110 protein-coding genes, 1 tRNA gene, 2 pseudogenes and 2 riboswitches (1 of these 115 cut by a window edge) are annotated in these 115,343 nt (G+C 46.2%); of the genes and pseudogenes, 89 read left to right on the forward strand and 24 right to left on the reverse strand.

All coding sequences use genetic code 11. The annotated features are described in order from the left end of the window. The first annotated feature begins 212 nt into the window (after positions 1-212). The 52 genes from rpsU to THEAE_RS23270 all read left to right on the forward strand — a co-directional run bounded on the left by rpsU (position 213) and on the right by THEAE_RS23270 (position 49,263). Entirely contained in the window at positions 213-386 is a 174-nt protein-coding gene (gene rpsU / locus THEAE_RS0108955) for a 30S ribosomal protein S21 (protein ID WP_005586169.1), read from the forward strand. A gap of 14 nt (positions 387-400) precedes the next feature. Then, a complete protein-coding gene (locus tag THEAE_RS0108960) occupies positions 401-844 on the forward strand; it encodes a GatB/YqeY domain-containing protein (RefSeq protein WP_028987222.1) in 444 nt (147 codons plus the stop codon). A gap of 128 nt (positions 845-972) precedes the next feature. Next, complete coding sequence (yqfC, locus tag THEAE_RS0108965; protein ID WP_005586172.1) at positions 973-1,269, forward strand: sporulation protein YqfC; 297 nt, start codon at positions 973-975, stop codon at positions 1,267-1,269. Between the two features lie 4 nt (positions 1,270-1,273). Further along, positions 1,274-2,476 (forward strand): sporulation protein YqfD, encoded by a 1,203-nt coding sequence (gene yqfD, locus THEAE_RS0108970; RefSeq protein WP_005586174.1) that lies wholly within the window; start codon positions 1,274-1,276, stop codon positions 2,474-2,476. A 20-nt stretch (positions 2,477-2,496) separates the two neighbouring features. After that, positions 2,497-3,456: a PhoH family protein gene (locus THEAE_RS0108975; RefSeq protein ID WP_005586176.1), complete on the forward strand. Its 960-nt coding sequence runs from the start codon at positions 2,497-2,499 to the stop codon at positions 3,454-3,456. A 12-nt stretch (positions 3,457-3,468) separates the two neighbouring features. Next, a complete protein-coding gene (locus tag THEAE_RS0108980; protein WP_028987225.1) occupies positions 3,469-5,580 on the forward strand; it encodes an HD family phosphohydrolase in 2,112 nt (703 codons plus the stop codon). Beyond that, positions 5,577-6,008 (forward strand): rRNA maturation RNase YbeY, encoded by a 432-nt coding sequence (gene ybeY, locus THEAE_RS0108985; protein WP_005586178.1) that lies wholly within the window; start codon positions 5,577-5,579, stop codon positions 6,006-6,008. The genes THEAE_RS0108980 and ybeY overlap by 4 nt, the downstream gene beginning before the upstream one ends. Before the next feature lie 8 nt (positions 6,009-6,016). Beyond that, on the forward strand, positions 6,017-6,718 hold the full coding sequence (locus THEAE_RS22565; protein WP_084213644.1) for a diacylglycerol kinase family protein: 702 nt from the start codon (positions 6,017-6,019) through the stop codon (positions 6,716-6,718). 14 nt (positions 6,719-6,732) lie between these two features. Continuing rightward, the gene (locus tag THEAE_RS0108995) at positions 6,733-7,137 is read left to right on the forward strand and encodes a cytidine deaminase (RefSeq protein ID WP_039944391.1); all 405 of its coding nucleotides are present in this window, start codon (positions 6,733-6,735) and stop codon (positions 7,135-7,137) included. Beyond that, positions 7,134-8,039 (forward strand): GTPase Era, encoded by a 906-nt coding sequence (era, locus tag THEAE_RS0109000; protein ID WP_005586181.1) that lies wholly within the window; start codon positions 7,134-7,136, stop codon positions 8,037-8,039. Before THEAE_RS0108995 ends, era begins: the two co-directional genes overlap by 4 nt. 132 nt (positions 8,040-8,171) lie before the next feature. Then, entirely contained in the window at positions 8,172-8,306 is a 135-nt protein-coding gene (locus THEAE_RS22570) for a YqzL family protein (protein WP_005586182.1), read from the forward strand. A gap of 19 nt (positions 8,307-8,325) precedes the next feature. Beyond that, complete coding sequence (gene recO, locus THEAE_RS0109010) at positions 8,326-9,081, forward strand: DNA repair protein RecO (protein ID WP_005586183.1); 756 nt, start codon at positions 8,326-8,328, stop codon at positions 9,079-9,081. 292 nt (positions 9,082-9,373) lie between these two features. Continuing rightward, complete coding sequence (gene glyQ / locus THEAE_RS0109015) at positions 9,374-10,258, forward strand: glycine--tRNA ligase subunit alpha (RefSeq protein WP_028987227.1); 885 nt, start codon at positions 9,374-9,376, stop codon at positions 10,256-10,258. Beyond that, positions 10,255-12,327 (forward strand): glycine--tRNA ligase subunit beta, encoded by a 2,073-nt coding sequence (glyS, locus tag THEAE_RS0109020; RefSeq protein WP_028987228.1) that lies wholly within the window; start codon positions 10,255-10,257, stop codon positions 12,325-12,327. Before glyQ ends, glyS begins: the two co-directional genes overlap by 4 nt. Positions 12,328-12,520: 193 nt before the next feature. After that, positions 12,521-12,937, forward strand: coding sequence for a MarR family winged helix-turn-helix transcriptional regulator (locus THEAE_RS0109025; protein ID WP_052329885.1), 417 nt, complete (start codon positions 12,521-12,523; stop codon positions 12,935-12,937). A gap of 113 nt (positions 12,938-13,050) precedes the next feature. Further along, positions 13,051-13,719 (forward strand): HlyD family secretion protein, encoded by a 669-nt coding sequence (locus THEAE_RS0109030; protein WP_028987230.1) that lies wholly within the window; start codon positions 13,051-13,053, stop codon positions 13,717-13,719. A 12-nt stretch (positions 13,720-13,731) separates the two neighbouring features. Further along, complete coding sequence (locus THEAE_RS0109035; protein ID WP_039944395.1) at positions 13,732-15,642, forward strand: DHA2 family efflux MFS transporter permease subunit; 1,911 nt, start codon at positions 13,732-13,734, stop codon at positions 15,640-15,642. A gap of 157 nt (positions 15,643-15,799) precedes the next feature. Beyond that, entirely contained in the window at positions 15,800-16,447 is a 648-nt protein-coding gene (ccpN, locus tag THEAE_RS0109040) for a transcriptional regulator CcpN (protein WP_005586189.1), read from the forward strand. An 84-nt stretch (positions 16,448-16,531) separates the two neighbouring features. Further along, positions 16,532-17,284 (forward strand): pyruvate, water dikinase regulatory protein, encoded by a 753-nt coding sequence (locus tag THEAE_RS0109045; RefSeq protein WP_245605546.1) that lies wholly within the window; start codon positions 16,532-16,534, stop codon positions 17,282-17,284. Positions 17,285-17,294: 10 nt separating this feature from the next. Then, positions 17,295-19,976, forward strand: a complete 2,682-nt coding sequence (ppdK, locus tag THEAE_RS0109050; RefSeq protein ID WP_039944983.1) for a pyruvate, phosphate dikinase — start codon at positions 17,295-17,297, stop codon at positions 19,974-19,976. 141 nt (positions 19,977-20,117) lie between these two features. Beyond that, a complete protein-coding gene (locus THEAE_RS20530) occupies positions 20,118-20,549 on the forward strand; it encodes a hypothetical protein (RefSeq protein WP_039944397.1) in 432 nt (143 codons plus the stop codon). A gap of 209 nt (positions 20,550-20,758) precedes the next feature. Then, positions 20,759-22,588 carry a DNA primase gene (gene dnaG, locus THEAE_RS0109060; protein WP_028987235.1) on the forward strand — a complete coding sequence of 610 codons (1,830 nt, stop codon included), beginning with the start codon at positions 20,759-20,761 and terminating at the stop codon, positions 22,586-22,588. A gap of 22 nt (positions 22,589-22,610) precedes the next feature. After that, positions 22,611-23,747, forward strand: a complete 1,137-nt coding sequence (gene rpoD / locus THEAE_RS0109065; RefSeq protein ID WP_028987236.1) for an RNA polymerase sigma factor RpoD — start codon at positions 22,611-22,613, stop codon at positions 23,745-23,747. 242 nt (positions 23,748-23,989) lie between these two features. Continuing rightward, the gene (locus THEAE_RS0109070; protein WP_005586196.1) at positions 23,990-25,129 is read left to right on the forward strand and encodes an acyl-CoA dehydrogenase family protein; all 1,140 of its coding nucleotides are present in this window, start codon (positions 23,990-23,992) and stop codon (positions 25,127-25,129) included. 194 nt (positions 25,130-25,323) lie between these two features. Then, positions 25,324-26,031 (forward strand): tRNA (adenine(22)-N(1))-methyltransferase, encoded by a 708-nt coding sequence (locus THEAE_RS0109075; RefSeq protein ID WP_028987237.1) that lies wholly within the window; start codon positions 25,324-25,326, stop codon positions 26,029-26,031. Continuing rightward, the gene (locus THEAE_RS0109080) at positions 26,028-27,140 is read left to right on the forward strand and encodes a Nif3-like dinuclear metal center hexameric protein (RefSeq protein ID WP_245605547.1); all 1,113 of its coding nucleotides are present in this window, start codon (positions 26,028-26,030) and stop codon (positions 27,138-27,140) included. Before THEAE_RS0109075 ends, THEAE_RS0109080 begins: the two co-directional genes overlap by 4 nt. Positions 27,141-27,290: 150 nt before the next feature. Then, positions 27,291-28,904, forward strand: a complete 1,614-nt coding sequence (locus THEAE_RS0109085) for a putative polysaccharide biosynthesis protein (protein ID WP_028987239.1) — start codon at positions 27,291-27,293, stop codon at positions 28,902-28,904. A gap of 6 nt (positions 28,905-28,910) precedes the next feature. Next, entirely contained in the window at positions 28,911-29,840 is a 930-nt protein-coding gene (locus THEAE_RS20535; protein WP_005586203.1) for an RluA family pseudouridine synthase, read from the forward strand. 6 nt (positions 29,841-29,846) lie between these two features. Further along, positions 29,847-30,224, forward strand: a complete 378-nt coding sequence (gene lpdD, locus THEAE_RS0109095; RefSeq protein ID WP_005586205.1) for a prenylated flavin chaperone LpdD — start codon at positions 29,847-29,849, stop codon at positions 30,222-30,224. Between the two features lie 91 nt (positions 30,225-30,315). Then, positions 30,316-30,837 carry a cyclic pyranopterin monophosphate synthase MoaC gene (moaC, locus tag THEAE_RS0109100; RefSeq protein ID WP_005586206.1) on the forward strand — a complete coding sequence of 174 codons (522 nt, stop codon included), beginning with the start codon at positions 30,316-30,318 and terminating at the stop codon, positions 30,835-30,837. An 11-nt stretch (positions 30,838-30,848) separates the two neighbouring features. Then, the gene (locus THEAE_RS0109105) at positions 30,849-32,108 is read left to right on the forward strand and encodes a molybdopterin molybdotransferase MoeA (RefSeq protein WP_028987241.1); all 1,260 of its coding nucleotides are present in this window, start codon (positions 30,849-30,851) and stop codon (positions 32,106-32,108) included. Then, positions 32,105-32,599 (forward strand): molybdopterin-guanine dinucleotide biosynthesis protein B, encoded by a 495-nt coding sequence (gene mobB / locus THEAE_RS20540; RefSeq protein WP_052329886.1) that lies wholly within the window; start codon positions 32,105-32,107, stop codon positions 32,597-32,599. Before THEAE_RS0109105 ends, mobB begins: the two co-directional genes overlap by 4 nt. Before the next feature lie 16 nt (positions 32,600-32,615). Further along, on the forward strand, positions 32,616-33,107 hold the full coding sequence (locus THEAE_RS0109115) for a molybdenum cofactor biosynthesis protein MoaE (RefSeq protein ID WP_005586208.1): 492 nt from the start codon (positions 32,616-32,618) through the stop codon (positions 33,105-33,107). Further along, positions 33,100-33,879, forward strand: a complete 780-nt coding sequence (tatC, locus tag THEAE_RS0109120) for a twin-arginine translocase subunit TatC (protein ID WP_245605548.1) — start codon at positions 33,100-33,102, stop codon at positions 33,877-33,879. Before THEAE_RS0109115 ends, tatC begins: the two co-directional genes overlap by 8 nt. A 78-nt stretch (positions 33,880-33,957) precedes the next feature. Next, the gene (gene moaD / locus THEAE_RS0109125) at positions 33,958-34,197 is read left to right on the forward strand and encodes a molybdopterin converting factor subunit 1 (RefSeq protein ID WP_052329888.1); all 240 of its coding nucleotides are present in this window, start codon (positions 33,958-33,960) and stop codon (positions 34,195-34,197) included. A 41-nt stretch (positions 34,198-34,238) separates the two neighbouring features. Further along, positions 34,239-34,432, forward strand: a riboswitch (cobalamin riboswitch). Positions 34,433-34,644: 212 nt separating this feature from the next. Further along, positions 34,645-35,670 carry a FecCD family ABC transporter permease gene (locus tag THEAE_RS0109130; RefSeq protein ID WP_028987245.1) on the forward strand — a complete coding sequence of 342 codons (1,026 nt, stop codon included), beginning with the start codon at positions 34,645-34,647 and terminating at the stop codon, positions 35,668-35,670. A gap of 4 nt (positions 35,671-35,674) precedes the next feature. Further along, the gene (locus tag THEAE_RS20545; RefSeq protein WP_156920585.1) at positions 35,675-36,442 is read left to right on the forward strand and encodes an ABC transporter ATP-binding protein; all 768 of its coding nucleotides are present in this window, start codon (positions 35,675-35,677) and stop codon (positions 36,440-36,442) included. A gap of 87 nt (positions 36,443-36,529) precedes the next feature. After that, entirely contained in the window at positions 36,530-37,279 is a 750-nt protein-coding gene (gene sleB, locus THEAE_RS0109140) for a spore cortex-lytic enzyme (protein WP_005586212.1), read from the forward strand. A 103-nt stretch (positions 37,280-37,382) separates the two neighbouring features. Then, entirely contained in the window at positions 37,383-37,901 is a 519-nt protein-coding gene (resA, locus tag THEAE_RS0109145) for a thiol-disulfide oxidoreductase ResA (RefSeq protein ID WP_005586213.1), read from the forward strand. 88 nt (positions 37,902-37,989) lie between these two features. Beyond that, entirely contained in the window at positions 37,990-38,508 is a 519-nt protein-coding gene (locus THEAE_RS20550) for a TlpA family protein disulfide reductase (protein WP_051430743.1), read from the forward strand. A gap of 16 nt (positions 38,509-38,524) precedes the next feature. After that, a complete protein-coding gene (locus THEAE_RS0109155; protein WP_028987247.1) occupies positions 38,525-39,142 on the forward strand; it encodes a hypothetical protein in 618 nt (205 codons plus the stop codon). After that, entirely contained in the window at positions 39,135-39,842 is a 708-nt protein-coding gene (locus THEAE_RS0109160) for a cytochrome c biogenesis CcdA family protein (protein WP_028987248.1), read from the forward strand. Before THEAE_RS0109155 ends, THEAE_RS0109160 begins: the two co-directional genes overlap by 8 nt. A gap of 201 nt (positions 39,843-40,043) precedes the next feature. After that, on the forward strand, positions 40,044-41,279 hold the full coding sequence (locus THEAE_RS0109165) for a DNA polymerase IV (RefSeq protein ID WP_005586219.1): 1,236 nt from the start codon (positions 40,044-40,046) through the stop codon (positions 41,277-41,279). Positions 41,280-41,385: 106 nt separating this feature from the next. Then, on the forward strand, positions 41,386-41,712 hold the full coding sequence (locus THEAE_RS21995) for a YolD-like family protein (RefSeq protein WP_052329890.1): 327 nt from the start codon (positions 41,386-41,388) through the stop codon (positions 41,710-41,712). A 166-nt stretch (positions 41,713-41,878) separates the two neighbouring features. Beyond that, positions 41,879-42,862: a hydrogenase small subunit gene (locus THEAE_RS0109175; RefSeq protein ID WP_156920586.1), complete on the forward strand. Its 984-nt coding sequence runs from the start codon at positions 41,879-41,881 to the stop codon at positions 42,860-42,862. Positions 42,863-42,987: 125 nt separating this feature from the next. Next, a complete protein-coding gene (locus tag THEAE_RS22975) occupies positions 42,988-43,179 on the forward strand; it encodes a hypothetical protein (RefSeq protein WP_156920587.1) in 192 nt (63 codons plus the stop codon). Positions 43,180-43,213: 34 nt separating this feature from the next. Further along, entirely contained in the window at positions 43,214-44,209 is a 996-nt protein-coding gene (locus THEAE_RS20560; RefSeq protein WP_039944401.1) for a helix-turn-helix transcriptional regulator, read from the forward strand. Positions 44,210-44,329: 120 nt separating this feature from the next. Then, positions 44,330-44,551, forward strand: a complete 222-nt coding sequence (locus THEAE_RS0109195) for a YdbC family protein (RefSeq protein WP_005585459.1) — start codon at positions 44,330-44,332, stop codon at positions 44,549-44,551. Positions 44,552-44,583: 32 nt separating this feature from the next. Next, positions 44,584-45,309, forward strand: coding sequence for an SIR2 family NAD-dependent protein deacylase (locus THEAE_RS0109200; RefSeq protein WP_211233495.1), 726 nt, complete (start codon positions 44,584-44,586; stop codon positions 45,307-45,309). A 56-nt stretch (positions 45,310-45,365) separates the two neighbouring features. Beyond that, entirely contained in the window at positions 45,366-47,645 is a 2,280-nt protein-coding gene (locus tag THEAE_RS0109205; protein WP_028987251.1) for a DEAD/DEAH box helicase, read from the forward strand. Positions 47,646-47,647: 2 nt separating this feature from the next. Next, complete coding sequence (locus THEAE_RS20565) at positions 47,648-48,919, forward strand: ribonuclease H-like domain-containing protein (RefSeq protein ID WP_052329892.1); 1,272 nt, start codon at positions 47,648-47,650, stop codon at positions 48,917-48,919. Continuing rightward, entirely contained in the window at positions 48,916-49,263 is a 348-nt protein-coding gene (locus tag THEAE_RS23270) for a hypothetical protein (protein WP_028987252.1), read from the forward strand. The genes THEAE_RS20565 and THEAE_RS23270 overlap by 4 nt, the downstream gene beginning before the upstream one ends. 32 nt (positions 49,264-49,295) lie before the next feature. Here THEAE_RS23270 and THEAE_RS23695 read toward each other — a convergent pair. The 4 genes and pseudogenes from THEAE_RS23695 to THEAE_RS0109235 form a co-directional block, all read right to left on the reverse strand. Continuing rightward, positions 49,296-49,514, reverse strand: a pseudogene (locus THEAE_RS23695) (TRAP transporter large permease subunit); the annotation flags it as partial. After that, a complete protein-coding gene (locus THEAE_RS22005; protein ID WP_028987253.1) occupies positions 49,445-49,867 on the reverse strand; it encodes a TRAP transporter large permease subunit in 423 nt (140 codons plus the stop codon). The gene THEAE_RS22005 and the pseudogene THEAE_RS23695, both read right to left, overlap by 70 nt. A gap of 360 nt (positions 49,868-50,227) precedes the next feature. Continuing rightward, positions 50,228-51,181 (reverse strand): SPFH domain-containing protein, encoded by a 954-nt coding sequence (locus THEAE_RS0109230; protein ID WP_005584708.1) that lies wholly within the window; start codon positions 51,179-51,181, stop codon positions 50,228-50,230. 2 nt (positions 51,182-51,183) lie between these two features. Beyond that, on the reverse strand, positions 51,184-51,627 hold the full coding sequence (locus THEAE_RS0109235) for an NfeD family protein (protein ID WP_028987254.1): 444 nt from the start codon (positions 51,625-51,627) through the stop codon (positions 51,184-51,186). Positions 51,628-51,808: 181 nt separating this feature from the next. Here THEAE_RS0109235 and THEAE_RS0109240 point away from each other — a divergent pair, with 181 nt between their 5' ends. Continuing rightward, complete coding sequence (locus THEAE_RS0109240) at positions 51,809-52,204, forward strand: Hsp20/alpha crystallin family protein (RefSeq protein ID WP_005584705.1); 396 nt, start codon at positions 51,809-51,811, stop codon at positions 52,202-52,204. Positions 52,205-52,279: 75 nt separating this feature from the next. Then, on the forward strand, positions 52,280-53,752 hold the full coding sequence (locus THEAE_RS0109245) for a M1 family metallopeptidase (RefSeq protein ID WP_028987255.1): 1,473 nt from the start codon (positions 52,280-52,282) through the stop codon (positions 53,750-53,752). Between the two features lie 109 nt (positions 53,753-53,861). Here the strand turns inward: THEAE_RS0109245 and aceA are convergent, their stop codons facing one another. Together aceA and aceB are read right to left on the reverse strand one after the other, a co-directional pair. Continuing rightward, positions 53,862-55,172 carry an isocitrate lyase gene (gene aceA, locus THEAE_RS0109250; protein WP_039944404.1) on the reverse strand — a complete coding sequence of 437 codons (1,311 nt, stop codon included), beginning with the start codon at positions 55,170-55,172 and terminating at the stop codon, positions 53,862-53,864. A gap of 81 nt (positions 55,173-55,253) precedes the next feature. Next, entirely contained in the window at positions 55,254-56,858 is a 1,605-nt protein-coding gene (aceB, locus tag THEAE_RS0109255) for a malate synthase A (protein ID WP_028987257.1), read from the reverse strand. Positions 56,859-57,058: 200 nt separating this feature from the next. Here aceB and THEAE_RS0109260 point away from each other — a divergent pair, with 200 nt between their 5' ends. After that, positions 57,059-57,262, forward strand: coding sequence for a hypothetical protein (locus THEAE_RS0109260; RefSeq protein ID WP_028987258.1), 204 nt, complete (start codon positions 57,059-57,061; stop codon positions 57,260-57,262). A 159-nt stretch (positions 57,263-57,421) separates the two neighbouring features. Here THEAE_RS0109260 and THEAE_RS20575 read toward each other — a convergent pair whose 3' ends face one another. Then, positions 57,422-59,041, reverse strand: coding sequence for an ATP-binding protein (locus THEAE_RS20575; protein WP_052329894.1), 1,620 nt, complete (start codon positions 59,039-59,041; stop codon positions 57,422-57,424). Positions 59,042-59,229: 188 nt separating this feature from the next. On the opposite strand from THEAE_RS20575, the gene THEAE_RS0109270 reads away from it, so the two are divergent. The 11 genes from THEAE_RS0109270 (at position 59,230) to THEAE_RS20580 (ending at position 69,148) form a co-directional block, all read left to right on the forward strand. Continuing rightward, entirely contained in the window at positions 59,230-59,976 is a 747-nt protein-coding gene (locus THEAE_RS0109270; protein ID WP_028987259.1) for an ABC transporter ATP-binding protein, read from the forward strand. Next, positions 59,973-61,184 (forward strand): ABC transporter permease, encoded by a 1,212-nt coding sequence (locus THEAE_RS0109275; protein WP_028987260.1) that lies wholly within the window; start codon positions 59,973-59,975, stop codon positions 61,182-61,184. Before THEAE_RS0109270 ends, THEAE_RS0109275 begins: the two co-directional genes overlap by 4 nt. Positions 61,185-61,351: 167 nt before the next feature. Further along, positions 61,352-61,552, forward strand: coding sequence for a cold shock domain-containing protein (locus THEAE_RS0109280; protein WP_005582494.1), 201 nt, complete (start codon positions 61,352-61,354; stop codon positions 61,550-61,552). Between the two features lie 125 nt (positions 61,553-61,677). Further along, positions 61,678-62,139: a hypothetical protein gene (locus THEAE_RS0109285; protein WP_005582493.1), complete on the forward strand. Its 462-nt coding sequence runs from the start codon at positions 61,678-61,680 to the stop codon at positions 62,137-62,139. A gap of 112 nt (positions 62,140-62,251) precedes the next feature. Beyond that, positions 62,252-63,193, forward strand: coding sequence for a DMT family transporter (locus tag THEAE_RS0109290; RefSeq protein WP_005582491.1), 942 nt, complete (start codon positions 62,252-62,254; stop codon positions 63,191-63,193). A gap of 85 nt (positions 63,194-63,278) precedes the next feature. Then, positions 63,279-63,365, forward strand: a tRNA-Leu gene (locus tag THEAE_RS0109295). A 251-nt stretch (positions 63,366-63,616) separates the two neighbouring features. Further along, on the forward strand, positions 63,617-65,293 hold the full coding sequence (locus THEAE_RS0109300) for a glycoside hydrolase family 13 protein (RefSeq protein WP_005582488.1): 1,677 nt from the start codon (positions 63,617-63,619) through the stop codon (positions 65,291-65,293). A 50-nt stretch (positions 65,294-65,343) separates the two neighbouring features. After that, positions 65,344-67,650, forward strand: a complete 2,307-nt coding sequence (locus THEAE_RS0109305) for a glycoside hydrolase family 31 protein (RefSeq protein ID WP_028987261.1) — start codon at positions 65,344-65,346, stop codon at positions 67,648-67,650. 79 nt (positions 67,651-67,729) lie between these two features. Further along, positions 67,730-68,155, forward strand: a complete 426-nt coding sequence (locus tag THEAE_RS0109310) for a DUF2621 family protein (RefSeq protein WP_005582483.1) — start codon at positions 67,730-67,732, stop codon at positions 68,153-68,155. A 64-nt stretch (positions 68,156-68,219) separates the two neighbouring features. Then, positions 68,220-68,663 carry a hypothetical protein gene (locus tag THEAE_RS0109315; protein ID WP_028987262.1) on the forward strand — a complete coding sequence of 148 codons (444 nt, stop codon included), beginning with the start codon at positions 68,220-68,222 and terminating at the stop codon, positions 68,661-68,663. A 20-nt stretch (positions 68,664-68,683) separates the two neighbouring features. Further along, positions 68,684-69,148, forward strand: a complete 465-nt coding sequence (locus tag THEAE_RS20580; protein WP_005582481.1) for a DUF309 domain-containing protein — start codon at positions 68,684-68,686, stop codon at positions 69,146-69,148. Positions 69,149-69,152: 4 nt separating this feature from the next. Here the strand turns inward: THEAE_RS20580 and THEAE_RS22010 are convergent, their stop codons facing one another. The 4 genes and pseudogenes from THEAE_RS22010 to THEAE_RS0109340 all read right to left on the reverse strand — a co-directional run bounded on the left by THEAE_RS22010 (position 69,153) and on the right by THEAE_RS0109340 (position 71,493). Beyond that, on the reverse strand, positions 69,153-69,875 hold the full coding sequence (locus tag THEAE_RS22010) for a class I SAM-dependent methyltransferase (protein WP_052329896.1): 723 nt from the start codon (positions 69,873-69,875) through the stop codon (positions 69,153-69,155). Between the two features lie 122 nt (positions 69,876-69,997). Continuing rightward, entirely contained in the window at positions 69,998-70,303 is a 306-nt protein-coding gene (locus THEAE_RS0109330) for a hypothetical protein (RefSeq protein ID WP_005582479.1), read from the reverse strand. An 87-nt stretch (positions 70,304-70,390) separates the two neighbouring features. Next, positions 70,391-71,026: pseudogene (locus THEAE_RS0109335) on the reverse strand (deoxynucleoside kinase); the annotation flags it as partial. 170 nt (positions 71,027-71,196) lie between these two features. Then, entirely contained in the window at positions 71,197-71,493 is a 297-nt protein-coding gene (locus THEAE_RS0109340; protein WP_028987264.1) for a hypothetical protein, read from the reverse strand. A gap of 194 nt (positions 71,494-71,687) precedes the next feature. On the opposite strand from THEAE_RS0109340, the gene THEAE_RS0109345 reads away from it, so the two are divergent. The 15 genes from THEAE_RS0109345 (at position 71,688) to argH (ending at position 89,910) form a co-directional block, all read left to right on the forward strand. Next, the gene (locus tag THEAE_RS0109345) at positions 71,688-72,116 is read left to right on the forward strand and encodes a cell wall hydrolase (RefSeq protein ID WP_028987265.1); all 429 of its coding nucleotides are present in this window, start codon (positions 71,688-71,690) and stop codon (positions 72,114-72,116) included. A gap of 15 nt (positions 72,117-72,131) precedes the next feature. Next, positions 72,132-72,560, forward strand: coding sequence for a spore coat protein GerQ (gene gerQ, locus THEAE_RS0109350; RefSeq protein ID WP_028987266.1), 429 nt, complete (start codon positions 72,132-72,134; stop codon positions 72,558-72,560). A gap of 62 nt (positions 72,561-72,622) precedes the next feature. Continuing rightward, a complete protein-coding gene (locus THEAE_RS20590; RefSeq protein WP_005584414.1) occupies positions 72,623-73,174 on the forward strand; it encodes a hypothetical protein in 552 nt (183 codons plus the stop codon). Positions 73,175-73,723: 549 nt separating this feature from the next. Beyond that, entirely contained in the window at positions 73,724-74,998 is a 1,275-nt protein-coding gene (locus THEAE_RS0109365; RefSeq protein WP_028987267.1) for an ammonium transporter, read from the forward strand. Between the two features lie 141 nt (positions 74,999-75,139). Further along, a complete protein-coding gene (locus tag THEAE_RS0109375; protein ID WP_028987268.1) occupies positions 75,140-76,201 on the forward strand; it encodes a DUF294 nucleotidyltransferase-like domain-containing protein in 1,062 nt (353 codons plus the stop codon). Positions 76,202-76,206: 5 nt separating this feature from the next. After that, a complete protein-coding gene (locus tag THEAE_RS20595) occupies positions 76,207-76,935 on the forward strand; it encodes an exonuclease domain-containing protein (protein WP_005584411.1) in 729 nt (242 codons plus the stop codon). A 195-nt stretch (positions 76,936-77,130) separates the two neighbouring features. Continuing rightward, positions 77,131-78,162 carry an N-acetyl-gamma-glutamyl-phosphate reductase gene (argC, locus tag THEAE_RS0109390; protein ID WP_028987269.1) on the forward strand — a complete coding sequence of 344 codons (1,032 nt, stop codon included), beginning with the start codon at positions 77,131-77,133 and terminating at the stop codon, positions 78,160-78,162. Between the two features lie 254 nt (positions 78,163-78,416). Further along, positions 78,417-79,640 carry a bifunctional glutamate N-acetyltransferase/amino-acid acetyltransferase ArgJ gene (gene argJ, locus THEAE_RS0109395; RefSeq protein WP_039945022.1) on the forward strand — a complete coding sequence of 408 codons (1,224 nt, stop codon included), beginning with the start codon at positions 78,417-78,419 and terminating at the stop codon, positions 79,638-79,640. Between the two features lie 119 nt (positions 79,641-79,759). After that, positions 79,760-80,581 (forward strand): acetylglutamate kinase, encoded by an 822-nt coding sequence (gene argB, locus THEAE_RS20600; protein ID WP_039945023.1) that lies wholly within the window; start codon positions 79,760-79,762, stop codon positions 80,579-80,581. Next, positions 80,553-81,734 (forward strand): acetylornithine transaminase, encoded by a 1,182-nt coding sequence (locus tag THEAE_RS0109405; protein WP_028987271.1) that lies wholly within the window; start codon positions 80,553-80,555, stop codon positions 81,732-81,734. The genes argB and THEAE_RS0109405 overlap by 29 nt, the downstream gene beginning before the upstream one ends. 3 nt (positions 81,735-81,737) lie before the next feature. Continuing rightward, positions 81,738-82,835 carry a carbamoyl phosphate synthase small subunit gene (locus tag THEAE_RS0109410; RefSeq protein WP_028987272.1) on the forward strand — a complete coding sequence of 366 codons (1,098 nt, stop codon included), beginning with the start codon at positions 81,738-81,740 and terminating at the stop codon, positions 82,833-82,835. Further along, a complete protein-coding gene (gene carB, locus THEAE_RS0109415; protein WP_028987273.1) occupies positions 82,822-86,061 on the forward strand; it encodes a carbamoyl-phosphate synthase (glutamine-hydrolyzing) large subunit in 3,240 nt (1,079 codons plus the stop codon). Before THEAE_RS0109410 ends, carB begins: the two co-directional genes overlap by 14 nt. Positions 86,062-86,151: 90 nt before the next feature. Then, positions 86,152-87,144 (forward strand): ornithine carbamoyltransferase, encoded by a 993-nt coding sequence (gene argF / locus THEAE_RS0109420; protein WP_156920588.1) that lies wholly within the window; start codon positions 86,152-86,154, stop codon positions 87,142-87,144. 68 nt (positions 87,145-87,212) lie between these two features. Beyond that, a complete protein-coding gene (locus THEAE_RS0109425) occupies positions 87,213-88,460 on the forward strand; it encodes an argininosuccinate synthase (RefSeq protein WP_028987275.1) in 1,248 nt (415 codons plus the stop codon). A 67-nt stretch (positions 88,461-88,527) separates the two neighbouring features. Beyond that, positions 88,528-89,910, forward strand: a complete 1,383-nt coding sequence (argH, locus tag THEAE_RS0109430; protein ID WP_028987276.1) for an argininosuccinate lyase — start codon at positions 88,528-88,530, stop codon at positions 89,908-89,910. Between the two features lie 112 nt (positions 89,911-90,022). On the opposite strand, the gene gltC is transcribed toward argH, so the two are convergent. Continuing rightward, on the reverse strand, positions 90,023-90,928 hold the full coding sequence (gltC, locus tag THEAE_RS0109435; RefSeq protein WP_028987277.1) for a glutamate biosynthesis transcriptional regulator GltC: 906 nt from the start codon (positions 90,926-90,928) through the stop codon (positions 90,023-90,025). A 181-nt stretch (positions 90,929-91,109) separates the two neighbouring features. On the opposite strand from gltC, the gene gltB reads away from it, so the two are divergent. Continuing rightward, positions 91,110-95,708, forward strand: a complete 4,599-nt coding sequence (gene gltB, locus THEAE_RS0109440; protein ID WP_028987278.1) for a glutamate synthase large subunit — start codon at positions 91,110-91,112, stop codon at positions 95,706-95,708. Between the two features lie 178 nt (positions 95,709-95,886). On the opposite strand, the gene THEAE_RS0109445 is transcribed toward gltB, so the two are convergent. Both THEAE_RS0109445 and pgmB read right to left on the reverse strand, forming a co-directional pair. Beyond that, positions 95,887-98,211 (reverse strand): glycoside hydrolase family 65 protein, encoded by a 2,325-nt coding sequence (locus THEAE_RS0109445; RefSeq protein WP_028987279.1) that lies wholly within the window; start codon positions 98,209-98,211, stop codon positions 95,887-95,889. A 54-nt stretch (positions 98,212-98,265) separates the two neighbouring features. Continuing rightward, complete coding sequence (gene pgmB, locus THEAE_RS0109450) at positions 98,266-98,919, reverse strand: beta-phosphoglucomutase (RefSeq protein ID WP_005586539.1); 654 nt, start codon at positions 98,917-98,919, stop codon at positions 98,266-98,268. A 132-nt stretch (positions 98,920-99,051) separates the two neighbouring features. Here pgmB and THEAE_RS0109455 point away from each other — a divergent pair, with 132 nt between their 5' ends. From THEAE_RS0109455 to THEAE_RS0109480, 5 genes are all read left to right on the forward strand, one after another. Then, a complete protein-coding gene (locus THEAE_RS0109455; protein ID WP_005586537.1) occupies positions 99,052-99,438 on the forward strand; it encodes a CidA/LrgA family protein in 387 nt (128 codons plus the stop codon). After that, positions 99,431-100,108 carry an LrgB family protein gene (locus THEAE_RS0109460; protein WP_005586532.1) on the forward strand — a complete coding sequence of 226 codons (678 nt, stop codon included), beginning with the start codon at positions 99,431-99,433 and terminating at the stop codon, positions 100,106-100,108. The genes THEAE_RS0109455 and THEAE_RS0109460 overlap by 8 nt, the downstream gene beginning before the upstream one ends. Before the next feature lie 233 nt (positions 100,109-100,341). Then, complete coding sequence (locus tag THEAE_RS0109470) at positions 100,342-101,331, forward strand: type I phosphomannose isomerase catalytic subunit (protein WP_028987280.1); 990 nt, start codon at positions 100,342-100,344, stop codon at positions 101,329-101,331. A gap of 203 nt (positions 101,332-101,534) precedes the next feature. After that, on the forward strand, positions 101,535-101,999 hold the full coding sequence (locus THEAE_RS0109475) for an NUDIX hydrolase (protein ID WP_005586529.1): 465 nt from the start codon (positions 101,535-101,537) through the stop codon (positions 101,997-101,999). A gap of 395 nt (positions 102,000-102,394) precedes the next feature. Beyond that, on the forward strand, positions 102,395-103,150 hold the full coding sequence (locus THEAE_RS0109480) for a hypothetical protein (RefSeq protein WP_028987281.1): 756 nt from the start codon (positions 102,395-102,397) through the stop codon (positions 103,148-103,150). A 416-nt stretch (positions 103,151-103,566) separates the two neighbouring features. On the opposite strand, the gene THEAE_RS22015 is transcribed toward THEAE_RS0109480, so the two are convergent. Together THEAE_RS22015 and THEAE_RS0109490 are read right to left on the reverse strand one after the other, a co-directional pair. Continuing rightward, the gene (locus tag THEAE_RS22015; protein ID WP_052329897.1) at positions 103,567-104,985 is read right to left on the reverse strand and encodes a sensor histidine kinase; all 1,419 of its coding nucleotides are present in this window, start codon (positions 104,983-104,985) and stop codon (positions 103,567-103,569) included. Further along, a complete protein-coding gene (locus tag THEAE_RS0109490; protein ID WP_005586524.1) occupies positions 104,985-105,671 on the reverse strand; it encodes a response regulator transcription factor in 687 nt (228 codons plus the stop codon). Before THEAE_RS0109490 ends, THEAE_RS22015 begins: the two co-directional genes overlap by 1 nt. 273 nt (positions 105,672-105,944) lie before the next feature. On the opposite strand from THEAE_RS0109490, the gene THEAE_RS0109495 reads away from it, so the two are divergent. Further along, on the forward strand, positions 105,945-107,225 hold the full coding sequence (locus tag THEAE_RS0109495) for a stalk domain-containing protein (RefSeq protein ID WP_028987282.1): 1,281 nt from the start codon (positions 105,945-105,947) through the stop codon (positions 107,223-107,225). A gap of 134 nt (positions 107,226-107,359) precedes the next feature. On the opposite strand, the gene THEAE_RS22020 is transcribed toward THEAE_RS0109495, so the two are convergent. The 5 genes from THEAE_RS22020 to THEAE_RS0109525 form a co-directional block, all read right to left on the reverse strand. Further along, positions 107,360-107,890, reverse strand: a complete 531-nt coding sequence (locus THEAE_RS22020) for a hypothetical protein (RefSeq protein ID WP_005586520.1) — start codon at positions 107,888-107,890, stop codon at positions 107,360-107,362. A gap of 338 nt (positions 107,891-108,228) precedes the next feature. Beyond that, entirely contained in the window at positions 108,229-109,176 is a 948-nt protein-coding gene (locus THEAE_RS0109510) for an aldo/keto reductase family protein (protein ID WP_028987283.1), read from the reverse strand. 169 nt (positions 109,177-109,345) lie between these two features. Further along, positions 109,346-110,173 (reverse strand): MetQ/NlpA family ABC transporter substrate-binding protein, encoded by an 828-nt coding sequence (locus THEAE_RS0109515; RefSeq protein ID WP_028987284.1) that lies wholly within the window; start codon positions 110,171-110,173, stop codon positions 109,346-109,348. Positions 110,174-110,190: 17 nt separating this feature from the next. Beyond that, a complete protein-coding gene (locus THEAE_RS0109520; RefSeq protein ID WP_005586517.1) occupies positions 110,191-110,856 on the reverse strand; it encodes a methionine ABC transporter permease in 666 nt (221 codons plus the stop codon). Then, a complete protein-coding gene (locus THEAE_RS0109525) occupies positions 110,846-111,883 on the reverse strand; it encodes a methionine ABC transporter ATP-binding protein (RefSeq protein WP_005586516.1) in 1,038 nt (345 codons plus the stop codon). The genes THEAE_RS0109520 and THEAE_RS0109525 overlap by 11 nt, the downstream gene beginning before the upstream one ends. Positions 111,884-112,036: 153 nt before the next feature. Beyond that, positions 112,037-112,149: riboswitch (SAM riboswitch) on the reverse strand. A 190-nt stretch (positions 112,150-112,339) separates the two neighbouring features. On the opposite strand from THEAE_RS0109525, the gene lexA reads away from it, so the two are divergent. Further along, positions 112,340-112,954 carry a transcriptional repressor LexA gene (gene lexA, locus THEAE_RS0109530; RefSeq protein ID WP_028987285.1) on the forward strand — a complete coding sequence of 205 codons (615 nt, stop codon included), beginning with the start codon at positions 112,340-112,342 and terminating at the stop codon, positions 112,952-112,954. 113 nt (positions 112,955-113,067) lie between these two features. On the opposite strand, the gene glnA is transcribed toward lexA, so the two are convergent. The 3 genes from glnA to THEAE_RS0109545 all read right to left on the reverse strand — a co-directional run. After that, the gene (gene glnA, locus THEAE_RS0109535) at positions 113,068-114,402 is read right to left on the reverse strand and encodes a type I glutamate--ammonia ligase (protein WP_005586514.1); all 1,335 of its coding nucleotides are present in this window, start codon (positions 114,400-114,402) and stop codon (positions 113,068-113,070) included. Positions 114,403-114,501: 99 nt separating this feature from the next. Continuing rightward, entirely contained in the window at positions 114,502-114,918 is a 417-nt protein-coding gene (locus THEAE_RS0109540; RefSeq protein ID WP_005586511.1) for a MerR family transcriptional regulator, read from the reverse strand. Between the two features lie 77 nt (positions 114,919-114,995). After that, positions 114,996-115,343, reverse strand: partial view of a methionine gamma-lyase family protein gene (locus tag THEAE_RS0109545; RefSeq protein ID WP_028987286.1) — the 3' end only. The gene runs 921 nt beyond the window's last position; the window shows 348 of its 1,269 coding nt (coding positions 922-1,269); the start codon falls outside the window, past its right edge — the gene reads right to left on this strand; its stop codon occupies positions 114,996-114,998.

Consider the following 115,343-nt stretch of genomic DNA (forward strand, 5'->3'; position numbering starts at 1 on the left):
CTTCAATTCTTTTTTGGTCAATGTGATTCTCTCCTGTCCCATAGTGACATTTTCTCTGAAGCGTTACGATATGACAATATCACAGACGTACAACATGAGCGTAGGCTCGTGGTTGACCTGAGCCCATATCATTTAGTATAATGGGCTGTGATGGCTTAAGCCTTTAACGTCGTTATCGTCGTTGGGGGTTGATGTGGAGGGAGGGATATCAAATGGCAGAGATTCGTGTTCGAGAGAACGAGTCTTTGGATAGTGCTCTTCGCCGATTTAAGCGAGACCTCGCAAAGTCCGGAGTTCTAGCGGAAGTGAAGAAACGCAAACATTACGAAAAGCCAGGCGTGAGACGCAGAAAGAAAGCGGAAGCCGCACGCAAGCGTAAGTACTAGGAGGATTTTTTCTCATGCCGATTATGGAACGGTTGAATCAGGATTTGAAAGAAGCGATGAAGGATAAAGATTCGTTCCGACTCTCCGTAGTTCGGATGCTTAAATCATCTTTGAAAAACGAGGAGATTAATCGGAACAAACCTTTATCTGAAGAAGAAGAGCTTTCCGTCCTGACGCGGGAATTAAAGATGAGATTAGACTCCCTCCAAGAATTTGAACGGGCTGGACGTAAAGATCTTATTGATAAGGCGCAACGGGAAATCGCTATCGTGAAATCTTACCTTCCTGAAGAGTTAAGTGAGGAAGAACTGCGTCAGATGATCCAAGAAGTGATCTCCCAAGTGGGAGCCACATCAAAAAAGGACATGGGAAAAGTGATGGCAAATCTCATGCCGAAAGTAACGGGAAGAGCAGATGGGAAACGGGTCAATCAGTTGGTTCAGGAGTATCTCTCCTGATCGTCATAACCGACAAAAGTTGTTCAATACGAAAAGGACGCTCTGCAATGGCAGGGCGTTTTTTATGTTTCGCTTCATATTGAACCCGTTTTTTTCATATATCTTCTTAGGAGGGAGTGGATCGGTTCATGTGGAAGAGATTGAAACGGAGCATCACTAAAATAAAACAGAAAAGCGTGCAGATCCTTGAACTTCCCAATGACGTAGTCCTTGACCTCCCCAGATTAACCATCGTCGGTTTTTTGCAACTTTATATTGAGAACCACCGCGGAGTCCTCCTCTTCAACGATGAAGAGCTCCGCCTATTATTAAAAAAAGGACAATTACGGATCAGAGGTAAAAATCTGGTGATTCGTCTCATTCTGGCAGAGGAAATGATGGTGGAAGGATTCATCACACAAATTCATTATTTAGATAAGGAGTGAAATCATGGGAAACCAAATCGGGCGCTGGTTTCTAGGGTACCTTATCTTGCATCTTTCGGGGAAATATGTGGAACGTTTTATCAATGAAGTGATCCGGGATGGGGTGGAGCTTTGGGATATTCGCCTTCTCCCCAATCATTTTTTTCAACTTCGCATCGGAATTCACGATTTTTTCCGCCTCAAACCCCATCTGCGCAAGACAAAAACCCGTATTCGCGGCATTCGGCGCATTGGTTTTCCCTTTATGCTTCGAAAGATGTTAAAAAGAAAGGGATTCCTCTTCGGTTTTTTTTTATTTATTGTCCTGATGTACATGCTCACATCCATTGTATGGAGAGTAGAGGTTTTTGGCACGGAGCGCATTCCAAAGGATGAGGTTTACCATTATGCCGAAAAGATAGGGATTAAGCCCTGGACGTTTAAATGGAGGCTGTCAAACCTGGGAGGACTGGAAAAACAACTAAAGGAAGGAATACCGGACGCTGCTTGGGTGGGTCTCCGCATCGAAGGGGTGGTTGCCAAAATTACCGTGGTGGAGAAAGTAAAAGCGGAGGAAAATTTGTTGGTAAATCCACGCCATTTGGTGGCAAAAAAATCAGCCGTTATTACCGATATGCTCGTCGAGAAGGGAAATCCTGTGGTTACCCGTAATCAGTTCGTTCATAAAGGAGAATTGTTAGTCTCAGGTTTCCTCGGTTCGCCGGGGGAAGAAGGAAAACAGAAAGCGGTTTCGGCGAAGGGGAGCGTTTGGGGAGAGGTTTGGTACGATTCCACCATTACGATCCCCTTAACGCAGGAGGTCCCCCTGTATACGGGAGAGAGAAAAAAAAGTTACTATCTCATCGTGGGAGATTTAGGGATCAAAGTGTGGGGATTTGGCAAAGAGACGGAAAAATCTTATGATATAGAAGAGAATCGTCATCATCTCTATTTCCGCAGCATGAAACTTCCGTTTGGTTGGGAAGTTGAGGAAAAAAAGGCATATAAACCAACGCTCCTAAAAAGGACGAAGGAAGAGGCGGCCCGATTAGGACTTCAATTGGCGAGAAAAGACCTTCTCATTAAAGCGGGGGAGGGAAGTAAAATCAAAGAAGAAAAAGTTTTGCAACAATGGGTTGAGCATGATAAAGTTTATTTAAAGGTTCATTATGCTGTGATTGAGAATATCGTCGAGGAACTACCGATCACGGCAAATTCCAATTCTTAAAGTAAAAGGGGTATGATTGATTGCAAGTTTCTCTTGATTCCGTATCAATCCGCCTTGCGAGCACCTCAGAAAGCCAGATTCTTTTTGGCCCCCAGGATCACTACCTCAAAATGATGGAGGAGGCTTTTTCCGTCCGCATTCTTTTACGACACGATGAGGTTCTGGTTCAGGGAAAACAAGAGCAGCTAGGAGAGGTTTTACGTTTATTAGAGGTGATGATCGCCTTAATCCGGAGGAAGACGCCGATCACCGAACAGGATGTTCATTATGCCATCTCCCTGGCAAAAGAAGGGAGGGCGGAGGAATTGCTCTCTCTTTTTGGAGAGGAGGTAGGCAGAACCCTGAAGGGAAGGGTGATACGGGCCAAGACCTTGGGTCAAAGCCACTACATTTCCTCTTTAAAAAAGAAGGAGATCGTATTCGCATCCGGTCCGGCGGGAACCGGAAAAACGTATCTTGCAGTCGTCTTTGCCGTTTCCGCACTTAAAAGCGGATTGGTGAAACGGATTCTTTTGACAAGGCCTGCCGTAGAGGCTGGGGAACGTCTTGGTTTTTTGCCCGGGGATCTTCAGGAGAAGGTAGATCCCTATCTCCGTCCCCTCTATGATGCCCTTTATGATATGATGGGGGTAGATCAGGTAAACCGGTCGATGGAACGGGGGACGATTGAAATTGCTCCCCTTGCGTATATGAGAGGAAGGACTTTGGATGAATCTTTTGTGATTTTGGACGAAGCCCAAAATACAACCCCTGAACAGATGAAAATGTTCCTCACCCGGTTGGGCTGGGGTTCTAAGATGGTCATTACGGGGGATTTAACCCAAGTAGATTTGCCCAAGGGGACCAAATCAGGGTTAAAGGATGCATGGGAAACTCTCCGCCATATCCCCGAAATTGGTTTTATCCGTTTAACGGAGAAAGATATCGTTCGTCATACGCTTGTTCAAAAAATCGTAGAGGCATATGAAAAGCATGGGTAGAGGTGTATAATGATGAGTTCCCAAGAAGTGCCGTTTTGGAAGAGGAAACAAAATCCCCGTACAAAAATGACGAGTCTGCGCCTTCTTTTTTTCTTTGGAGTAGGGGTTCTCTTCTTCCTCCTTTTAATGGGTCACGTGGAACCGAAAAATTATACCCATCTGCAAGTGGGGAATAAATCGACTGAACGGATTTTATCTCCTGTTACGGTACTGGATCAGGAAGCCACCGAGCAAGCCCGAAAGAAAGCGGCGGATGGAGTGAAACCGGAGTATCGGATTGATGATTCGATCACGCAGGTCCAGCTCCAAAATCTGGAGAAGATTTTCCAGATGGTAAAGGATATTAATGGAAAAAAGGAGTTAACCCAATCCGGGAAAATAGAAGAGTTAAAAAAGAATATTCCTTATCAATTGGACGATCAATCCTATCGCACATTGGAAGGACTCCCTCCGGAAACCATTAATACGATGCAATATATTTCGAATTATATCGTGGAAGAGATTATGAAAGGGGGAGTGGAAGAAAAAAACTTACAGACGGCCAGGGATCAGGTAAATGAGCAATTAGTCGTTGCTGAACTCACTTCATCTGTACGGAAGGTGATACAGGAATTAGCCCGCTTCAGCATCATCCCGAATATAAAATATGATCCGGTAAAAACGGAGGAAAAACGGGAGGAGGCTAGAAATGGTGTAGAACCGATTTATATTTATGAAGGGGATGTTCTCCTTAACAAAGGGGAGGTCATCACGCCCAACCATCTGCGTAAGCTCAAATTGGCAGGCTTGATGGATGAGCATATTATTAAACCTTATATCGGGCTGGCTCTTTTTATTCTCCTCATCCTGTTTTCCTTATGGATTTATTTAAACCGGAGTCGCTCGGCGGTTACCCAACAATTAAACCAACTTCTTCTCTATATGACGATTCTGCTTCTAAACATGGGAATTTTATGGATTTTTACACTTGGGCAGGCGTTACAAGTCGCGGGATTGGGATATTTGGTTCCGGCTGCGACCGGTTCAATCCTGGTCTCCCTGTTGATTGATACGCCTTTGGCCTATTTCACGGCGATTCTTTTCTCTTTTGTTTCCGGAATCCTCTTCAATGAAAAAATGGGCACTTTTATCGATTTTGTTCCTTTTTTAATCGCACTGGTAGGGGGGATTTCGGGAGCATATGCAGTGAGCGGAGCACAATCCAGGTCTAAGATTCTTCGCTCCGGTCTGTATATCGGCTTGGCAAACCTTTTCGTTGCCGTCATGCTCCTTTTATTGAGTAATGCAGCACTTCCCTGGCAAACCTTACTCACCATCGCGGCCTATTCTTTGGCCAATGGGATTTTATCCGGGGTATTTACCCTTGGGCTTACTCCGTTCTTAGAAGCGATCTTTGGCATATTGTCGCCTGTAAAACTAATCGAATTGTCGAATCCCAATCAACCCCTTATGCGGAAACTCCTCATAGAGGCCCCTGGAACCTACCATCACAGCGTGATGGTGGCCAATCTTTCCGAAGCGGCAGCTGAAGCGATCGGTGCAAACGGGCTGTTGGCCCGTGTGGGGGCTTATTATCATGATGTGGGTAAGACGAAACGCCCCGCCTTCTTTATCGAGAATCAGATGGGGAGGGAGAATCCCCACGATCAGATCTCTCCTCAACTGAGCAAGGCGATCATCATTGCCCATCCCTATGACGGGGTGAAGATGTTGAAGGAAAGCAAATTTCCTAAGGCGATCGTAGATATTGCGGCACAGCACCACGGCACCTCGCTGCTTAAGTTTTTTTATCACAAAGCATTAAAAGAGAATGAGAATGCAAAGGAAGAGGATTTCCGCTACCCAGGCCCGAAACCTCAGTTTAAAGAATCCGCCGTGGTTTCCATATGCGACTCGGTAGAGGCGGCGGTGCGTGCGTTAAAGCATCCAACCATGGAAGAAATTGAGGAACTGGTGGATCGTCTGGTGAAAGAGAAGAGAGAAGACGGACAGTTTGATGAGTGTGATATTACGTTAAAGGAGATAGATACGATTCGGAATTCCATATTAGAGACGCTTCATGGAACGTTTCATTCCCGGATCGAATACCCCCAAAATGAAGAAGTGGAAGGAAGACAAGCATGAGCTTATCTGTAGAGTTTATTTATGAGACGGAATTTACATTATCCGAGGAAGAGGAAGGGGAGATCCGCTCCCTTCTAAGCTTCGCTTTTTTGGAGGAAGGACGGGAAGTGGGCGAGCTTTCCATTCTTTTTTGTGATGATGAAAGAATTCATGAGTTAAATCGACTTTACCGGAATGTGGACAGACCAACCGACGTCCTCTCTTTTCCTCTTGACGAAGAGGAGCTTCTCGGTGACGTTGTGGTCTCTATTCCCCAAGCGAAAAGGCAAGCAGAAGCGTATGGCCATTCGTTCCGCCGTGAGCTTTATTTTTTAATCGTTCATGGATTTTATCACTTACTGGGGTATGACCATGATACGCCGGAGAATGAGCGGGTCATGTTTACCAAACAGGAAGAGGTTTTGCGAAAACATGGTATTGTTAGGTGACAGGAAAGATGGACGAATGGAAAAGGCTGTCTTGTAGCTTTCAGTACGCCTTTGAGGGAATCATAAGGGCATTCAGGGAAGAAAAAAATATGCGGATTCATGGGTGGATGGCCCTTTTGGTCCTCCTTGTCAGCCTGTGGGCCGGGCTGTCTTGGATGCAGATTCTCATCCTCCTTTTTATCATCCTGTCCGTATTTATTTTGGAATTGATCAATACCGCCATTGAGGCGATCGTTGATCTAACCACACAAGATTTCCACCCATTGGCCAAAAAGGCAAAAGATGCCGGAGCCGGTGCGGTTTTGCTCGCTGCCTTTTTCTCCGTCCTCATCGCCTTTACCCTCCTGAGCCAGCCCTTGCTCATGAAAGTATCTCAGTTTCATTTTATTCTATATACGAATATCCTTCCAACGGCCTGGGGAAAATCAGCTTTTCTATTGATTCTTCTTTTCCTTTTTTTCCTTCTTTATCGACTGCGTATCTGGAAAGGGAAAAAAGAGACTTTCCTCGTGCCTATTTTTCTTGGTTCCACTCTTCTCTTTATTTTGGGTCGTCTCCCTTTTTTTCAGGCGACTGGATTCTTTCTTCCCATTGTGGTAAACATTTTTATGAGAAGAGGTAAATCACTCTTTTACGCATGGTTAGAATGGCTCGTTATTTTTCTTTCCCTAAATCTTTTGGCTTTCCTTTTCATTAGACCAATATGGTGAAGGAGATATTGGATATGTTTTCCAAAGAGGAATTGGTTAAAAAAGCTTTAGCAGCCAGGGAAAAGGCGTATGTCCCCTATTCAAATTTTCCGGTGGGGGCGGCCCTTATCACCAAGGAAGGGAAAATTTTTACCGGCTGCAATATTGAAAATGCCGCTTTTCCTGTGACCTGCTGTGCGGAAAGGACCGCGCTCTTTAAGGCGGTATCGGAGGGGGAGCGTTCATTTGAAGCATTGGCCGTTGTTGCGGATACGGACCGTCCCGTCTCCCCTTGTGGCTCATGCCGTCAGGTTTTGGCGGAATTTTGTCCTCCTGAAATGCCTGTTTATCTGGCCAATTTAAGAGGGGAAGTGGAAATTATGGATGTCGCTTCTCTTCTACCTGGGGCATTCGGAGCGAAGGATTTGATGAAGGGATGAAGAACCTTTATGAAGGGAAAAAATCCGGATTTGTGGCTTTGATCGGGCGTCCCAATGTGGGAAAGTCTACGCTGATGAACCAGATGGTCGGCACGAAGATCGCCATCATGTCGGATAAACCGCAGACTACCCGAAATCGGATCCGAGGGATTTTAACCCGGGAGGAAGGGCAGATCATCTTCCTGGATACTCCGGGCATACATAAGCCGAGAACCAGGATGGGGCAATATATGATGAAGGTGGTAGATCAATCGATCCGGGAAGTGGACCTCCTCCTTCTCCTGATAGATGTGGAAGCTGGAATTGGGCGGGGGGATGAGGAAATCATGAACCGATTAAAAGGGACGTCGATCCCCATCATCTTGGTGCTGAACAAGATTGACAAGATTGCTCCGGAAGCCCTCCTTCCCTTGATCGATCATGTACGCCATTTCCTTTCTTTTGCCGAGATCATCCCGGTTTCCGCTCTCAACGGAAATAATGTGGAGCATTTGATTCAAACCCTCTATCGGTATCTCCCCGAAGGACCCTATTATTTCCCACCCGATCGGAAGACGGATCAACCGGAAACCTTCTTGGTGGGTGAGTTGATTCGGGAGAAAGCGTTAAACCGCTTAAGGGAGGAAGTTCCCCACTCCATCGCCGTAGAGATCGAAGAATATGCGGAGAGGGAGCACGGAACTTTATATATTCGGGCCGTTCTCTATTGTGAGAGAGAATCCCAAAAAGGAATCCTGATTGGAAAAGAGGGGAAAATGCTGAAGGAGATCGGGCAAGCGGCACGACGGGATATTGAATCTCTTTTTTCCACGAAGGTATTCCTCGATTTGTGGGTCAAGGTAAAAGAAGATTGGCGAAACCGGGAAGGGATCTTGCGGCAACTTGGATTTCGCGAAGATTAAACCAATTTTTCCATAGCATAAGCGTGTTCACAAAGGTGAATCTAAAGATATCCTTACCCCTTTCTTTACGATTCTCGAACCCTCACTGTTGGGACATCAACCAATTCGTCCCTTAAAGAAAGGATGATGGGTATGCAGGATTTTTCGTGGAATGTTTTTGCAGCAACGGGTAATATCGAATCCTATCTGCTGTACAAAGAACACGAAAGGTTGGTTTCAGGAAAAGAAGAGCGTGAGGGGAAAGAAGAGCAGAAAGAGGAGACGTAAAGGAAGAGCGGGAAATACCATGGTTTACAAGGTAGAAGGAATTGTTATCCACTCCCTGGATTACGGAGAGGGGAGCAAAATATTAACGATTTTTACGAAAGAATTGGGGAAAATTTCCGTGCTGGCGAAGGGCGCAAAGAAGACAAAATCTCGTTTCTCTGCCGTTTCGGAATTATTTACCTATGGAGCTTTCGTATTTTACCAATCCGGGAAAGGATTGGGGAATTTGAACCAAGGGGATGTGTTATACTCTTTTCGACACATTCGGGAGGACATCTTCCGCTCAGCATGGGCTTCCTATCTCGTGGAAATCGTGGACAAAAGCGTCGAAGAGCAGGTTAGCTTTCCTGAACTTTTTACGCTCTTATATCAATCCTTACTTGCCCTCGATACGGGCAAGGATATGGAGATTGTCGCTCGAATCTTTGAGCTCCAATATTTAGGATTCATGGGAAACGACCCGGAACTCTTTTCCTGCAGCATATGCCGCCGTTCCGATCTTCCCCTGGTCGCCTTTAGCGTAAGGGAAGGGGGATTCCTTTGCGATGGATGTCTTTCAAAGGATCGTGAAGCCTTTCCCCTCGCACCCGTTTCGGTTCGTCTCATCCAAACGCTCAGGCGTATCCCCGTCGCCAGACTAGGAGAAGTAGAGATCAAGGTGGAAACGAGGAATCAGATCAGGAGAGTAATCCAATCTTTCATGGATACCTATCTCCCCCTTTCGTTGAAGTCAAAGCGGGTGTTGGACCAATTAAGCAAAGGCTACACCCCATGAGGGATTATGAAGACTTTGACAAAGGGAAAGGATTAAGGTATAAATGAAAGTAAACAGATCACATCGATTTTTATGCGATGAAGAACAGGAGTATCTAACTATGCCGCTTGTAGCGAATCGGGGAGGGTGAAAGCCCGGTGCGGTATTTTAGAGAAGGGCGGTTCGGAGCAGCATGTTGAGAAAAGAGGGTAGGCGTCGTCTTACCAAATAGGGTGGAACCGCGGGAGTCATCTCGTCCCTATGCTGATGAGCAGGATAGGGACGAGTTTTTATATTTTATGGAGGTGTATCAATGAATTTCCAGGAAATCATCCTAACATTACAAGATTACTGGGCGAAACAGGGGTGTGTAATCGTGCAGCCCTATGATGTGGAAAAAGGGGCAGGAACGATGAATCCCATGACCTTCCTCCGTGCCATCGGTCCTGAGCCTTGGAATGTGGCTTATGTGGAACCTTCACGCCGTCCTGCCGATGGACGATATGGGGAGAACCCCAATCGTCTTTATCAGCATCATCAATTTCAAGTGGTGATGAAGCCGTCTCCGGACGACATTATTCCACTTTATCTGGAAAGTTTAGGGGAATTAGGAATTCATCCGTTGGAGCATGATATCCGTTTTGTGGAAGATAATTGGGAAGCGCCTACGCTGGGAGCTTGGGGATTAGGATGGGAAGTTTGGCTGGACGGGATGGAAATTACCCAATTTACCTATTTTCAACAGGTCGGGGGAATGGATATGTCCCCGGTTGCCGTCGAAATAACGTATGGCTTAGAACGCCTTGCCTCCTACATCCAAGATAAGGAGAATGTCTTTGATCTCATCTATGTCGACGGAGTTACCTATGGTGACGTCTTTCATCAGCCTGAATATGAACATTCAAAATACTCCTTTGAATTAAGTGAGCCGGAACTTCTCTTTCAGCTTTTCTCCATGTATGAGCAAGAGGCGTTAAGATCCCTGGAAGCGAACCTGGTCTTTCCCGCCTATGATTATGTACTGAAATGTTCCCACACGTTTAACCTTATGGAGGCAAGAGGAGCCATCAGTGTGACGGAAAGAACAGGATATATCGCCCGTGTCCGGAACTTGGCCAGGGAATGCGCCCGCACCTATTACAACGAGAGAGAGCGGCTAGGATTTCCCATGCTCTCAGATAAGGAGGCCATAAAATGAGTCGGGATCTGCTCATAGAGATTGGTTTAGAAGAAGTGCCTGCTCGGTTTCTTCCCGAAGCCATCGCCCAATTTAAAGAGAAGATGATCCGCTTTTTAGAAAACGCCAGAATCTCCCATGGGGCGGTAAAGTCGTTTGCTACACCCCGACGTTTCGCATTGCTTATTTCAGAGGTGGCTGAGAAACAAGAAGATTTGCTGGAGGAGATTAAGGGTCCGGCAAAGAAAATCGCCGTCGATGAAAAGGGGAACTGGACGAAGGCCGCATTAGGTTTCGCCAAAGGAAAGGGAGGAAGGGTGGAGAATCTTTTCTTCAAGGAGGTTAAGGGAGAAGAAGTTCTTTTCTTGCGGAGGGAAGAGAGAGGAATTGAAACAAGGGCGATCCTTCCTGAAGTAGCATCGGTGATTCGGGGACTCTCCTTTCCAAAGAACATGAAGTGGGGGAGGGAAGAGCTTCGATTCGTCCGGCCGATTCGCTGGCTTCTTTTTCTTTATGGAAACGATGTGATTCCTTTGGAGTTGGCAGGGGTAAAAAGCAACCGTTTTTCCTATGGGCATCGCTTTTTGGGAGGGAAAGTAGAAATTCGGGAACCCGCCGAATACGAGGGGAAGCTAAGAGCCTCTTACTGTATTGTAGATCCGGAAGAGCGGGAAAAAATGATTCTGGAAGGGTTAAGGAAACTGGAGGAGGAACATCGTTGGCACATTCCTTTGGATCGTGAGCTTCTTCAAGAGGTTGTACATCTGGTTGAATATCCCACTCCACTCTACGGCTCCTTTAATCCCTCTTTTCTCCAGATTCCTAAAGAGGTCCTCATTACGACCATGAAGGAACATCAACGCTATTTCCACGTGGAGGGGGATCATGGAGAACTCTTACCTTATTTTGTGACGGTTCGGAACGGAAATGATGTGGGGCTTGAACTGGTAAGGAAGGGGAATGAAAAGGTTCTAAGTGCCCGCCTTGCCGATGCTCGTTTCTTTTACGAAGAGGATCAAAAATTGTCGATCGATGAGGCGCTTAAAAAGCTCGAACATGTGGTTTATCATGACGAATTGGGAACCATCGCCGATAAGGTGCGGAGAATTCGGGAGCTTTCCGGTGAATGGGCAGAAATATTAAAACTGAACGAAGAGACCGTGGAGAAGATTGACCGTGCTGCCCTCATTTCCAAATTTGACTTGGTCACGCATATGGTCTATGAATTTCCGGAGCTGCAAGGACGGATGGGTCAAGTATATGCCTTATTGCAAGGGGAAGGTGAAGAGGTGGCTCAAGCGATTTTCGACCATTATCTTCCCCGTTTTGCCGGTGATGCATTGCCTTCCGGCGATGTAGGGGCGTTAGTGGCATTAGCGGATAAAATCGACACTCTGGTCGGTTCGTTCGCCATCGGGATCATTCCTAGCGGGTCCCAAGATCCTTATGGTCTTCGGCGCGCCGCCCAAGGTGTGGTGCAAATATTAGTGGATCGAGCCTACCCGCTAACATTGGAGCAAATGTTCGATAGCAGCATCCATATTTATCGCCAAACCTCAAAACTTAGGTTTGATGAAGAGGCTTTAAAGAAGGAACTTAGGAACTTTTTCCATTTGCGCCTTCGTAATCTGTTGCAAGAAGAGGGGATTCGTCATGATGTGGCAGAGGCGATCCTCGGAGCCCCGGTGGGGAAACTGCGTCGCATGGTAAATAAGGCAAAGCTCCTTGAAGAAAAGATGAAAGAGGCTGCTTTCAAAGCGGTTGTGGAATCGATCATCCGTGTACATCATTTAGCTTTGAAAGCAGAGAAAAAAGAGATTGACCCAAGCTTGTTTATGGAGGAAAGCGAAAAGAGATTATGGGAAGGTTTCCTGCAGCTAGAAAGTAGAGTAAAAGCGGCCGAAGAGCGGGAGGGGGATGAAGAGATCCTTGATTCTTTTGCTACGCTAAAAGAGAGCATTGACCAATTCTTTACCGATGTGATGGTCATGGTTGAGGAGGAGAAGGTAAGGAATAATCGCCTCGCTCTTTTGGCTCTTTTATCTTCCCTTTTCTATCGCTTTGCAGATTTTGAAAAGCTGGTTTTTTAGCTTCTTTTGCCATACGGCTCATTCGATTCGGAGGTTATAAATAGAGTGCGGGAGGAGGAATTCCTCCCTTTTTTTATGGGAAAGTTAAATAATTAACTTGCTTAAATATTAATTAGGATTATAATAAGAGTATCGTCTGTTTATTCCGTAAGAAGGCATGATCAGGAACGGTGGAGAAAGGAGGTGAATTAACGTGGACAGGGAAGTGATGATAGGAACGCTTATCCAATTGCTTCACCGCTTTTTTCGCAAGATAAAGTTGGAGATGAATCAACTGGATGAGGAGTTGACCGTCTCCGACTTTCATGTTTTAAAGATCATCCACGAAGAAAGTCCTGTAAATATATCAGAAATCGCCAAGCGCTTACAAGTTTCCCTAAGCCATGTGACGAACATTTCGGACCGCCTCATCAACAAGGGGCTGATTGACCGAATCCGGTCTCATGAAGATCGAAGGGTCGTAATGCTTACTATTCTTCCCCGTGGGGAAGAGATGATGAGTGAGTTGCAAAGGCGGCGAATAGAGTATTTAAAACATCTATTGGAGAACGTGAGCGATGAGGAATTAGAGGAACTGATTACGATCTTTGCAAAAATTTTTAAATCCTAAAAGGTGTTCGTACTGCTTTTTATTTTCTGATCGTTGTTGATGTATGTCCGGACGACTCAGATGGCAGATGAATAAAACGAAGAAGCATAGAAAGAGACAGGAGGATGGAGAACGTGACCAATTTTCGCCGTATGTTTTTATTTAACCTGATCGCCCTCATCATTCTGGTAGGAGGGGGATTTGTTGCCTATTCCTTCTATAACGAAAGTTTAAATTATTTGAAGACCGATAATGCCCGAATCGAAGGGCAGGCCATCTCCATCTCCTCCCCTGCGGCCGGAAAATTGGTGGCATGGGACGGGGTGATCGGGAAGAAATATAATGCCGGAGAGACGATTGGAAAGGTGGAAGTCGTCTCCCAATCCCCAACCGGTGAACCTGTGGTTCGCACATTGGACATAACGATCCCCCAAACAGGGACCATTGTGACCAGTTCTGCCGTCCCCAATTCTTATGTAGCCCCCGGCGTTCCGTTGGCACAGGCTTTTGATTTGGACCATCTGTGGGTAACCGCCAATATTAAAGAGACGGATATTAACGATATTCAAGTGGGAAATTTGGTGGACGTTTATGTCGATGCATATCCCGGGACAACTTTAAGTGGGAAAGTAGATCAGATTGGCCTTTATACGGCAAGTACCTTTTCCCTTTTGCCAAGCGGGAACACATCAGGAAATTACACCAAGGTGACCCAGGTGATCCCTGTCCGCATTACTTTAGACGGATATAAAGGCTTAAACCTCGTGCCGGGTTTAAATGTTACCGTGCGGGTGAAAAAATAGGAGGTGTCCTTCATGAATTTCCTCCTGATCGGATATGTCTTCTTCTCACTTCTCCTTCTTATTGGGATGAATCTTTGGTTAAGGCGTACAGGAAAGAGCCGAGTAAGGACAGAAAAAGAGAAAACGCCCCATCACCCCATGATTTCGAATGAAGAAGAGATGCTTAATGACGTAAGGAGAAGGGATCTCGCCTCTTCGGTTCTTGAATTCAATGGAGATGAAACAGGATGGCCGAAGGAAAAGGAGGTTCCCTCGTCTTTCGACGAACACGAGGGGGTCGGGAAGAGGGGAGAGCGGAAGAAAGAAAGAGGGAGCGGGGAAGCTCAGATTAAGCCCTTTCAGATCATGACGGTCTTTATCATCGGAGCCTTCGCCACATTTTTAAACCAAAGTTTATTAAATGTGGCGCTTCCGCACATGATGAATGACTTAAATGTTACCGCCAATACCATTCAATGGCTGGTTACCGGCTACATGTTGGTCAATGGGGTCCTGGTTCCGGTCAGCGCTTACTTGGTGCAAACGTTCTCGACGAGAAAACTTTTCTTGGGAGCCATGCTCTTTTTCACGATCGGTTCGGTGATCAGCGGATTTTCGCCCAATTTTTCCTTTCTCTTGATCGGAAGGCTGATCCAGGGGGTAGGGGCAGGTATCGTGATGCCCCTAATGATGAATGTCTTTCTCACCATTTTCCCGCCCGAACAAAGGGGGAAGGCGATGGGGGTCATGGGATTGGCCATGATTTTTGCCCCGGCGGTGGGCCCTACCCTTTCCGGTTGGGTGGTAGAGCATCTTCACTGGAGATGGTTATTCTTCATCGCCATCCCCTTTGCATTGTTTGATCTGATTCTTGCCGCCTTCTGGTTAAAAGATGTGATCAAACTAACGAAACCGAAATTAGACCTGTTTGGAGTGGTCACTTCTACCATAGGGTTAGGAGGCCTTCTTTACGCTTTTAGCCGTGCAGGTTCAATAGGTTGGGGAAGCGGGGAGGTGAAATGGACCATCGCGGTAAGCGTGATCGTGCTTATCTTCTTCGTCTGGCAGCAGCTTACCACAAAACATCCTTTACTGGAACTAAAGGTCTTTAAATATGATGTATTTCTCCTCACCAATGTGATTGGGGCACTCATCAACATGGCCATGATGGGGGCAATGGTCTTGCTTCCCATCTATCTGCAGTCGATTCGGGGCTTCACACCGATTGAAGCAGGACTTCTTCTCCTTCCCGGGGCTCTCTTAATGGGAATCATGTCTCCCATCTCCGGAGCCCTGTTTGACCGTTTCGGGGCGAGGTGGTTGGCGGTGGCCGGACTTACGGTAACCATTTTTACCACCTGGGAATTTACGAAATTGACTTCGGAGACGGGGTATCCTCATATTCTGCTCCTCTATACGCTTAGAATGTTTGGCATGTCCCTTCTTATGATGCCTGTCATGACGGAAGGAATGAACCAACTTCCCCGCCATTTAACTAGTCACGGAACGGCGATGACCAATACGATCCGAATGGTCGCAGGATCGTTAGGAACGGCCCTCCTGGTAACCATCATGACGAACCGGACCACCTTTCACCAGGCCTCTTATGCCGATGTATTAACTTCTACCAACCCGGTACTGACGGGGGAATGGCAGCAATTGGGCAATTCTTTCGCGATGGGAATGCATCTTTCTTCACAGAGTGGAAACGTAATAGCCGCCCAATGGATGAGCGGTCTTGTGGCGAAGGAATCCGTCATCCAAGGAATAAACGATTCGTTCGTATGGGCCACCTGGATCGCGGTGATCGCCCTCATCCTCTCCTTCTTTATCAAGAGAGTAAAGGTGGAGGAGAAACCACACGTAGGAAGGAAAATCGAAGGCGAATTTGAGCCGGTGCCATTGCATAAAAATGACAAGGAATTGCTTCCTTCCCGTTCCTGAGAAGGCCAATTGAAACGAAGTTTTACTCCCCTGATCTGTTAAGGGGGGATTTTTTTGCTTTGATATACTATTGAACTTTTTCCCAAAGAGATTTAGTATATACTATATAAGGGGTAAACCGTAAATAGTATAACATAATCAAGGGAAACAAGCTGAGGTGATTCCCATCGAATTATCAAAGAGACAAGAGCAAATTCTAAAGATCGTTCAGGAGAGGGGGCCAATTACCGGAGATCAGATTGCAGAGCATCTCCATCTTACCCGGGCCACATTAAGGCCGGATCTGGCGATTCTCACCATGTCGGGTTTTTTGGAAGCAAGGCCAAGGGTGGGTTATTTTTATACCGGGAAGACGGGAAATCGCTTGCTCAGTGAGCATATTCGCAAACTAAAGGTGAAAGATTATAAAGCGCCTCCTGTGGTGGTGCATGAACAATCCAGCGTCTATGAGGCGATTGTTACCCTTTTTCTTGAAGATGTGGGGACCCTTTATGTTTTAAACAAGGATAACTTATTGGCCGGAGTTGTCTCCAGAAAAGATTTGCTTCGGACATCTCTAGGGAACAAAAACTTAGAAGATGTCCCGGTGGGTATCATTATGACCCGCATGCCCAATGTGATCACCGTAGGACCGGAGGATTCCATCTTTGAGGCGGCGAACAAGTTGATTGAAAACCAAATCGATTCCTTGCCGGTGGTCATTCCCGTGGAAGGGATGAAAAATGCCTTGCAGGTGGTGGGCCGTTGTACGAAAACGACCATTGCCCGTGCTTTTGTTCAGATGGGAAAAGAGGAAGTGATTTAGGAGGGATTTACCATTTCTACAGATCATGACCGAAAATTTTACCTTTATGTGTTGTCCGATTCCGTTGGAGAAACGGCGGAATTTGTGGCTCGAGCCGCAGCCAGCCAGTTTGATGGACATGGGATTGAAATCCGGCGTATCTCTTTTATTGATGATGAGAGCACCGTCGATGAGGTTATTGCTTCCGCGAAAGAAAACGAGGCGGTAGTGGTCTACACCATCGTTGTTCCTCGGTTGAAGGAACACCTCATTCGTGTAGCCAGACGGGAAAAAGTTCCCGTGGTCGATATCATGGGTCCAATTATTTCACGTTTATCAAAGAAGATGAGGATTCCACCCAAGTATAAGCCGGGTTTGGTTCATCAATTGGATGAGGATTATTTTAAGAAAGTGGAAGCGATAGAATTTGCTGTAAAATATGATGATGGCAAGGACCCGAGGGGTATTCTCCGTTCCGATGTGGTCCTTATTGGAGTTTCCCGCACCTCTAAAACGCCTTTATCCATGTATCTTGCCCATAAACGCCTTAAGGTTGCCAATGTGCCTTTAGTTCCAGAGGTTCCTCCTCCGGAAGAGCTCTTCATGATTCCTCCGAAGAAATGTATCGGCCTAACGATTAATCCGGAACATCTTAACAACATCAGAACCGAACGGTTGAAATCATTGGGGCTTACCGCCCAAGCGAATTATGCCAGTCTCGAGCGAATCCTGTATGAGCTGGAATATGCGGAGAAAATTATGAAACGAATCGGATGTCCTGTGATTAACGTGACGAACAAGGCGGTTGAAGAAACGGCCAATATAATCCTTGAGGTGATAAAAGGAGGAAGAATTTAAGATGACGAATATGGGGAAAAAGTATGTCTATCGTTTTTCAGAGGGAAACAGGGAGATGAGAGAACTTCTCGGTGGCAAGGGAGCAAATCTAGCAGAAATGACTCGGGCCGGACTTCCTGTTCCACCTGGATTTACCATCACGACGGAGGCTTGTAATGCCTATCACGAGATGGGGAAAGTCCTTCCGGAAGGGCTCATGGAAGAAGTAGATACGGCCTTAACCTTGCTGGAAAAGGAGATCGGGAAGGAATTTGGAAATGCGGAGAATCCTCTCCTTGTCTCTGTTCGTTCCGGAGCCGCTTTTTCCATGCCCGGGATGATGGATACGATCTTAAATCTGGGATTAAATGATGAAACCGTGGAAGGTCTTGCGAAACTTACAGGAAATCCCCGCTTTGCCTATGACTCCTATCGCCGTTTCATCCAGATGTTTTCCGATGTGGTGCTTGGATTGGACGAATATCTCTTCGAAGAGGTGATTCGGAATCGGAAGGAGGCAAAAGGGGTTAAGCACGATCCTGACTTAAAAGCTTCCGATTGGCAGGAAGTGATATACCAATTTAAGGAAATCGTAGAAAAAGAGATCAAAAAGCCGTTTCCTCAGGATCCTGCGGAACAACTTCGGCTCGCCATTCAAGCCGTTTTTGACTCCTGGAATAATCAGCGGGCCATCGTCTATCGAAAAATCCATAAAATTTCCGACTCTTTAGGGACTGCGGTAAATATTCAATCCATGGTATTTGGGAATATGGGGAATGATTCAGGGACAGGGGTGGCTTTCACCCGGAATCCTTCCACCGGAGAAAAAGAACTGTACGGAGAATTCCTCATCAATGCCCAAGGGGAGGATGTGGTTGCCGGGATTCGTACCCCTCAGCCCATTTCAAAGTTGAAGGAGCTCCTCCCGGGAGTTTATCGGCAGTTCGAAGAGATTTCTCACCAGTTGGAGAGACATTATCAGGATATGCAAGATATCGAGTTTACTGTAGAACGGGGGAAACTCTTTATCTTGCAGACTCGGAACGGTAAGAGGACAGCCCAGGCTGCGGTGAAAATCGCCGTTCACATGGTTCATGAAGGGTTAATTACGAAGGAAAATGCCCTCTTGCGGGTAGATCCGGATCAGTTAAATCAACTCCTCCATCGGCGGGTCGATGATCGGCAAGCGTTACAAGTCTTGGTGAAAGGATTGCCGGCTTCCCCGGGAGCGGCCACAGGAAAGGTGGTCTTTGATGCCGACGAGGCGGAAGAGATGGCGAAACAGGGGATGAAAGTGATTCTGGTTCGTCCTGAGACGACACCGGAAGATATTCACGGGATCGTCGCCTCCCAAGCAGTTGTAACAAGTCGGGGTGGGATGACAAGCCATGCTGCCGTGGTGGCTAGGGGGATGGGGAAACCTTGCATCGCCGGTTGTGAAGAGATGAAAATCGACTTAAATAAAAAAGAGTTTCAAGTAGGGTCGATTGTGGTAAAACAGGGAGAGATCATCTCGGTTGATGGAGGAGCGGGAAATGTGATGTTAGGAGAGGTTCCTCTCATCGATCCCGTTCTCTCCGATGAGTTTTCAGAGCTTCTCGGCTGGGCAGATCAATATAGAACACTCGGTGTTCGTGCCAATGCCGACACCCCCGTCGATGCGAGAAAATCGAGGGAGTTCGGCGCAGAAGGTATTGGGCTTTGCAGAACGGAGCATATGTTTTTGGCTCCAGACCGGGTGCCTGTGGTTCAGGAAATGATCCTAGCCGAGACGATGGAGGAAAGGCAGAAAGCATTAAGTAAGCTTCTTCCTATGCAGCAAGGGGATTTCTATGAGATTTTGAAAGAGATGGCGGGGCTTCCTGTAACCATTCGCCTGCTCGATCCACCTCTCCATGAGTTCCTTCCCAACCTGGAAGACCTGCTCCTGGAAGTGGATCGCCTGCGCCGGGCACCGGAGACGGATAAAATCCTCCTCAGGGAGAAGGAGGATCTCCTGCGAAAGGTGAAAAGCATGCACGAGATGAACCCTATGTTAGGTTTAAGAGGTTGCCGATTAGGGATCATGCACCCGGAAATATATGCCATGCAGGTAGAAGCGATCTTTAATGCAGCTTTCCAGTTAAAAGAAGAAGGAATACCCACGGAGCCGGAGATTATGCTTCCTTTGGTCGGGCATGTAAATGAACTCTCCCTACTGCGAAAAATGGTGGATGAAACCTATGCCAGGGTGAAGGAAAAACATGTAGGAGAGATTCGCTATACCGTCGGCACGATGATTGAGATTCCCAGAGCCGCGCTTACCGCTGACCAAATCGCCCGTGAGGCTGATTTCTTCTCGTTTGGAACGAACGATTTAACCCAAACCACCTTTGGATTTAGCCGGGATGATGCAGAGGGCAAGTTCCTCCAATATTACTTGGACCATAAGGTGCTTCCGGAAAACCCCTTCATTGTCCTTGATCGGGAAGGGGTAGGCAAATTGGTTGAAACAGGAGTGAAATTGGGACGTTCCGTAAAAGATGGGTTAAAAACAGGGATTTGCGGGGAACATGGCGGCGAGAAAAGTTCTATTGAATTCTGCCATTTGACTCAGTTGAACTACGTAAGTTGTTCTCCATATCGAGTTCCTTTAGCCCGCTTAGCGGCCGCCCAAGCAGCCCTGCGACATGGAGCGGCTAAGGAAGCGTTGAAGGAATCTGTCGTTCATTAATGGAAAGTCTATACCCCATTAAGATCTTGATGAAAAAACCCTGCTCACGAAGAGCGGGGTTTTTTCCAATTGAGCAATACACCCAAGGGAAGGCACCTGCATACGGTATATTGACCTAAAGAAGAGAAAGGAGCATTTTCAATGTCTGAAGAGAAACATATCATTGAGAAAGGGATTCTCTCGGAACCCCCTTTTTACCAAGCTTCACCCTCAGATGCCTTCCGACAGGAAACGTTTTCTACGGATGCCTCTCTCTATTCTTCTCAACCCCTCTATACCGCTTCTTATCCCAATCCACTCCATCTTCCCAGCTATTCTGTGTCGGCAAATTGGTCTTACCCTTCGTATCCTGTCTATCCTATTGTTAGCCCATGTGACGTAATGATGGTGGTTCGCCCGGCCGTAAAACATGGACTTCAGGGTATGGAGAGGTCAATCAATCCACGGAAAACCTTAAATGAAACGGCGATGATTGCCTACCTGCTTGGCGCTGGTTTTGATTATCGTTCGGCAGAATACCTTGTGGAATCTTGGGAAATCGGAGATATGCCCTTTGATCAAGAAACGAGATAATGAATGAGGAGCCGAAATCGGGCTCCTACCTACATAAGTTGTTTAGAAAATGTTAAATACGCAATATTCTAAGAAGGAATTCCTTTGTTTGTGTAGAATACTATAATCTCGTGAATCGAAAAGGGGATTGAAACTTAGAAAGAAAGAAGGATATTGTAGATTGATGGCGAATTACTTTTTTATCCGAATGGAGAAGGGAATGATTTGGCATGCCATCCATTCCTGAAGAGATCATTGAGAAAGTACGACTCGCCCATGACATCGTTGATGTGGTGAGCCAATATGTCTCTTTGCGGAAGAGTGGAAAAAGATATATGGGCTTATGTCCCTTCCATTCCGAAAAAACCCCATCCTTTACCGTTGTCCCCGATAAACAGTTTTTTTACTGCTTTGGTTGCCATGTGGGAGGAGATGTCCTGAAGTTTATCATGGAGATCGAAGGTTTTTCCTATGTGGAATCGATTCAATACCTTGCCGAAAAAGCGGGAATTCCTTTGCCTGAGATGGAAATGCGGGTGCAGTCGGAAGAGGATTTAAAAAAGGAGAGGATGAGGGAAGCGCATCTTCTGGCAACAAAATATTACCATCATGTTTTAAATTATACACGAACTGGAGAAACTGCAAGAGAATACTTGAAAGGGCGTGGGCTTGATTTTAACACCATCCGTACTTTCCAAATCGGCTATGCGCCGGGAAAGGATTATCTGACGAGATTTCTAACAAAAAAAGGATTTGATCCCGATGAAATGGTGGAAGCCGGTTTATTAATCAAAAGTGAAAAGGGGAACTTGTATCGGGATCGATTTGCTGACCGGATTCTCTTTCCCATAGAAGATCTAAAAGGACAAGTCGTCGGTTTTAGCGGTAGAACCCTTGGGGATGGAAAGCCAAAATATTTAAATACCCCGGAAACCCCTCTTTTCCGTAAAAGCTCGATCCTCTTTAATTTCTACAGAGCGAAAAAAAGTATTCGAAGCAGCGGACAAGTTATTCTCATGGAAGGTCATATGGATGTGATCACCGCTTATCAAGCAGGAATTGAAAACGTGATTGCCTCTCAAGGAACTTCTTTTACCGAGGAAATGGCGCGATTTTTGCGCAGATATGTGGAGCAAGTTACGCTTTGCTACGATGGGGATGAGGCCGGGCAGGATTCAACATCACGGGCCGCTACGATCTTGGAGGAACACGGTTTAAGCGTAAGAGTCGCTTTATTGCGGGATGGAAAGGATCCCGACGAGTATATTCGACTCTATGGAGGAGATCGTTTTCGCGTCGAGATCCTAAAATCGTCCGTCCCATTCATTACTTTTCGCCTGGATAGGCTGAAAAGAGGGTTGAATCTCCAAGATCCTCAGATTCGTAGTAAATATGTAGAAAAAGCCCTCGCTGAAATTTCCATGCTTTCCAGTGCGATTGAAAGGGAAGAATATTTGAATGCTTTAGGAAATGAATTCCAAATTCCGTTACAGGTGTTAAGAAAAGAATTGGAGAAAATCGTCAGAAAGAATCTCCGTGATGAAAAAAGAAGGGATATGTCTGTAAATAAGTGGAATAATAAGATGGATATCAGCATATCCTCCAGTGAAAAGAGGCTAAAACCGGCCTTTGTGAATGCGGAGCGGAAGCTGCTTGGTCTCATGATAAAGCATCCGGAGATCATCCCTCGCGTGATGAATGATTTGGGGGGGGCATTTAATGAAGAAGCGCATGTGGTTATTGCCGCGGAGATTTACGCCGGTTACTTAGACGGAGAGAAATATCTCCCTACAGCTATTCTTCACCGATTGGGGAATCCTGAACTTCAATCCCGGTTGACGGAAATTATTATGGAGGAGATGGATGAACCCATTTCAGATAAAGGATTGTCCGATTTAATCGAAGTAATCAAAGAGGTTCCGAAACAGAGGGAGCTGAATGTGATGATGAAAGAAAGAGCGATCGCTTTGGAGACCGGAGATTTAAGCAAAGCTCGCAGCCTAGACATACAGATAAGAGAAAGGCAAAAAAAAATGAAAAGGATTTTGCTACGGAGGTAACGCCATGGAAGGAGGGAAGAAGATGAACCATCAAAAAGTCCAAAATGAGGAGCTTACATTAGATCAGGTGAAACAGCAACTTATAGAAACGGGTAAAAAAAGAGGCTTTCTCACTTACTCGCTCATTATGGAGAAGCTCTCTCCTTTTGAACAGGATTCTGACCAAATGGATGAATTTTTTGACCAACTGAATGAACAAGGGATCGAGATCATTAACGAAATGGAAGATATTCATGAAAGATCGGTGGATGATGAGGAGGACATCACTCCCGATGACCTGGAAAACGAGGAAGAGTTTGACCTGAATGACCTTAGCATTCCACCGGGAATAAAGATTAATGATCCCGTGCGAATGTATCTGAAAGAAATTGGACGTGTGCCACTTCTTACCGCAGACGAGGAGATTGAACTGGCCAAAAGGATTGAACAAGGAGATGAAGCGGCAAAACGTCGCTTAGCGGAAGCGAACTTAAGGCTTGTGGTAAGCATCGCCAAACGGTATGTGGGTCGGGGAATGTTATTCCTTGACCTTATTCAGGAAGGGAATATGGGACTCCTCAAAGCGGTGGATAAATTTGACTACAATAAAGGATATAAATTTAGCACCTATGCAACGTGGTGGATTCGCCAGGCGATCACACGTGCCATCGCCGACCAGGCGAGGACGATTCGCATTCCCGTCCATATGGTGGAGACCATCAATAAACTGATTCGCGTCTCCAGACAACTTTTGCAGGAATTGGGACGAGAGCCTACCGCAGAGGAGATTGCAAAGGAGATGGAAATGTCTCCGGATAAAGTGAGGGAGATCCAAAAAATCGCCCAAGAGCCCGTCTCCTTGGAAACCCCGATCGGAGAGGAAGACGATTCCCATTTAGGGGATTTCATTGAGGACCAAGAGGCCCTCGCGCCTTCCGATGCTGCCGCTTATGAATTGCTAAAGGAACAATTGGAGGATGTATTAGATACCCTTACCGACAGGGAGGAAAATGTGCTGCGTCTCCGCTTTGGCCTGGATGACGGAAGGACCAGAACCCTCGAGGAAGTGGGTAAAGTTTTTGGTGTAACCAGGGAGAGAATTCGCCAGATTGAAGCAAAAGCCTTGCGTAAACTGCGCCATCCCAGCCGCAGTAAACGTTTGAGGGATTTTTTAGAATAAAGAACGTCAAGCCAACCTTCCTCAGGTTTGCAACGATGATTCCCTGGAGGGCTCGTCTTAGGACGGGCCTTTTTTTCAACGCCATTCTACCTTATTTTTATATAAAAAGCAAATAATAACAAATGAGTCGCATAAAAAAGGAATATGCACAAAAGAAAGAAGAGATAAAAAAGATTGATAAATCATCATTGTCATCATAAAATGAGGTAAGCAAGAAAACGCTTTCTTTCGGAGGGGATGAAATGAATTTTGAGCTTACCGTTGAACAGAAGATGATAAAAGATCTGGTGCGTCAATTTACCGAAGAGGAAGTGGCTCCAGGCGCTGTGGAACGGGACCGTACAGGGAGATTCCCTTTGGAGCTTATTCACAAAATGGCTCGGCTTGGGTTAATGGGACTTCCCTTTCCCGAGGAGTATGGAGGAGCCGGAGCGGATACGATCAGCTTTGCCATCGCCACTGAAGAATTAAGCCGAGGTTGCGGCTCGTTAGGGATTACCTATTCCGCTCACATTTCTCTGGGAGCCGCCCCCATCTATCTTTTTGGCACCCGTGAACAGAAATTACGTTATCTTCCTCAACTCACCCGGGGTGAGACCTTAGGCGCGTTTGCTCTTACCGAACCTCATGCCGGTTCCGACGCCGGAGGGACGGAGACGATGGCCGAAAAAATTGGGAATCAGTACCGCATCCGGGGCACTAAAGTATTTATCACCAACGCCGGTTATGCGAAGTTTATTGCCTTAACCGCAGTGACAGGAAAGAGTGAGAAGGGAAAAAGGATTAGTTCTATGATTGTCCCCACCGACTCCCCTGGGCTTACCATCCGTTCCTCTTATGAAAAAATGGGACTACACGCTTCAAATACGACGGAGATCATCCTGGAAGATGTTCCTGTGCCAACCGAAAACCTTTTGGGGGTTGAAGGGGAAGGATTAAAACAATTTCTCATCACGTTGGATGGGGGAAGAATCGGCATCGCAGCGATGGCGGTAGGCCTTGCTCAATCCGCTTTTGAAAAAGCGCTTCGTTATGCCAAAACAAGGGTTCAGTTCGGCACCGCCATCTCCAAGTTTGAAGCGATTCAGTTTAAGCTGGCGGAGATGGCTATGAAGATCGAATTAGCTCGTAATATGGTGTATAAAGCAGCCTGGTTGAAGGATCAAGGGAAACCCTTTACGAAGGAGGCTTCAATGGCGAAGTTGTATGCTTCCGAGATGGCGGTGGATGTGAGCGATGAAGCGATCCAAATCCATGGTGGTTATGGATATATGCGGGAATTTGAGGTGGAACGGATTTATCGGGATGCGAAGTTATTGGAAATTGGAGAGGGAACCTCCGAAATTCAGCATCTGGTGATCGCCAGGCAATTAGGCTTGTGATGGTGTGGTGGATTAAGCCACCGCATACAACATGTTTTCAGTTGGAAAGATGGAACAGAATCCGTATAATGGTAGGCGGAAGGAAAATAAGGAACGAAAAGATACCTGCATAAAAACGAAAAGGATTCGCTCGATGGATTGAGGATGATTGAAGACGTGAAGGAAACGTTTATTTCATGGGGAGGAGCGGCAAGATGAGACAACTGTCGAAACGGTTACGGTGTATCGCCGACCGCATCCCCCAAGGTGCCAGGGTGGCAGATATCGGTACGGATCATGCCTTGCTTCCAGTATATCTAGTTACGTCGGGAATTTCTCCTTTTTGCATTGGTGTAGAAGTAAACGAGGGACCTTTTGAAGCAGCCCGAAAACAGATAGAAAATTCGGGGCTTACGGACAAGATCTCCTTAAGAAAGGGGGACGGACTACTTGCTGTGGATTCGGGAGAAGTGGATGTCGTTGTGATTGCCGGGATGGGTGGGGCTTTAATTCGACAAATCTTGGTAAATGGAATGGAACGGCTGAAAGGAGTGAAAGCTCTCCTCCTTCAACCCAATGTCGATGCTCCCCTACTTCGCCGCTTTGGGGTGGAGTATGGCTTCATGCTTGTCGAGGAAGTGATCGTAGAGGATGGAGGGGAGTTTTATGAAATCCTCTCCTTCGTTCCTGGGACAGGTCCCCTACCTTATCAACGATTATCCCTACCCCTTGAATACCAATGGATGTTTGGCCCTTATCTATTGCAGAAAAAAGGAGAGGCATTTTTGAAGAAATGGGAGAGGGAATTGGAAAAAGTGGAGAAAATCTTATCCTCCCTTCGTCATGGAGAAACAGAGATGGCCCGGGAGAAAAGGCGCGCCTTTCAAAAAAAAAGGGAATGGATCAAGGAGGTATTGAGATGATTAGGGGAGAACAATTGGTCCAATGGATGGAAGAATGGGCTCCTAAGCACTTGGCGATGCCCGAGGATCGTATAGGGCTTCAGGTTGGCCGAATCGACCGGCCGATCCGACGCATCATGGTTACCCTTGATCTTCTGGAAAACGTTGCAGACGAAGCGGTTGAAAAGGGAGTAGATCTGATCATCTCCCATCATCCGCTGATCTATCATCCGTTAAAACAGATTCGCACCGACCTTTCCCAGGGACGAATCGTAAGTAAGCTTCTTAAAAACGATATTGCCGTTTATGTTTGCCACACCAATTTTGATGCTGCCGAAGGGGGGATGAATGACCTCATGGCAGACCGCCTTGGACTGATCGATCCGGAAGTCCTTTCTCCCTCTTATACGGAAGAGCTGCGTAAGATCGTCGTCTTCGTCCCACAGAACTATGTAGAGCAGGTCTTTCAAGCCTTAACCGAGGCCGGAGCCGGCTGGATCGGGAAGTACAGCCATTGTACTTTTCAAGCTGAGGGGATAGGGACCTTTCTCCCGCGAGCAGGAAGTCATCCTTTTATTGGGGAGGAGGGAAGGGTGGAGAAGGTATCGGAGATTCGCATGGAGAGTATTATTCGGAAAGATTCGCTGAAAAAGGTGATTTCCGCCATGCTGAAAGCTCATCCCTATGAGGAAGTTGCCTATGATGTTTATCCTGTGGAACAAACGGGCAAGGTATATGGGGTGGGTCGCATCGGTAGATTGGATCCCCCCCTTTCCCTCAGAGAGTTAGCCATAAAGGTAAAAGAAAGATTCTCGCTTCAAGGGGTTCGGATGGTGGGCGATACGAACCGCCTGGTGAAAAAGGTCGCGGTGTTGGGAGGATCAGGAAGAGATTTCATCGCCGAGGCGGCTAACAGAGGGGCGGATGTTTACATAACGGGAGATATTGGATACCACGATGCCCATGAGGCCATGAGCCGAAATCTGGCCCTGATCGATGGGGGGCATATCATGGAAAAAATCATGAAGGAAGGGGTTACCCAATTCCTGATGAAAAAGATCAGGGAAGTAGACCTGGAAACAGAGATTTTTCCTTCTGAAGCAAGGACGGATCCTTTTAACTTTCTCTAATATCCATGCTTCTGCGGAGGATCAAAGGAGAAGACTTAACTAGAGCATGGAGGAGGATGATGGAGAGAGCTCTTGATTCGACGTAAATCCCCATGATAGAATGAGTGGGCAATCTGTTCGTTGGTCGAATGATGAAGGGATGTTACTGCCTTGACGAAAAAGCATTTTCTCCATGGAGCTCTCCTATTGAGCATCGCAGCCTTAGTTTCAAAGATCCTCTCCATGTTTTATCGGATTCCTTTACAGCAAATGACTGGGGATACAGGCCTTGCTATGTATACGGCAGCTTATCCCATTTATACGACGATCGTCATTTTAGTGGTTTCAGGGATACCCATCGTTTTATCCAAGATGATCTCGGAACATTTGGCGGGCGGAACCTATCTGGAGATACGGCGAATCCTTTTGCTCTCCTTCATCTTTTTAAATAGCGTAGGGTTTGTATCCTTTCTCATTCTCTTCTTGGGAGCAGATCAAATTGCCCGTATGGTCGGCTGGGGGGAACTGGCCACATCGATCCGCGCCGTCTCCTTTGCCTTGCTCTTTGTTCCAACGTTGGCCATCCTCAGGGGTTATTTTTATGGGTACCAGGATCAAGCCCCTCCTGCCAATTCACAAATCCTGGAGCAGCTTTTTCGTGTGTTAACCATTGTTTTCTTGGCCTATTTCTTGGTAAAAGCAGGTTTCCCGCTCCATGTGGTCATTTCCGGAGCTACGTTTGGTACCGTGGTTGGCGTGTTTGCCAGTTTTCTCTACTTGCTGATTTCGGCAAGGAGATTTAAGGCAAAAGAAACGTTCCTAAAGCATAGAGAAGGGAGATCAACTTCCCTATCCAACGGACATCTGTTCCGGCAAATCGTCTTTTATACCATAGCGGTTAGCTTAAGCGCCTTAATGGTACCCCTATTGGGACTTGCCGATTCATTTACAGGAATCAAACTTTTACAATGGGCGACCGGTTCCTTAGAACAGGCGAAGGAGGCGTTTGGCGTCTATAGCCGTGGTCTTCCTTTTGTCCAATTCACAACCATATTTGCCAATTCATTAGGATTATCCCTCATCCCTCGCCTGGCCGAAGCGGATCAGACCAAGAATCATAAGGATGTCGTTTATGCCTCTTCATTAGCCCTTAAAATTACGGTTTTATTTGGTCTACCTGCAGCGGCCGGACTCGCTCTCCTCTCGGAGAATATTAATATCTTTTTCTTTGGAGATTCCGATGGTTCCTTCTCCATGTCGTTGTTATCTTTTACCTCCTTTTTTCTCACCATGGCAATCACCATCGTATCGATCTTGCAAGGGGTAGGAAAGATCTATTTGCCCGCATTACTCCTGGGAATTGTTTTCTTTATTAAAATCCTGCTCAACTATTGGTTGATTCCCCTTTACCAAATTAATGGGGCGGCCTTAGCCACCTTTTTCTCCTATATGCTCCTGTTCGTACTTAACGCGATCCTTCTCCAACGGTTTTTAGGTCGGGACTTTTCTTGGGGGAGCTTGCTCTTCCGCCCTGCTCTTGCCACTGCGGGAATGGCAGCGGCGCTCCTTATGCTAGAGGAAGGGTTTGCCCTCGGGCTTTTACCTCATTTCTCCCGGCTGGAAGCTGCAATTCGCCTTCTCCTCCTCATCCCCATAGGATCTGTCGTCTATGGAATCCTCCTCCTCCTGCTGAAAGGCGTAGAGCGGAGGGAGTTGGAGCGAATTCCTAAAATAGGGAATCTCCTTGTATTTTGGTTGACACGACTCCGGTTAATGGGGAAGTAGACGGTCATGGAAACTCGTCTTTTTTTTCACGTGGATGATGGGGAAGAGGGATGGCAGTTAAAAGGATACTTAAAGTCAAAACGGGTTTCCGTCTCTCTCCTTCGTCGCATAAAACGGGAAGGGTTACTCTTGTTAAATGGGGAAAGGGCGACGGTTCACCAAAGGGTGGCAAAAGGAGATCGGGTTGAGATTCTTTTCCCGGATCCGCCGCTTCCAATCGTGCCGCCAGAACCTATTCCGCTCTCCGTTCTTCTAGAGGATGAAGATCTTCTTCTCATCAATAAGCCGGCAGGAATCGCGGTGCACCCCACCTACAATTATTCTTCCGGAACGCTTGCCAACGGCATCTCTTATTATTGGGAAAAAAAGGGGGAGATGCGCCCTGTTCGACTTGTTCATCGCTTGGATAAAGAGACTTCCGGCATCCTTATCGTGGCGAAACATGCGTATGCCCAATATTTCTTAAGCGAAGGATACCGACAGGGAGAGTACCGGAAATGGTATGATCTCTTTGTCCACGGTTTGCTGGCGGAGGAGGAAGGATTTATTGAGCTTCCGATCGGACTTGCTCAGGGGTCGATCATTAAGCGAACCATACTTGCAGAGGGCCCCCCTGCCCGAACGAAATTCCGAGTGCGGAGACGTTATCCGAAATGGAACGTCACCTGGGTTGAAGCGGAACTCTTCTCAGGCAAGACACACCAAATTCGCGTCCATTTTTCCCACTTAGGTCATCCTTTGTTAGGCGACGATTTATATGGTGGCGAAAAGCGCTGGATGAAGCGTCAGGCTCTCCATGCGAGTAGGGTACATTTCCTGCACCCGCGGACGTTGAAGGCCATTCAAATGGAATCTCCCTGGCCGGAGGATTTACTCCGGTTAAAAGGTTTCCTCGAAAATGAAGAAAATGAAGCGAGGGATTTTTCGAAGAGGTGAATACATGTGAAATCTTTATCCTATGGGGAACCTCCGTACAGGGTTTGGATGGAAGCTCGTGAATGGGGGAAGGACCTTCAAGTTCTCATTGGAGGAGGAACGGTCCCTCACATTGGGGCCGTGGCTGTTTCCTATTGGGATGAAGGGATCCTGCGTACGGAAAGCATCCAATTGCCTCATCATAAGGAAGGTGAATTGGCGAAAAAGATCTCCGAACGCCTCACATCCTTCCTGAAACGGACCGTCTCTGTTTCGATCGGAATTCATATCGATCATGCAACGCAAGAGGAGATCCTGCTTCTGGTTAACCATGCGGAAGAATTGGTCAATCGGTACATGGAGTTGATTTCACCCGACGAAGCAAGAGATTCTTCATTGATGTAGAAAAATGGAACAATGGGGAATAAAGTAGGAATTTCGGTTCCCTTTGTGAGCCGTTCATGTCATAATGGGGGTATGAGGGGGTGGATGAGAGATGGAAAGGTTTGGAGAAAATGAACTGACTCATTTTAATGCCCAAGGCCACGCCCATATGGTGGATGTGACCGAGAAGCAAGTCACCTCACGAAAGGCGGTTGCTATCGGTTTGGTTCGCATGAAAAAAGAAACCTTAGATATCATACGAAGCGGGAATGTGAAGAAAGGGGATGTCCTATCCGTTGCTCAGATCGCGGGAATTATGGCAGCCAAAAGGACATGGGAAATGATCCCCATGTGTCATCCGATCCCCCTTACAGGGATCGATATCCGGTTTCAGTTCTTAGAGGAAGACGCCATTCGGATTGAGGCGACCGTCAAATCAGAAGGAAAGACGGGGGTCGAAATGGAGGCACTTACCGCAGTGCAGGTGGCGGGTCTTACCATTTATGATATGGTGAAAGCCATCGACAAAGAAATCATCTTAGGACCAACCCAACTTCTTTTTAAAGAGGGAGGGAAAAGCGGCATTTTTCGTCGGCAGGCGGATGAACGAGGGTTTGACCACGATGAAGGGTGAGGAGGGTTAAGATGTTAAGGGAAAGAAAACCCATTCCTGTTGAGGAAGCGCTTGTACGTATTTTGAGGAACGTAAAAACCTTGGGAACGGAAGAAATCCCTTTGGATGATGCGTACGGGCGAATTCTTGCCGAATCTTTAGTGGCTGATCATACGGTTCCCCCCTTTGATAAATCTGGGGTGGATGGATATGCCGTGATAGCGGAAGAGACCAAAGGTGCGAGCCACCATAATCCGATACTCCTCGAGGTGATCGAGACGGTAGGGGCAGGTTCGGTGCCACGCCATCGTCTTTCATCGGGTCAAGCCATTCGCATCATGACGGGAGCTCCCATTCCGAAAGGGGCGAATGCCGTCGTCATGTTTGAGAAGACGGAAAGGGTAACGGAAAATGGGAAGGAGATGATTCGGGTCTTACAAGAGATGAAACCAGGTGAGGATATCTCATATCGCGGTGAAGATGTGAAGGAGGGAGAGGTGCTCCTTCAACCGGGGAAAAGGATGGGTCCGGGTGAAATAGCCCTCCTCGCTACGTATGGCTATGGGAATTGTCAGGTGTTCAAAAAACCGGTTGTGGGGATTTTAGCCACAGGGTCTGAGCTTTTGCCTGTATCGAGTCTTCTCGAACCGGGAAAAATCCGAGATAGTAACGGTGCGATGTTAACCGCTCAGGTGATGAGGGTAGGCGCCGTCCCGAAACATTTTGGGATCGTCGCCGACCGATTGGAGGAAATGAAAGAACGCGTTCGGGAGATTCTCCCTCAGGTAGACCTTCTCCTTACTACGGGTGGTGTATCCGTGGGCGATTACGACTTCATGTATGATTTGTACCAAGCGTTAGGAGCGGAAGTTCTCTTTGATAAACTGCTCATGCGTCCCGGTAAGCCAACAACGGTTGCCGTCCTGGATGGGAAACTCCTTTATGGGCTCTCGGGAAATCCGGGCGCTGCTTATGTGGGCTTTGAACTTTTTGTCCGGCCCGCCCTTCTCATGATGATGGGTGTCCCGGAAAGTGAGGCACATCTGCCCAGAGCACGGGGAATATTGGACGAAGATATCAAGAAACCTTCCGCCTTTCCCAAATATGTTCGAGCAATTTATTCCTACCATGGGAAAGAATTGCATGTTTCTTTGGCGGGTCCGGATCGATCTTCACTTACCAGCACGCTTCAACGGGCCAATTGTCTCGCCCTCATCCCGGCAGGAGGGAAGGGAGTGGAGAAAGGAAGCGAGATTGACATCTTTTTTTTGGATCGATGTGAGCATCCATGATTCCAATCATTCAAGTGGTAGGATACGCAAACAGCGGGAAGACCTATTTGATCACTCACCTCATCCGACATTTTCAGAAGAAGGGGTATCGGATCGCTGCGATCAAACATCACTCTCATCCCATTTCTTTCGATGAAGAGGGGAAGGATACTTGGAAGCACCGGAATGCAGGGGCGAACCAAACCCTCCTCGTTTCAGGCAACCGACTGATCCAATGGGAAGAAGAAGATCACGATTTTACCCTTGAAGAGGTGATCTCCAAAATCGATAAAGCCGACCTCCTCATGATCGAAGGATTTAAAGATAGCCCTCATCCTAAGATTCTTCTTTTGTCTAAGCCGGAAGAGAGAGAGCTTCTTATGAAGTTAATGGGAATCATGATGGTGATCTCCACTTTTCCTCTAGAGGAAGAGCTCTCTTATCCCGTCTATCGGAGAGATCAGATGGATGAGATAGCGGCTCACCTGGAGGAGAAATTAGGACTTAAGTGAAAACGGAGGGAATGGAATGACAGATCCGCTAGATTCCATCGTGACGGAGTGGGGGTACTATGCCATTCAATCTGCCCCTATTGAGATTCCTCCTCTGCAGGAATTTGTCACAAGTTCCGAGATGGGGGCTCTTACCCTCTTCATCGGAACGGTGCGGGAATGGACCGGAGGAAAGCGGACGCTCTATCTGGAATATCAGGCGTATATCCCCATGGCTTTAAAGAAGATGAAGGAAATCGGTGAAGAGATTCGGGGAAATTGGCCTGGCTCCAGAGTGGCGATCGTTCATCGAGTCGGCTCCTTGCAAATTGGCGAAGCGGCAGTCGTCATCGCGGTAGGCTCCCCCCATCGTGATGCGGCCTTTCTAGGAAGCCGTCATGCCATTGAACGAATCAAAGCGATGGTTCCCATATGGAAAAAAGAAATATGGGAAGATGGTCAGGAATGGATTGGAGATCAACGGGAGATCACATCTTATCCAGAGGGGAGACCGGACATCGATGAATGAAATCATGGGCGATGAAAAGCATGAAAACATGGGGAAGGATCCATCGGAGATGTCTCTTGTGGGTCATTTGACCGAATTAAGAAATCGTCTCATTTATGTTACGATCTATTTTATCATTTCCTTTATCTTAGGTTTTGTTGTTGCTCAGCCGGTAGTAAAATGGTTACAGCCAAGGGATTTGGAGAATTATGCCTTTGGTTTGGCGGATGCGGTCATGGTCTACATGAAAATCGCTTTTATCATCTCCCTGGTCCTCACCTTTCCCTTTCTCTTATATCAAATCTGGGCATTTGTTCGCCCGGGATTAAAAAAGAATGAGCAGGCCATCGCCCTTCGCTTTATCCCCGCCGCCACCTTACTCTTCGTTTTAGGGCTTGGTTTCGGGTATTTTGTCCTTTTTCCCATGATGATTCAATTCATGGTATCCCTTTCCGCCTCGCTAGGGATCACCATGATGTTGGGGATTAATCAATATTTCGAGTTTATGTTTAATATTCTTTTGCCCATCGCCATCATCTTTGAGATGCCGATCGTGGTCATGTTTTTAACCCGCCTTCGCATCTTAAATCCGCTTCGCTTGCGGAAAATGAGAAAGATCGCCTATTTTATACTGATCATCATCGCCATCGTAGTTACCCCTGCGGATTTTGTCTCCGATATGATCGTTACGATTCCGTTAATTCTCCTTTATGAGATAAGTGTTTGGATTTCTTCTTTGGTCTATAAAAAGCAGTTACAAGAAGATCAAGAAGCCGAAAGTCGTTGGGATTAGATTTTCCTTTTTCAATCCGTGACCATGGGCCTGGTTGATGGGAAATGAAGCGTTCAGGATAGAAGGAGGGATTCAATCGTGCGTGTCTTATTCTTTGCAGGTCTGGGTGAAAAAATCGGGAGAGGAGTCGTTGAAGTAGAGCATCGGGAAGGGATGTCCTTAGAGGATTTGCGTCTTTTCATCGCAGAGCGTTTTCCGGAAACGAAGGAGGTACTTTTTCAGGCGATGATGGCGGTGAATCATGAATATGCCCTCCCGCATCAACTTCTTCATCCCGACGATGAGATTGCTTTTATCCCGCCTGTTAGCGGTGGATAAAAGGTATTGCCAAAACGGAAGGGTTCGATATAATGAAGTAGAGGAAATAGTTCCGAACAGGTCACTTGTTTTGCCAAGTGTGAAAAGGGAAGCCGGTGAAAATCCGTCACGGTCCCGCCACTGTGAGCAGCTAGCCCATTCTCGTTTTTTTACCCACTGTGTCTACGGCATGGGAAGGGAGAGAAGAGGGTGATGATCTGCAAGTCAGGAGACCTGCCTGTTTGGTATGATGCACGCAATCCCCTTCGAGGAAAAGGGTAAGCAGCGATGTCTCCCATCCGTCTCTTTCTTTTTCTTCAATATCTAAAGAAAGATATGCTTAAAAAGGACGTTTGCCGCTTACAGGATTTCCTTGGGGAAATCCTTTTTTTGTGCTTCCGTTTCATTTGCTTCGTTTTTATAAAACGTAAGTCACGGGATGGGATAGGGGAGGATAGGGGAAGAAAGATGAGTAAGAAAAAATGGATGGTTATATATGGGGTCATGGGTTGTGCCGGTATCCTTTCTATGGGAATGGCGGCCGCTGTGGGCAGTTCTCCCATTTCCATGGCTTCCGTCTATCAAATATTGGGAGAACATTTTTTTCCCTGGGTGAGAAGCTCCTTTGATCCTACCGTGGATTTAATTGTATGGCAGATCCGCTTTCCCCGCATTCTTCTCTCTTTTTTGGTGGGAGGGGGATTATCCGTAGCCGGGGCCGCTTTTCAAGGTCTTCTTCGAAATCCCCTTGCGGATCCCTATACCTTGGGAGTTTCATCGGGAGCTTCTTTAGGAGCCGTCATCGCCCTTTTTTTTCATATTCCCCCTGCATTTCTAGGAGGGTTCACGCTTCCTTTATTTTCCTTCGCCGGAGCCCTTCTATCCATCCTTCTGATCTATACGATCGCCAATTACGGGATAGGATGGGGGATGGAGAGGCTGATCTTAACGGGAATCATCATCAGCTCTTTCGTGAGTGCTTTCATATCCCTGTTAATCTCCCTAAGCGGGGAAGAGCTGCGACAAATCGTTTTTTGGCTGATGGGCAGTTTTTCTATGCGTGGATGGAAGGAGCTATTACCCATTATACCCATTATTCTGATCGGTTTTTTAATCCTATTATGGAAGGGCAGGGAACTTGACGTGATGGTTCTAGGGGAAGAGGTGGCGAAGACGGTTGGGGTGGAAACCGATCAAGCGAAGCGTTGGATCATCATAGGTGCTTCCTTGGTGACGGCAGCAGGGGTAGCGGTTGCCGGAGTGATTGGCTTTGTCGGGCTAGTCGTCCCTCATTTTATTCGTCTGCTCGCAGGCCCCAGGCATCTGCATCTCCTTCCCTTATCTTTTCTTGGGGGTGGAATTTTTCTCATCGTTTCGGATACAATCGCCCGTACGATCTCAGCACCGAACGAACTTCCCATCGGAGTGGTAACCTCTCTGATTGGGGCTCCTGTCTTTACCTATTTTCTGCTGAGAAAAGAGGAGGGGAGATAGAGTGATGCTCAAGATTAATCAAGCATCGGGGGGATATGGAGAAGAGAAAATGATCCAAGAGGTCTCCTTCCATGTGCGACAGGGAGAGTTTTTTGGAATACTTGGGAGAAATGGAAGCGGAAAGAGCACCCTTTTGCGCCTGCTTGCAGGTCTTATTCCGTTGATGGGAGGGGAGATCCTGCTTCATGGGAGGACGATCTCCTCTTATTCCCGACGGGAAATCTCCCGTCTTGTCGCCTTTCTTCCCCAAGATCATTTTATTCCTTATGGCTACACTGTACGGGAAGTGGTATCCATGGGGCGCTATCCCCACAGGCGTGCTCTGTTCTCTTCCTGGAGTAAAGAGGATGAAAAAATTCTTCAAGAAGTCCTTCATCTGTTTCAATTGCGCGGAATGGAAGATAAGCCTTTTATTCATTTAAGCGGAGGAGAAAAACAACGGGTTATGTTCGCCAGGGTAATGGCGCAAAAGCCGACCCTCCTTCTCCTCGATGAACCTACCAGCCATCTGGACCTTTATTATCAAATGGAGATTCTCCAGGAGCTTTATACCTTAGTGAAGGAAAATGGGCTTACGGTGGTAAGTGTTATGCATGATATTAACCTTGCTTCCCTCTTCTGCGATCATGTTCTTTTATTAAAGGACGGAAAAACGGCTTATATTGGAAGCCCCAACGATGTATTTACTCAAGAGGCGCTAAAAAGGGTCTTCTCTCTCCCCATGTATCCCGTTATGCATCCGGAGAAGAGAAAACTTCAATTCTTATTATAATTGGGTAATAATCCGTAAAACAGGGAAGGATACCAAATAGAAATTCCTTGAATCCGTATAGAACCTAACGTTTTGGAGGAGGATCACATGTTGAAACGCCTTCTATTGGTTATCCTTGCCCTGACCGTGGGAATTCTCTTTATTTTAGTCTCCCCCATCCCCTCCTCATATAAAGGGGAAGGAAGCGCTGCCTTTGGAAAACAAACCTTGTACGTGGGAGCCAGAGGGGGAGATGTTTATGAACTGCAAGGACGGTTGAAGTATCTTGGATATTATACAGGCAAAATAGATGGTGTGTTTGGCTGGCGAACCTATTGGGCAGTAAGGAATTTCCAATATAATTTTGGGATGAAAGTGGACGGAATCGTGGGGAGCAAAACGAAGTATAAGCTTTGGAAGGCAACAAAAAATTGGCGTCCCGGAGGAACCGCTGCCGGCGGAACGCCAACGCGCCGCGTAGCCCGTGTCTCTACCGGAAGTTTTTCAGCAAACGACATCCGCCTTATGGCCAATGCGGTGTATGGAGAAGCCAGAGGCGAGCCGTATGAGGGGCAAGTGGCTGTGGCAGCCGTCATTCTAAATCGAATGGAGCACCCTTCCTTTCCTAAGACACCGGCAGGGGTTATTTTTGAACCGGGTGCTTTTACGGCGGTAGCGGATGGACAGATTTGGCTTACGCCGAATGAAACGGCGAAGAAAGCCGTGCTAGATGCGATTAACGGATGGGACCCATCGGGGGGAGCGATCTATTATTTTAACCCTGCAACCGCCACTTCCGCATGGATTTGGTCCCGCCCACAAATCAAACGAATTGGTAAACATATTTTTTGCAAATAAGCTCTTTTAAAAGCCCCCATGGGGCTTTTTTAATTTTCAACTTTCCCATTTCATGATAAGATGGAGGGGATAAGAGGACAACCGGGAGTGAAAGGGGATTAGAATGAAAAATAGGGTGTTTCAATGGATTATCCTCCTCTTGCTGTTAGGGGGCACAGGATGGGTGGTTTATTATAACTTGGCACAAGCACAGGAAACTATAAAAGTGGGTAAAGAAGCTCCCGATTTTACAATAAAGTTATTACAGGGTGGTAGTTTCACCTTAAGCGAGCAAAGGGGAAAAGGGGTGATTGTAAATTTTTGGGCAACTTATTGTCCTCCTTGTATTCGGGAAATGCCTGCGATAGAGAGGCAATATCAAAAGTATAAGGAACAAGGATTGGTTGTAATAGGAGTTAATACGGGGGAGGGAAGGGTTACCGTTCAGGGATATGTCAATCGTTTGGGAGTGACCTATCCCATCGGATTGGATCCAAATTTTGAAGTGACCAATCTTTATAAGACAGATCCTCTGCCCCGTACGATCTTTATCGATCCGGAAGGAAAGGTGAAGAACGTGATCCTGGGAGAGATGAAAGAAACAACCATAGAAGAAAATATCGCACAAATATTACCGAAATGATGAGTTCATTCCCAAAAAGTCTCCCCAAATTCTCTTTTCTTTGATATAATACCCTATGCTGTATATGTCTCTGTAATGGAGGAAAAGGATGAAACGTACGATCATCTCAATCATCGTTCTGTTGGCATTGGTAGGAGCGACCTTTTACTTTAACACGAGCAAGACGGGGTCGGTGGAGGTGAAACCCATCGTAGGGTATCAAGCCCCTGATTTCACCATTCAAGATATGGAAGGAAATACGCTAAACTTGGCCGACTTGAAGGGCAGGCCGATCTTTATTAATTTCTGGGCTTCCTGGTGTCCCCCTTGCAGAGCGGAGATGCCTCATATTCAAGCGGCCTACGAAAAGTATGGCAATCAGATTCAGTTTGTCATGATCAACACGATTGAAGCGGATACGTTGGAAGATTTAAAAGCGTATATAGCGGAAGCCAAATTAACCTTCCCGGTCTACCTGGATAAGAAAAATCTGGTGAATGACCTGTATCAGGTTCCAGGTTGGCCCACCAGTCTTTTCATCAATAAAAAAGGAATGATCGTGGAGCGATTAACAAGACCGATGACCGCAGAGATGACCGAGTCGCTCATGCAATCGATTTTGAAATGAAAAAAAGGAGACCATCATGATCGATATTCCCCTTCTGATGCTCATCGGCAGTTTTGCGGTGGGGGGCTGGTTGGTTAAGATCCTTTATATCCCCAAGGAAGAGGGAAACGTCCAAATGGACCTCTGGTTTGGAATGGGGTTGATCGGCCTCGCAGGATATAAGCTAACACCTTTGCTGTTCACTCCCACCCTCCTTTTACGCCCTTTTGATCTTTGGATCTTAAATAGTGGGGAGATCGGATTTATTGTCGGGCTGTTCCTAGCCCTCCTTTACTTCCTGTTTAAACACAGGAACAATTGGGGGACAATCAAGGAAGATTGGATTTATTTGATCCTTCTCTTTTCATTCGGTTACACCCTTTATTCTCTTCTTCGCTTTGAGGTTTATGAAGGGCAATATGTCGGTTTATACAGAGGGATTCTTGGCCTTACCTTTCTCCATTTCATGAAATGGAACCGGAACTTAGAAGCCTGGCTTTTGCCCCTTTATGCCGGAGGTCTCCTGTTGATCGAAAGTCTTTCGTTCAGCCGCCTTTTTTGGGGATTTTCTTTTACACAATGGTTGATCATGCTTCTCTTCTTCTTTTATCTCATCTTTTCTTATTTAACGGAAAGGAGGTTGCGCCGTGAGTGAAGTTACCGTTTGGTTAGCCTTCTCCGCAGGGATCATATCTTTTCTCTCTCCCTGCGTTCTTCCTCTTTATCCCTCTTTTCTTTCATATATCTCGGGGGTTTCGGTGGCTGATTTAAAAGAAGGAGATAAAACGGGAATTCGTAAGCAGGTTTTGCTTCATACCCTCTTTTTTGTCACGGGCCTCTCCCTGATCTATGTGATGATGGGCTTTGGGGCTTCCCTTATCGGGGATCTCTTTCAAACGTATAATGGCCTCATACGCCAAATCGGCGCAATATTCATCATCATGATGGGGCTTGTCTTGATCGGGTGGTTAAAATTCGATTTTCTTATGCGTGAACATCGCTGGGAGATCAGGAATAAGCCCGCCGGATATTTAGGTTCTTTCTTTATTGGATTTAGCTTTGCAGCCGGGTGGACTCCCTGTATCGGACCGATTTTGGGGTCCATCCTTGCTTTGGGAGCAACCCAACCGGATTTAGCCCTCTATTATACTCTCTTTTATTCCATAGGATTTTCTATTCCATTCATCCTTCTCGCTTTCTTCATCGGAACCACACGGGCGATCTTGAAATATTCTAACTTGATTGCAAAAGTCGGTGGCGGGTTGATGATTTTAATGGGAATCCTCCTGTTCACCGATCAGATGAGTAAGATCACCATCTTCCTGACGAAGATCTTCGGCACCTCGTGGTTTTGATTAATTTCTAGAAGATTGGAAGGCCCCGTTTTCTTAGAGCGGGGTCTTTTTACATCTCTCCGATTTACCATATTTACCAATATTGGAATATATATGAGAGCAAAAACGAATGTTCTCTTTTTTTTGCTTTTGAGTATAATAAGGATAAGGAATAGGAACAAATATTCCTGTGAGAGTGCCTGTGAGAGTGGAGGAAGAGGAATGGCAGCACGAGTCATCTTTTTAGCCGATATGGAATCTTTTTTTGCCTCGGTGGAAGTGGCGGCAGAACCGGCCTTGCGGGGAAGGCCTGTAGTGGTGGCAGGAGATCCGGAGAGGCGGCATGGGATTATTTTAGCTGCTACCCCCCAGGCCAAGGCATGTGGGGTAAAGACGGCGATGCCGCTCTGGGAAGCCCGCCAGCATTGTCCGGAGTTGATCGTCGTTCGTCCCCATATGTCCCGCTATATTGACGTTTCACTCCAGATTACGCAAATCTTTGAGTCCTTTACCGATCGTGTGGAACCTTATTCGATCGATGAACAATTTCTCGATGTGACCGATACGCTTCACCTCTTCGGAGGGAATCCTCTGAGGATGGCGAAAAAGATTCAGGAAGAGATTTGGGAAAAGACAGGAGTCCGGGCCCGAATCGGGATTGGCCCCAATAAGATGCTGGCCAAGATTTGTTGCGATAATAAGGCGAAGAAGTTAAAGAGCGGCATTCATCAGTGGACGGAGGAGAATTTTCGTCGAGAAATGTGGCCCCTTCCCATTGAGGCTCTCTTTGGAGTGGGAGGGAGAATGCGCCGCCATCTTCGTAATATGGGAATTCGTACCATCGGACAACTAGCCCAAATTCCTGTAGAGCGATTAAAGAAGAGATGGGGGGTAAATGGGGAGATTTTGTGGAGAAGTGCCAATGGCATCGATCCATCTCCCGTAACGCCCCAAACTTTAAATGGGCGCAAAGGGGTGGGACATTCCATGACCTTACCCAGGGATTATCGGGAACAACGGGAGATTGAAATCATTCTCCTGGAATTGACGGAGGAAGTATGCCGCCGTCTCCGCCGCTTAAAGCTTCGAGGAAGGACGATCAGCGTTAGTGTTCGGGGTGCCGATTTTGATCGTCCTACCGGTTTTCACCGCTCCTACACCCTGACGGATGCGAGCAATATAACGATGGAGGTATATCAGGCGGTTATCCATCTTTTTCGAAAGCATTGGGATGGGGAACCGGTGCGCAGCGTGGGAATGGGAGTGACCAATCTGGAAGAGGATGGCCAATATCAATTAAACCTTTTCCGGGATCGAATGAAGGCATGGAAGCTTGGTTACTGTATGGATAGCATCCGGGAGAAGCATGGCCCCACCAGCCTCCTTCGGGCTGTATCCCTCACGGCTTCCGGTCAGGTTCATGAACGGGCGACGAAGATCGGAGGCCACGAAGCATAGTTCTATTCCCCGACGATAGAGGGGAAGAAGGGTTCTTGCAACAGTAAGGTTTTAAGGAAGAACGTTTTCAATAGACGTTTTAAATCATAAACAAGGAGATGTGGAGATGGACCGGGATAATTTGTTATGGGAATCTTCGCGCATGATGTTGCCGGAACATCGGGAGCGCTTGTTGGCTCATCAACGGCAATTGGGAAAAAAGGAGAAACCGATACTGGATGGACAAAAGATAGAAGTATTAAACCGTATCGTACAAGAGGCAATGGCCGAAAGGAAAAAAGTTCGTCTGCTCCTTTATGCCCCTGATCGGGAGATAGAGAGGATCGGACTGATCGAGAAATGGGCTCCGATTCCTCCCCGCCTTTGCCTTGATTTGGGAGATGGAGGGAAGGAATGGATTGATTGGGAAGAGATCTTGGATATAGAGCTATAAACGTGAAATTTTTCACTATGTATAGGTGGAGAATCCCTTATAAAATGTTGGCATTTTGTTACATTTCTCCATCATAAAAGAGCGTATAATGAAAATAAAGGGATTCTATGAGGCATATTTGTGAATTTAATCACAATATAGAATCCGAGGGATAGGAGTGGAAATGATGGGAGAGAAAAAGAGCGTATATGATGCAGCCGAGGAGATGGGCATAGGGGGAGAGGAGTTTCTCAATCTCTGTACCTCCCTTACCTTTTTAGGCGGGATGGATCCCTCCATGCGGGATCAGATGGTGAAAGCCTTAAAAGAAAAACCCCGCGTTCCGGTGATCTGGATGCAATTTCAAGATTGCACGGGCTGCACGGAGTCCTTTATTCGGAGCACATCGCCCGGTCCGGTAAGCATCCTATTTGATCTCATTTCTTTGGACTATACGGAGGTGTTGTCGGCTGCAGCGGGAGAGCAGGCGGAAGCCTCCAAACAGGCGGTCATGGAGAAATATCGTGGAGAATATTTATTGGCGGTAGAAGGAAGCATTCCTGAGGATAGTCGATATCTCATGATCGGTGGAAGGCCGGCCTTAGAAATTTTTCAGGAGGCGGCTCGCGGGGCGAGGGCGGTGATCGCATATGGAAGCTGTTCTTCTTGGGGAGGGATTGCGGCGGCTTTCCCCAATCCCACAGGAGCTCGCCCTATTCGTCAGTTTATTGGAGAAGAAAAACCGGTGATTCTCGTTCCCGGTTGTCCCCCCATTGCAGAAGTCATGGTGGGGGTGATCGCTTATATCCTTGCTACCGGTGAACTGCCTGAGTTGGATCGGCGAGGGCGTCCTAAAATCTTTTATCGCCATCGGATTCATGAAGTGTGCGATAGACGGCCCGCCTTTGACCAAGGTCTCTTCGCAGAATCCTTTGATGATGAAGGGGCCAAGGCGGGGTACTGTCTATTTAAACTGGGATGTAGGGGCACGAGTACCTTTAATTCCTGCGCGGAACTCCTATGGAATGGGGGAACGGGGTTCCCCATACAGGCGGGGAACATCTGCCTCGGTTGTTCGGAAGAAAATTTCTGGGATAAAGGAAGTTTCTTTGCTAAAAGGACGAAAGTTCCCGGAAAGCAAACGACGGCAAAAACAACGGTTACCATATAAAAGATTCACGAGCCTTTTAAGCCAGCTCTTTCCTTCCAGAAAGGAAAGCGGTTGGCTTTTTTATTCGGATGGGGTACCATCAAGGTGATGAGATCCGGTTTCGCGGGAGGATGTAAAAGGAGAAGATGAATAAAGCGGTACTGCATGTAACGTTTTTATTTCTTCCCAATCTTCCGGCCGGTACTGTTCCATATAGGGAATGGAAAGCAGCGATTGCCGAACAAATTCTTCCCACCACAGCTGATAAAGATTCATGTGAATTCTCCTTTCGTCGGTTTGACTCAATAGGAATAGTTTCTCCTTTTTTTAAAAAATGATCCAATAGGGATCGAATGATGGGAGGGATCCGGCTTGAGCGATCGTTTGGCTCGTCTGTTTAGGATCGTTACTCTGATTCAATCAACCCCGGGGGTGACAGCGAAGCAGTTGGCCGAAAGGTGTGAAACGACAGAACGGACCATCTATCGCGACCTGGAAATTCTAAGTATGGCAGGAATACCATTTTCCAGCATGGGCCGCGGGAGGGGGTATCAATTTCAGTCCCACTTTTCCCTTTATCCATTGGATTGGACCGACGAAGAAGCTCTTGCCTTTTCCATGCTTCCCTCCGTCATGAACCAATTGAAGGACCTCCTCCCCAAAGAATTTCTTTCGGCTTACGAAAAGGTAATGGCCGTCTACTATAAGGAGAAGAGGACAAGGCAAGACATTATTGCTCAGGTGATGGATGTGATCCAAATGGGGACTATAGCATTAAATCAGGAAAGAGAAAATCATATGCTGATCCCGATCGTAGAGGCCATTCTGAAGCAAAAAAGGATCCAGGCGGTCTATCATACCCAGAGCCGAAACGAAACTTCAATTCGTTTGATCGATCCCTATTATCTCATTCCCAGGGAGTTTCGCCTTTATCTTCTTGGTTTTTGCCATATAAAAAATGGGATGCGAATCTTCCGCGTCAGCCGTTTTAAAGAGATTTCCGTATTGGAGGAAACGTTTGAAAAAAATGAGTTTAATGTGAGAAAGTATCTTGAGAATACGTGGTCCATAGAACGGGGGCATGACACCATCCCGTTTAAAGTACGCTTTTCTCCAGACGTGGCCCGTTATGTCAAAGAGGAAGAATTTTATCTGTCCCCGAAGATGACCGATTTGGAGGATGGAGGTTTGCTATTTGAAGTGGTGGTAAATAAGGATCAGGAGTTTTTACGTTGGCTGTACCAGTACGGTCCGAAAGCGGAAATCCTGGAACCTGCCTATTATAGAAAAAAGATGAAAGATTTCTTACGTTCCTGGGCGGCCCATTATGAAGGTGCCGGTACACTTCAAGATGAAGGGGAGGGGTGAGCTAAATCTTCGTAAAAAAATGCGGGTAGACGGGAGATCGGTGGGGAAGGATGGGAAATCCTCCGCCAGGGAGAAAGAGGTGTGGTATAATCAAAATAAGAGGGAGAAAGGGGAAAAGCAATGGCGGAGATTCGGTACGAAATCATAAAGAGAATCGGCATCCTTTCGGAAGGATCAAAGGGATGGAAGAAAGAGCTGAACCTGATCAGCTGGAATAATCAGGAGGCTAAATACGATATAAGGGATTGGTCACCTGATCATGAAAAGATGAGTAAGGGAATTACCTTAACCAAGGATGAGTTGCTGCTTTTGAGAAAAATTCTGAATGAAATGGACATCTAGCGAGCTTTGAAGATAAGAAAGAGGTGGAGAACATGGAAACTGGGGATCCCTTGAAAATGTTAAAAGAGTGGATATCCGCCTCGCAGAAGACCGTCGTCTTAACAGGGGCAGGCATGTCCACGGAAAGCGGTGTTCCTGATTTCCGATCAAAAAACGGTTTTTATGCCCATTACGATCCGGCAGAGGTAGCCTCCGTAGGGGCGATCGAAAATCATTATGAAACCTTTCATCAATTTTATCAGCGAAGGATTGAGGATTTAAAGAAGGTGAAACCTCATAAAGGGCATGAGATTCTCGCCCAATGGGAGAGTGAGGGGAGGATTCATCTCATCGCAACCCAGAATATTGACCGTCTTCACCAACTTGCAGGAAACCGGAACGTGTATGAACTTCATGGCAACATTCGCACCTTTCGCTGTGCCCGTTGCGATCACCCTGCCGGTGAAGAGAGTTTTTTGGCGGGTAAACGATGCCCGCAGTGTGGAGGCCCTCTACGTCCCAACGTAGTTCTCTTCGGAGAAATGCTTCCCCAGGAGGAATGGAGAAAAACGGTGGAGGAAGCAAGTGAGGCGGATCTCATACTCATCATCGGGACCAGTTTAAACGTTAGTCCGTTTAATCAAATCCCCTTTTACTCCCGTGGTAAGAAAGCATTAATCAACATGGAACCCACACTGCTCGATGATCAACTTGACCTCCGCGTCTTTGGAAAAGCGGGGGAAATTTTATCTCAACTGCATTCGCTTTTGTTGAATTAAGAACGTTTATTCCGTAAAATAAAGAAAAGGAGTTTGCGGGAGAGGAGATAGAGGGAATGAATCGACTTACCGGAAAGGTCTCTTCGATCCAGGAATTAATCGCACTTATCCAAGAGACTCCCTCCATTATGGAGAATATCACCCATTGGCATACCATTCCCCCTAAGGAAGGGAAATATTCCGATATTCCTCCGGAGGTTCATCCTTCTTTGCGGGAAGCACTTCGGAAGCGGGGAATCTCCCGCCTATATCTGCATCAAGCGAAGGCGTACCAAGCCCTTTTGGCGGGTGAAAATATCTTAACGGTTACCCCCACCGCCTCTGGAAAAACATTAAGTTATAACCTGCCTGTCCTCGATCGCATACTTAAAGATGAATCAACCAGGGCCCTTTATTTATTCCCAACGAAATCCCTCGCCTCGGATCAGGTAAGCGAACTTCATGAGTTAATTGGCCTGATGGGGACCGATATAAAAACCCATACCTATGATGGGGACACACCTCCCAATGTTCGACAGGTGATCCGAAATGCCGGACACATTGTCGTTACCAATCCCGATATGCTTCATGGAGCGATTCTCCCCCACCACACCAAGTGGGTGAAGCTCTTTGAAAACCTTGCGTTTGTGGTGATTGATGAGGTGCATAGCTATAGGGGGGTTTTCGGAAGCCATGTAGCCAATGTAATTCGTCGTTTAAAGCGGATTTGCCGCTTCTACGGTTCTTCTCCCCAATTTATTCTCGCTTCGGCCACCATCGCCAATCCAAAGGAACACGGGGAGCGGCTGATCGAAGAAAAGCTCCGGCTCATTGATGAAAATGGTGCCCCTTCCGGGAGGAAGCATTTTCTATTCTACAATCCACCCGTGGTGAATAAGCAGCTCGGCATCCGCAAAAGCAGCCTTTTAGAGACGAGGAAGTTGGCCGGTTTTTTGTTAAAACATGGCTTGCAGACGATCGTGTTTGCCCGCAGCCGAGTGCGGATGGAAGTGCTCCTCACCTATTTATTGGACTTGGTGAAGGATGAATTGGGAAGTAAATCGATACGCGGCTATCGGGGAGGGTATTTGCCCAAAGAGCGGCGGGAAATTGAGCAAGGTTTGCGCAGAGGAGAGATCCGGGGGGTGGTAAGCACCAATGCCTTAGAACTTGGTATCGATATTGGGCAGTTGCAGGCGGTCGTCTTAAACGGCTATCCCGGTTCGATTTCCAGTACATGGCAACAGGCGGGAAGGGCAGGGAGGAGGAACGAAGAATCGATCGCTATCCTGGTTGCGAGCAGCAATCCTCTGGACCAGTATGTGATTCAACATCCGGAATTCTTCTTTCAGGCCAATCCCGAAGAAGCGCGCATCGAGCCGGATAATTTAATACTCCTCGTGGACCATGTGAAATGCGCAGCCTATGAGCTTCCCTTTGAAGAAGGAGAAAGCTTTGGCAAAGAACCGGTGGAAGAGATCCTTACCTTTCTCGCCGAAGAACGGATCCTCCACCGGGTAAAAAACCGATGGTATTGGATGGAGCAATCCTTTCCAGCGCATGAAATCTCTTTACGTTCGGCAGCCCAGGAAAATTTCATCATTATCGACATCACCCACGGAAGCCGGGTGATCGGCGAAGTAGATCGTTTTAGCGCTCCTACGCTCATCCATGAGGAGGCGATTTACATCCACGAAGGGGTTCAATACCAGGTAGAGAAGCTGGATTATGAAGAAAAGAAGGCATATGTCCGGGAAGTTAATGTCGATTATTTTACCGATGCCAATTTGGCCGTTCAACTTCAAGTCCTGCAAATCTTTAAGGAATCGGAAGAGGAGAAAGTAGTTCGTTCTTTTGGGGATGTGACCGTAAATGCGATGGCCACCCTCTTTAAAAAGATTCGCCTCAGAACCCATGAGAACATCGGATCTGGACCGATCCATCTTCCTGAGGAAGAATTGCATACGAGCGCCTATTGGTTTTCCTTAGGAGATGAGTTAACCGATCAATGGTCACCGAATGATCTGCAATATGCCCTCCTCGGTTTAGCCAATGTGATGGTTCATCTGGCTCCTTTATACCTGATGTGCGATCCGAAAGATATTCATGTCGTTCCGCAGGTAAGAGCCATCCATAACAAAAAGCCCACCCTCTTCTTTTACGACCGTTATCCGGGGGGGATAGGGCTTTCGGAAAGGCTTTTCGATCTCCATGAAGAATTGCTGCGCCAGGCGAGGGACCTTATTTCCTCTTGCGGCTGCCTAAGCGGTTGCCCCGCCTGCGTCGGTCCCATTGAAGAGGTGGGACTTCGCGGGAAGGAGCATACCCTTCGTCTTCTTCAGGAGTTGGAGGAATGAGAATGAGTCAAATCAGGGAACGGCTTCATAGATTAAAAGGGGAGAGAAAGATTGAGGAGAGGGAGACCATTCCCCAAGTAGATGAAAAGTCTTCAACTTTTTCCGGCCCTTCGGCGGAAGAATGGACCGGATCGAAAAATGTTAGGGTGCAGGTCGTGGAAAATGAGTTTGGTTCATTCTTACGCCTTCGTCGTCTCCTGCCCTTCCATACGTTGCACGGAAGATATCAACTGGGGGAGTTAACGAGGGTTTTTGATGCTCTTTCTCTCTTATCTCCAGAGATCGGTAAATTAGAAGAATGGCTCTTCTTCGATACCGAGACGACCGGACTAAGCGCCGGTGTGGGAAACTTTCCCTTCTTGGTAGGTACCGCCTATTTTAATCCCCATGAAGTGGTGTTAGAACAATACTTTCTCCGGGATCCTTCCGAGGAGGCGGCTATGCTCTATGAGATGGAACATCTGATTGAATCCCATCCCCATCTCATCAGCTATAACGGAAAGTCTTTTGATTGGCCGCTCTTAAAGAACCGATGGATCCTGTACCGATTTCACCCTACGATAGAACCGAAATCGCATATCGACCTATTATACCCTGCGAGAAGCCTATGGAGAGGTCTTCTTTCCTCCTGCCGTTTAGGGGAAGTGGAAGCGGAACGTCTTGGAGTGAAAAGAATGGAGGACATTCCTGGCCTTTATGTTCCCATCTACTACATGCAGTTTCTGGCGGAGGGGAATCTTCATTTATTAAAAGGTGTGTTTCGCCATAATGAATGGGACTTGTTAACCCTCATCTCTTTTTCCATTCATTTGGCTAAATTGCTTCGCGATGAAGAGAACTTCTTCCACTGGGAAGAAGAGGAGCTGTTTCGGTTAGGAAATTGGTTTGAAGGATTGAAACTCCATCGCTTAGCCGATCGAGCATTTGACACACTTCTTCAACGACCTGAAAACCGAAAACGGTCTTATCTTCACGAAATTGCCCTTGTATATAAAAAAAGAGGAGATTTGGAAACGGCGGTCTCCATTTGGGAAGAGTTGATTCGGCTGCAGGGAAAAGCCTCCTTTGTTCACCAAGGACCTTATGTGGAATTGGCAAAATTTTATGAGCATCGTCGAAAAGATTACGACACCGCCCTTGCCTTTGCTGAAGAAGCTTTCTCTCTTTTACTATCCCGTCGCTCCTTTTTGAAAGCGGGGAAGCAGGACGAAGGGGAATTGGAAGAAATGAAGAGAAGAATGAAACGACTGAAAGAAAAATTGAGGAGAATGTGATTGAAACGTTAAGCCCAGGAAAAAGAGGGAGGCGGTTCCTGGGCTTTTTTATCTTTTTTATTCGGATGAAAGGTTTTTGGGGGTTTTTTGTGTCTGGAAATAATGTTGATATAGAAGAATGCCAACAAACAAGAGCAGACCTGATAAAGAGGAGAGGAGTTCCGGAAGGACGAGAAAGAAGGATCCCCGTTCCGATCAGGAGAAGCCGTAAAAGAATGTGGAGGGGTTTAATCAAGAACCCGATCATGCCTGCTCCAATCGACATCATCCCTAGAGTAGAACTGATGAAGATGAGAATCTCTTCATACCACTCGGTTCCGATCAGGAGCATTTGGGGTGAATAGACAAAAATATAGGGAATAATAAAGGCGGCGATCGCAAGGCGGGTTGATTCTACACCGGTTCGCAAAGGATCACTTTGACCGATTCCCGATGCTGCGAAAGCGGCGAGAGCTACTGGAGGCGTAATGTCGGCAAGGATCCCGAAATAAAAGACGAAGAGATGGGCGGCTAACATGGGAACTCCTAAATGAATGAGAGCGGGTGCAGCGATGGTGGATGTGATGACATAATTGGCCGTAGTAGGGGTTCCCACATACCTAAAATGAGGCTGGCTACCATGGTCATGACCAAAGTAAGAAAAACATTTCCGCCCGCTAAATCAACTAGGCCGTTGGCCACTTTTAGTCCGATTCCGGTGAGGAGAATAACCCCGACGATTATTCCTGCCGCCGTACAGGCGATTGCAACCCCTATGGCCGACCGGGCTCCGTTTTCTAACGCTTCGAATAGACCCCGGATGGTTAAGCGGTTTGGTCCCGGTTGAATCATCCCGATGATCACAGCTACGATAATCGCATAAATGGCGGAGCGGATCGGGCTTAAATTGATGGCCAAAAAGAAGATAATGGCTGCGATAGGAATTAAAAGGTAGATTTTCCTAAGCACTTCCCATGTATCCGATCGAGGAGAGTATGATTCCCGGCTCTTTTTACCAATTCATCATAGAAGAAAAGCCAATAAAGCCCAACGAATCCTCCGACGATGGCCAGAATCAAGTCGTAGAAAGGAATCTTTTTTTCTCCCGTTCCAGTTATTTGTAATAAATTAAAAAAGATAGCTCCTTTCCATAATTCAATATTAAGCGAATACTATACCACTTTTACGTTGGAACCAACGAAAGAATTGCGATTTTTCACGAAACAAGAAAGGAAGATAAACGGGAAAAAAGGTCCCCGAAAGCATATAAAAAAAAGCAGGGGCCCCCTGCGTATGCCCCCGTGCATGCTCCTATTGGTTTTCGTGTGCTTATTTCTGATCCAGCACTTCTTTTGCACCTGCAATCAATCCTAAGAAAGAGGTAGCATCCGTGGGGATAACTAATTTGGTCGCTTGGCCATTGGCCACATTCTCCAAAGCCTCCATGGAGCGAAGCTGTACTACCTCTTTCGTCGGGGCTACCTCTTTGATCGCTTCGTAAACCAATTTTTGTCCTTGGGCCTTTGCCTCGGAAATACGAAGGATCGCTTCGGCTTCCCCCATCGCCCGCAGAACCTGGGATTCCCGATCCCCCTCGGCCCGGCGGATCTGGGCCTCTTTCTCCGCTTCTGCCTCTAAAATCTTGGCGGCCTTTAACCCTTCGGCTTGCAAAATTTTTGCTTCTTTTTCCCCTTGGGCGGTGAGAACCGCTTCACGGCGTATCCGCTCCGCTCTCATCTGCCGTTCCATCGCATCCTGAATATCTCGGGGTGGAAGGATGTTTTTAATCTCCACCCGATTTACTTTAATCCCCCATTTATCGGTCGCTTCATCAAGAACGGAACGCAATTTCGCATTTACCGTATCCCGGGAAGTAAGCGTTTGGTCCAGGTCCAATTCACCCACCAAGTTACGAAGGGTGGTTGCCGTAAGATTTTCAATGGCGGTAATGGGATTGGAGATTTCATATTGATTTCGGATCGGATCCGTAATCTGATAGTAGACAACGGTGTCGATTTGGATGCTCACATTATCCTTCGTAATCATGCTTTGTGGCGGGAAATCTACGACCCTCTCCCGTAAATCCTTGATGGAGGCGATACGGTCGATGAAGGGTATGACCAGATGAATTCCACTGTCCATTAAACGGTGGAATTTCCCAAGGCGTTCAACCACATATACTTCCGCCTGCCGCACAATTCGGACAGAGCGGAAAAGAATGATGATTACGAAGAGCGCAATGAGGAGAACGATCACATTAAAAACGGAGATATAATCATTCATCTTTATAAATCCTCCTTTTCTTTTCCGACGATGAGGGTAACACCCTGAACATCTAAAACCACAATCTTTTCCCCTTCCTTGATCAGGCCGGAGATGGAGCGGCCGCTCCATATTTCACCGCCAATTTTTACTTCTCCTGTTTTTGATTCTTCCAACTCGGTTACCGCATGCCCTTCTTTACCAATTAAAGCGTAAACTCCACTGGGAACATTCGGAGAGCGGCTTCGCCATTTTCGGGTGAGGGGGCGAGTAAAGAGAAGAAGAAGGATGGAACTTATGGAGAAGATCAATAACTGGAAACCGGGTGCAGGGATAAAGAATGCTATGATCCCTGCAGCGAGGGCACTTATTCCGATCCAAAGCAAAATAAAGGTTAAGGTAAAGATCTCAACGGCCAACAGGATAATCCCCAGACTAATCCATAAGAGCGGCATATTCCATCCCATCTTCGATTCCTCCCTTCTTAAAGAATTTTTTCACTTCCTAAGCATACATACGCTTAATCCGCAGGGGCGTTTCATCTTTCTTTCCCTTTCATGGGCATGGGTACAATTTTGATTTTTATTTCATCCTCCCGTGCCGACTCATCATACACTAAACGGAGAATGATGTGAGGAGGGATCTCTTTTGCAAGGGAAGAGACACAGCTTCCCTCAAATTTGGGAGAAGATCGAAAAGGAATGGGAAGAATTCTTGCGAAATGATTTGCCGTCACTTCAAAATTGGGCTTTCGTCGAAGAGAAGATTGAGGTTTCAGATGATGAGGTGAAAGTTTTTATTCACCTGCCGATACCTATCGGAAAGGAACAGGTTCACTTTGATCTGGAAGGAAACATGCTTCGCATCAAGATGGAGGATCGGCAAGAAAGGAGAATAGAAGATGAACGGAGCCATTTTTATCAGATATCAAAACGGTATAAGAGAGAGGAGCGGGTTCTTCAACTACCTGTCCCGGTGAGAAAGGAGAAGAGCAGGGTGGAATGGAGGGAGGGAGGGATATGGATCATTTTTCCTAGGATATGAAGCCTTCTATTCTCCCTTCCTCCACTCTTAGGTATAATATAGAAAAGAGATCGCAGCAAGACTGGGGGAGAAGGAGTGCGTTTTCGCCGAATTTTATCGTTGTTCGTTATATATGTTCTCATAGGCTTGATAACGGTCTACACATCGTTGCTCTGGGTTGGCTTCGTAAGGGAAAAAATCTATTCGGAAGAAATAGATTTTATGAATCCCCAGGGGACAAATGCCTTTACACAAAACGAAGGAGTAGATCCTTCTCCCACGTATACCCATCACCTCTCCTTTCAGCCTGAAAATCGGATTCTTACAGGTGATTCCCTCATTCAGACTTGGAATCGAACCAATATCCCTACCCGGGAAATTCATCTGCAGGTTTTTTTACGAGCTTTTGGTAAAGGGGAGCCTGCGCCGGTCTTTAACGAATTTATGCCGAAGGTTTATCCGGGAGGATTTTCCTATTCTTCTCTGCAATTGACCCAGGTGTTGCTGGATGGAGAACCTGTTCCTTACACCGTGGAAAACGCAGATTTGAAGTTGATCTTACTCAAAGATTGGAAACCGGGTGAGAAAAAGGAGATTCGAATCAGTTGGAAAGCTGAACTGCCTGCCATTCATCACCGGATGGGGAAGGAGGGGGATTCGTTTTGGTTTGGCAATGCCCTTCCCATTTTAGCCGTCTATGATGGGAAGTGGCATTCCTATGCCTATGAGAAGGCGGGTGATCCGTTCTTTTCCCAATTTTCCGATTATCATGTGGAGATCGAATATCCGTCCCGGTATACCCTAATCTCTACCGGTGAGAAAGAGGAAAGAAGCGAAGGGGAGAAGAAAATAGCTAAGGTGCATGCCGAAGGGGTTAGGGAGTTTGCATTTGCCCTCACCGCCCAACATCAGGTGGTCAGCAAACTGACGGAGGATGGGGTGCTGCTCCAATTCTACTACTACAAGTTGTCAAAAAAGGCAGCTCAAGAAGGGTTGGATCAGGCGGAAGAAATGCTCCGCTTTATGAAGAATTTGGTGGGGGAGTATCCGTATAAGCGATTAACCCTTTTTGAAAATGAAATGTTTATCTCCGGAATGGAGTACCCCGGATTGATTCTGCTGGACCGGTCCAAATATAAAGGGGAAACGGTAGTCCACGAAGTTGCCCATCAATGGTTTTACAACTTGGTCGGGAATGATCAGGTCATGGAACCTTGGCTGGATGAAGCGATCGTAACCTATTATACGGATCGCTTCATCCGAGGATCCGGTTTAAACGATTACTATCTCCAAATAAAAAAAAGATGGGAGAAAGATGGGAAGCCAAAGCTTTCTTCGGTGCTGGGGTATACCACCTGGAGTCAATACTATAGGGACATATACCTCTATGGGAGTCTAATGCTTTATGAATTGGAACAGAAAATGGGAAGAGAAAAATTTAACGACTTCATGAAAAAATACGTGGCAGAGTTCCGTGGGAAGATTGCCCATAAAGAAGATTTTATCCGTTTGGCGGAAGAAGTTAGCGGTGTTAACTTAGATTCCTTCTTTTCCAACCGTATCCAATAAAAAGAAGGGAAAGGTAAAATTCCTCCTTTCCCGCTTCCTTTTTATGAACGATATCCTTTTTTAGTTCATTCTGATCTCAATTTGGAGATGTCAACTCGATTTGATCGGACTATTTTACACCGGTAAATTGTTCTTCTTCTGTTGAACCCTTTAAGGCAGTGGTTGATGAAAGACCGCCGGATACAACCAAAGAGACCTCATCAAAATAGCCTGTTCCCACTTCACGTTGGTGACGGGTAGCTGTGTATCCATATTTTTCACTTGCAAATTCTTTTTGTTGCAGGTCGGAATATGCGGCCATGCCCCGTTGATTATAATCGCGGGCCAGTTCGAACATGCTGAAGTTGAGAGCATGGAAGCCGGCCAAGGTGACAAATTGGAACTTATATCCCATTTCCGCGATCTGTTCTTGGAAAGTGGCGATGGTCTTTTCATCCAGTTTCTTTTTCCAGTTGAAGGAGGGAGAGCAGTTGTAGGCGAGAAGCTTGCCTGGGTATTCTTTATGAATGGCATCGGCAAATCTCTCAGCTTCCTCCAGATTGGGTTCGGAGGTTTCTACCCACAGCAGGTCGGCATAAGGAGCATAGGCGAGGCCCCTGGCAATGGCGTTCTCAATTCCTCCTCTGATTTCATAGAATCCTTCAGGGGTTCTCTTGCCGGTAATAAATTCCTGATCCCTCGGATCGATATCACTGGTCAAAAGATGAGCTCCATTCGCGTCGGTTCGTGCCACGAGAAGGGTAGGAACCCCCATCACATCGGCGGCAAGTCTTGCGGCAGTCAGGTTACGGATGGCGTGAGAGGTGGGAATGAGAACCTTCCCCCCCATGTGGCCGCATTTTTTTTCGGAAGAGAGCTGGTCTTCAAAATGAACACCTGCGGCGCCCGCTTCGATCATTGCTTTCATCAGTTCAAAGACGTTAAGCGGCCCACCAAAACCGGCTTCAGCATCTGCAACGATGGGGGCAAACCAATAGGTATCCCCTTTTCCCTCAACGGTTTGAATCTGGTCGGCCCGTTGAAAGGCTTGATTGATTCTCTTCACCACGTGGGGAACGCTGTTGGCAGGGTAAAGGCTTTGATCCGGATACATTTGCCCCGCGAGGTTCGCATCGGCAGCCACCTGCCACCCGCTTAAATAAATGGCCTTCAGTCCGGCTTTTACCATCTGAACGGCTTGGTTGCCTGTCAATGCTCCCAGGGCACGGATAAAGGGTTCTTCATGCAGCAGTTTCCAAAGACGGTCTGCCCCGAGGCGAGCTAAAGTATATTCAATTTTCACGGAACCTTGAAGACGGATCACGTCCTCCGCCTTATATTCCCGTTTAATTCCAGCCCAGCGGGGGTTTGTTTCCCATTCTTTCTGTAGTTCTTCCGCCTCTTTCTCCACATTCCTCTTCAAGGTGTAATCCAACGTCATCATCCATTCTCCTCTCCAATCTTTTTTGTGAAAGAAAACACGTAACGAATGTAATCAAGTGGGCATTATGCGAAAGAAAAATTAATCCAAGAGCTCATATCCAGGGAGGGTGAGGAACTCAACGAATTCATCTTTCAACGAAATATCCCGGATCAGCTGCAATGCCTCTTCATAACGTCCATGGGCAAATGTTTCCGCTCCAACCTGTTCTTTGATTTTACCCATTTCTTCGGCGGCAATTTGTTCAAATAGCTCAGGAGTTACCTTTCGACCATCGGATAAAATTCCCTTCGGATGGTGAATCCATTGCCAAATTTGGGCTCTGGAAATCTCAGCCGTAGCGGCGTCTTCCATCAGGTGAAAGAGGGGGACACTACCTGTACCGTTTAACCAGGCAGCCATGTACTGGACGGCTACATTCACATTGGTCCGCAATCCTTGTTCTGTGATTTCTCCCTGGGGAAGTTGCAATAAATCTTGAGCTGCAACCGCAACATCTTCCTGTTTCCGATGGATTTGGTTTTTCTGAGGCATATGTTCATCAAAGACCGATTTAGCCACGGGAACGAGTCCGGGATGAGCGACCCATGTTCCATCATGACCATCGGTCGCTTCCCTTAACTTATCTGCCCTTACTTTGGCAAATGCTTCTTCATTGGCGGCTGGGTTATTCTTAATCGGAATCTGGGCAGCCATTCCGCCAATGGCATGGGCATGGCGGCGATGGCACGTTTTTATGGCGAGAAGGGAATAAGAGCGCATGAAGTGAGTCGTCATGGTAACTTGGGCACGATCTGGGAAGATCACATCAGGGTGATTGCGGAATTTTTTGATAAAGCTAAAGATGTAGTCCCAGCGTCCGCAGTTTAAACCGGCTGCATGCTCTTTTAATTCGTATAGGATCTCATCCATTTCAAAAGCGGCAAGGATGGTTTCGATCAAAACCGTCGCTTTAATCGTTCCTATAGGAATATTCTTTTTTTGTTCAGCGAAAAGGAAAATCTCATTCCAAAGCCTAGCTTCCAGATGGGATTCCATCTTTGGAAGGTAGAAATAAGGACCCGTACCGTTTTTCAAAAGCTGATCTACATTATGATAGAAATAAAGAGCAAAATCGAGAAACCCACCGGGGATCGGTTTTCCATCGACGAAGATATGTTTTTCATCGAGGTGCAATCCCCGGGGACGTACGATGAGCGTAGCGATCTTAGGATTGAGGCGATACTCTTTCCCTTCAGGACTGGTAAAGGTAATTTTTCGGTTTACCGCATCTCTTAGGTTTAACTGTCCTACGATCATGTTTCTCCACGTTGGGGAGGTGGCATCCTCAAAGTCTGCCATAAAGACGTTGGCCCCGGAATTTAAAGCGTTAATAATCATTTTTCGATCTACCGGACCGGTGATCTCTACACGACGATCCTGAAGATCATCGGGAATGGGAGCAATTTTCCAATCCCCTTCCCTTATCTCCTTTGTTTCCGGGAGAAAGTCAGGCATCTTCCCCTGATCGATCTCCGTCTGTCTCTTTTGGCGTAAAGCCAGAAGTTCATCTCGCCTGGGTCGAAAACGGCGTACCAGTTCTTCTACAAAAGATAACGCCTCTTCCGTGAGAATTTCGGAGAACCCGGGATCGTATGGTCCTTTCACTTCAATCCCTGTGGCTTTCCTTTCCGTTTCCGTTTCCATCTCTCCACCCTCCTTGTTATAATATAGAACGGACTGTAATCCTATTATACTATTACACACCATTCCCTTGTCAATCCTTTGTTGTATAAAAAATTTAAAATGAACATCTGTGATATAACAAAATAAGCTCTTTTCTTAGGGAAAAGTCTGTGCTATAATCATTGAAACCAACTTCACTGGTTTTTGAAAGGGTGATCGAAATGGGAACGGTTGTTTATCGTTTTCGTTCATTAAGCGATACCTTTGAACAACGCTTTTCTACCATTAAACTTGCGATGAGAAAGGCTTATCTTGATTGGGTCTATAAAAGGTATCAGCCGGAAGAGATGGTTTTTGACGGAAAGCGTTTCTCCTTTGTAGAAATGAAAAGCTACTGGGAGAAAGAAGGGTGGAATCATCTTTAAGACAAAAGGGATGATCTTGAAATAGGGCAAGAGAAAGGACCTGCCATGAGGGCAGGTCCTTTCTCCGTAATCCGTCATTCCTTTCATCGAACCTTTTTCTATTGGGTTCGTGCCATTAGCCTGTTAAGGGATGCCCATGGGGAAAATAAAAATCCCTCATCATGTTTTCTGAAGAGAAACGGGGAGAAGAATTGTGACGGTTGTCCCCTTGCCCGGCTCCGATTCGAATTGGAGTTCGCCTCGGTGAGCGCGAACGATCTGAAAGCAGACGGTTAACCCTAGCCCGGTACCTTTTTCTTTCGTGGTATAAAACGGTTTTCCCAAACGAGAAAGAAGTTCGGGAGCAATTCCTACTCCTTCGTCACGAATAGAGATGCGAATCATGTCCTGATTTGCCATCTCCACGATGATGTGGATATTCCCCCCGTGCGGCGTGGCATCGATGGCATTTTTAATGAGATTGATAAATACTTGTTTTAATTGATTTGCCTCACAGTACATCGGCTCCACAGAAGAGAGTGTTTTTAAGGAAATTTCAATTCCTTTTAGATTTCCCTCGGTCCGAAGGAGTGAGATGACTTCGGATAGAAGGACTACGATGTCTTGTTTACGATATTGAACCATCTGAGGCTTGGAAAGTAGGAGCAGTTCGCTCGTCACCAGATTAATCCGCTCTAATTCTGCCAGCATAATGGGAATGTATTCTTTTGTTTCACCCCCTTCCTCCATCAATTGGAGGAATCCTTTTAAAGATGTGAGGGGATTGCGGATTTCGTGAGCGATCCCTGCTGCCAATTGACCGACCATAGAGAGCTTGTCCAGATTTCTAATCTCTTCTTCCGTTTTTTTTCTTTCGGTAATATCCCGGAAGACGAGGAGAATTGCCTTCCCACCCTGATAATGGATTGCCCTCCCGTTCATTTCTACAAAGTGGGGCATACCTTCCTCTCTCTTAATGAGGAGCTCTTCCAACTCAGGTTCTTTTCCTGCTTCGATTTCTTCCAATTTCTTTAGCAAGGAGGCTTTGCTCTCCTCATTTAATTTTTCAAGTATGGACGATCCTAACAATCGGTGATGATCGGATGTAGAAAAGAGATAACCCGCAGACGGACTGGCATAAAGGATTTCTCCGTTCTTTCTCACAACCAAAAGAGCGTCAGGAATAATCGAAATGATCTTCTCCAACTGCTCCTCCGCTTCCCTTAAGGCAATATCGGCCAGCTTGCGATGGAATTGATCCGCAAAGAGTTTGTGAAGACCAATTCCTGCCACTAGATAAGTGAGAAAGTGAGAAAGGCCGATTTTGCTCATGATGTCTGAGCCAATGGGCAGGATGAGAATCGTTCCGAAACTAACGATCCAATTTAGGAGAAAGAGCGGGTAAAAATGTTTCCGGTTAAAAAAATCGAGCCCCCCTGAATAGCCAATTAGTCCGATGATCGTCGGTGCGGCAATCCCAAACAAGATTCCTGGAATCATACCCGCACCGGATAGAACGATGCGATAAGAAGCGACGAGGATGAGAACGGGAATGGCAATGCGGTATCCTCTAAGAAAAGAAAGAATAAATAGAGGAAGCATGCGAAGGTCAAAAAAGTACCCGTCATAAAGGAAAGATTCAAACATGAGAACGACAAGGAGAGAGATGGAAAAGATACGTAAAACGTCGAACAAAGGTCTCCTTTTTGGTTTTGCTCTAGCTTCCAGCTCGTCAATTTGATTAAGAATGAGATAAAGAAAGAGGATATTTGCCAGGTTGTCTAGAAAATGAGTAAACATGGAATCCCTCATTGTAAAAAAGTATCTATACTCTTAAAGTATTCTTGACCTTTGTCGAATTTTCCTTCTTTCACCAATACATCTTAAAAAATTCATTTTTGTTGGGCACCGAAAACGGGATTTTCGATTGATCGTTTATTTTTTGAACTATATAATGGTGATGACTCGCAAGGAGGAAGGTTTGGAAGATGGGTGATCTTTTAGATGTGGAAGGAATAACGGGAGGCTACTCATATGAATATCCGGTTCTCCATCACGTCTCCTTTTCGGTAAAGAAAGGAGAGATTGTTGCTTTATTGGGATTAAACGGAGCCGGTAAAAGCACGTTAATTAAACATATCCTCGGTTTCCTAAAACCTTTTAAAGGAAAAATAACGATTGATGGAAAGCATATAGATGAAAATCCCCAGGAATACCGGAGAAAATTTGCATATATTCCTGAAATGCCCATCTATTACGAAAATTTAACTCTTGGGGAACATCTTCGATTTGCAGCAAAGGTTTATGGTCTGACCGATGAGGAGGTTAAGGATCGCCTTCCTCGCCTTTTAAAAGAATTTAACATGGAAGGGAAGGAGGAGTTATTCCCCTCCTTCTTCTCAAAGGGAATGAAGCAAAAGATGATGATCATGGCGGCCCTGCTCGTCAGGCCTGCTCTTTATGTGATCGATGAACCGTTATTAGGGCTTGATCCCTTGGGGATCAGGTCCCTCCTACAGGCCTTGGTTGTGGAAAGGGAGAGGGGAGCAGGGATTTTCATGTCTACGCACATCCTCTCAACGGCCGAACGGTACTGTGATCGTTTCCTCATTCTTCATCAGGGAAAATTGATCGCGTCGGGAACTCTTCAGGAATTGCGAAGGGGGGTAGGAGCCCCCCATGCTTCCTTGGATGAGATTTATCTCCAGTGGATTGAACGGGGAGAAGAGAAATGAATCGTCGTTTTTTTTCGCATCTATGGTTGGAACGTTTTCAGCAATGGAGCCGGGAGCGGTTCATAGAATGGAGGGGAATTGCGAACGGATTTCTTTTTCTACCCATCTTCCTTTTCATGATGGCTCTTTATTACTATCCTTTGTTTTTAAAAGGGCTGCCGGAATCGGCTCCAATCTCCCCCCTCCTTGCTTTCCTCTTTTCTCTGAGTACCGCAACAGGAAGGATCCGATATTTTGTTCATCCTGCGGATCTTTCCTTTCTCCCCGCCTCAGAGGCGGAACTAGGGGGGTATTTCCGCCGCTCTTTTTTTCTTGCCTGGGGATTGCACGCCCTCTTTCTAATGCTGCTTTTTGTGGTATCCTTACCTCTTTTAATCCATCATATGTCGAACAAAGGCTTTCAACTCGGGGCATTTCTTCTTCTTCTGCTTTTTCTGTTAAAAGGATGGAGTCTTTATCTCTATAGTTTGGAAGTGCGCTATCAAAACCGACAAAGGAAAGATTTATCTTTTGTTCTCAGGTTTTTCGTCGCATTTCTCCTCCTTTGGGGCTTAATGGGTGGAATGCCCCTCCTGCTCTGGTCCGGAGGCGTAGCCCTTCTTCTCACCACCCTTTATTATTCCCTTTCTTTACGCACGAAAGCGATCGCATGGTCCGCTCTACTTCAGGAAGAGGAAAGGTTAAATCTGGCTTATGCCAGAAGAGTGGGAGCCTTTGTCGACGTGGGAGGAATCGCTCCTGCATTTAAGAACAGAAGGAGTGTAACCCGTCTCGTGAAAAGGGTATTTCCCCTCGATTCATTTCCTTATTTTTCATTCCTGCTCCTGCAATGGACGAGGGGGGATGGGTTTGGCATGTTCTTCCGCCTTTTTGCCGTAGGACTCCTTTTCCTATTCTTTTTTCCCTCTCCGTGGGTAGCGATGGGGGAAATGGTTACGGTAACGCTATTAAGCCTCCTTCAATTGGATTCGTTTTTTCAAACGATAAAGCGGAAGGCTTTTCTTCCTATTGTACCGATCGATCAAAAAGGGCTTAAGGAGGGGATGTTTTGGGCGGGAAAATTTCTTCTCACTTTGTTTGTCCTTATAACCACCATTCCCGCTATCCTCTTTTATCCTTTTCAACTTCTCCAGCTGTTAGGCTTCGAAGGAATTGCTTACGCAGTGGGATGGTGGAGGTTAACCAAGAGACTTGAGAAAAACGGTTAAACGTTGGAAGAGATTTATTGCTTTCTCAAGTCTCCTTTGGTATAATTAAAGTCGAATTAAAAAGTGGTAAGACTGAAACATGTATGGCCTCTTGGATTACAAGAATGGCATTTCAGGTTTGCAGGCTTCGCTTTTTAATGGAATGTTTATTAAAGGAGGCCATATTCATGGTTGGTAAAGTAAAATGGTTCAATGCTGAGAAGGGGTATGGGTTTATCCAAACGGAAGAAGGCGGAGATGTATTTGTTCACTTTTCCGCAATTCAGGGAGACGGATATAAGACCCTTACGGAGGGGCAATCGGTTGAGTTCGACATCGTTCAAGGTAATCGTGGTCCCCAAGCTGCCAATGTTGTGAAACTTAGCTAATCGACACGCGATAAAAGGCATCTCCACAAGGGGATGCCTTTTTAAATATGTTTTGTTTTTGTTATAGGGGCTCCCTTTCCTGTATATACTGATACTAATGTAAAATCATTCGGGGTGCGTATCAGATGGAGGGAGTTTACCATCTTCAACCTAGTTTTAACGAATTTCGAGTCTTTTTTAATGAAAAGGCTCTGGAAATTAGGCCTAATATGGTGATCCGGGATTATGAATGGTTTCCCAAAGGAAAAGAAGATTTTTTTTTGGTTCGTTATGGGGGAAATAACGCCCTTTATGGAGGGATTAATCGGCAAACAGGTGCGCTTCAGGAGTTGGCTTTGATCCGGGAGAAAGATGGATCAAGCAATGCCCGTTTAGAAATGATGGTGGGTTCCATTCTCATCCTGGAAGGACTCCGATTACGCTTGTCCATGCCGGAAAAGAGCCGCCTCTTTGAACAGTTAGGCCTCGTCGGCAAAAGGGATGGAACGGAAAAACGGGAACGTGTCGCCCATTGGGGGAACATGACCTTGCGGCATTATAGCACCGAAGGTCCTGGCTTTTATGCTTTTTTTCTCCAATATCGCTGAAAGGAACGTAAGCAAGGAAAATCCCATGATTTTAACGAATCATGTAAATGGAACGCTAAAAAGGAATGGATAAACCAGAGAGAGAAAAAGGTTAAAAGATGGGGGATGTAGGATGAAAAGAAGGGAACAGGTTATGGGTAGCCTGGCTGTCTTGTTGGCAGCCAGTTTTTATGGGGTGATGAGTCCTATTGTGAAGGGGGCGTACGGAGAAGGGCATACGTTTCCGCAAATTACTTTTTCTCAATTTTTTTATGCTACTCTCTTTTATCTCCCTTTCTTTTTATGGCGTATGGGGAAGGTGAAGATACCTATCAGAGAAGGGGTATGGCTTTTTTTTGTTGGGGTCATAGGATTAGGAGGAACAAGCCTTTTCTATTATGCTTCTCTCCAATATCTGCCGGCCTCCATCTCACTCATTCTCTTATTTCAATTTGTCTGGATAGGTCTTCTCATGGATCGATTATTTTTTAAGAAGAAAGGATCCCCCTTACAACTTTTTTCCGTATTGATCGTTTTGTTGGGAACCTTTTTTGCGGTTCCTTTATCCTATGAAGGTGGAGGGATTTATCTGCCCGGCTTCTTGTTAGGCTTAGCTGCAGCCGTAAGCTACTCCTTTTTCCTCATCGGCACCTCTCATATTTCTCACCATATGGAAGGGTGGTTTAGGAGCGCATGGATGGTGATCGGCGCCATGACCGTGATCGGTCTCATCTTTCTCACGTACGTTCCATTGCAGGAGTTAAATCCCTTTGGCGGCATGACGAAATGGGGACTTCTACTTGGCCTATTGGGTCAGGTCTTTCCTCCCCTCCTCTTTTCCTACGGAGCTCCGAAGATCGGAGGGAGTCTTACTTCATTGCTTGGTTCCATGGAACTGCCGGTTGGGCTCTTGGCTGCATTCTTTCTGCTCAAAGAAGAGATCAACCTCGTACAATGGATGGGGATTCTCCTTATTTTCTCAGGAATTCTTCTTACCCAGCTTGAACAGTTCATAAACGGAAAGGGGCAAGGGAGGATTCCTTATAGAAGGAAAACTCATGGAGAAAATGGGTAACGGATGGGATGCACGGTTTTCCTAAAAAAACCATTGCAACGCGGATTGATTCGTGGTATAGTAAATATCGCTTGATTCGTTTTTTGCGGGTGTGGCGGAACTGGCAGACGCACTAGATTCAGGGTCTAGCGCCTTTACGGGCGTGGGGGTTCGAATCCCTTCACCCGCACCATACAGGGCAGTTGAACTCCAAATGGTCTGGAGTTTTTTTATTGATAAGTTTATTTCACCGCAGGATGATAAGACCGATTCCAGACGTTGAAATGATTGCAAGAAAATCTTTAGCAACAGGTGTTGTTCTCTAGGGGCAGTTAAGACGGCTGCCTCTTTCTTTATGCGTAAAGCTCCTTTTTCTCTTTCCCGCGAAAATGTTATAATACCCTTGTTTATTTAAGATTTCATCACCCTACGGAGGGAATGGGAATGGAAAGAAAATGGTGGAAGGAAGCGGTTGTTTATCAAATTTATCCCCGAAGTTTTATGGATTCGAATGGAGACGGAATCGGAGATCTGAAGGGAATTATTTCGAAGCTTGACTATTTAAAGGAACTGGGGGTCGATGTGATCTGGCTTTCCCCGGTATACGAATCTCCCAATGACGATAATGGTTACGATATTAGCAATTATCAAGCGATCATGAAGGAATTCGGTACGATGGATGATTTTGATGAGCTGTTGAAAGAAGTGCACAAACGGGGAATGAAGCTTATGATGGATCTCGTCGTGAATCATACTTCCGACGAACATCCATGGTTTCAACATTCCCGGGATTCGAAGGAGAACCCGTATCGTAATTTTTACATCTGGAGAGCGGGCAAAGGGGGAAAGGAACCAAACAATTGGGAGTCTGTGTTCGGTGGTTCTGCATGGGAGTTTGACGAAAGGACAGGGGAGTATTACTTGCATCTCTTCAGTCGTAAACAACCGGATCTCAATTGGGAGAATGAAGCGGTTAGACAACACGTATATGAAATGATGCGATGGTGGTTGGATAAGGGCATCGACGGGTTTCGCATGGATGTGATTAATCTTCTGTCTAAGGTGCCCGATTTGCCGGACGGCATCCCTGCGCCGGGAAAGAAATATGCTTCCCCCTTCGATTACGTGGCCAATGGTCCGAAGATTCATGACTACTTGAAGGAGATGTCGGAGAAGGTCCTCTCCCATTATGATTTGATCACCGTGGGAGAGACACCGGGGGTAACTCCCGAGGAGGCTAAGCTTTATGTGGGAGAGGATCGAGGCGAATTGCAAATGGTTTTTCAGTTTGAGCATATGGATTTAGATAGTGAAGGGAGCAAATGGAATGTAAAACCCTGGAAGCTTACCGATTTAAAAAAGGTGATGAGCAAGTGGCAAAAAGAACTGGACGGAATAGGCTGGAACAGTTTGTATCTCAATAACCATGACCAACCTAGACTCGTCTCTCGCTTTGGCGATGATGGAAAATACCGCGTGGAGTCGGCGAAGATGCTGGCCACTTTTTTACATACGCTTCAGGGAACCCCTTACATCTACCAAGGGGAAGAGATTGGGATGACCAACGTCCGGTTTCCTTCCATTGATGATTATCGGGATATTGAAACCCTAAACATGTATCATGAAGCAGTCGTGGAGCGGGGAGAAGATCCTAGGAAGGTGATGGAGAGCATTTATGCAAAAGGAAGGGATAATGCCAGAACACCGATGCAGTGGGATGACTCGCCCCATGCCGGATTTACCACAGGAACGCCATGGATTCAGGTGAATCCGAATTATAGGGAGATCAATGTAAAAAAAGCGTTGGCTGAGGAAGATTCCATCCTTCATTACTATCGGAAGTTGATCCGCCTGCGCAAGGAATATCCCATCATCATTTACGGCAGTTATGAGCTTCTGCTGCCTGAGGACGAAGAAATTTATGCGTATTTAAGAAAATGGGAAGGCATGAAGCTCCTCACGATACTTAATTTTAAAGGAGGAACTCCGGTTTTCTCATTTCCGGACGGACTTTTCTCGGACAGGGCAAAATTGCTCATCAGCAATTATCCCGTTAATGAAGTTGAAAGTTTACAAAGGGTTAAGCTTCGCCCTTATGAAGCGAGGGTTTATCTTTTTTAAATGCGCGACGTAAAGAGAAAATGAGGATGTATTAGAAAGGGAGGATTTGTTTGTATAAGTTGGAACAATGCAGCGAAGTAAGCATGAATCCCAAATCGATCGAGCTGGTCTATCCATCTCAGGCCAAGATAAAAATCACCTCTCCCCATCGCGGTATCCTCCATTTTCAGGTGATCCGAATTACGCCTTGGAGTGAAGATCAGGCGGAATCTTCTTATTCCGTCCTTGATGAAGACCCCTTGCTTCTCGAAGCGGAGGATCAGGAGGAAATTCTAGTGATCCAAAGTGGGGAAGGATGGGTTCGTATTCATAAGAATCCCTTTCATGTGGAGTTATATTCTCTGAGTGGGGACTTGCTGTTAACGGGGAGAAATCCTCATATCTTGTTGGACGGCTGGCGCTCCCGCCTCCACTTTTCTTTTCAAGAGGGAGAAAGAATTTATGGTTTGGGAGAATGGGAGATCGAAGAAGAGGGGATGAAATTGGATCACAGGGGAAGGATCCGTCACGTGTGGAACAATCACCTTCCCGCCCCTTCCCGTCTACTTCTCCCGATCCTCTATAGTTCTAAAGGTTTTGGGCTCTTTATTGATAATCCTTGGCCTGCCCGATTTGATTTCGGGGTGGAGGATGAGGAGGGATGGTTTTATGAATCGGAAGGAGGAAACCTCTCCTATTATCTATTCCTCGGTGAAAATTTGAAAGAACTGGTACGGAAATACCATCTCCTCACCGGAAGACCCCCCATACCCCCCCGATTCGCCTTTGGTTACCTTCAATCGAAGTTTGGTTATAGGACCCGACAGGAGGTGGAAGAGTTAGCTGCGACTTTTCGACAAAAAGGGATCCCTTGCGATGCGATCATTTTAGATCTCTATTGGTTTAAAAAAATGGGGGACCTTCAATTTAATCGGGATGCTTTCCCCCATCCGGAAGAGATGGTGGCACGACTAAGGGAGATGGGCTTCCATGTGATTCTTATCGAAGAGCCTTATGTCGTTAAAGAGAGCCGCCTTTACCCGGAAGGGAATCGACTGCAAATTTTTGGCAAGAAAGCGGATGGGACAACCTATCTTTTTCCCTTTTGGGCAGGGGAATCGGCGTTGGTTGATTTTACCGATCCCCTCGCCAAACAGTGGTGGGCTGACCGACACAAAGACCTTATAAAGATGGGGGTGGGGGGATGGTGGACCGACCTTAATGAACCGGAGGTTCATCCCATTGATATGATTCATCACGACGGCCCCGCCCATAAGGTTCATAATATTTATGCCCTGGAGATGCAAAAGGCGGTAGCCCTCGCCTATGAACAGAATGCGCCGGATCAACGTCTTCTCATAATGAGCCGCTCTGCGTGGTCGGGCAGCCATCGTTACGGAGTAGGAGTTTGGTCCGGGGATGTGTCGACCACGTGGGATCATCTGCGAAAACAACCAGGTTTGGCGTTAAGCATGTCGCTGGCAGGCATTTCTCTGTGGAACAGCGACATCGGTGGATTTACAGGCGATGAGCCGTCGGCTGAACTATTTCTTCGCTGGATTCAATTTGGAACCTTTACTCCCCTCATGCGCCCACATGGGGCTCATCAGGCCAGAGAGCCTTGGGCTTTTGGCGAAGAAATGGAAAGGAAGATCCGTAAGTTTATTGAACTTCGATATCGTCTCCTGCCGTATATCTATTCCTTGGCCTATATAGCGTTTGATGCAGGACTTCCTTACATGCGCCCCCTGATCATGGAGGATCCTACAGATTTGGAAGCTGCTGATATGGAAGAGACCTATCTGTTCGGCCCCCATCTGCTGGTTGCGCCGATCCTGGAGGAAGGATCCAGGAAGCGTACTCTCTATCTTCCAAAAGGAAAGTGGTTTCACTATTGGTCCGATGTAGAAGTGGAAGGGGGGAGATGGATTGAGGTGGAGGCTCCTCTGGAGGAGATTCCCTTGTTTGTCCGAGCAGGGGCAATTCTTCCTTTCCTTCCGGTCATGCAGCATACGGAAGAAGAGAAATGGAAGGAACTTCACCTTATCGTCTACCCTGGAGAAGGAAGCGGGATCCTCCTCTATGAAGATGATGGAAAAACCACCGAATATCAAAAAGGGAGTTACCGCCTTACCCGTTACCGCATGGAGATTTTGGGCAAAAACCTTTTGATCGAGATTTATCCGGCGTATGATCGGCTGGAAGACGGGATCAAGGATCGGGAATGGACCATTGAGATTCTCCTTCGTCGTCCTCCTGCACATCTTTTTGTAAATAATGAAGAATGGAATACATTCCTCTATAAAGAGGGCAGACTCATTTTACCGCTAGGCTTGCGAAGCGTCGATCAATCCATTACCCTTCTGATCCAAGGATAAGGCGATGTAGGCTGTCCGACGCCATCCTTCTATGGTATACTATCGCCAAAAGGAAAATGATTGAGAAAGAGGAATCGGCATGACCGGGATCTTCGGATGGTTTATTCTTTTTTGGATGTTTTTTTTAATCGTTACGATATCGATCGGTGGATATTTCATGTTTCGAAAATTCCTTAAGGGGATGCCGAAGAAGGATGGCATGTCTACGCTGGATTGGCAGGAATATTATATAAAACAGAGCTTGCCGCTGTGGAATGAGGAAGGGAAGGCGCTTTTGAACAAGTTGGTTGCGCCTGTCCCTTCTCCGTTCCGGGAAGTGGCAAAGCAAACGATTGCGGCAAAAATCGGTGAACTGGCGTTGAGAGAAGGAGCAGGTGAGATCGATACCGACCTGATCATCCGGGGCTATATTATGGCTACCCCGAAACGGGATCATAAATGGTTAAAGAACTATCTGGATCAGGAAGGCATCGACTATTCCCGATATACCGGCCTGCTTCGGTAGGTTCGGCAGGAGTACCCCCCGTATCAACAACCCTTTTATTCAGATCTAGAAAGGATTATAAACGATGATCGGTTATCTTTATCCTTGGCTTCTTTTTTTTCATGTTTTTAGTGTGATCCTTTCCATCGGGCCTTATTTTATCCTGTTCCCTCTTCTCCGACGTCTCCAGGAAGCCTCTCATGAAGAATTGGAGCATCATCTTTTTGTCTTTCGCTATGTCGTTTGGATCTCTAAGCATGCAGGCCACCTTTTGGTAGTGACGGGGGTGTTATTGTGGTGGTTGGGGGGATACCGCTGGAACACATCTTGGATTCTGATCCCCATCTTTATTCTCCTGTCTGCTCTTTTCTTCCTGGCAAGAGCCTTTTCCCCAACAATCAAGGCGATACAGGAAGGAAAGATCGATCGCCGGGAAGCGGTCGGCAAACTGCGCTTTTCCCTTTATGCCTACCTCGTCATTCTTCTTGCCTCTCTATGGTTTATGATTGCAAAACCCACTTATTGGTAACGATTGAGGAGAGGGTGACGATGTATCCTAAGCCCTATTTAAATTATCTGTTTCATTTTTTTTGTACCCGCGATTACTTTGAATGCCATGAAATAATGGAAGAATATTGGAAAAGTGTGGGGAAGAAGAGAGATGTTTGGCTCGCACTCATTCAATTGGCCGTTTCTCTCTACCACCATCGGCGTGGAAATTTCTCCGGCTCCGTGAAAATGTTAGATTCTTGTTATACCTTATGTCGAAATATATCCTTTTCGGAAACAGGCATTGATCAACAAGGTTTTCTTGTTCTCCTGAGAGAAAAATTAGAAGAAATGAAAAGAGGGGAGGCTTATCGCCCCTTCCATATTCCTTTTTCCGACCCCTCCTTACTGAAGGAGATTTACCTGCATTGCGCACGCTTATCAATAGATCCGGATCAGATGGAGAGGGAAGAAATGATTATAAATAAACATCGATTTCAAAAAAAGAAAAAAGGGGGAGGTTAATCTGTTATTTTTTCCCCACAATCACCCCATGGTATAGATAAGGAGCTGACGCTAACGTTATTTCCGTATTCTTTATGGTTTTTTGGATGAGCTCAGGATCCAGGAGGGCATCCTCGTCAACCATCTGGTTAAGATCAGCCTCTTCATGCGCAGGGTTCTCCAGCTCTTCTACCACCGTTTGAAGATCCCATATGGAAACATCGGAAAAACCTTTTTGAAGGAAAAGTTTTTTCCATAGTTCCGGAGTGGGTAGGAATCCGATTCCATAGAAGCGGGAAATTTCATCAAAGAGGGGTTCTGGAAGGTCCTCTTTCGCCATCATCTCTCGATCAAAGATCATACCGTTCGGTCTTAAAAGCTCCGCATATCGAGAGATGATCTCCTCCACGTCCAGGAAAACCGTTAAAGATTCAATAAATAGAACATCAAAGGCTTCGGAAGGGAATGGAGGATGATACGCATCCGCAACGAGAAAATGAACCGTTACCTTCTCTTGGGCTGCTCTTTTTTTCCCTTTCTCAATCATCTCCGGCCTCACATCTACACCTGTTACCTCATACCCTCTCCTTGCCAACTCGCATGCACTTCTTCCTGTACCGCAACCCAGTTCAAGTATTTTGGCATTTCCTTCCGGGAAAAAATTATTTAATAAACGAAGCGTAGCTCGATACCCTCCGGGGTGCGCGCTTCCGATTCCCATTTTCATTAAGAGATCGTGATACTCCATAACGCATACTTCCTCTCCATTTAATAAATAGCCCTGAGCATCTTATGTAGAGGAAGAGGAGAAGGTTCAAAAAAGGCAACCGATGAGAAACGGTTGCCTTCTTCATCCTTATTATTCTTTGGTTACCACCAAAACAAGGGAATTAAAGCTAATAACACGAGAAAAGGAATCCACCACCACCATGCGGCATATCCAGGCCACCAAACTTCTTCAATCTCAGGTTCTTCCCCCCTTTTGCTTTCTAAGGATTCTACGATTGCTTCTTCATGGCTTGAAGCATAGGAAGTGGCAACAGCACGCACCGGCTCAAGAAAAATCCCGTCAGGAAGAACTCGTCTCACATATCCGTAAACTCTTCTTCCATCTCTAAAGTGTGCGATGACAGGTCGGCCGAGGTGAGCGATCGCGATTGCGTAGGTAACGGCCACGTCAAATCCTCCTTTCCTAACCTTTCTCTAACAACATATGTTGTGAAAGAAGGATAAGCCATCCACGTCTGCGGAATTTTTCATCTCCTATGAGAAGGGTTCAATAGAAACTTTTTGAAGCTCTAAATTTTTTTCAATGAGACGATCAATCTTATGCAGATCCTGAGTGGATTCGACCAAATCATAATCATCAATGTTTATTTTCAAGACAGGTGCGGCGGTAAAATGAGAGATCCATTCTTCGTAACGAGAATAAAGTTCCTTCCAGTAAGAGAGTGGTGTGGTGATTTCACTTTTCCTCCCCCTTCTCTCAATCCTTTCCATAATTTTTTCAAAAGGGCCGTATAAATAGATGACTAAAGTGGGAGGTGAGAAATAAGGATTCTCAATGATCGATTCATAAAGGGCAGAGTAGGTTTCATAATCCCTCTGGCTCATGTTTCCTCGTTCGTATTGAATCCTGGCAAAGATCTCCGCATCCTCGAAAATGGTACGATCCTGAATAATCCCCCTTCCCGCATGATGGATACGATTTTGTTCTTTAAATCGTTCTATGAGGAAGTAGATTTGCATATGAAAACTCCACTTCTTAAAATCACGGTAATAATCATCAAGATATGGATTTCCTTCCACTTTTTCAAGGATCATTTTTAGTCCTAAAGAGTCGGCTAAGTGAGCGGCGAAGGTTGTTTTTCCCACACCAACCATACCGGCCACTGAGAGTAGGATAGGGGAAGAAATAAGCATAAACAAAACCTCTTTTCAATCAGACTTTCCGTACAAAGGTACAGTTTCTATCGGGATGGGGCATTAGCATTGTACCACAGGTGGAGCGGAAAAGGTATGGAAAAAGAAAAAGCCCCGTCAGGGGCCCATTGGCTTAAAGAGGGAGATTACCACCAAAAAAGAGAGAGCGCTAAGATGGTGTAGAGAGGAAGGGCTAATCCGGCATAACCAAGTGGGTAATACGTAGGAACAATCCATGGTTTGCCGGCCTGTTCCAACGTGGTAACCTCAAACTCTTTATCCATCGTGTGGGAAGCAAGCCTTACAGAAGGCCGAATCGGTGCTATACGAAGGTGGGTTGGAGTCACGTGATGAACGATGCCGTAATGTCTCATGCCATCATGGCAATCGCAAACGACGGCTTTCCCTACAAATTGCCTAGCATAAGCATAAGAGACAGCCAATGTTTTCCCTCCTTTACGTTAGATCCATTCCCTTTATCTTACGTTTATTTTCAGGAATGGCCCTCCACATTAGCCGTTTTTTAATTCGTGAGGATCAAGAAAAAATAGGCGTGGCAATGGAGAGTGGGCAAGTTCCCAAACCGGGAGTAGGCAATAGATTAGAATTGAAAGAGGAAAGAAACAGGGGTGAAGGGATGGCGGTTATTAAGGCAAACCGTGAAGAGATTAAGCTTTTAGCACGCCTGATTCGAGCAGAAGCGGAAGAGGACGGGAAGTTGGGGATGTTGATGGTTGGTAATGTGGGAGTGAATCGGGTAAAGGGGGACTGTCTCGACTTTAAGGGAATACGGACCATAAAACAAATGGTTTTTCAACGCCCAGGAGGTTTTGAAGCAACACAGAAAGGATACTTCTATCAAAGGGCGAGGGATAGTGAAATCCGACTTGCCATCAAGGTAATTAATGGGGAGAGATATTATCCGGCAACCTTTGCACTTTGGTTCTTCAAACCTTATACAGGAGGATGTCCACCCCAATGGTTTAACCAATGGAATAGCGGAAGATATAAATCCCATTGTTTCTATCAACCCACCGTATCCAGCTGTCCAGGCGTATATCGTTAGAAGGAGTGATGTTTGATGAGTTATCCCTATATGGAATGGGAATACCCCTTATCTTCTCATTATCCTATCTTCTCTCCTCATGCGGCGCCCACCCCCACAACACCATTACAACCCAGTGGCGCCACGATCCCAGGCATTCCCCTCACTCCCCAAGAGATGCTGGAAGAAGAGATTTCCTATGTAGAAAACATCTTGCGGTTTAACCGGGGAAAGATGGCTACCTTCTTCATGACCTATGAAAATAACCCGGAGTGGACTGCGAAAGTATTTAGGGGAGAGATCGAGACGGCGGGTCGAGATCATATCATTATTAGTGATCCCAATACCGGCAAGAGATTTCTTCTTCTCACCGTAAATTTGGATTATGTGGAGTTTGACGAAAGAATCGCTTATGTACCGCCGAGGATTCCACCCTATGTACAGATGCAACTGGAAGAAAGATAATGGAAATACTATGAAGGCCTACTCGATAGGCCTTATTTTCTTTATGAAGGAGGGATCGATCCATGTTCCACTCTTTGTTGATCAAATCATTGGTTCTCTGCTTCTTCATCGTTACTCCTGTAGGGGAGGAAAAATTCCATGAGCTAACGGATATTGAAGCACCTGTACAACAAGCCCATTCGTTTCATGAATTGGTGCATGCGGCCGACATCATAGCTTACGGATCGTTCGGAGAGGTGACAAGAAGGGAAGATACCACCCAATTGGTAGAGGGGAGAAGAATCATCCACTATATACAACCTTTTTATGGGCAGACTTATATAAAAGGCGGAGCTTTTGAATTCGTTGATGTTCTTACGACAGGAGTAGAACCTTCTCCTCCCTTGGCAGATCCCTTAAATAAACGTTTTCCGGGGGCGGTGGCAGAAGGCGAGTATGTCGTATTTCTTAAGAAAATTCCCGGCCGGCCTCTTTATTATTTGATAGGCGGTTGGCAAGGGTTATATCCGGTTTATGAAGATGAAATCATTGTTTTAGAGGAGGGGGGGTTTCAGGAACTGGGCGGTTTAACGGTGGAACAACTGAAGAAAAAGGTGGAACTTCTTGAAAAGTAGTTTTATTGATGGAAATAGGAAGAGAGTAAAGATGGGATAAAAAGTGAAGAAAGGAGAGAAAAAATCTAGGTAGAAGCCGTTTCCTCTTTCATATGATTACATAGGATAGCAAAGAATAAGAATCGGGAGGTAGAAGGCATGGGAGCGCATGTTACGCCAGGTGGTGCCATCGCCATCACTCTATTCTCCTTTGCAGTGGTGGTCTATGTATTATTGGTCATATCGGCAAAAGCATAACCGCAAATGAGATCATGAAAAACTCCGTGAGCTTCACGGAGTTTTTCGTATGTGTACTGGGGCAGATCTCTAAGGGATACATATTAATTTTTATAATCGGGAAATGTAAAAAAAACTTACACAAGAATGAAAAAGAGTATTGACTAGATGAGAAATAACACGTATAATGGCATCATAAGAAATGATGTTATTTAATATTACAAAAGATGTTAGGAGAGGAGAGTGTTCCGTGTGAAGAAAAGACCGTTTTTATTCCTTCCCGTCTTACTTTTTCTTCTTCTTCCCCAGACAGCCTTTGCTGCTGAAGATCCTGTGGCTGCCGTGGCAAAATCGGTCGATTTGCTCTGGGTTCTCATTGCAGCGGTTTTGGTCATTTTTATGCAGGCCGGTTTTGCTTTGTTGGAGGCAGGTTCAACGCGGATGAAAAATGCAGGACATATTGCAGGGAAAACGGTCCTTGCTTTCGGTCTTGCCACCCTTACTTTTTGGGCCGTAGGCTTTGCATTTACATTCGGTGAAGGAAATGCCCTTATTGGTTTGAAAGGGTTTTTCCTTCAAGGTGTGGTTGAAGTTTTTGGTATACCCATCCCTCATTTCTTCCTCTTCCAATTTGCGTTCGCTGCGGTTTCTTTGGCGATCGCGCTAGGCGGATTTGCGGAGAGGGCGAAATTATCCATCTATTTTATCTTTGGAATTCTCTTCACCGCCATCATCTATCCGGTGGTTGGTCACTGGGTCTGGGGTGGAGGTTGGTTAGGGACGATGGGAATGCAGGATTTTGCAGGATCCACGGTCGTTCACCTTCAGGGAGGGCTTGCCGCCTTAATTGCTACGATCATGCTTAAACCCCGATTAGGGAAGTTTAATAAAGACGGCACCGCCAATTTTATGCCGGGACATAACCAGGTCTACACCGTCTTAGGAGTAATCATCCTCTGGGTGGGTTGGTTTGGTTTTAATGCAGGGAGTACCCTAGGCGTTGCCAATGGACTTTACGGGCATGTAGCCCTAACCACCCAACTGGCTACCGCTGCAGGAGCGGTTGCCGCCATCCTAGCTGCCTGGGCTTACTCGGGGAAAGCGGATATCCCCAGCATGTTAAACGGAGTCCTTGCCGCTCTTGTTGCCATCACTGCTGCTTGTGCTTTCGTCGAGCCGTGGGCTGCCGTACTTATCGGGGCCTTGGCGGGGATTCTCACCTACTTCAGCGCAGTTGTTTTGGAAAAGATGGGCGTAGATGATCCCATCGGCGCCTTCTCCGTTCATGGGATTGCCGGGATCTGGGGGACCTTGTCTACAGGTTTCTTTGCTTCTCCTCGCCTTGTGGAAATTACCGGAGTTGGAAAAGCAGGGTTATTCTACGGCGCCGGTTTTGAACAGCTTGGCGTTCAAGCCTTAGGTGTGGCAGGTGCCGCTCTCTATGTTGCCGTAGTTAGCTATATCATCTTCGCAATCTTAAAGGCCACCATCGGACTTCGTGTAACGGAAGAGGAGGAAATTGTAGGCCTTGATCTTTCCGAGCACGGATCCTATGGATACCCTGAACAGATTGAAGCATTGCAACAGCTTCACTCCGCCAAATCTTGACGGACTAACTTACGCCCCCCCTTCTTTTAATCATATATCTTTTTTCGCCCCGAAACCTTTCTTGACACCTCTCCTCATATTGGATAAGAGTAAAGAGAGGAATCGGGGCCTCTTTTTTACTCAAGTTTGAGGGGTGAGAGGATGGAGGAGCATCTCCTACGATGTATCGATGAAAGTCAAACGATTGAAAACTTAATCGTTTTGCGACAAAAAGGTTTGGATGATTACCGCTCTACCATCACAGACCGATGGATGAGCCATTCAGAATTTAAACAGTTAGGAGAATTCCATCGCCACCTTTATAAACGGGTCATCGAGATCACCTTACAAGAATTAGAAATAGAGGGTAAAATACCTAAAAAATTTAAGCCTTTCTCTTTTGTTTTACTTGGAAGCGGAGGCCGTGAAGAATTGACGTCGGCCAGTGATCAGGATCATATGATGATCATCCAGGGGACAGATGAAATGGATGAGGAAGAGGAATTGTTTTATGCCCATTTCACCCAACGAATTGCCGTCTCAATGGTTCAGATCGGTCTTCCCCTTTGTGAAGGGAATGTGTTAGCCACCAATCGTAAATGGCGCCTCCTCGAAGGGGAATTACGGCTCCAATTGGACGAATGGTTTTACGATCATGACTGGAAGCAAGTGAGAAATTTTATCATTCTCTATGACATGAATTCCGTTTATGGGGATGTTGAGATTGTAGATCGTATCCGTCAGTACATTTACCGCAAATTAGAACAGAGCCCCTTTTTCCTAAAGAGAATCTTTGAAAATATGAAAAAAAACGAGGTTCCGTTAACGCCGTTTGGAAAGATTATGATATCTATGTATGGACCTCATCAGGGTTCCATCTCGGTTAAACAGGGAATGTATCTTCCCCTGGTTAAATCGATTCGTCTTATCTCCATAGGAGAGCAAATCCATGCCAACTCAACGCTAAGCCGAATTCAACATCTCGTAGATCAAGGATTTTGGGATGAAAACACGGGGAATTATTGGTCATTCACCTTCCTAAAAATAATGACTTTGCGTTACGGAATGCCGATTCGGTTTGCGATGAAGGATGGTGATCATCTCCCCTATTCGCATCTCGCGGCCCGGGAACAGGGAGAAATCAAAGAGATCTTAAGAAGCTTGAAAGATTTACAGAAAGAAGCGGAAAGCTACGTTAAACATAAATTAGGCGAAAGGAGGTAATTCAGGTGAGGGTTCCTTGGACTCATCTCATCTCTACCATTAAAGAGCAAGGAATCGCCCAAAAGAAATTAGGTTTTCCTAATCTTGACGACCCTAATCACCTCGCTTATCTTCGATATCTGCTAAAAGAGAGCAGGCAAGAGCAAGATCTTGCGATTCCCCTCGATCAATTGGACGTGATCGTCTTTGATTTCGAAACGACCGGTTTCTATCCGCAAAGGGGAGATGAGATCATCTCCATCGGGGCGATACGATTTCGAGGTTTGGGTGATGAGGAAGAATTTTTTTATACACTGGTAAAACCGAATAAGGCGATTCCACCTCATATTCAAGAACTTACGGGAATAAATCAGGATGCGGTATCAACAGCTCCAACGATTAAGACGGCTATCCATGAATTTATGAAATTTGCGGGAAGTCGCGTCATGGTTGCCCATTATGCCAACCATGATAAGCGTTTTTTGGATGAGAACCTTTGGAGATTATATCGGTTGAAAGTACAGAATCGTCTGTTTGACACCAAACATATATATCAGTTTTTATACCCTGAATGGGAAGATTACACGTTGGAATCCATATTATCCCATCTAAACCGAGAGGTGGGGAAAAGACATCATGCGTTAAGTGATGCTCAAATGGCAGCGGATTTATGGAAAACGGCGATGCATGAAGTGTCGAAACGAGGAGCCCGGAATTTGGGAGATCTATACCATCTTCTTGCCGTAGCAAGATAGTTTTCCCACGCTATGTTGAAATTCGTTATAAAGACGAAGAGACTTTTTTTACGATGTATGCATATGCAACTGGGATTTGCCATAAAAGGGATTTCCCATAGAAAGGATCTTTCTATCTTTTTTTTTTTGAATGGATTGCATAAATAAACGTAAGGATGTATTATAATTCATAACAGAGAAAAAGGGGTGGGGAAGGTGAAAATCGCTCTCATCGGGACAGGATATAGCAGTATAGAGTTGGTTCGTATTTTGCTCCAACATCCGAATGCTGAATTGAAGAAGGTGATCACACACTCCCAAGGGGGAAAAGAGCTTCAGGAGATGTATCCTCACCTGGCTTCAATCGCTGATTTTTCTTTGGAAGATTTAGAGATGGATTCTTTTCGTTCCGGTCTGGATGTTGTTTTCCTTGGTACCCCTGCCGGAGTGAGTGGAAAATGGACACCAAAGCTTTTAGATCTGGGCGTGCGGGTGATTGATTTATCAGGAGATTACCGACTAAAGGATCCCAAAGAATATGAAGCATGGTATAAAAAGGAGGCTTCCCTCTCTTATTTAGGCGAGGCGGTTTATGGGTTAAGCGAAATCTATAAGGAAGAGATTAAAGGAGCAAGACTCGTCGCCAACCCTGGTTGTTATCCGACAGCTTCATTGCTAACGCTGATCCCTGCGCTCAAGGAAGGGTTGATTTCCCACGAGGGGATTATCATCGATGCAAAATCCGGAATATCGGGAGCGGGAAGGGGAGTAAGTCTCTCACTCCATTACTCAGAGGTAAATGAAAATTTTAAGGCTTATAAAGTGGGGATTCATCAACATATCCCGGAGATTGAACAGGAATTAAGCAAGATTAAAATGGAGAAGGTTTTCCTTACCTTTATCCCCCACTTGGCTCCCATGACCAGGGGAATTTTGGTTACCGTCTACGGTCGAAGGAAATCAAACACAACAACCCGTGACCTGATCGAGCTATACCGGGAGTTTTACCGCGGAAGCCCCTTTGTGCGGATTCGAGGTGAAGGTTCTTATCCGGCGACCAAAGAAGTGTATGGATCAAATTATTGTGATATTGGGGTTTATGTAGATGAAAGAAGCGATCAGATCATTCTTTTTGGCGCCATCGATAACATGGTAAAGGGTGCCGCCGGTCAAGCGGTTCAGAATATGAACCTCATGTTTGGTCTCGATGAAAGAACCGGTCTTCTCCAAACGCCGATCTATCCTTAATCTCCGGGATCAGTGATGGAAAGTGGCAAAAGGGAAGAGGAGGAATGAGAAGGAAGAAAGGGTGAGAAGAGAGGGACCGGGGAAGTTAGAAAACGAGAAATGAAATTCATGTGAAAACGAATGGGAAGTACATGGACGAAATCAAGATATACAAGAAAATGAATGAAAAACAAAGAGAATAAGGGAAAAAAGAAAAGAAATGAAGAAAAAGATAAGCGAGAAAGAAGGAGCGGGCGATGATCGAGAAAAATATCATGCTGGAGAAAGAAGGCGGAGTAAAAGTTTTCGAAGGGGGAATTACCTCTCCTCAAGGTTTTCACGCAGGGGGGATCCATATCGGACTGAAGAAAAAACGACTTGATTTAGGCTGGATCTACTCAGAGATTCCTGCCAATTCAGCCGCCGTATATACGGTGAACCTTTTTCAAGCAGCCCCCCTTCTGGTGACCAAAGAAAGCATAGGAAAGGAAGGCTGTCTGCAAGCGGTCCTGGTTAATTCGGGAAATGCAAATGCTTGTACCGGGGAAGAGGGATTACGGGATGCCTATGAAATGAGAGATTCTTTTGCGGAGTTTTTGCATCTTCCTCCCCATCGGGTTGCCGTCTCTTCTACGGGAGTGATTGGTGAGCCTTTGCCGATGGAGAAAATAAGAAACGGAATTAGGCAAATATCAAGGATCATTAAAGAAGGAGACGCAACAGATTTTGAACAGGCCATATTGACGACCGACACGACGCGGAAAAGGTTTAGCGTGGAAGTAGCCATTGATGGAAAAAAGGTTGTGATCGGCGGGGCTGCGAAAGGTTCAGGGATGATTCATCCGAATATGGCGACGATGCTCGCCTTTCTTACCACCGATGCTGCCGTGGAACAGCAGGCTCTTCAACTGGCCCTTCGCCAAGTAACCGATGAAACGTTTAACATGATTACCGTAGATGGCGATATGAGCACAAATGACATGGTCCTGATCATGGCCAACGGATTGGCGGCTAACCGGCCTTTGCACCCGGAACATCCTGAATGGAGCCTTTTTCTTGCTGCGCTTAAGGAGGTCGCGAAGAATCTGGCAAAACAGATTGCCAGGGATGGGGAAGGTGCGACGAAGCTTATCGAGGTGCATGTTACGGGAGCCTCGGATGAAGAGACGGCAAAAGCGGTAGGAAAAGCGATTGTGGGATCAAGCCTTGTTAAAACGGCAGTCTACGGTGCCGATGCCAATTGGGGGAGAATCATTGCAGCGATCGGATATAGCCGAAGCCCCATTGATCCGAACCTGGTTAGCATCCGTCTCGGTTCTCTTACCCTCTTCCAAAATGGGAAAAAGGCAGTATACTCGGAAGAAGAAGCCACCGAGGAGTTGAAGAAAGAGACGGTGCGAATAGAGGTCCTTTTAGGCGGTGGAAAGGGAGAGGCGACAGCCTGGGGCTGTGATTTAACCTACGATTATGTACGCATTAATGCCTCGTATAGGACTTAATCGATTGTTTCATATGAACGCATGTGATAAGAGAAAGGATCGAAGCGGACTTTAGCGTAAAAGGTCCGGAGAAAAAGAGAAGAACCCATAAGCAACGGAAATGGATAGGGGGGGAAGATGTGAAAAGCATCGTGATAAAGCTGGGGGGGAGCATATTGAATGAGATCCCGGATGCTTTTTACGAGCAAATCGTCTTATTTTTTAAAGAAGGAAAAATTAAGCCGATTCTCATTCACGGTGGAGGACCTGCCATCACCGACGTCCTAAATCGCTTTGACGTTCCTACCCGATTCGTTCAGGGAATTCGGTACACCGATGAGGAAACCGTGGAGATCGTTGAGATGGTATTAAGTGGAGCGATGAACAAGAAGCTGGTTCGAAAGATCATCCAAGCAGGCGGGAAGGCGATGGGGCTAAGCGGCGTCGACGGAGGCCTTTTTCTTGCAGAACAGGTGGATGACAAGGAAAGGCTGGGCTTGGTTGGAAAGATTGTCGAGGTAAAGAGGGAGTGGCTTGACCTGCTTCTGGATCAAGGGGTAATCCCGGTCATTTCTCCCCTCTCCCTAGATGCATCATCCAGGCTTCTTAATGTGAATGCGGATCAAGCGGCTGCGAAAGTTGCGGAAATCTATGGGGGCAGACTTATTTACGTAAGCGATATTCCAGGCATCCTGGTTCAGAAAGGGGAGGATCGTCAAATCCTCCATGAAGCGACCGCCGCCGAAATCCTCCGTTATATCTCGGAAGGAGAAATCACAGGGGGGATGATCCCCAAAGTAGAAACGGCCTTGGCAGCCCTCTCTCAGGGTGCTTCAGAGGCGATCATTATTGATGGGCATGATCCTCAGGCACTGGGGGCATCCCTATTGGGAGAAAAGGTTGGAACGAGAATACGTTGGGAGGAGAAGAGTCATGCATCCGCCACTCATGGAGACCTATAAACGCTACCCCATAAAAATCGTCAAAGGAAAGGGAAGTTGGGTATGGGACGAAAAGGGGAAAAAGTATCTTGATTTTACTTCCGGCATCGCCGTTTTGAACCTAGGGCATGTTCCCCAGGAAGTGAAGGAAATGTTGCAACAACAATTGGATGCGGTTTGGCATACCTCCAACCTCTTTCACATCCCCTCCCAAGAAGAACTGGCAAAAAAACTTACGGAAGTTAGCGTTGCAGATCAAGTCTTTTTCTGCAATAGCGGAACCGAGGCAAATGAAGGAGCGATTAAACTGGCTAGACTATACGCCCATAAAATCCTCGGGAAAAAGGGAAGTGAAATCATCACCTTTACCCATTCCTTTCACGGGCGAACCTTGGGATCTCTTTCCGCCACTGCCCAAGAACATCTGCAAAAGGGGTTTGAACCGCTCCTAGAGGGATTTCGTTATCTCCCCTACAATGATATGGAGGCGTTAAACGAGCTGGTCGGGGAGAATACCATTGCGGTCATGTTGGAATTCATCCAGGGAGAAGGTGGAGTGATTCCTGCAGAAGAAGAATGGCTGAAGAAGCTTTATACGATCGTAAAGGAAAACGGACTTCTTCTTATTGCCGACGAAGTGCAGACCGGCATGGGAAGAACAGGGAGCCTTTTCGCTTATGAAGAATATCACATTGAACCGGATATCATAACCCTTGCCAAGGGACTTGGGTCCGGCTTTCCCATCGGAGCGATTTTGGCAAAGAAAGAAGTAGCAGCTGCCTTTACTCCGGGAACCCATGGCAGCACTTTTGGCGGAAATCCCCTGTCCACAACGGCAGGTTTGGCTACTTTAAAAGTACTGACCAGAGAGGGATTTCTGGATGAAGTAAAGAGAAAGAGTCAAATGCTAAAAGAAGGGCTCCTCCAATTAGAAAAAAAGTTTTCCTTCCTTACGGTTAGGGGAAAAGGGTTTCTTTTGGGTATTCAACCGAAAGGAGATGTGGGTACGTTCATCACCATGGCCCGGGAACGGGGAGTTCTTCTATTAACGGCAGGATCCGGAGTGATCCGTATTTTGCCACCTTTGACCGTGACTGAAGAGGAAATCAAGGAGTTCCTTCAGGTGATGGAGGAGATATTTGCAGCCTATGCCTTGACGACGCAAGGGGTGTAGAAGATGAAAAAGGGCATGCTGATTTTAGAAAATGGAGCGGTATTTCAAGGAACTTGGATAGGTGCGGAAGAAGAACGGATCGGTGAAGTGGTTTTTACCACCTCAATGACGGGATATCAAGAGACCCTGACCGACCCCTCTTATGCCGGGCAGATCGTCACTTTCACCTACCCCCTTATCGGGAATTACGGGATTAATCTTTATGACGATGAGGCGATAAAACCTGCCGTAGCAGGTCTCATTATGGGAGAAATCGCTGAACTTCCTAGCCATTATTTATCCGTACAATCTTTTTCCGATCACCTGGAGGACCTAAAGATCAGTGCCCTGACTGGTGTTGACACCAGGGCGCTGGTCCGGATGATTCGGGAGAAGGGAACGATGTTGGGGACCCTTCATGTTCAACAGGAAGAAGGGGAGGCGAAGGCCAGGCATTTAAAAATGATCGAGGAGTATACTCCACCCTTTTGGATCGAGGAGGTTTCGTCTCCCAATCTAAAACATTTTGGAGGGGAAGGTCCCCATATTCTACTCATTGACTATGGTTTTAAAAAGTCGATTGTGGATGCTTTGCTAAAGGAAGGCTGTCGGGTAACGGTTGCCCCCTATTCGATTTCATTTGAAGAGGTAAAAAAGATGGCCCCCGACGGAATCCTTTTTAGCAACGGGCCCGGGGATCCAATGGAGTTGCATCCTTGGTTTAAAGAAGTTAAAGCGATGACAATGCAATACCCTTCCTTGGGGATCTGCTTGGGACATCAGGTCATTGCTTTAGCCCATGGGGCGAAGACGGAAAAATTACCTTTTGGACACAGGGGCGCCAATCATCCCGTCAAGGAAAGTTTAACTGGAAAAGTATGGATAACCACCCAAAATCACGGGTATGTGGTGACGGAGGAAAGCCTTAATCAAGAAGAGTTTATCATCACGTATCGGAACTTAAACGATCAAAGCATAGAGGGGCTTAAACACCGGATCTATCCCATTGAAACGGTACAATTCCACCCGGAAGCACATCCGGGCCCTACAGATACCCAATTTATCATTGCTTCCTTTGTGGAAAGAGTAAGGATGGGAGAGAAAACGTATGCCGTTAGATAAAGATCTACGAAAAGTGTTGGTCATCGGCTCCGGTCCCATCGTGATCGGGCAAGCGGCCGAATTTGATTACGCGGGGACACAAGCTTGTCTTGCCTTAAAAGAAGAAGGAATTAAGGTGGTTCTTATCAATAATAATCCGGCTACGATCATGACTGACCCTGCGATCGCCGACGCTCTTTATCTTGAACCGCTGACGGTAGAAAGTGTAGAGAAAGTGATTGCCCGGGAACGCCCCGACGGACTGATCGCAACCCTTGGAGGTCAAACAGGGCTAAATCTAGCTACGGAGCTTTACAACCAGGGAATATTGAAAAAATATGGGGTAAAAGTTTTGGGAACTTCGATTGCGGCGATTAAAAAGGGAGAGGATCGGGAGGCGTTTCGAAATTTAATGCTTACCATCGGTGAACCAATCCCCGAATCGAAGGTGGTTCATACCGTGGAAGAGGGAGTCGCTTTCGCAGAGGAGATCGGATACCCTCTCATCCTACGCCCGGCCTATACGCTAGGCGGCGAAGGAGGAGGATTTGCAGGGGACAGAGAGGAATTGCTTACCCTTCTTCCTAAAGCCCTCTCCCTGAGCCCGATCCATCAAGTGTTATTGGAACGGAGTATCCGGGGATGGAAAGAGATTGAATATGAGGTAATGCGGGATGCGAATGATACGGCCATTATTGTATGCAACATGGAAAATTTTGATCCCGTAGGGGTTCATACCGGTGATTCGATCGTGGTTGCCCCGGCTCAAACCTTAACAGACCGGGAACATCAAATGCTCCGTTCGGCGGCGATCAAGGTAATCCGTGCTTTGGGGGTTATAGGGGGATGCAATATCCAGTTTGCTTTAGATCCCCATTCCAATCGCTACACCATCATTGAAGTAAATCCTCGGGTTAGCCGTTCTTCCGCATTGGCCTCTAAAGCGACCGGCTATCCCATTGCCCGCATCGCTACAAAATGCGCAATCGGCTATCACTTAGATGAAATCTTAAATCCGGTCACAGGCCACACCTTTGCCGCTTTTGAACCTTCTTTAGATTATGTGGTGGTGAAACTGCCCCGTTTTCCTTTCGACAAGTTTACCCATGCCGATCGGACTTTAGGGACGCAAATGAAGGCGACGGGGGAAACGATGGCGATTGATCGTACCTTTGAAGGTGCTTTTTATAAGGCCCTCCGATCCCTTGAGATGAAGCATACCGGGCTTTTAAAAGAGGAATTGGAGAAGGTTTCGGAGGACCTCTTGATGAAGGGATTAATTTCCCCCCATGATCTTCGGCCTTTTTATTTGGCCGAAGCCTTTCGGAGAGGGATGAGCATCGATGAAATGAATCGTCTCACGTCGATCGATGCCTGGTTTCTCGGTAAAATTAAAAAGATGGTAGATTTGGAGCAAGAGCTAAGGGAGTACGAATGGCTAAACCTGCCGGATGATCTTCTAAGACGTGCCAAGGAAATACAACTCCCCGATGCCCGTATCGCAGAAATCTATAAAATATCCGAAGAGGAAATACGTAACCGATATAAAAGGATGGGGATTTCCCCCGGATTTAAAATGGTAGATACCTGCGCAGCGGAATTTGAGGCGGCTACCCCTTATTATTACTCAACCTGGAAAGGGTATGATGAAGCACGCGCATTAGAACAGGGGAAAAAGGTGGTCGTATTGGGTTCGGGACCGATCCGCATCGGCCAGGGGGTTGAGTTTGACTACGCCTCTGTTCATGCTGTCTGGGCACTGAAGGAAACGGGAATAAAAGCCATCGTCATCAACAACAACCCGGAAACGGTAAGCACCGATTTCTCCGTTGCGGACCGCCTCTATTTTGAACCTTTGGCACCGGAAGATATTCTTCATATTATAGAGAAAGAAAAAGCAGACGGGGTTCTTATCCAATTTGGAGGTCAAACTGCGATCAATGTGGCAAAACCCCTCGAGAAAGCAGGAGTAAACATCATTGGCCCAACCGTGGATGCCATCGACCAACTGGAGGATCGGGAACGGTTCTATGCTTTGCTAGAGAGACTGGATATTCCACACATCCGTGGAGAAATGGCAAAAACTCCTGAAGAACTGAGGAAGAGTGCCACAAGGTTAGGATTTCCCATCTTAGTGCGCCCCTCCTATGTCATCGGTGGGCAATCCATGGTCCTCTTTTATTCGGAAGTGGAACTTCTCGACTATCTCGCTTCCTGGAAGGAATATGACGAGGCTTCTTTTCCCACCTTCTTGGTTGATCAATATTTGCCGGGACTCGAATGCGAAGTAGATCTCATCTGTGATGGGGAGGAAGTTCTCATTCCGGGGGTTTTTGAACATGTGGAGAGGGCAGGTGTTCACTCGGGCGATAGTTTTGCCCTTTTCCCCTCCGTTACCCTTAGTCAAGAGATAAAGAAAAAGATTGAGGAGTATTCCCGCCGCATTACCCGAGAACTAAATTTTTCCGGCATCATGAACATTCAATTCCTCTTAAAAGATGAGGTGCTGTACGTCCTGGAGGTAAACCCAAGGGCTTCACGGACCGTTCCTATTGTTAGTAAGGTAACGGGAATTCCTATGGTTGAGTGGGCGGTTCATGCTTTGCTCGGTAAAAAAATCTCTGAGATGACGGAAAAGAAGGGTTTGATCCATGAGCCTTTCTTTTATACCGTGAAAGCCCCCATTTTTTCCACGGGCAAACTGAAGGGAGTGGATCCGGTCCTCGGACCGGAAATGAAATCGACGGGAGAGGTTCTCTCTTTAGGCTGCACTCCGGAAGAAGCATTAAGGAAAGCTTTTTCGATGGGCGGCTTTCCACCTCTAAGCAAAAAAGAGCTGGAGGGAAAAGGGATTCTTCTCGCCATCTCGGATCGGGAGAAGGAGAGAAGTTTACCATTGATTCATCAATTATCGATCAACATACGTTCCATCCTCTATGCGACCCGAGGTACGGCTCGCTTTTTGAAAGAGCATGGAATTGCCGTGCAGAAGATCGTGGAGACAAAGGAAGAAGTGCTAAGATTATTTAAAGAAAAGGAGATCACCATGGGAATTGTCCTTCCTACCCATGGAGGAAGGAAAAAGAGCCTTGGTTATACGATACGCGAGACGGCTCTTCGCCAACGGGTTCCGCTCTTTACCTGCATCGATACTCTCAAATATTTCTTGCAAACAGAAGAGGTACCACTCACCGTTAGAAGCTTAGAGGGATACCGGTTACAAAACTCATCCAGCCCCGTTATTTAAGGCGGGTATTTTTTTTTACATTTATAGTTGCATAATTATCCGTTTAGTTGTATTATAATCCATATCAGATATGATGAAGGGGTGGGGAGAATGGGAACCGCATTCCAAAGTGCAGAGATAGTAAAAAATGAGAGAAAGCGGTTGGGAACATCTTTTAAGGGGAAAGATTTTCTCAAACTCTCCGATTTTACACCGTCAGAAATACACCTCTTATTAGAGGAAGCAGCCCGACTAAAACGGATGAAAAAGGAAGGGATCCCCCATCCATTCCTTGCAGGTAAAATCTTGGGGATGATCTTCGAAAAATCATCCACAAGGACCCGGGTTTCTTTTGAAGCCGGAATGATCCAGCTCGGAGGGAACGCAATTTTTTTAAGCTCCCGGGATTTGCAATTGGGGAGAGGAGAGAGCATTCATGACACCGGAAAAGTTCTTTCCCGCTATGTGGATGGGATCATGATTCGTACTTACTCCCATGAGATGGTAGAGGAATTGGCCAGGGAAGCCACCGTTCCCGTCATTAACGGTTTAACCGATACACACCATCCCACCCAGGTTCTCGCCGATCTCTTAACCATAAAAGAGGTAAAGGGGGATTTAAAAGGTTTAAAGGTTGCTTTTGTCGGAGACGGCAAAAATAACATGGCCCACTCTCTATTAGAAGGCGCGGCCTTAACCGGGATGCATCTGGTGATTGGTACACCTGCAGGGTTTGAACCGGATCCGGAGATATTTCACCAAGCGAAGAGGATTTCATCCATGACGGAAGGTTCAGTACAGGTAACCACATCGCCTGAAGAGGCGGTGGCAGAGGCAGATGTAGTAATCACCGATGTGTGGGCCAGCATGGGGCAGGAAGAGGAGAGCGAAAAACGAAAAATTCTCCTTGCTCCATACCAGGTGAACAGCCGCTTGGTCCAATATGCCAAGTCGGACTATATCTTTCTCCATTGTTTACCTGCCCATCGTGGAGAAGAGGTGACGGAAGAGATTATTGACGGGGATCATTCGGTCGTCTTTGAAGAAGCGGAGAATCGGCTTCACGCCCACAAAGCGATCCTCCATCTCTTTATGGGAACATAAATCATTTTCCGCTATGCTTTTTTCACCTGTTTTAAAAATCTATTCATCGGAAAAAGGAGAGAGAATTCATGGCGAAAGAAAAGATCGTATTGGCCTATTCCGGCGGATTAGATACTTCCGTCTCAATCAAGTGGATTCAAGAAAAGTACGGGTACGATGTGATTGCCTTAAGTTTAGATGTGGGGGAAGGAAAAAACCTGGAGGCGATCCGCCAAAAAGCACTAAACGTTGGCGCCATTAAATCGATCGTGCTCGATGTAAAAGAGGTCTTTGCCGAAGAATATATTCTTCCTGCATTAAAGGCAAATGCCCTTTATGAAGGGAAATATCCCCTTCATTCTTCCCTTTCCCGCCCCCTCATATCCAGGTATCTCGTCGAGGTGGCGGAAAAAGAAGGGGCGGTGGCGGTGGCCCATGGCTGCACCGGAAAGGGGAATGACCAGGTTCGGTTTGAAGTTTCCATCAATGCCCTAAATCCCTCGCTAAAAGTGGTTGCTCCGGTAAGGGAGTGGGGGATGAATCGGGAAGAGGAGATTGAGTATGCAAAGGCGAATGGGATTCCGATTCCCGTCGATCTTGACAATCCTTTCTCCATTGATGCCAACATCTGGGGAAGGTCTTGCGAAGCAGGAGTGTTAGAAAACCCATGGAGTGAAGCTCCGGAAGAGGCGTTTGCCTGGACCAATCCCATCGAAAAAACGCCGGACCATCCCGAGTATATCGAAATCGAGTTTGTCAAAGGCGTTCCGGTCTCCTTAAACGGCGAGAAACTTCCTCTGGTTGCCCTCATTGAGAAGCTAAACGAACTTGGAGGAAAACACGGAATTGGCCGCATTGACCACATAGAGGATCGCCTGGTTGGGATCAAATCCAGGGAAGTGTATGAAAATCCCGCGGCGGTCATTCTGATTCAAGCCCACAAAGAATTGGAGTTTCTAACTCTCCCACGGGAGGTTATACAGTTTAAACCCATGATCGACCTTCACATGGGAAAAGTTATCTATGAAGGCTTATGGTATTCTCCCATTCGGAATGCGTTGGAGGCGTTTGTTGAAGAAACACAAAAGGTTGTGACAGGAACCTTGCGGGTGAAACTTTTCAAAGGACAATTCATGGTTGTAGGCCGGAAATCTCCGTATAGCCTTTACAATGAAGAATTGGCCACCTATTCCAGGGGAGACCTCTTCGACCATAATGCAGCCGTCGGATTTATTAAATTGTGGGGTCTTCCGACCCGTATATTTAGCGAAGTGGAAAAGGAGGTAAAAGGGGAGAAATTAGTGAACCAAATCGACAATCATCTTGTTAAAAGCTAAAGTTCCACTTATGATGGTTCATTTCATCGAAGGAAGATCAAACGCAGCAGGTTCGGGAGGGGTTCGATTGGATAAATTATGGGGGGGGCGTTTCAGCAAGGAAACAGACCAATTGGTTGACCAATTTACCGCCTCCATCTTTTTTGACCAAAAACTAGCCGCCTATGATATAGAAGGAAGCATTGCTCATGTGGAGATGCTTGGGTCGTGTGGAATCTTATCGGATGGGGAAGTAAAGAAAATCAAAGACGGGTTGTTGGAGATGAAGAGGAAGGCCGAAAAAGGGGAGCTCCATTACCGTCAGGAAGATGAAGATATCCATATGAATATCGAGCGCTCCCTGCTGGATGCGATTGGGCCTGTGGCAGGAAAGCTTCATACAGCCCGCAGTAGGAATGATCAGGTTGCCACAGATATGCATCTCTATCTTCGAGAGAAAATCGATGAGATTCTATCCCTTCTCCTTCAGGTGGAAAAGGAAATCGTAGAGCAAGCGAAAAAAAATGTAGAGACCATTTTTCCTGGATATACCCATTTACAGCGGGCACAGCCCATCTCATTTGCCCATCATCTTCTTGCCTATTTTTGGATGTTTGAACGAGACCGGGAGAGATATAAAGACAGCTTGAAGCGGGTCAATTGGCTACCTCTTGGAGCAGGGGCATTGGCAGGAACCACATTCCCCATTGATCGTTTTTTGACGGCAAAAAAATTAGGATTCGATTTTGTCTATCCCAATAGCATTGACGCCGTAAGCGATCGGGATTTTATCTTGGAGTTTTTAGCGAATTCTTCCATATTGATGATGCACCTGTCCCGGCTAGCTGAGGAATTGGTTCTTTGGTCTAGCCAGGAGTTCCAGTTTATCGAGATTGATGACGCCTTCTGCACCGGTTCAAGCATTATGCCCCAAAAGAAGAATCCCGATGTTCCGGAACTGATTCGGGGAAAGACAGGGCGTGTCTATGGGAATCTCATTGGGCTTCTAACCGTAATGAAAGGACTACCCCTCGCCTACAATAAAGATCTTCAGGAAGATAAAGAAGGGATGTTTGATACGGTAATCACGATAGAACAATCCCTTCAAATTTTAGCCCCCCTCTTGCGAACGATGGAAGTGAGGAAAGAGAGGATGGCGGAAGCGATACGTACGGATTATTCAAACGCGACAGACTTGGCCGATTACTTGGCAAAGAAAGGGATACCTTTCAGGGAGGCGCATGATATTACCGGGAAGATCGTTTATTACGCGATTACAAAGAAGAAAAGTTTACTTGAATTATCCTTGAATGAATATCGATCTTATTCCCCTTTATTTGAAGAGGACCTTTATCAAGCGATCGATCCCAGGCAGGTCATGGCTGCACGAAACAGCTACGGAGGAACCTCTCCGGAGCAAGTGGCGGTTCAATTGAGGTTAGCCGAGGAAAGGGTGCGAACGAACCCCTAAGCGTCACAAAGAGAGAATCATTATGTATAATGACGTATATTTATACAGCACATTTTTTAAAAAGGCGGCTCAAAAAGCCGCCTTATCCATGGAGACCGGAGCATTTAAAAATTTAGTGATTAAATCGATTTATTCTAGCAAAAAATTGGATGAGAAATTGTAAGAAGAGTTTCTCGGAAGGAGAGAGATCCCGTTGATTGGGAACTACGATTCCCACGTTTCGGGAGATGACGGGTTCTGAAATCGGGATTCTTACCGATGCTCTTGGAATGTTGTCGATCAAGGTGATCTCCGGTAAGATGGTTACCCCTAATCCGGCCGCAACCAGTCCCTTTATGGTATCAATTTCTTCCCCCTCAAATGCTACCTTCGGTTGAAATCCCATCTGCTTGCATGCATCATCGACGATCTTACGCAGGAACATCCCGGAACGGAATAATACAAACGGTTCATTTCGTAATTGGTCAAGACGAAGGCTCGTCTCGGTAGATAAGGGATGGGTAGCGGGGAGCAGGGCCGTCATTTGTTCCGTGAAAAGGATATAGCCGGTTAATTCTTTATCATTGGTTGGTACGGGGGTGACAAATGCCATATCAATCTCTGCGTTGAGAACGGAGTCGATCAAATTCTTGATCATTCCTTGTCTGAGTTCGAAGTGAATGCCCGGATGTTGGCTTCTAAAGGCAGAGATGACCGTAGGAAGCGTATAACTGGCTAAGCTGCTGGGAAAGCCGATGCGGATCGTTCCTTCTTCAGGATTTAGAAACTCATCAATTTGCTGTTTTGCTTTTTCAATCTCTTTCATCACATTTTCCATATGTTCTAAAAACATCTTTCCCACCGGCGTTAAACGAACATTTCTCCCTTCACGAATAAACAGCTGTACTCCCAATTCTCCCTCAAGGTTGGCGATCTGCCTGCTAATCGCCGATTGGGCCACATTCAAGGCAAAAGCCGCTTCGGTTACATGTTCTCTTTTTGCCACCTCAATAAAATAACGAATTTGCGTCAGTTCCATCTTTTCTCCCTTCTGACCACAAACAATCTCATTGTTCGATTAAACTTATCTAAATAATATATTGTTTGTATGATTAATTATACATATACTATGAGGTAAAGAAAAGAGAGAATGATAAATAGTTTCTCAGGGTTTGTCCTTATAAAAAAAGAGGGACGCTCTGGAAGAAGGGGTGTGGATCATGAACCATCAGTTTTTTCAACAAAGAGGTTTGTACGATCCGTTCTTTGAGCATGACGCTTGCGGAATCGGATTTATCGCCCGATTGGGTGGCGATTCCTCCCACGAAGTCTTAAAGAGCGGAATAGAGATGTTAACCAGATTAGATCATAGAGGTGGGAAGGGAAGTGATCCCAATACAGGGGATGGAGCAGGGATCCTGGTCCGGATCCCCCACCACTATTTCCTAGAAGAAGCTAAGAAGGTAGGGATTCATCTTCCGAAGGCCGGTTCCTATGGAATAGGGATGATTTTTTTTCCTCAGGAGGAATCGCTTCGGATAAAACAAGAGGAAAAAATTGTCGAAATTGCAGAAAAGGAAGGCTTTGAGATCCTCTGGTGGAGGACGGTGCCCGTCGATCCATCTTCTATTGGAGAAGGGGCGAAAAAGAGCATGCCCTTTATCAGGCAGCTCTTTCTAAGGTATAAATTTCCTCTCGCCAGTGAATTGGATTTGGAGCGGAAACTGTTCCTGGTTAGGAAACAGGCGGAGAATTGGGTCAAAAACTCTTCTTTTCCCCATTCTTTTTACTTTGCCAGTCTTTCGAGTCGTACCATCGTTTATAAAGGAATGCTGACACCTGCTCAGATCACCGCCTTTTATCTCGATCTACGAGAGGAAAAGTTTACAACTCCTTTCATCATGGTTCATTCCAGGTATAGCACGAATACTTTCCCCAGCTGGGAGCGGGCTCATCCGAACCGATACCTTGTTCATAACGGCGAGATCAACACCTTAAGAGGTAATATTAACTGGATGTTGGCTAGAGAAAAGAGTTTTCAATCCGAAGTTTTTGGCGATGAACTTTCTAAAGTGATTCCGGTCCTTGATGTAGACGGCAGCGATTCTGCCATGTTGGATAATGCATTGGAATTTTTCTATTTGAGTGGGCGTTCTTTGCCCCACGCGGCGATGATGATGATTCCCGAGCCGTGGGAAAAAGATCCGAACATTACGCCCGAAAAGAAAGCTTTTTATGAGTATCACAGTAATTTGATGGAACCATGGGATGGGCCGACGGCCATTTGTTTTACCGACGGAAACGAAATCGGGGCGATGCTGGATCGGAATGGCCTTCGTCCCGCACGGTACACCATCACGAAGGATGGATGGATCTATTTTTCTTCGGAAGCAGGGGTGATAGAAACGCCTCCTGCCCAGGTGAAACATAAAGGGAAACTAGGCCCGGGAAAGATGATATGGGTAGATGTAAGATCGGGAGAGATCCTTTTTGATGCGGAGATCAAGAAGAAGGTAGCTACGGAGAAACCGTATGAAGTATGGCTTAAGGAAAACAGAATGACCTTGAAGGATCTTCCACAGGTGAAAGCCGACCTTCTCGTCGAAGATCAGATTTTGTTACGCCATCAAGTGGCTCACGGCTATACCCGTGAAGAACTGGATAAGCTTCTCATTCCGATGGCCCGGGAGGGGAAAGATCCTGTAGGATCGATGGGTTATGATGCTCCCCTCGCTGTTTTGTCAGACCGGCCGCAGCTTTTGTTCCATTATTTTAAACAATCTTTTGCCCAAGTAACCAATCCTCCCATCGATGCATTAAGGGAAGAATTGGTTACTTCTACATCCACTTTGCTTGGAGCCGAGGGAAATCTTTTACGGCCGAGGCCTGAAAATGCCCGCCGTATTCGGATCGAGCGCCCCCTTTTGACCGGGAGTGAATTGCTAAGCCTTAAGAATCTGGATGATCCGGCATTCCGACTGAAAAAGTTAGATATTCTCTTTCCCGTCTCGGAAGGAGAGAAAGGTTTAGAAAAGGCGCTGGAACAACTCTTCAAAGAGGCGGATGAAGCGATCCTCGAGGGATATACCCTCCTTCTCCTCAGTGATCGGGCGATGAATAAAGAATTGGCTCCCATCCCTTCTCTTCTTGCCGTCAGCGGACTTCATCATCATCTGATCCGTCGGGGAACGAGAATGAAAGTAAGCCTCCTCCTCGAGACAGGGGAAGCAAGGGAGGTTCATCATTTCTCTGTTTTGGTTGGGTATGGAGCGGATGCGATTTACCCCTATCTCTCTTTTGCAACGATTCGTTCGTTGATCGAGAACGGTGAATTGCAAGGAATCGATTATGAACAAGCGGAGAAAAATTACCTAAAGGCGGTAACCGATGGAATCTTAAAAGTCATGTCCAAAATGGGTATATCTTCTATTCAAAGCTATAGGGGTGCCCAGATCTTCGATGCCATCGGCATTTCGAAGGATGTAATCGAGAAATACTTTACCCGTACCGCCTCTCCCATCGGGGGAATCTCCCTCGAAACGATCGCAAAGGAGACGTTGATGCGTCATCAAAATGCTTATTCGGATCGCGAAGATCTGGCCTTAGACGTAGGCGGGGAGCTGCAATATCGAAAAAATGGGGAAGAGCATGTCTTCGTTCCAAAGACGAACCAGACCTTACAGCAAGCGGTTAGAAAAGGGGATTATGAACTGTATAAGAAGTATACGGAGCTAGTGCAGAATGAGAAACCCTTCTTTATTCGCCATCTGCTGGATCTAAAACCTTCCTCCACACCGGTTCCCCTTGAGGAAGTGGAATCAATCGAGTCGATCTTAACCCGCTTTAAGACAGGGGCCATGTCCTACGGAGCGTTAAGTCAAGAGGTTCATGAAACATTGGCGATCGCCATGAACCGGATTGGTGGGAAGAGCAATAGCGGGGAAGGCGGGGAGGATCCGAAACGGTATGTGCCGGATGCTTCCGGTGATTCCCGAAGCAGCGCCATTAAACAGGTGGCTTCCGGACGATTTGGTGTCAACAGTCACTATCTGGTCAATGCAAAAGAACTGCAAATTAAGATGGCTCAAGGTGCAAAACCTGGAGAAGGAGGGCAATTGCCCGGGAAGAAGGTATATCCATGGATTGCCCAGGTGCGCCGTTCCACTCCCGGAGTAGGGCTAATTTCTCCACCCCCTCATCATGATATTTATTCCATTGAGGACCTGGCCCAATTGATCTACGATTTAAAGAATGCAAATCGCGATGCGAAGATTAGCGTGAAATTGGTTTCCAAGCCGGGAGTAGGTACGATCGCTGCCGGGGTTGCCAAAGGACTGGCCGATACCATCCTGATTAGTGGTTATGACGGCGGGACGGGAGCCTCTCCTTTAACCAGCATTCGTCACGCCGGGTTTCCATGGGAGATTGGTCTTGCGGAGACTCACCAGACCCTCCTTTTAAATGGTCTTCGGGATAGGGTTAGGTTAGAAACGGATGGAAAGCTCTTGACAGGTCGGGATGTGATAATCGCGGCTCTGTTGGGTGCGGAAGAGTACGGGTTCTCCACGGCCCCCCTGATTGCATTAGGTTGTGCGATGGCTAGGGTTTGCCATAACGATACCTGCCCTGTCGGGATTGCCACGCAAAATCCTGAGCTGAGGAAACGATTCAAAGGGAAACCGGAACACCTCATCAACTTTATGCGCTTTGTCGCCCAGGAAGTACGGGAGATTATGGCTCAGTTAGGGTTTAGAACCATTGATGAGATGATTGGGCGAACCGATGTACTACAGGTCAGCGAAAGGGCAAAAAGACATTGGAAGGCGCAAAGTCTCGACTTTTCCGCTTTGTTGTATCAACCTGAAGTCCCTGAATCGGTGGGGCGTTACAAAAAGCGGGAGCAGGAGTACCATCTGGAAGAGACCCTCGATATGAAGGTACTTCTCCCACTGGCGGAAGAAGCGCTTAAGGAACGTTATCCCGTCTCCATCGATCTAAAGATCAATAATACCAACCGCACGGTCGGTACGATACTGGGAAGCGAATTAACACGAAGGTATGGAGAGGCAGGGCTTCCTGAAGACTTGATCCGTCTTAATTTCTATGGCGCTGCGGGCCAGAGTTTCGGCGCTTTTCTCCCCCACGGGATCACCCTCCGTCTCGAAGGGGAAGCCAACGATTATGTAGGGAAGGGGCTATCTGGAGGCAAGATGATCATCACACCTCCAGCGGAATGGAACCTCCCTGCAGAGGAAAACGTATTGATCGGAAACGTAGCCTTCTATGGCGCAACCGCTGGAGAGGCGTATATTGCCGGTGTGGCAGGAGAACGATTCTGTGTCCGTAATAGTGGGATGAAGGCGGTGGTTGAAGGAGTTGGCGATCATGGATTGGAATATATGACAGGAGGCCGGGTTGTCATTCTCGGATCGGTGGGTAAGAATTTCGCTGCAGGGATGTCCGGCGGCATCGCATACCTCTTAACCACAGATTTGGAGGAACTTAAAAGACGAACCAACCAGGATTTGATTCTCTTTGAAACCCTTACGGATTCTAGGGAGATTGGTCGAGTAAAACAAATGATCGAAAACCACTATCATTATACGGGCAGCAAAAAGGCAGCAGAAGTCTTAGAAAACTGGGATCAATACCTCCCCCAATTCGTGAAGATCATTCCTGTGGAGTATAAGGCGATGGTTGAAGCGATTGAAAGATATAAGAGGAACGGCCATACCCACGATGAAGCCGCCTTAGTCGCTTTTAGAAATCACTATATGACCAAGAGCGAGAAAGAAGAGGAGATTGAGAAGGTGGTTTAACTTCAATTCCTGAAAGAGAGGAGTAATCCTCGTCGAATGAACCCGGATGGTTTCACTTTAAATGGGTAAAGAAAAGGGAAGCTGGAACAGCTTCCTTTTTCTTTGCTCCTAGATTGCTTTCGTCCTAAAATCATTTCTTGAAGAGGTCATCTTTACTTCAATTTCCGATGGATTCGATTTATATCTCCGCTTTCGTCCTTTGCTGGAGAGCGATCTCCAATTCCCCCTGAGCTCCAATCGTGTATTCATTGCCAAAGATGAGAAGATCTGCGGGGGTTTCCGTCTCATTGCGGAGGAGGACCTTTTCCTTCGTCACCGTCACCTTTAATCGAGAGCCCCGGAAAAGAATTTTGAAGGAGAATCCCTTCCAATGATCCGGGGTATAAGGATTTAAGACGAGTCGTCCATTGCGAACCCGTAGGCCTCCAAAACCCATCACCACCGACATCCATGTACCTGCCATGCTTGTGATATGCAACCCATCCTCCGTGTCATGATTGTAATTCTCCAGGTCCAAACGGGCAGTTCGGAGATAAAGCTCATACGCTTTCTCTTTATATCCCAATTCACTGGCCAGGATGGAGTGAACACAGGGGGAGAGGGAGGATTCATGGACGGTCATCGGCTCATAAAAGTCGAAATTCCTTCTTTTTGTTTCAAGGTCATACTGATCGCCGAGAAAAAATAACCCTTGGAGGACATCCGCTTGTTTAATATAGCAGGAGCGTAGAATGCGGTCCCAGGACCAGTGCTGGTTAATAGGACGCTCTTTGGGATCTAATTGATCCACCGTTTTTAATTCCTTATCTAAAAATCCGTCTTGTTGTAGGAAAATACCCCGGTTTTCATCAACAGGGTAGTACATCTTCTCAATCATTTCTTTCCATTTCTCGGTTTCTTCCTCCCGAAGCTTCGTCTTCTCCATCATCTCCTCATATCGTTCGGGATATTCTTTTCTCACAAATTCAAGGGTTTCTAGGGTATACTGGAGGGTCCATGCGGCGATTCGGTTTGTATACCAGTTATTGTTCACGTTGTTTTCGTATTCGTTGGGGCCGGTAACCCCTAAAATGACATAACCTTTGTGCTCGGTATATTGAATCCGTTCTTCCCAAAAGCGGGAGATCTCGATCAAAACCTCTAAGCCATACTGGGGTAAATAGGCGTTGTCCCCGGTATAATGGACATAATTATAAATGGCGTAGGCGATCGCTCCGTTGCGATGAATCTCCTCAAATGTGATCTCCCATTCATTATGGCATTCCTCACCGTTCATCGTCACCATGGGATAGAGGGCACCTTTTTTAAAGCCGAGTTTCCTCGCATTTTCTTTCGCCTTTTCTAGATGGTTATAACGGTAAAGGAGAAGGTTCCTGGCGATATGGGAATCGGCCGTGCTGAGGTAAAAGGGGAGACAGTACGCTTCCGTGTCCCAATAGGTGCTTCCCCCATATTTTTCCCCGGTAAATCCTTTTGGCCCGATATTTAAGCGAGGGTCGTCGCCGGTATAAGTTTGATGAAGTTGGAAAATATTGAAGCGAATCCCCTGTTGGGCTTCAGAGTCTCCTTCGATCACGATGTCGCTATCCTGCCATTTTTTAGCCCAAGCCTCTCTTTGCTCCTCTAAAAGGGAAGAGTAGCCGATTCCAAAAGCTTCCTGCACCCGAAGTCTACCTACATTTTCCAAACTATCAACCGGATAATCCCTTGAGGTGACATTGGCCACATATTTTTCAATGGACGTCCTTTCGCCTTGAATCATGGGAAGGTTAAACTCATAGGCGAGATATTTTTCTTTGGAATGAAGAAGTGGGGAAAGGGAGAGGGGTTGATTCCCCTGTATTATTTTACAACGCATCGCGGAAGTTAAATAAAAATCAAGTTTCTTTGTTCTCATGGTAAGAATCGCTTCTGCCGTATCGATGGTTCTGTGGTTTTCCACCCAAAATTTCTCATCATAATTGGCATCCTGATTCCTCACATCTCCGTCTAAATAGAGAATGATCTTTAGATTTCCTGAGAAATTGAGGGGCTTTATCGAATAAGATATCACGCCGATTTCAGGACGCGCGATGCTTAAAAAACGGATCGCATTCACTTCAACTTCCCGGCCACCGGAAAATAGGGCGATAAAATTCCGTTCAAGATAGCCTTCTTTCATGTTTAAAATCCGGGTAAAATCTTTAACATGAACCCGGGCCAGATCTAATTCTTCCCCATCAAAGAGAAGGCGCAATCCAATCCAATTGGTGGAGTTGATTACTTTGGCAAAATATTCGGGATAGCCGATCTTCCACCAACCCACCCTCGTTTTGTCGGGATAGTAAACCCCCGCCATATAGCTTCCTTGCAGCGATTCTCCCGAGTAGGTTTCTTCAAAATTGGCCCGTTGCCCCATATGCCCGTTTCCCAGGCTGAACAGGCTTTCCGATACCAGATGATTTTTCGGATCAAAACCTTCCTCGATGATCTTCCACTCATCCACTTTAATGTACTTCTTCATCCAGCGATTCTCCTTCCTTTTAGAGCAAACGTTTGCGCAAATAAAGAAAAAAAATTATAGCTTTTTTTCTAAATCAAGCAATGTAAACCCATTTAACGAGGGGATGACCAAATCGGCTTTACTCAAGCGTTGATAAGAACCGATTCCTACCGCGTACATCCCAGCTCGCTTAGCAGCCTCAATGCCTGCCTCGGCATCTTCAAAAACTACACATTCTTTCGGCTCAACATCGAGCTCCTTGGCACCGAGTAAAAAAACTTCGGGATCCGGCTTTGCTTTTGTCACTTTCGTGCCATCGATCACCGCATCAAAATAGGGGAGAAGACCTGTGTTTGTTACGATGGTCATCGCGTTTTTGCTGGCGGAGCCAAGGGCGGTTTTCTTTCCTGCATTTTTTAATTCTTGAAGAAATTCTTTTACTCCAGGGAGGATCTGCGAAGGATCCATCGTTGAGATATACTCCACATACCATTCATTCTTCTTAGACGCCAATTCCTCCTTTTTTTCCACGCCCACTTCTATGTTACCGATTTCAAGCAGAATTTCAAGGGAACGCATGCGACTTACTCCTTTAAGCCGTTCATTTTGTTCCTCGGTAAAATCGAAGCCTAACTCATTGGCGAGGCGTTTCCAAGCGAGGAAATGATATTTTGCGGTATCCACCAAAACTCCGTCTAAGTCAAATAAAAAAGCTTTGAATGACTTCAATCTCTTCCCTCACTTCTTATGTTTGTTATAATGAATAGGTAGCCGCAAAGTTCATTATACCTCATGAAAGAGACAAAAGAGAAGCGAAAAATTGGTGAATAATAAAAATGAAATAGGAGGGGAGAGGATTCTGTGCGAGGAATTGTGCTTATTTTTCTTTTTTACTTTCTAGGGCATCTTCTGCAAAAAACCGTTCTTCCCTTGCCTGGGAATGTAAACGGCTTAATACTTCTCACCATGTCCTTATTTTTGGGATGGGTCAAATTAGAGTGGGTTGAGAAGGAGGCGGAGATTCTTAACCGTTCTATGCTTCTTTTTTTTGCACCTGTCATCGTCGGAATCATGCCTCTTTTCCCGAAGTACCAATCGGAGTTATTGCCCATTACGGTGAGCCTTTTGGGAAGCACCTTAGTGGTCCTTATTTCTACGGGCTGGATGGTGAAGATCTTCACCGGACGAAAAATTAAAGCGGAGATGGGCGCCGGAACCCTGGATGGGGAGGGGAACCTAGATGTTTGATACTCCCCTCTTTGGCATTACCATTACTCTTCTCTTTTATTTTTTATCTCAAGAGGTGGCAAAGCGAAAGCCTCAAATTCATCCTTTACTCCTCACGGTGGGGGGAATTATTCTTTTCCTCCTTTTTTCAGGAATCCCTTATGAGGCTTATGCGAAGGGGGGAGAGATGCTTTCTTTTCTTCTTGGTCCAGCCACCGTTGCCTTAGCCGTACCCATCTATAAACATTTTTCCTCCATTCGTAAGCATTTTATCTCTCTATTTGCGGCGATTACGTTAGGCCATTTGGCGGGCCTTCTTTCCGTTTTTTTTATTCTCTTTCTTATGAAAGGGTCCAAGGAAGTGATTCTCTCGATGCTTCCTAAAAGCGTCACGACTCCTATTTCGGTGGAATTAAGCCGTTTCATCGGAGGAATCCCAGAATTGGCGGGACTATTTACCGTTCTTGCAGGATTGATCGGAAGCGTGGTGGGGCCTTTTATCTTGAGAAGATGCGGGATTAAGGAGGATGTGGCTATAGGCACCGCCATGGGAACGGCGGCTCATGGGATCGGAACCGCCCGCTTGCTGCAGGAAAATGAAATGCAAGGGAGCGTCAGCGGTTTTGCCATGGGGGTTTCCGGGATCATCCTCTCTTTGCTCATTGCAGGGGCGGTTTTTCTCAAGCTGTAAGGAATGGATACCGAGATCTATCGAAGCTTTATGAAGGAAGATCACGACCGATTTATGGGTCGATTGATTTAAGCCAAAATGTGGATTTTTAAAGAGAAAAACATGTATGAAACGGCAGACGATAATGAACAGATCGTGATTTGTCTTGCGGAGTTTAGTAGAATAGGATTAGAGGGATTCCCTCTCATTTGTGGGAAACTAGCCACATCGTTCGAAAGAAAGGAAGTTGAAACATGGACCTTTATCCTGTAAAGTTCGCTCCCATTCCCCATGCCCGTATTTGGGGCGGGGAGAGCCTAAAAACGTCTTTTTCCGTTCAAGAGAAGGGACCCATTGGTGAGTATTGGGTCTTATCGGCGCATCCGAGTTCCCCTAGTGTGGTAACCCACGGTTTGTTGAAAGGAAAATCTTTATTATCCCTTACGGAAGAATATCCGAAGGAATTTTTAGGCTCTTCACCTCAACCTCGATTTCCTCTCCTGATCAAATTTCTGGATGTGGAGGATGATCTTTCGATCCAGGTACATCCGGATAACGATTATGCGTTAAGGGAGGAGAAAGATTACGGCAAGACGGAAGCATGGTATTTTCTTAATGCAAAAAAAGGGGCAAAAATCATCTTTGGAGATACATTTCAAAATCGTGAAGAATATTTAAAAGCGGTTGAGGAAGGAAGAATCCGGGATTATTTAAAATATAAGGACGTTAAAGCAGGGGATGTGGTGTATGTTCCTGCCGGCACCCTTCACGCCCTTTTGGCGGGCACACAACTGATTGAGGTGCAGCAGACGTCCGATGTAACCTACCGGGTGTACGACTGGGATCGGGTCGATCAAGGGGGAAAGAAAAGGGAATTGCATGTGGAAAAAGCGGCCGCCGTGATGACCTACGGAAAGGAGAGCGGACACGAAGATGCCGATCTTATCCGGAGGGTGATTCGTGATGAAGAAGGCTTCCTGCACGAACATCTGGTTACTTCCCCCTACTTCGTGATGGAAAAAATCACGTTGAGAGGAAAGAAGGTGCGCCTCAGCGGGGGGAAAGAAGGAAATCCCGATATCTTGATCATCTCTTCCGGCGAAGGAAGATTATCCTGGACGGAGAAAGAGGCACCCATCTCCCTTCATTTCGGCGACACTCTCCTCATTCCCAGCTCGATTTCTCAGGAAGGATACGACCTAGAAACAAGTGGAACGTTGGAGATCTTACGCACGTTCTATTGATAAAATCTAATCCTTACATTACAAAGGTGCATTCTAGGTTCGACCTGAAGTCCCATATTTTGAGACACCGGATAGAAGTTTTATGGTTTTTGCAAGGGAAGGAGTTAAAAGGAACCGTTTTTTGGGTCTCATCTTTTGCTTTGAGATGAAGTCTATGACATTATGCGGAAAGTAAAAAGTAAATGGAGAGGAGCTGTGCAACGTTGGGATATATCATGGAATTACGGAAATGGGTGGGAAAACGTCCGCTCATCATGGCAGCTGCAGGAGTAGCCGTTATGGATGAAGAGGAGAAGATCCTCCTGCAACAGCGAGTCGACAATGATATGTGGGGGCTCCCCGGAGGCGCCTTGGAACTTGGGGAGACCTTAGAAGAGGCGGCCAAAAGGGAACTGTTGGAAGAAACGGGCCTTACCGCCCGCTCGTTAGAGCTTTTTAACGTTTTTTCCGGAGAAGAGCTTCATTACACATATCCCAACGGCGACGAAGTATACATCGTGTCAGCCGTATATCTTTGCAGAGATTTTACAGGAAATCCAGTCAATGATGATGAAGAGACCAAAGATTTAAGGTTCTTCAGAAAAGATGAGATCGATTTTAAATGGGTAAATCCTCCGGATCGTCCGATTTTAGCAGCTGTGCTTCAATATACTGCAAAAAGTGAATAATAATTCTTTACATTAGGTCCATCCCAGATTATAGTGAAATTGGAGAGTAGTTAGTAAAAGTTTTTCTGCCAATATGAAACATTGGGAAGTAACGACATTGGAAGTAGCGCTATGAAGTTGCAAGTGATTAAATCTTTAAAGAGGAGGTTTTAAAATTCTGAAGCGAGTTTTTATACTTTATCTCTGACATTGGTTTTCTTATAGTCTTTCACCAGTGTTTTTGCAGAAGCTCCTTTTGTTTTAGACGTTGACGACTCTACAAAGTTCATCATCGCTTCTAGTGTCTCTTTGATCATGGAGATTTTCAAACTGGCTGGTATAGTCTTTTTGCGATAAACTCTGAGACCTTTAAAAAACTCTCCTTTATTACTTTAAAAACAGGAGGTAAACCGATATTGGATAGAAAAAGTTTTCATAAAATGGCTTTTTCGTGTTATTATATCCTTTTTTTGATAGGGATTTTATTGATATCCGGGGGGTGCAGCTCTTTACCTCAGACTGGCAAGGAAGTGCAGAATGAAGATGTCGATGACAAAACTCAAGAAAATATTGTTTTCGGTAAAAGTTTAAAACAGATGGGACTAACCATCTTAATCAATGATTCGGCTCAATTTACCGACCCAAATCGAAAAAATTATAAACCCACTTTTGAGGTGGTAAACTCGGATGTTTGCATCTCCTGTATTAAAGAAGCAGGGAAGCTAAAAGGTTCTATGTCATCAATTGATCTATATTTTTCCGATTCCGGAATCGATATGAATCAGCTTGCGGTTAAATATCTTCAAGGCTTTCAAAAAGAAGAAACGATGAATGAACAAAATGTAGTGGAGATAAATTCGAAAAAGTACAAATTTGCGGAGTTAAGAGAGAATAAGATCTTTGAAGATGAACGATGGGTCATTTATGAATTGAGTGACAAACTAGACGTTGCAGATATCGATGAAAAGATTCATCAACTTTCGATGAATGGCGTTGATGGGTACGATTATACGTGGCTGAAAGAGATGTATAGATATTTAGATCTGAATCTGAAAGAGATGATTATTTATAAGGCTTTGGCATCAACAAGTGCTGATCTTGCTGGGATTCTGTTTCAGGGAGTCATCAACAGTTCTCAGGCTCTAACATTCTCCTCTAACATTCTCCTCTAACATTCTCCTCTAACATTCTCCATGGAATGGAACTGCTTTTCGTTCGTAGCTTAGTTTTTATTATAAGTTAACATAATATACATTATCGGACGTTGTAGAAAAAAAGAAAATCGAGTTTTAAAACCCGGCTGTGGGGTTGGCCCAAATCTCCCTATTTCTTTGTTTTTATTTTCCTCCTTGGTGAGAAACCAAATTCTCATCTGAAGCATATTGAATGAAGCATATTGAGAAGCATATTGAATTGAAATGAAGCATATTGAAATGAAGCTTATTGATACGCTTCAAGATGGTTTTCGCGGCGGTTATCATGTTCGTAAAAATGCTCTACACACATTGGTCAAAGTGGGGTTTTATCTGAGTTTCTCAAATCTAAAGTACTTCTCAAGATGAAGAAAAATGAGATGTTTGAAACACAGCTATAGGTCGTTATCGCTTTCGAGCGGGATCCTGATTGTAAAAATGCTCCCACCTTCCGGATGGTTTTCCGCCTGAATGCTACCTCCGTGGGCTTCCACATATCCCTTGGCTATGGCTAATCCTAATCCCGTCCCCCCTTCAGTGCGGGATCTCCCTTTATCGGACCTATAAAAACGTTCAAAGAGATAAGGTAGATCATCCGGCGCAATGCCCGGTCCTGTATCACGGACGGAGATGATCATCCTCTCCCCTTCCCTTCTGCCTGTAATTTCAATAACCCCATCGTTGGGAGTATACCGAATCCCGTTGCCGATGAGATTTACCAAGACCTGCTCGATCCGTTTGGGGTCCAGGGAAACGAAAGTTAACTCTTCTCCTAAATCAAGATGTATGGAGATCTTCTTTTCTTCCAATTGAGCAGAAAAAATTTGAACTACCTTTTGCACCAAGGAAATAAGATTTACCTTTTCCTTGTGCAGGGGGAGCTTCCCCGCCTCCGCTAAACTAATATTTTGGAGATCATTTACCATGTGGGCCATACGTACGGTTTCGTCGTGGAGAAGCGCTAACCGCTCTTCATTGGGCGGGTCTCCCTTCATGAGCATCGATTCTAAGTTCCCTCTCAGTATGAAAAGAGGGGTTCTCAGCTCATGAGCAACATCAGCGATCAGGTTTTTCCGCACCTTCTCCAATTGCTCCAAACGATCTGCCATCCGGTTAAATGAGAGAGCCAACGCTCCAATCTCATCGTTGCTTTTGATCTTCACTCTCTTTGACCAATCTCCTTTAGCAAAACCCTGGGTGGCTTGCGTTAATTTTTTTAAGGGGCGAGTAAGACCTACAGAGATGAGGAGACTAATAAGAATAGCAATAACGAGGGCTATTCCACCGCTGATCCAGACCGCTTCATTTACAGATTTCAGGAAAGAATTTTCTAAACGAGTGTAACCGGATTGGGGAGATAAACCAAGAAGGATAAATCCGATTCTCTCTCCTTTCTCATCATAGAGGGGACGAATTTGCCCTTTATAGGTATCCGGGGAGATTTTTTCCCCGATCCGGGAGGAGGTAGAATCTGCGATAACCACTCCTTCCGGGGATAAAAGAAGAAGTTCCTCCGGAGTTCCGGAAGTGAAAGAAGGAGGCCCGTTTCGCCCCATCCCTATTCCTCTCCCCCATCTTCTTCCTCCTTCCGCAGCCATTCCTTGGAGAAGGGATTCCACCCCATCCCAGCTCCCTCTGGTAAGGTAATAATTCCTGAAAAGTTGCTCATATTGATTTAATCGATTTTCCCGCACCGCTCCCATATACTGAAGGAGATTTTTATCGATAGACCCGTAGGAGAGCAGGCTAAAGAGGATGGCAGAAAGGAGAACAATAAGGACGAAAGAAAATAAGAGCTTTTTTTGCAGCTTCATTATCCATCCCCTCCAAATTTATAACCGACTCCATAGACGGTCAGAATATACCGGGGATGAGAAGGATCCTCTTCGATCTTCCTTCTTAGATTGCTAATGTGGGTATCCAGGACTCGCTCATACCCCATATACGCTTCTCCAAGGGTCTCCAAGAGCTGCATCCGCGTAAAAACTCTTTTAGGATGACGCGCCAGAATTTCCAGCAGCTTGTATTCCGTCGGCGTTAAAGCGATTTTCTTCCCTTCTTTCTCCACCTCCATCCTTTCCGTATAAAGGGTTAAATGGTTATAAACAAGGGCTGGCTCTTGGACTTCCTTCTCCCCTTTCTTCAACCTTCTTAACACAACCCGAATTCTTGCCACCAATTCCCTTAGGCTGAATGGTTTGGTAATGTAGTCGTCCGCCCCAATTTCCAAGCCTAATACTTTATCCACTTCTTCCGATTTGGCCGTTAAAAGAATAACGGGGAGTTCTCCTTTTTTTCTGATCTCCTTCAAGATTTCAAAACCGTTTTTTCCCGGCATAAGAACGTCGAGAATGATCAAATCGGGAGAAAACGAGTCGATCTTCTCTAAAACTTCCTCGCTCTTCGTAATTCCGAGGGTGATAAAACCTTCGCTTTGAAGATATTGTTCGATCATCTCGACGATTTTTATCTCATCATCTACGACCAGCAGTTTCTCCATGTCCATTCTCCTTCTCTGCAAGGAGCTTTTTATTTATCATACCATATAGGGTATGAATTGTAATCATTTGACGTTCTATCGTTTCCATATTACGAGGGATTATTTCCTTGACCCATTTCCACCGCTAATACCTTCTCAGGATCGAGTCACTCTCTTGGGAAAACCCATTTACTTCTCTGCAATGGCATTTTTATCATCTGATGATGTCACGAGTGACATGAGGGGCCATTATGATATAATTCTCGAAGAGGAATCGATTAGGAGATGACCGCTATGAAACCAAAAAAGAAGATTTATAGCCTTACGCTGATCGTTGCCCTAGTCATTTTCATAGTATCCAACTCTTTTGCACAGGCTGAGAGCAGTGAACAAGGGAAAATCAAAGTCCTCATCGATGGGCTCCCCGTAACTTTTGATGCTCCTCCTATAATTCAAGATCAACGTACACTCGTTCCTTTTCGGGCCATCGCCGAAGCATTAAACATAAACGTAAGCTGGGATGAGAAGACCCGGACCGTAAGCGCAACCGATGGAATGAATTCGGTCAGATTGCAGGTTGGGAATAAAACGGCCTATCGGAATGATACCCCTATCCTTCTTGATACCGCCCCGATTCTTCTTGATGGGAGGACGCTCATTCCCGTACGGTTTTTTAGCGAAGCCTTTCGTTGTGACGTCGTATGGGATGGAGCTCGTAAGACGGTACAGATTACCTCGCCTGCAAAAGAAATGAATCTGATAGGTTTTTATGCTTTAGGAGATAAAGAAACAAGCAGTTGGACCGACCTTTTCAGCGTACCCTATCCCGAAACAAGTATCGGAAACACCGACATCGTCAGAGAACTGGCTTTAGGTTGGTATAGCGTCGACAAGGAAGGAAACCTACTTACCAAAAGCAAGACCGGTTGGCAAAGGCCGGACGGGTGGGAAAAAGTCCTGGAAACATCGAACGAGTTTCACCTGAGAACCGAGATGGTAGTTCACGCAACGGACGGGGATGGCACCCTCTCTTCTCTATTAGGCGATAAGACCGCGATGGAGAGAGTCGTAAATCAGATTGTGGCAGAAGCGAAGTTATTTGATGGAATAAACCTAGATTTTGAGGGTTTAGGTTTTAAAGATACCGATGAGCAACGTAGAAGCGTACAAAATCGTTTTTCGGAATTTGTGCGCCTATTAGCGGAGGAGCTAAAAGCGATGGACAAAACCCTAACACTAACCCTCCATGCCCCCAACAGCGCCTACCCGGGATATGATTATAAAACTTTAGGGGAAATAGCCGATAAGATCATCGTTATGGCGTATGATTATGGTACGAAACCGGAACCCATCAACCTGGTCGTCCAAGCGGTGGAGATGGCTAAAAAAGATGTGCCTTCCGATAAACTCATCTTAGGAATCTCCGCACCTACCGAGACCGCGGAAAGTATGTTGACCAAGATTGGAGTCGCGAAACGATATGATCTCGATGGGATTGCCCTCTGGCGGTTAGGGGTTATTTCGGATGAGATGTGGAAAAATATAAAAACCAGCATTCTACCAAAATTGAACTAAATTCCAGGAAGAGCGATGGAAAGGCAGGAAGCCCGATCTCATTTGAGCATCGAGCTCTCCTTGCCATCTTAAGCCCTTTTTACATGGCTATATGGCGATGTTTCGTTGCAAGTATGGCTCATCTGAAGTATGGTTTATCCGTTATCCTGCTGGACATAAGGGCAAACTCCGCCATTTCCCTGGCCAACTCCTCCGGCTCCATGAAGTCCTCCGCCGGCAGCACCTCTATCCATTCCTTTGCCAAAACCTTGGCCATTTCCACTTTTTCCTGCCCAGTCGGGCTTACCCACGGTGGTACGTTCGACGCTTGCTTTTATCCTCGTCTCCATCTGGGAGAGCATATAATCCGCTTGTGTTTGAGTCATCTTCCCGTCTTTCACCCATTGGTCAATCTGGTCCTTTCGAGCAGCCATAGCCTCTTGGATTAGTTTTTCCTCCGTTACCCCCTTCCCTTCAGCAATCTGAGCGAGCGATTTCCCCTGAATGCGTTCTGCTTGGATTTCTGCCGGTGTCATACCCAGAAGTTTGGAGAAGGTATCCAGGAGATTCCCCCCCAAAGATCCGACTCCGTTTCCATGGTTAGGTCCTGCCGCCCAGGCAAAAGCCGGAATGGCCACCACCAGAATGAGTGCCAGGGCCGTTACCATTGCCGCTCCTTTTTTCATCTTTCATTCCTCCTTTGGTTTTTATTCGAGGTTTCCCTCTCGATTTGATCATAGCAGGAGAACCTTTATTTCTTATCGATCCATTCTTAAGAAAATCTTAAGATGGGTGCACGATCCTCGGAAAATCACTCCGGTCTAAGGAACTCTTGGCCCTTTTAGCCGCTGTGATGGTTAACCGCCGACTCCGTTGCCCCAATGAAGTAAGATTTTCATATGTTCATAAAAAAAGTTCGATCTCGGTGAGGAGATCGAACTTTTTCTTTATAAGGGTTTCCTTGGTATCATTTACTCGGGTTTCCGGATCAATCAACCACAAGTCCACACGTTACGGTGTGCGATTAGGCCAAGATCTCTTCGATTTGATCCAATACCTCTTGGGAAAGCTTGATACCGGAAGCCTTCACATTCTCTTCGATCTGAGAAGGCCTTGATGCTCCCACCAGGGCGCTGGCCACATTCTCCTGACGCAAGATCCAAGCCAGTGCGAGTTGGGCGGTGGTGATTCCCATCTCCTTGGCGATCTTGTTGATTTTATCCACCTTCTTTAACATCTCTTCCGTCATGAAACGTTGGATAAAGGTATTAATCCGCGGATCCGCCGCCCTCGTTCCTTCGGGAATCGGTTCTCCCACCTTATATTTCCCGGTAAGAACTCCTTGAGCGAGGGGAGAGAAGACGACTTGACCAAAACCCTCCTTCATGCCCAGCGGAATGATCTCCTTCTCGATATAACGATTCAGCATGTTATAAACGGGTTGATTTACCACGATTCGATCGAGGAGATAGCGGTCGGCAATGTGTAATGCCTCCCGGATCTGTTCGGCGGTCCATTCACTGACGCCAATATAAAGCACCTTTCCCTGACGGACGAGGTCGTCAAAAGCCCGCATGGTTTCATAAACGGGGGTTTCCGGATCATAACGGTGACAGTAATAGATATCGACATAATCTACCCCTAAGCGCTTCAGGCTGGCGTGGGCTTGTTCCATCACATGCTTGCGGGAAAGACCTCGGTCATTCACTCCATCGCCCATCGGCCAAAATACCTTGGTGGCAAGGACATAGGACTCCCTGGGAAATGCCTTTAGGGCTTCTCCGACGACCTTTTCCGCCTCTCCCCCGGCATAGACATTGGCCGTATCGAAGAAGTTGATCCCCAGTTCGTATGCCCTATGTATGGTGGCGGTCGCCGTCTCTTTTTCAACCGTACTCCCGTAGGTTAGCCAACTGCCAAGGCTGATTTCACTCACTTTAAGGCCTGTTTTTCCTAATCTGCGATAATTCATGGAAATCCTCCCTTACCCCATTTTCGTCTTCTATTATACATCGATTCCTACTTCAAGCCAATGCGGGAAGGTTACTCTTGGAATAAAATAGAGCCCCCATGAAGAGAGCTCTATTGTTGGAGAACGATACATTGAATGATCGTGCTTCATGGTCGCGAAGAAAAAGTTTCTAAAAGAGTTTCTGGGCCGGTACAATTGCTCCTTTATATTTCTCCTCGATGTAGTTCTTTACCGCATCGGAAGTTAAAACCTCCGCCAATTTTTTGATCTTTGGATCATCCTTGTTGTCGGTACGGGTTACGAGAATATTCACATAGGGAGAATCCTTATCTTCTAAAATTAAAGCATCTTTTAACGGATTGAGGCCTGCTTGAAGGGCGAAGTTGGTGTTGATCACCGCAATATCCACCTTCGGATCTTCAATGGCCCGGGGAAGGAGGGGAGGATCCATGGAGAGGAAATTATAATTCTTCGGATTCTCTGCGATATCCTGAAGTGTACCATTGGTTCCTACTCCCTCTTTCAGTTTGATGAGGCCGTTTTTCTCCAAAAGGGCCAAGAAGCGCCCTAAGTTTGACGGGTCGTTGGTCACGGCGATGGTGGCTCCATCAGGCACTTGATCGATGGAAGTGTATTTCTTCTCTTTATTGGAATAGACGCCGACCGGTTCAATGTGAACCCCTGCTACAGGAACGAGGGTATACCCTTTCTCCTTGTTTGTTGTCTCCAGGAAGGGAAGATGCTGGAAATAGTTGGCGTCCAGTTGCTTCTCCGCCAGCTGTGTGTTGGGAAGTTGATAGTCTTGGAAGGTTACAACCTCCAAGGTAATCCCTTGCTTGGCCAGTTCAGGCTTTACCACGTCATTGAGGATTTCTGCATGGGGGACGGGTGTGGCCCCTACCTTAAGGACATTTCCTCCGTTTCCACCGGTTCCGCCACAGGCGGTTAACGAAATCACGAGGAAAATTGCAGTTAGAAAAAAGACGATTTTTTTCATTCTTGCCCCTCTCTTTCTTATCTTTTATCTATCGCACGAACTAAGCGGTCTCCAATGGACTGCGTTAGTTGGACGATCAAAATAAGTAGAACGGTGGTAACGAGGAGTGTATCGTTTTGGAAGGAATTATAGCCTAAATTCCAGGCCATACTTCCTAACCCTCCCCCCGCTACCAAACCCGCCATGGCGGAATAGCCGACAAGGCCTACGGCCGTAACGGTAATCCCTGAAATAATCCCCGGGAGGCTCTCAGGAAGGAGAACCTTTAAGATGATTTGCCAGCGATTTGCCCCCATCGCCTGCGCCGCTTCAATCACACCCCGATCCACTTCTCTCATGGCGCTTTCCACCAATCTTCCCACGAAGGGAGCTGATCCTGCAATCAAGGATAATATGGCGGCATTGGGACCGAATGAACTGCCGATGAGGGCTCTGGAAACAGGTATGGTCCAAAGAATGAGTACGATATAAGGAACGGACCGGAAAATATTCACCAACGTTCCAACCATTTTGTACAAATAAGGATTTGGAGAGAGATGCCCCGGGCTTGTGATGATAAGAATGACACCGATGGGTATGCCCAACAAGGTGGAAAAGAAGAGGGAGAGACCGACCATGTAGAGGGTTTCTAATGTAGCCCAAAGAATGGCCGGATAATTGGCAATAACGTGTTCAAAACTCATCTTTCCCCACCTCCTCTCCATCCATATGTTCTACCCGAATATGGTGGTCCCTTAGATATTGAATCGCCCTCTCCTGTTCCTTCGCATCACCGGAAAGTTCAAGGATAAGAGAGCCGTAAGAGGTTTGTTGAATGCGGTTGATTTTCCCTTGCAAAATGTTCACATCAATGTCAAATCGTTTAATCATTTGACTTATAATCGGCTGCTGCGCATTTTCCCCCAAAAAGGAACATTGGATGATCCTCTTTCGATGATTAGGGGAGAGAACTTCTTCCCACTGATGTAAGTCCATCACCTGTTGAACAAATTCCTTCGTTATGTCGGCTTTAGGATTGCTAAACACTTCAAGAACCGTCCCCTTTTCCACGATGCGGCCTTTTTCTAAGACGGCCACGCGATGGCAGATCTTCTGTACCACATGCATTTCATGGGTGATGAGAACAATGGTGATCCCCAATTCTCGATTGATCTTCTGCAAGAGTTCCAGAATCGAATCGGTGGTTTTCGGATCCAAAGCAGAAGTGGCTTCATCGGAAAGAAGAAGGTTTGGTTCATTAGCTAGGGCCCGGGCAATACCTACCCTCTGTTTTTGCCCTCCACTCAGTTGGGACGGATAAACATGTTCTTTATCCTCAAGTCCGACCAAATGCAAAAGTTCCTTAACGCGTTTTCCAATCTTCTCCTTAGGCCAGCCTGCAATTTCGAGGGGGAAGGCGATATTGCCGTAGACCGTTCTGGACCAAAGCAGGTTAAAATGTTGAAAAATCATGCCGATCTTTTCTCGTCGCTTCCGCAGTTCTTTATCGGAGAGGGAGAGCATCTCTTCGCCGTTTATCCATATTTTCCCCTGTGAGGGTTTTTCCAATAGGTTAAGCATGCGAATTAACGTGCTCTTACCTGCGCCGCTGTAGCCGATAATCCCAAAGATTTCACCCGGATCGATCTCCAGGTTGATTTGATCCAAGGCGATGATTCCATCCCCTTTTTTTAGAGGAAATTGCTTTGATACATTTTCTAAACGAATCATGAAATTACGCTCCTATTTTACCAGTGTTCCATAATGTGACTCCCAACGTAACCCGACACCCATCGATTTCCGCATCCCCAAAAATAAAGGTTGCGATCAGATGATACAAAAAAACCTTTCTGCAGATAAGCAGAAAGGGGGTTGTTTCTACTTCTCTTATCTGCCAGAACAGCATGTTCTGCAGGAATTGGCACCATTGCAGAAGCTAGGAATCTGCCGGTTGCCGGGTTTCATAGGGCCAGTCCCTCCACCTCTCGTGATAAGATCATCACAACTATTCAATTCCTAACGCTTATTGATAATACCTTGTTCTATTCTTCTTGTCAACAGGGAAAAAAAGAAAATCATTTTCCACTTTTTATGATTAAGGAACACGTGTTACGGAACTTTTGTTTGTTTTATAGGAATTAGGATGATATAATAAACTCAAAAGTTTACGAGGATGGGGTGGTTAACGTGAAGAAGTTATCCAGTCGACAGCGGGAAATTTTAGAGTTTATCAAAAAAGAGGTACAAACGAAGGGATACCCACCCTCTGTACGGGAGATCGGAGACGCCGTAGGCCTTGCTTCCAGTTCCACGGTTCACGGACATCTGACGAGGTTGGAGAAAAAAGGATTGATTCGCCGCGATCCCACGAAACCGCGTGCGATTGAGATCCTGGACGGAGATCGGAAAAAAGAGTTTTACCCGATCGCGCATGTCCCGATCGTTGGAAAAGTGACCGCCGGTGTCCCCATTACCGCTGTCGAAAATATCGAAGAATATTTCCCCCTTCCCCTCTCCATGGTAGGTGACGAACAAGTCTTCATGCTGCTGGTTGAAGGGGACAGCATGATTGAAGCGGGCATATTGGATGGGGATTATGTGATCGTGCGTCAGCAAGAATATGCCAACAATGGAGAGATTGTGGTCGCCATGACCGATGAAAATGAGGCAACGATAAAGCGCTTTTTTAGAGAAAAAGATCACATCCGCCTGCAACCGGAAAATTCCCGTTTGGAACCGATTATCCTTTCCAACGCTACCATTTTAGGCAAAGTGATCGGTTTATATCGTAAAATCGAATAAAAAGCCCCCCTTCTTTCGCTTGTGAAGGCAGCATTCTCTCGGTCATTAGGAAGAATAGGAAAAGGCTCTATGGGAATTTTCCCATAGAGCCTTTTCGTTCCGTTCACAAGCAATTAATAGGAATGAATGTATTGATCCCGTTCCCATTGATGGACTTGGGTCCGATAAATATCCCACTCAATCTCTTTTGCCTCTACGAAATGGGTTAAGGCATGATCACCCAAAGCGGCGCATAAAATCTCATCCGACTTCAGGTTTTCAATCGCCTCTTTTAAATCTGCGGGGAGCGTTTCGATCCCTGCCTCGATCCGTTCCATATCACCCATCTTATAAATGTTCCGATCGGTTGACTTAGGTGGGGTCATCTTATTCTTTATGCCATCCAACCCCGCTTTTAAAAGAACGGCCAACGCAAGATAGGGATTCGTGGAGGGATCAGGATTTCTAACCTCAAGGCGAGTGCTTAATCCCCTGGCTGCAGGAATCCGAATCATGGGACTTCTGTTTTTGGATGACCATGCGACGTAAACAGGGGCTTCATAGCCGGGAACGAGCCGTTTATATGAGTTCACCGTCGGATTGGTGATGGCTGCAAAATTTCGGGCATGAGCTAAAAGGCCGGCCATAAACTGATAAGCGGTCTCCGACAATCCTAGAGGGTCTTTCTCGTTATAGAAGGCATTTTCCTTCCCCCTAAACAAAGAAACATGGCAGTGCATGCCGGATCCATTAATCCCATGAAGGGGTTTAGGCATAAAGGTAGCATGAAGGTTATGTTTGCGGGCAACCGATTTTACAACAAGCTTAAAGGTTTGGATATTGTCGGCTGTCGTTACGGCATTGGCATACTTGAAGTCAATCTCATGTTGTCCTGGAGCTACTTCATGGTGGGAGGCTTCGATCTCAAAGCCCATCTCCTCAAGGGTTAAGACGATATCCCGTCGGCAATTCTCTCCGAGATCAACAGGCGCTAAATCAAAATACCCCCCTTGGTCATTTAAATCAAGGGTCGCTTCCCCATCGGCGTTTGTTTTAAATAAAAAGAACTCGGGTTCAGGGCCTACATTAAATGCGGTGAACCCCATCTCCTCCGCTTCCTTTAGCACCCTTTTCAAAATTCCCCGGGGATCACCGGAAAATGGAGTCCCATCCGGCATGTACACATCACAGATGAGGCGGGCGATTTTCCCTTCTTCAAAGGACCAAGGAAGAATTAACCAGGTGTCCAGATCTGGATAAAGGTACATATCCGATTCTTCGATGCGCACAAAACCCTCGATGGAAGATCCGTCAAACATGATCTTGTTGTCTAAAGCTTTTTCCAATTGGCTTCGTGGAATCTCAACATTTTTAATGGTACCGAACAGGTCGGTAAACTGAAGCCGAATAAACTTCACATCCTTCTCATCTGCAATTTGTAAAATTTCTTCCTTTGTAAAACGACTCATGGTCCCCCTCCTACTCCTATACTCAATCTATTTGGAAACTGCCCGAAAGCAGGAATTCCCTCTCCTTATTTTTTTCTTTTTATCGTATGGTTCTCTCCTTTAGTGAAAAAAACGGGACAATTCACCTCGGATCAAAAGGTCTCGGTTAGCGGGGCCTTCTGCAAACAATTGATCCCGAAGCATTTTGAGAAGCTCTTTTTCCGATAGCTCCTTCTCTTCCCCTTTTATTTTTCCTCTCTGATCCTCTTTATCCATTTCTAGGGTTTCATTTTCTTCCTTTAATTTAAGAACCTGTTTAATACCTGCAATATTTAAGCCCTGGTCAATGAGTGACTTTATCTCCAGAAGACGTTCCACATCGTTAAATGAGAAAAGGCGTTGTTTCCCTTTATTTCTCTGGGGAGTGATCAGCTCTTGTTCTTCATAATATCGGATTTGCCTGGCGCTGAGTTGAGTGAGCTGTGTCACGATGCCGATCGGAAACAAGGGTTGGGTCCTACGGAACTGGTCGTTCAATCCATTCCCTCCTTCCTAATAGGGTACATTTCTATTCTATTCTTGATAACATTTGGTGTCAATATATGTTATATAATTTAACACTTTACCATTCTTTTTTCCAGTAGTCGATCTACCGCTGTCAGAACGGCTACTTTCACGTGGGCAAAGGTTAATCCCCCTTGAACATATCCTGTATAAGGAGGACGTAATGGGCCGTCTGCCGTGAGTTCAATGCTGGAACCCTGGATAAACGTTCCGGCCGCCATGATGACACGATCCTCGTACCCCGGCATAGGGTTAGGCACAGGTTTAACGAAGGAGTCCACCGGCGAAGCCGATTGGATCGCTTGGCAGAAGGTGATTAGGGTATCAGGATCTCCCAGTTCTATCGATTGCACCAGATCGGTGCGAGATTGATTCCATCGAGGGTTAACAGAGAAACC

Source organism: Thermicanus aegyptius DSM 12793 (genome assembly GCF_000510645.1).
GTDB lineage: Bacteria > Bacillota > Bacilli > Thermicanales > Thermicanaceae > Thermicanus > Thermicanus aegyptius.

Coding starts and splice junctions, on each gene's coding strand:
- THEAE_RS0109075 (WP_028987237.1), top strand. CDS start 25,324: ATGAGACAACTGTCGAAACGGTTACGGTGTATCGCCGACCGCATCCCC.
- argF (WP_156920588.1), top strand. CDS start 86,152: ATGGGAACCGCATTCCAAAGTGCAGAGATAGTAAAAAATGAGAGAAAG.
- THEAE_RS0109235 (WP_028987254.1), bottom strand. CDS start 51,627: ATGGGATGGAATATGCCGCTCTTATGGATTAGTCTGGGGATTATCCTG.
- aceB (WP_028987257.1), bottom strand. CDS start 56,858: ATGGAAACGGAAACGGAAAGGAAAGCCACAGGGATTGAAGTGAAAGGA.
- THEAE_RS0108960 (WP_028987222.1), top strand. CDS start 401: ATGCCGATTATGGAACGGTTGAATCAGGATTTGAAAGAAGCGATGAAG.
- THEAE_RS0109315 (WP_028987262.1), top strand. CDS start 68,220: ATGATCGGTTATCTTTATCCTTGGCTTCTTTTTTTTCATGTTTTTAGT.
- THEAE_RS0109495 (WP_028987282.1), top strand. CDS start 105,945: ATGAAACCAAAAAAGAAGATTTATAGCCTTACGCTGATCGTTGCCCTA.
- THEAE_RS22570 (WP_005586182.1), top strand. CDS start 8,172: ATGCAGGATTTTTCGTGGAATGTTTTTGCAGCAACGGGTAATATCGAA.
- THEAE_RS0109460 (WP_005586532.1), top strand. CDS start 99,431: ATGTTTGATACTCCCCTCTTTGGCATTACCATTACTCTTCTCTTTTAT.
- recO (WP_005586183.1), top strand. CDS start 8,326: ATGGTTTACAAGGTAGAAGGAATTGTTATCCACTCCCTGGATTACGGA.
- glyS (WP_028987228.1), top strand. CDS start 10,255: ATGAGTCGGGATCTGCTCATAGAGATTGGTTTAGAAGAAGTGCCTGCT.
- THEAE_RS20575 (WP_052329894.1), bottom strand. CDS start 59,041: ATGTTTACTCATTTTCTAGACAACCTGGCAAATATCCTCTTTCTTTAT.
- THEAE_RS20530 (WP_039944397.1), top strand. CDS start 20,118: ATGTCTGAAGAGAAACATATCATTGAGAAAGGGATTCTCTCGGAACCC.
- THEAE_RS0109080 (WP_245605547.1), top strand. CDS start 26,028: ATGATTAGGGGAGAACAATTGGTCCAATGGATGGAAGAATGGGCTCCT.
- THEAE_RS0109410 (WP_028987272.1), top strand. CDS start 81,738: ATGAAAAAGGGCATGCTGATTTTAGAAAATGGAGCGGTATTTCAAGGA.
- dnaG (WP_028987235.1), top strand. CDS start 20,759: ATGCCATCCATTCCTGAAGAGATCATTGAGAAAGTACGACTCGCCCAT.
- argJ (WP_039945022.1), top strand. CDS start 78,417: ATGCTGGAGAAAGAAGGCGGAGTAAAAGTTTTCGAAGGGGGAATTACC.
- THEAE_RS0109260 (WP_028987258.1), top strand. CDS start 57,059: ATGGGAACGGTTGTTTATCGTTTTCGTTCATTAAGCGATACCTTTGAA.
- sleB (WP_005586212.1), top strand. CDS start 36,530: ATGTTGAAACGCCTTCTATTGGTTATCCTTGCCCTGACCGTGGGAATT.
- THEAE_RS22565 (WP_084213644.1), top strand. CDS start 6,017: ATGGACGAATGGAAAAGGCTGTCTTGTAGCTTTCAGTACGCCTTTGAG.
- THEAE_RS22975 (WP_156920587.1), top strand. CDS start 42,988: ATGAATAAAGCGGTACTGCATGTAACGTTTTTATTTCTTCCCAATCTT.
- THEAE_RS0109405 (WP_028987271.1), top strand. CDS start 80,553: ATGCATCCGCCACTCATGGAGACCTATAAACGCTACCCCATAAAAATC.
- THEAE_RS0109230 (WP_005584708.1), bottom strand. CDS start 51,181: ATGAATGATTATATCTCCGTTTTTAATGTGATCGTTCTCCTCATTGCG.
- THEAE_RS20590 (WP_005584414.1), top strand. CDS start 72,623: ATGTTCCACTCTTTGTTGATCAAATCATTGGTTCTCTGCTTCTTCATC.
- THEAE_RS0109525 (WP_005586516.1), bottom strand. CDS start 111,883: ATGATTCGTTTAGAAAATGTATCAAAGCAATTTCCTCTAAAAAAAGGG.
- THEAE_RS0109195 (WP_005585459.1), top strand. CDS start 44,330: ATGGCGGAGATTCGGTACGAAATCATAAAGAGAATCGGCATCCTTTCG.
- THEAE_RS22010 (WP_052329896.1), bottom strand. CDS start 69,875: ATGGAGTATCACGATCTCTTAATGAAAATGGGAATCGGAAGCGCGCAC.
- THEAE_RS0109175 (WP_156920586.1), top strand. CDS start 41,879: ATGGGAGAGAAAAAGAGCGTATATGATGCAGCCGAGGAGATGGGCATA.
- THEAE_RS0109520 (WP_005586517.1), bottom strand. CDS start 110,856: ATGAGTTTTGAACACGTTATTGCCAATTATCCGGCCATTCTTTGGGCT.
- THEAE_RS21995 (WP_052329890.1), top strand. CDS start 41,386: ATGGACCGGGATAATTTGTTATGGGAATCTTCGCGCATGATGTTGCCG.
- THEAE_RS0109270 (WP_028987259.1), top strand. CDS start 59,230: ATGGGTGATCTTTTAGATGTGGAAGGAATAACGGGAGGCTACTCATAT.
- THEAE_RS20565 (WP_052329892.1), top strand. CDS start 47,648: ATGAGTCAAATCAGGGAACGGCTTCATAGATTAAAAGGGGAGAGAAAG.
- THEAE_RS20535 (WP_005586203.1), top strand. CDS start 28,911: ATGGAAACTCGTCTTTTTTTTCACGTGGATGATGGGGAAGAGGGATGG.
- THEAE_RS0108995 (WP_039944391.1), top strand. CDS start 6,733: ATGTTTTCCAAAGAGGAATTGGTTAAAAAAGCTTTAGCAGCCAGGGAA.
- THEAE_RS0109105 (WP_028987241.1), top strand. CDS start 30,849: ATGTTAAGGGAAAGAAAACCCATTCCTGTTGAGGAAGCGCTTGTACGT.
- THEAE_RS20580 (WP_005582481.1), top strand. CDS start 68,684: ATGTATCCTAAGCCCTATTTAAATTATCTGTTTCATTTTTTTTGTACC.
- THEAE_RS0109035 (WP_039944395.1), top strand. CDS start 13,732: ATGAATTTCCTCCTGATCGGATATGTCTTCTTCTCACTTCTCCTTCTT.
- THEAE_RS0109515 (WP_028987284.1), bottom strand. CDS start 110,173: ATGAAAAAAATCGTCTTTTTTCTAACTGCAATTTTCCTCGTGATTTCG.
- resA (WP_005586213.1), top strand. CDS start 37,383: ATGAAAAATAGGGTGTTTCAATGGATTATCCTCCTCTTGCTGTTAGGG.
- glyQ (WP_028987227.1), top strand. CDS start 9,374: ATGAATTTCCAGGAAATCATCCTAACATTACAAGATTACTGGGCGAAA.
- THEAE_RS0109345 (WP_028987265.1), top strand. CDS start 71,688: ATGGCGGTTATTAAGGCAAACCGTGAAGAGATTAAGCTTTTAGCACGC.
- THEAE_RS0109285 (WP_005582493.1), top strand. CDS start 61,678: ATGGAGGGAGTTTACCATCTTCAACCTAGTTTTAACGAATTTCGAGTC.
- rpsU (WP_005586169.1), top strand. CDS start 213: ATGGCAGAGATTCGTGTTCGAGAGAACGAGTCTTTGGATAGTGCTCTT.
- THEAE_RS0109375 (WP_028987268.1), top strand. CDS start 75,140: ATGGAGGAGCATCTCCTACGATGTATCGATGAAAGTCAAACGATTGAA.
- THEAE_RS0109425 (WP_028987275.1), top strand. CDS start 87,213: ATGGCGAAAGAAAAGATCGTATTGGCCTATTCCGGCGGATTAGATACT.
- era (WP_005586181.1), top strand. CDS start 7,134: ATGAAGAACCTTTATGAAGGGAAAAAATCCGGATTTGTGGCTTTGATC.
- THEAE_RS0109510 (WP_028987283.1), bottom strand. CDS start 109,176: ATGAATTATCGCAGATTAGGAAAAACAGGCCTTAAAGTGAGTGAAATC.
- yqfD (WP_005586174.1), top strand. CDS start 1,274: ATGGGAAACCAAATCGGGCGCTGGTTTCTAGGGTACCTTATCTTGCAT.
- THEAE_RS22020 (WP_005586520.1), bottom strand. CDS start 107,890: ATGAAAAAAGGAGCGGCAATGGTAACGGCCCTGGCACTCATTCTGGTG.
- ppdK (WP_039944983.1), top strand. CDS start 17,295: ATGGGGAAAAAGTATGTCTATCGTTTTTCAGAGGGAAACAGGGAGATG.
- THEAE_RS0109310 (WP_005582483.1), top strand. CDS start 67,730: ATGACCGGGATCTTCGGATGGTTTATTCTTTTTTGGATGTTTTTTTTA.
- THEAE_RS0109290 (WP_005582491.1), top strand. CDS start 62,252: ATGAAAAGAAGGGAACAGGTTATGGGTAGCCTGGCTGTCTTGTTGGCA.
- THEAE_RS0109130 (WP_028987245.1), top strand. CDS start 34,645: ATGAGTAAGAAAAAATGGATGGTTATATATGGGGTCATGGGTTGTGCC.
- THEAE_RS0109470 (WP_028987280.1), top strand. CDS start 100,342: ATGGACCTTTATCCTGTAAAGTTCGCTCCCATTCCCCATGCCCGTATT.
- THEAE_RS0109155 (WP_028987247.1), top strand. CDS start 38,525: ATGATCGATATTCCCCTTCTGATGCTCATCGGCAGTTTTGCGGTGGGG.
- THEAE_RS0109300 (WP_005582488.1), top strand. CDS start 63,617: ATGGAAAGAAAATGGTGGAAGGAAGCGGTTGTTTATCAAATTTATCCC.
- THEAE_RS20545 (WP_156920585.1), top strand. CDS start 35,675: ATGCTCAAGATTAATCAAGCATCGGGGGGATATGGAGAAGAGAAAATG.
- gltC (WP_028987277.1), bottom strand. CDS start 90,928: ATGGAACTGACGCAAATTCGTTATTTTATTGAGGTGGCAAAAAGAGAA.
- aceA (WP_039944404.1), bottom strand. CDS start 55,172: ATGACGTTGGATTACACCTTGAAGAGGAATGTGGAGAAAGAGGCGGAA.
- THEAE_RS0109165 (WP_005586219.1), top strand. CDS start 40,044: ATGGCAGCACGAGTCATCTTTTTAGCCGATATGGAATCTTTTTTTGCC.
- THEAE_RS0108980 (WP_028987225.1), top strand. CDS start 3,469: ATGAGTTCCCAAGAAGTGCCGTTTTGGAAGAGGAAACAAAATCCCCGT.
- moaC (WP_005586206.1), top strand. CDS start 30,316: ATGGAAAGGTTTGGAGAAAATGAACTGACTCATTTTAATGCCCAAGGC.
- THEAE_RS0109115 (WP_005586208.1), top strand. CDS start 32,616: ATGACAGATCCGCTAGATTCCATCGTGACGGAGTGGGGGTACTATGCC.
- THEAE_RS0109490 (WP_005586524.1), bottom strand. CDS start 105,671: ATGGAGAAACTGCTGGTCGTAGATGATGAGATAAAAATCGTCGAGATG.
- rpoD (WP_028987236.1), top strand. CDS start 22,611: ATGAACCATCAAAAAGTCCAAAATGAGGAGCTTACATTAGATCAGGTG.
- tatC (WP_245605548.1), top strand. CDS start 33,100: ATGAATGAAATCATGGGCGATGAAAAGCATGAAAACATGGGGAAGGAT.
- carB (WP_028987273.1), top strand. CDS start 82,822: ATGCCGTTAGATAAAGATCTACGAAAAGTGTTGGTCATCGGCTCCGGT.
- THEAE_RS0109070 (WP_005586196.1), top strand. CDS start 23,990: ATGAATTTTGAGCTTACCGTTGAACAGAAGATGATAAAAGATCTGGTG.
- ybeY (WP_005586178.1), top strand. CDS start 5,577: ATGAGCTTATCTGTAGAGTTTATTTATGAGACGGAATTTACATTATCC.
- gerQ (WP_028987266.1), top strand. CDS start 72,132: ATGAGTTATCCCTATATGGAATGGGAATACCCCTTATCTTCTCATTAT.
- yqfC (WP_005586172.1), top strand. CDS start 973: ATGTGGAAGAGATTGAAACGGAGCATCACTAAAATAAAACAGAAAAGC.
- THEAE_RS0109200 (WP_211233495.1), top strand. CDS start 44,584: ATGGAAACTGGGGATCCCTTGAAAATGTTAAAAGAGTGGATATCCGCC.
- mobB (WP_052329886.1), top strand. CDS start 32,105: ATGATTCCAATCATTCAAGTGGTAGGATACGCAAACAGCGGGAAGACC.
- THEAE_RS0109205 (WP_028987251.1), top strand. CDS start 45,366: ATGAATCGACTTACCGGAAAGGTCTCTTCGATCCAGGAATTAATCGCA.
- THEAE_RS0109275 (WP_028987260.1), top strand. CDS start 59,973: ATGAATCGTCGTTTTTTTTCGCATCTATGGTTGGAACGTTTTCAGCAA.
- THEAE_RS0109280 (WP_005582494.1), top strand. CDS start 61,352: ATGGTTGGTAAAGTAAAATGGTTCAATGCTGAGAAGGGGTATGGGTTT.
- gltB (WP_028987278.1), top strand. CDS start 91,110: ATGAACCATCAGTTTTTTCAACAAAGAGGTTTGTACGATCCGTTCTTT.
- glnA (WP_005586514.1), bottom strand. CDS start 114,402: ATGAGTCGTTTTACAAAGGAAGAAATTTTACAAATTGCAGATGAGAAG.
- THEAE_RS0109445 (WP_028987279.1), bottom strand. CDS start 98,211: ATGAAGAAGTACATTAAAGTGGATGAGTGGAAGATCATCGAGGAAGGT.
- THEAE_RS22015 (WP_052329897.1), bottom strand. CDS start 104,985: ATGAAGCTGCAAAAAAAGCTCTTATTTTCTTTCGTCCTTATTGTTCTC.
- THEAE_RS20550 (WP_051430743.1), top strand. CDS start 37,990: ATGAAACGTACGATCATCTCAATCATCGTTCTGTTGGCATTGGTAGGA.